This window comes from Bdellovibrio bacteriovorus, from assembly GCF_001592745.1.
GTDB classification, from domain to species: domain Bacteria; phylum Bdellovibrionota; class Bdellovibrionia; order Bdellovibrionales; family Bdellovibrionaceae; genus Bdellovibrio; species Bdellovibrio bacteriovorus_B.
This window is the reverse complement of sequence record NZ_LUKD01000005.1, coordinates 114,343-228,913: the sequence shown is the minus strand read 5'-3', so window position 1 is coordinate 228,913 and position 114,571 is coordinate 114,343. Positions and strand designations below refer to the sequence as shown.

The window sequence follows — 114,571 nt, the reverse complement described above, 5'->3', positions numbered from 1 at the left end:
GTGATTCTAAACAACGTTTGCGCAAAGAGCATTTTGAAGGTCTTGCCGTTGCGGGACGCCTGGATATTGATTCACAAGGCCTATTGCTTTTCACCCAAGATGGACGTATCGCTAAAAAAATCATCGCGGAAGAAACCAAGCTTGAAAAAGAATACATCGTTCGCGTTGAAGGCAAGCTTCCGGCGGATAAATTAAAACTATTAAACCACGGCCTTTCTTTAGACGGTAAAGCCCTCAAACCCGCGAAGGTTGAATGGGTCAATGAAGATCAGCTGCGCTTTATTTTGCGCGAAGGTAAAAAACGTCAGATCCGTCGCATGTGCGAACTTGTCGGCTTAAGAGTCACAGGTCTTAAACGTGTGCGCATCGGAAGCTTGGTTTTAGGAAAGCTGCCTGAAGGTAAGTGGCGCTTCTTAGAAGAGGATGAAAGCCTTGATTAGAATTTCTGCGGCCTTCATCTTGTGCTTTTCACTACTAAGCCTTGAAAGCAAGGCGGAAGTTCAATCTGCAAATCTTCCGCAAGCCGCAAAACCCTATGGGGAATCCTTTTCAGTCTATATCGAAAATGATACGCGCCGCTTGGGCGGACCGAATGCCGACAGTGACTACACCAGTGGTGTGCGCTTTTCTTATCAGTACGCCGAAGATCGGGAACCTTTCTGGGTTCCACCATTGATCGGTTGGTCGGATCGCTTTAAATATGAACGCGAAAAATCGACGACAAATTTCGGGATCTCTATTGCTCAGCAAATCTTTACTCCTGATGACACCGACACATCTGAATTAATTGTCAACGACCGCCCGTATGCGGCCTGGCTTTATGTGGCTCTTTCCGCGAATTTGAAAACTCCTTCACACAGTCACAATCTGGAACTGGATATCGGGCTTGTAGGACCCGGGGCTTTAGGAGAACAAGCGCAAAACGGATTTCATGAAATCATCGATGTCCCCACCGCGAATGGGTGGGATAATCAACTTTCGACAGAACCGACTTTGCAACTGAACTACAACCAAAAGATCCGTTTTTACGAATTAGAAACTGAGGCTGGAAGAACTTTTGACTTTATTCCTTCCGCAGGACTTTCTTTAGGCAACGTTCTTATCGCCGCCCATGTCGGGGCTCTTGTTCGCGCCGGCATTCGCCTTCCCGACGACTTCGGCGCCTCCAGTTTATCGTCGGTTGATGGAGAACCCTTGTTGAATTTGAAAGTCGCTAAGAAAAACATTCCTTGGCGACTTTATGGTTTTGCGGGTATTCGCGGAAATGCCGTGGCTCACAATATTTTCCTTGATGGAAACTCCATTCACGACAGCCATCACGTGACCAAGTATCCGTTTAATGCTGAAACAGAGTTTGGCTATGCTTTTCAAATTTCTCACTGGAGTTACTCGTGGAGATTTGTGACAGTGTCGCCTGAGTTTGAAGAAAAAAGCGAATTTAAAAGTTACGCTTCCATTTCAATTTCATATATTCGGCCTTGGGAATAGTTACTTTGAAGGCTTTAAGAAATCCAGACGAAGGGTTTCGTAATAAGCGATTTCTTCTTCCGTAAACCCTGCTTTCTTTCTTAAATCATGATTCAACGGTTCAATACGCTTAGGCAAACGAAGTCTTAAAGAATCCATGCGTTCTGGAAAGTCCGCATTCGGATCGATCTTATTTTCTTTACATATTTCGCGATACCATCGAGATCCAAAATCCACGTGACCAATTTCTTCAAAATTGATTTGCTTCACAATTTTTTGAATCGTCTGTTTTCCTGCAGTTCCTTCCAGACGACGAATCAAGGTGTCCCCGGCATCCAGGCCACTGCCTTCAAGATAGCGATGCACGATCAGGATGCGATCTAAAAGACTGTCTTCCACACTCACCGCTCGCCACAACGCCAAATGCACCGGCCAGTCGCCCCATTTATGTCCTAATGATTCGATACCCTCTAAGCACATTCTTAGGTGTTCCGCCTCAGAAACTGTGACAGCCAACAGTTCTTCACGAAAGCCTTGAGGGGCGTCCGGAAATTCCACCAACGTGCGAAGTCCTAGCTCCATGGCTTGCAATTCAATGCTCGCCAAATCATGAAGCATGCGGGCTTGCCCTTCCACTGTGGAAAAGCCTTTCTTAGGGGGATGAAGCTTGGGGTGCAAAGTGAGGACATCCCGTGCCGGATCTTCGGGAACAACGCCAGGTGAAGAGAGCTTTAAGGCCTCTTCACAAGAATTTTGGATATTTGCGATCTTTTCCCAGATATCCGGGGTGGAAAAACTGAACATAGGGCCTTTTACATCCTGCTCCCAAAGTTGCCAAATAATTAGTGATTTGCTGCAATAGAGCCCTGGAAAAAGTAAAAAAACGCCAGATGGAGTAATATGGGAAAATCGTGGAAAAATGCGGGTAAGGTAGAGAAAGCCCAACAAAAGGGACAAATCTTCACAAAATTAGCTAGAGAGATCGCCGTTGCAGCAAAAGCAGGCGGCCCTGACCCCGCAGCCAACTCCCGTCTTCGTCTTGCCATTGATGCCGCAAAAAAAGTGTCTTGCCCCAATGATACGATCGAACGCGCGATCAAAAAAGGTGCAGGCCTTTTAGACGATGGAAAAGTGATTGAAGAAATCACTTACGAAGGCTACGGCCCTCATGGTGTTGGCGTTATCGTCGAATGCCAAACCGACAACAAACACAGAACAGCTCCGGACATGCGCCATGCCTTTAAATCTCATGAAGGCAACATGGGAGAGGTCGGCTCTGTGGCTTGGATGTTTGATCGCGTAGGACTTATTGAAGGTGAAAAAGCCGGCACTTTCGATCCGGATGAAGAAGCGATTGAGGCTGGCGCTAACGAAGTCAGCAAAAACGATGATGGCTCTTATGAGTTTTACACAAATGCAGATGACTTAGACTCTGTTCGTGATGCTTTGGTAAAACGCGGATGGAAAGTGACGACAGCGGAGCTTTCATTCAAGGCAAAAAACATCACAGAACTTAATGATGCTCAAAGAAAAGACGTTGAAGAGTTTTTAAACTATCTTGACGACATGGATGATACTCACCGCGTTCACGCGACGGTGTAAAGAAAAAGCCGCCTGAGAAGGGCGGCTTTTTTTATTTCTGAATGAAGCGCACAACTTGGTCGATCACTTTTGTGTCTTTAAGAATGCGGCGATGACCTAAACCTTCTGTAGCAAGAATCTGGGTTTGCGGCCACACGCTTTGAATTTCTTCAGCGGCAGCATAACGAACTTCTTTATCGTCGCGATCATGCACAATCAAAGCTTTCACGCGCAATTTACTACCGATCACACCCACATTCATTTCTTTTGGAGAAAGCCCGACTTTCTCAGACAGCATATTTATAAAATGTTTTTCTGCGGCGGGGCTGATTTGCACAAACTTAAAATAGTTGTTCACGACTTTTTCATAATGAGCAGGTCCCGCTACTAAAACCAACTTTTCAGCACGAAGACCTTTGGCAACCGCCAGCACCGAGCATCCGGCCCCGAAGGAGTGAGCTATCACCGCTTCGAAATCTCCCAGCTCCTTTTGCACGTTCACCAGAAACTGAGAATAGTCGCCGACATTGGTCTGCGTTCCTTCGGAAGCTCCGTGCGCCGGTCCATCCAAAGCAACAACGCGGTATCCAGCCTCTGTGAGCGCCGGAGCAAATGCCGCCATTTGGGTTCCACGACCGCTCCATCCATGCACCAAAACAACAAGAGGGCCCTTTTCAGGCCCCCACTCATATGCGGCGATGCCGCCACCTAAAACATATTTTTTTGAAGAAGCATACAACTCCTGCTCCGATGCAGGACGAGGCACTCGCTGAGGCGTTAGAAAAAGATCCAACGCTCCTTGAGCGGCAAGTTTAGGAAAAATCCAAGAACCCGCACGAAGCCCCGCTACTTGTAACTTCTTCGCAAGAGAGATTTCCATAATTATCTTTCGACAATGGCCACAACACCCATACCGCCCGCTGTACAAATAGAAATCAGACCACGGCCTGAACCTTTTTGTGCGAGCATTTTTGCAAGACTGGCAAGAATTCTTCCGCCCGTTGCGGCAAATGGATGTCCTAAAGCCAGACTTCCACCGTTCACATTCAATTTAGAACGATCAATAGAACCTAATGCTTGAGACTCGCCTAAATGCTTACGGCAATACTCGTCGGATTCCCAGGCCTTCAATGTACAAAGAACCTGACCCGCGAAAGCTTCGTGAATTTCGTAGAAATCAAAATCTTGGAGCTTCAAATTATTACGACGAAGCATTTGCGCTACCGCACGCGTCGGCGCCATCAAAAGACCTTCGCCATTCACGTAATCAACAGCCGCGTAATCCGCATCCACCAAGTAAGCCTGAATCGGAAGGCCGTGAGCTTTCGCCCATTCCTCACTGCTCAATAGAACAGCGGAAGCACCGTCGGTCAGCGGCGTGCTGTTTCCTGCAGTCAAAGTTCCAGTCCCAGTAAAATCAAAAGCGGGTTTTAACTTTGCGAGTTTTTCCATGCTGGTATCACCGCGCACGAAGACGTCTTTCTTAAGACCTTTGAATTCAAAAACCAGGTCATTGAAGAAACCCGCATCATACGCCTTCGCTGCATTCAAGTGACTTTGTAAAGCAAGTCGATCTTGCTCTTCACGAGTGATCTTCCACTCTTTCACCATTAGCTCTGTATGTTGTCCCATGGAAAGACCCGTGCGAGGCTCTTGCACATTCGGGAAGCGCGGTTTTAAATATTCCAATTTAATTTCAGAAAGTTTCGCTATACGCGCCATCGCATTAGGAGCTTTTTGCGCTTCAGTCAAAATCCAAGAAAGCTCGTGAGGCAGAACTCCGGCAATATCACTATTGGTGTCCGTACCACCTGCGATACCGCTTTCAATCTGACCTGCTGCGATTTTTAAAGCAATGTGTGCGGCGGTCTCTAAACCCGTTCCACAAGCACGCTGAACGTCGTATCCGGGCGTGTGAGGATCTAACCCCGCGCTCAGTAACGACTCACGGGATAGATTCCAGTCCGAGGCATTTTTCATCACGGCACCCAATGCGACATCACCCAAAAGTTCACCGCGAATATTAGTTTTATTCACCAGATCCTGAAGAGTGGCCGTCATCAACTGACGGTTCGAAGTACGCGAATAATTAGTGAAGGACTTCACAAACGGAGTTCGTGAGCCTGCAAGAATGGCTACTGGGCGCATGGTTTTGTTTTTCATAGATGTTTCCTCGTGTTTCTTTTAAAACTTGAATCTACCTACCAATAGGTAGATAATACCCCTATCAGCCTTTATAAAGCAAGGACGGAAAGCATGGATACAAAAACCAAAGCATTGGATTTAGGACGTCACTATCTGCAAACCCTTGGATTTAATGGCTTTAGCTTTCAAACCGTGGCCGACGCCTTGGGTATAAAAAAGGCGAGCCTGCATTACTATTTCGCCTCAAAAGAAGAAATGGGTCTAGCGATTCTTGAGGACTATCAAAATGCCTATATTTCCTGGGCGCAAAAGATTCACGATTTGCCAGCGGACAAAAAAATGGAGCAAATGCTTCAGATGTTTTACAAGATTGGTAAAGATAAGAATAAGATCTGTCCTTTAGGTGCTTTGTGTTCCGACTTCAATACCATGTCAGAGAAAATTCAAGAGCGTTTACGGGAGTTTCATTTTCAGCAGCGCAAATGGTTGATTGTCACAATCAAAGATGGAATGAATGATAAAATCTTTCGTGCCGATTTAAACCCTGCGGTTGTGGCTGATTCTTTTTTGGCGGCAATTCAAGGGGGATTGCAAATTGCCCGCATGCGCGGCGAAGCCGAAACATTTAAAAGTATGGTTAAATTTTTAGTAAAAGGTCTTTCTTAATCCTTAACGTTCAAACACTTTCCAATCTTTGAGATTGTATTTGTTGAGGATTTTTTCTAAAGAACCATCCTGGCGCGCGCGTAAAAACCACGCATCTAAATATTCCGGTAAATAACCGAAGTGCGACTCTCGTGGAGAGCCCACTAAAACCACAGAGTTAAATCCTGTCAACGACGTCGGTAAAAGCTGAAGCTCTGCACGCGGCTTTTTAATCAAAGAATAACGAAGAACATTGTAATCACCTAAAGCAATTTCCACGCGACGATCGCCAATCATTTTAATCATGCGGTCAGCGACATCCGCTCCCGTCACTTTTAAACTACGAGCGGCAGGGATTTCTAAATGCGGCCCACCCGCATAGGTTCCCATGTCGGCAAAAACCACTTTTTTCGTGCGCAGTAAATCCTCATCAATTAAAGAGTCTTTCGATCCTGGAGTTAAGATGGCTCCGGTATAATTCACTCCTAACTTAGGCCCCACAACCCGAATCTGATCTTCATAGCGGACAAGATCTGCAGGAACGATGATATAATTCACACGACGGGTTTGCAGAGCAGACAGAAGACGCGTGTTGGGGATGCTTTCTAGATCCAAATAAAAACCGCGCTCCGTAGCAACCTCTTTAAGAATATTATAAATATATCCACCCCATACGCCGGGACCTTGCTCACAAAGATACGGACACAGGGGAGCTACGCCGATTTTAATCGTAAGAAGATTGCGCTGATTCGGAGACACCCGCGGAGTGGGAGCTGCTTTCGCCACTTCAACCTTTTGCAGAAATGACGGAACTCGCCCCATCCAGCCAGGGTAATTCGCTAAAGTTTTATTGGTCACTGGATAAGTAGGAATCAGTTTCTTTTCTGAAACTCCACCTTTCGTAAGATGGGCTATCAGAGCTCTTGCCGTTTCTCGACCCAGCTCCGCACAGAATTGCGCAGAATCGATAACTGTGATCTTGCCATTCTTAATATTTTCTACTGACAAAGGATCACCATCAAAGGTCGCATGAACAAGGTCGGTGCGCTTTTTTTCATAAAGCGTTTTAATAATAGAAAGTCCGCCGCCGTCATTGACCGTGAAGATGACGTCGACACTTCCTTTTTTCGGAAAGTCTTTTAAGAACTGCTTCACGGCCATTTCACCAGAAGCTGGATCCACGGCTTCATAGCGCTTTAAAACTTTGAATCTGCGGCCCTGATCGCGTAAAGCATCTAAAAAACCATCCACGCGATCAATCGTCGATGAGACTTTGGGATATTCAAAAATCACCAGACGCAGTTCTTTATTCTTATCAAAAAGCCCGTGAATATAGTCACCATTATCACGTCCCCCGCCATAATTATCACTCGTGGCAAAGAAGGTCATATCCCCATTCACAATATACTGATCATAAGCAAAAACAGGGATTTTGAGTTGATTGGCTTCCTCTAAAGCACGCGCCAGCGCTGAGTTGTCTGTGGGCTGAATCACCATCGCGGCTGGTTTCGCCTTTAAAACTTCGGCTACTTGAAGAACTTGATTTGTTATTCCTTTTCGACCTTCGCCAGCCACATAAGGTGTAAGAACGATTTTATCGGTACTCTTTTTATTGAATTGAGCAATCTCTTCTTCAAAGCCCTTTCTCATGGCGACTTGACCTTCGATCTTCATACTCCAATACAGAACAGAAACTTCAAAGGATTTCGCCGAAGAATGATGTGAAAAAATAAACAAGAAAATAAAAATAAAAAAGGCTAAAGCATTCACTTTAGCCATTATATTCTTTTACAGAACGAACCCCAAGGTCTTTATGTGCAAATCCTGTTAAGGGTCGTTCTGTAATTTTCCGTGATGACAAATATGGAAACAAAGAAGTCCTAGTACAACTCCACGCGATCGTTTTCTTTAAAACCGGAACCAGAATGAACAATCGCAATCGCGCCATCATTCCCAAAATAACTGATCACTTCAAGAGTTCCCTTAAGACGTCCTGGCACTCGTCCAATGTGCCCACCACTTTCGGGATCGTAAATATCATCACCATCTTCAGTGACTTTTAGTAAGTCCCCGACTTGTAAGCCAGAGACGCGGCCAACATTTAAATAAATTCTATCGCCGTTGATGGCCGCAATTCTTCCCTCCCAAGAAACTTTATCTAAGGAAGCTAAAACCTGCGGAGTAAAATCTAAAAACGCATCTTTCACAATCGTTTGAATCATATCTGGATTGTTAGAAATGAATTTATCGGTTTCAACACGCTCACCCACCCGCGTCCCCTGCTCTTCCACAGTCACAGTCTTAACTGTGTTAAAGACTTCGCGAGCCGCTCTCCCCGTCACGACACGGACTTGGGCCACAACTTCAAAAGCTGTCGACATATGACGAACAACGCCGACATTGTCGGCTTTTCTTTTGATTCGAATATCGATGATCTTACCTTCAAGAACTGCCGTCACTCCCAAAGCTTGCGCCGCCTTTGCGACTTCAGGAAGTTTGTATTGCCCCCCTTCCATCATCTTTGAAAGATCGACGTTCAGTTCTTTGCTATCTAAGGCGATGACTTCTCCGGAGCGATTTAAATCCATAATGAAGGCGTTGCGAGCTCTTTCGCGAAGCTCTGAAGGTCTTTTATCCCCAGCATCTAAAAATGGCAAAACCATCAAACGCTTGCGAGGAGCCGAGTCATCCTTACGAGCTTCGTAGTTGACGTCTTTGACGTCGCGACGAATAGAGGGACCGGCCCCATCCATAGTTGTACAAGCCGTGAACGCCAACAGCGATAATAACAAAACAAAATTCTTCACGACCGCACCTCCTACTGTGCCCACTTCAAGACGATCTCGTCTTGTTTTTCAGAAACTTTCGAAAGCTTCTTGCCTTCGATATCCAGCGCTTCCAATTTTCCTAAAAGTTCGACCGTCGAAACGGCGGTATCGACTTCAAAACTGACAGCCTCGGAACTGACTAAGCGCTCACGAATGCTTTTAACTTGAGTGATCTGAGAACGGATTTTTTCTTTCAAACCTTCCATCATCGGAAGAGTGTTACGACCTTGAATTGTCAGACGAATCACCGACGTCCCTAAAGAACCGCGCTGCCAAGCTTCTAAAACTTGTGAAGCTAGGTCGTTGGCGGTCGTCTCGATCACCTCGCGCATTTTTTTATCAACAGCACTTTCAAAACTTCCGTTTTCTGTGTCATAGCGACGAGAAACATCGGCAATAGCGCGACCATTGCTGACCTGAACAGCCGTCATACGAATTTCAATACGGTAGTTCTTTCCAGATTCCCCTTTGTTTAGAACAACCTGGCCATCAATCAAAAGAGGTGCGTTGAAATATTGAGAAAAGAATTGGGCATCCTCACCCACAATACGTTCATTTTGAAAGTCGCCGGGAACACTGTTTCCCAAGCCGGCCTCTACTGGCTTCACTGCAAAAAAATTGTTCTTTTGAAAAGAACCACGCATAGCTTCTTCAAGCACGCGAGCTTCTTTGATCAAAAAGGCCTGCTGTGTTTTATCCGAAGGCAGCCACCAACGGTAACTTTTCCCTTGCACACGATCAATCCAACTAATCACTGGAAGCACCACAGGAATGGCATCATTTTCATTTAACAAAGCATTGTCCTGAAGCATTTGTTTTAGATCACGCAATGAGACCTTTAAAGAAACGGACATTTTATATTCCGCACCTTCCTGGGTTAAACTTGAAGCCTTCGCAAAAGGAATATAACGAGCCGAGTTTTTGATGATCTTAGATTGAATCAAAGACTTGTTTTTAGAAAATCTTTCTTCGCCCACCAATTCCTTGATGATGTCTTCAGAGACCTTTTGCGACGCTTGGTCTTGGATATCACGACGCGCGCCTTGAGGAGTCGCCTCTTTAGATACTCCGGAGAAGGTGCGGTCGATCAATTCAGATTGTTGAGCTTTTACGGGACTGTTTAAAGTGAACATCAACGCTGCTGCCAACACAAAAGCTAAACGCATTTATTAACTCCTTAACTCAATAAAGTCAGTGCGACCGAAAACCGAGTGCACACCTTCAAAAAACTCATTATTCACGGCAACACCCGTCGCTTCACCGGCATCCATCAAAACACGACGACTGACTTCCGGGATCTCAATTTCAAAACTGACTGAAGTCGTCCCTGGATAATCCTTCATCAAAGAGTGTAAACGAGGATAGTCGTTCGGATCAATTTTATCCAAACGAAGCACCATGCGCTTGGTCTTTTTCAGGATGTCTTCCATGGGCGACACACTGTCTACCATAATCTTAGCAACACCTTCCTCAACCTCAAGCGCTCCGCCAATCAAGACCGGTCTTTCATCGCGAAGCTGTGCTTCAAAGCGTGCGTAAGAGTCTGGGAAGATCACAAGCTCGCAAGCCCCGGTCAGATCTTCAATCTTACCGAAAGCCATGCGTGTTCCTTTTTTGGTAATAAGCTCACGCAGCTCGGTGATAAGCCCCGCCACAACGATCTTCTTTTTACCCGCATCGCGATTTTTCCAATCTTTCTTAGCGGCCTTTAAGGCCTCGGCCTCGGGCGAACCCGGCGCGGGCATCTGTGCCGGCAGCTCAGCCACTTTACACGTCGTCCAGATCTCTGAAAGAGTATCGAAACCTTTTAACGGGTGATCGCTGAGATAAAATCCCAAGACTTCCTTTTCATACGCCAAGGATGCCGTACGACTCCAAGGTTTGATTTCTTCAAGCGTCACTTTGGTTTCTGTGGAAGGACCCAAATCAAATAACGAAGCTTGTCCTAGCTCTTTGTCCTTTTGCAGGCCTTGCGCACGATCTAAGTACTTTTGATAACCAGCCATCATTTGCGCACGATGAACACCGAAACCCTCAAAGGCACCGGCTTTAATCAAGCACTCGATCACTTTTTTATTCACGCGGCGAAGATCGATAGAGTTAAAGAACTCATCCAAAGAATTAAACTTTTTATCGGGCAAACTATTGCGAGCTTCAATAATGGCTTCGACCGCTCCCTGTCCGACACCTTTGATGGCACCCAGACCGAAGTAAATCTCGTCACCATGGGCCCCGAAAAGATACTCAGAGAAATTCACGTGAGGAGGTTTTACGGTGATACCGCGTTTCGCAGCATCCTTTGAGTACTTCACGATTTTTTCCGTATCCGACAACTCGGTACTGAGAAGAGCCGCAAAGAATTCCACCGGGTAATGACATTTCAACCAGGCCGTTTGCAAAGTAACGACAGAATAAGCGGCCGCATGGGACTTATTGAAACCGTAGTCGGCAAACTTATACATGAGATCAAAAAGCTCTGAGGACTTTTCTTTATTGTGACCTCTTTCGACCGCCCCTTGCATGAAGCGTTCGCGGTGTTTATCCATCTCTTCTTTGATCTTCTTACCCATTGCACGACGAAGCATGTCGGCTTCACCCAAGGAGTAACCAGCAATCTTCGAAGCAATACCCATAACTTGCTCTTGGTAAACCATGATCCCGTAGGTTTCCGAAAGAACCTCACGCGTGTCCTCAAGCAAGTATTCGACGGGGGCTTTGCCGTGTTTACGATCGGTAAAGTCAGGAATATTCGCCATCGGACCCGGGCGATACAAAGACGTGATCGCCGTGATATCTGCAAACGATGACGGACGGATTTTACGAGTGGCATCCGTGATACCCTCACCCTCGAACTGGAACACCCCGGCAGTATCCCCGCGGGACATCATCTCGAACGTGGCAGTGTCGTTCATCGGAATCATTTTTGAGGTGATCTCTTTACCACGATTCTTCTTGATGAGCTTTAACGCCATATTGATGTGAGTGAGCGTCTTTAACCCGAGGAAGTCGAATTTGATCAGGCCAATTTTTTCGGCGTGTTTCATGTCGTATTGAACGACTTGCTCGCCATCCGCCCCCTTGTATAACGGAGCATGTTTTACCAGCTGACCGTCACCGATGATAACACCGGCAGCGTGGATCCCCGCATTTCGAACCATACCTTCCACGCGTTGAGCGAGGTCAATCATGGTTGCGACAGTTGGATTCATCTCCATCATTTCTGTCAGACGAGGTTCCATCTCTAAAGATTCTTTAAGACTGATTCCCAATTTATCCGGAATCAGTTTTGTGACTTGATCCACTTCCGAAAACAGCATACCCAAAACACGACCCACGTCTTTCAGTGCCGCACGCGTTTGCAATTTACCGTAAGTGATAATCTGAGATACCGACTCTTGCCCGTATTTTTCCGTCACATAACGAATGACTTCCTGACGACGATCTTGACAGAAGTCGATATCGAAGTCCGGCATCGAGATACGCTCTGGATTTAAGAAACGCTCAAAGAGAAGAAAGTTGGGAAGAGGATCTAAATCCGTAATTCTTAAACAATAGGCAACCAGGGAGCCCGCACCGGATCCACGACCTGGTCCTACCGGGATGTCATGATCTTTAGCCCAACCGATGAAGTCTTGGACGATTAAGAAGTAACCGTTAAAACCCATGCGGTCGATGATGCCAAGTTCATAATCTAAGCGCGCATAATACTCTGGTTTTTTTTCTTCCGGCACAGTTTCGCCACGAAGAACTGCTTCTTCAAAGCGCGTGAGCAAACCTTCTTTGGCACGACGAGCGATATCATCTTTTAACGAAACGCCTTCAGGAGTCGGGAATGTAGGAAGATGATAAATCGGCTTCCCGTTTTCATCTTTCAACTTAAATTTCACATCACAGCGTTCGGCGATTTGCAAAGTGTTGCTGACGGCTTCAGGGACATCCGCAAAAAGCTGCTGCATCTGTTCTGGCTTTTTGAAATAAAACTCGTCTGTGCCTAAACGGAAACGAGACTCATCACTTAAAGTTTTATTCGTTCCGATACAGATCAAAACCTCTTGGGCGATCTGATCGTCTTGAGTCATGTAATGAACATCATTACTTGCCACAAGTGGAACGCCGGTGATCTTTGAAGCCTCCATCAAGAAGGGATTTATTTGATCCCACTCAGGAACTCCAGTGCGACACATTTCAAGATAAAGGCGATCGTCGAAGATTTCTTTCAGCTGACGGATTTTTGCTAAAGCCGCATCGGGGCCTTCGCGCAAGAAAGCCTCAGCCACCTCACCACGAAGTCCTCCTGTCATACAGATCAGGTCTGAATTGTATTCTTTGATAACTTCGTAATCGATACGAGGCTTCCAGTAGAAACCCTCTTGATAGCCAATTGTCGAAAGCTTGCTGAGATTTTGATAGCCCTTGATATTTTGAGCCAAGAAAACCAACCGGCGTGGCCCCTGACTGACTTGATCACGATCTTGCTTTTTCTCTAAGCGTGAACCGGGTGCAAGATAAGCATCCAAACCTAAGATCGGTTTGACGTTATTATCCTTGCAAGCAAAGTAAAATTCCACGGCACCGAACATGTTGCCGTTGTCGGTCAATGCCACCGCTGGCATATTCATGGCCGCTGCTTTTTTAGCAATAGCTTTTACGCGGGCCGCAGCTTCTAAAAGAGAATATTCGGAGTGAACGTGAAGATGTACAAAAGACATGACAATTTCATATCTTAGGCCCTTTTTTTATTCAATAAAAGGGGCACCCAGACCCTCACATCTCACGCTGCATTAAAAGGCCCCTGATTTGACGATAGGATGAACTTCAATTCCCGACGGAATGATCGCAGAATCCAAATCCAACTCATCGTTTCTGACAGGGATTTTGATGGTTTTTTGGCCTAAACCGGCGTCTAGAGCAATTTTGAGAATAACTCCGGAAATAGCACTGGGCGAGGACGCTCCATCGATATTCCAAAGAACGGCCGTGTCGTTTCCTTGAAGTTCAATTTTATCACTTCCCGGAACCGAGGGATCTCTTTCCATTGAAAATTCCATCACGCTGATGCCATAACCTGGAGCGGTTTCCATATCCACTTGCAGTTTCTGCTTCAACATCTCATTTGCATACTTAATGAGTAATGCCGCTTTCTTACCCGGAGCTGCTTCGACAAAATCACGATCCCGAGTGGAGTCTTGAGTGATCGCGCCGATATAGCGAGCGGCCAGAGTTGAATTTGGAACTTCCAAAGAAAAAGGCTGAGTGACTTTTTCTTTCCAAGCAAAATCATTGAAGGACATGATCAAACGACCCGTTTCGATATTGAACAAGCGATAGCCTGTCATCTCGGCACAACATCCCCCAAGACCACTCACCACTACAGGCTGGTTCGGATGTACATTCACCTCGGTGGCAGACTCCGTGCGGCTCCATAATTGTGTCTGTAACTTATCCCCCGTGCGCACGTTCCATGTCGCTGTCCCGACAATACCTTCTGCATCCAAATATCTTTGCACCGTTTTTTTGATATTTACCAAAAAGAGCTTTTCGCCTTCTGAAGCCGTGTAGTGACGAGCGAGCTCGAAGTCTTGTGATTGAATCACTGTCGAGCGAAGCTCTGATTTTGTGTCTTTATAAAGTTTGAAACTGGCAGTGCCAGAAGCTTCGTAAAGAAGTTCAGCTGTGGCGGCCATTGCGGCGATAGCTGAAAGGACGATTAACAACGTAACGGCTTTAGAGACGCGGAAGAAATTCTTTTTTGTTTTCATGCGATGAAAACTACAGATTTCCTCCGCGCATATCGAGTTACAAAGAAGCCATTACCTGCGGGTAACGGCCATTATTCCCATTCGATCGTCCCCGGAGGTTTACTGGTAATATCATAAACCACACGATTCACACCTTTCACCTTGTTGGTGATCATGTTTGAAACTTCACGCAAGAATTGAAATTCAAAAGGGTACCAATCTGCGGTCATCCCATCACTGGACGTCACTGCACGCAATGAAAGAACGTGATCGTAAGTTCTGGAATCACCCTGAACACCGACAGTTTTTACCGGCAAGAGCACACAGAATGCCTGCCAGATTTTCTCATAAAGACCGCGACGACGAAGCTCTGAAATGAAAATATCATCGGCTTCTTTAAGTATTTGCAGTTTCTCTTTTGTCACTTCACCAAGAACACGAATCGAAAGACCCGGCCCTGGGAAGGGATGACGCCACAACATTTCATGCGGCAATCCCAACTGAGCCCCTAACGCACGCACTTCGTCTTTAAAAAGCTCACGAACCGGCTCTACAAGTCCTAGATTCATTTTTTCAGGCAAGCCTCCGACATTATGGTGAGATTTAATTGTGACACTGCCACCGACAGACGAAACACTTTCAATCACATCGGGATACAAAGTGCCTTGCGCCAACCACTTAATCGGATACTGATGATCATAACTTTTATCAAAGACCTCGATAAAAACACGCCCGATGGTTTTTCTTTTATCCTCCGGATCAGACTTACCCTTGAGGGCTGACAGAAATTCTTCCGAGGCATCCACACCTTTGACGTTTAATCCGATCTTGCGATAATTCTCCAAAACCGTTTCAAATTCATTTTTGCGCAGTAAACCGTTATCAACAAAAACACAGTGAACTCTTTCAGCCCCCAACGCTTTCGTTAAAAGAGTGGCCACCACGGTGGAATCCACGCCACCGCTAAGCCCCACTAGCACGTGATCAGTCGCGCCCACTTGTTTCCGAACATTTTCAATCAAAATATCTTTGATATGAGGCGCATCCCAATCTGAAGCAGCCTGACACATTGTTTGCGCAAAGTGCTTCAATAAATCTGTGCCGTGCTCAGTGTGAGCGACTTCGGGATGAAATTGCACAGCTAAAACTCCGGGTCCTTGCATCGCCGCCGGATGATTTCCATCCGACATACCGATCACTTGAAAACCTTCCGGCGCTTTTTCAACAACATCGCCATGACTCATCCAAACCTTTTGTCGGTGTGGAATACTTCCTACGACGGAAGTCCATGTTACATAATTCAGGCCGTACTCACGGTGCTCCGACCGAGAGACCTTGCCACCCAATTGGTGAGTCAGAAGTTGCATTCCATAACACACACCCATTAAAGGACTTATGTTACGAAGTTCATGGATGTCTCTTTGCGGAGCTCCTTGTTCGTAAACCGAGTTTGGACCGCCGCTGAGAATAATTCCGTAAGGATTTCTTTTACGAATTTCTTCTGTGGGAAATTTATAAGAGTGAATTTCTGAATAAAAACCCAGTTCGCGCAAACGACGCGCGATCAACTGAGTAAACTGAGAACCGAAATCTAAAATAATAAATCCGCGCATTTTCGATTCCATTTCTATGTTTCGATGCGATAGTTCGGAGCTTCTTTGGTGATGCTGACGTCATGAACATGAGATTCACGAAGCCCCATGGCAGAGATGCGCACGAACTTTGCTTTTGCTTGAAGTTCATCGATATTGCGCGCACCCAAATAACCCATCCCGGATTTTAGTCCTCCGACAAGTTGATGAATCACTCCGGCAGCAGACCCTTTGTACGCCACTTTTCCTTCAATGCCTTCCGGAACCAGTTTTTCATTTTCTTCGATGTCCATTTGCCCGTAACGATCTTTGGATCCGCGAGACATAGCACCGATACTTCCCATACCGCGATACACTTTGTAAGTACGGCCCTGAAACAAAATAGTTTCACCCGGTGATTCTTCCGCACCTGCCAGTAAATTTCCGATCATCACGGTGTTTGCGCCCAATGCTAAAGCTTTTGTAATATCGCCGGAGAACTTGATTCCCCCGTCTGCAATCACTGTTTTACCTTTGGCTTTTGCAAGCTTTGCACACTCAATCACTGCAGAGATCTGCGGCATTCCCACACCAGCTACAACGCGAGTCGTACAAATACTGCCGGGCCCCACACCGACTTTTACAACTTCAGCACCCGCATCAAGCAGGGCCTGTGTTCCTTCAGCCGTAACGACATTCCCTGCCACAACGATCACATCTTTGTGCTTCTGAGAAATATACTTCACCATCTCGAGAACATTTTTAGAATGCCCATGGGCTGTATCCACACAAAGTACATCGGCTCCCGCAGCCACCAGAGCATCAGCGCGATCGCGAGAATCCGCGCCTACGCCGACACCGGCACCAACGAAAAGGCGACCATGTTCATCTTTTGTCGCTTGCGGATAGTTCTTGGCTTTTTCAATATCTTTGATCGTGATAAGACCTTTGAGCTTCCCCTTACTATCGACCACGGGAAGCTTTTCGATACGATGCTTTTGCAAAATCTTTTTGGCTTCATCCAAAGTCGTTCCCATTTTCGCCGTGACCAGATTTTCTTTAGTCATCAAATTGCGAATAGGTTGATTGAAGTTTTCTTCAAAGCGCAAATCACGATTGGTCAAGATACCCACCAAAGCGCCATCCACGGTGATAGGAACACCACTGATAGAAAACTTTTCCATCAGCTCCACCGCCTCTTGCACCAGGTGATCCGGCCCCAATGTGATAGGGTCCATGATCATACCAGATTCATACTTCTTCACTTTTTCAACTTCGAGAGCTTGTTTTTCGATATCAAGATTTTTATGGATAATACCCAAACCACCATGCTGAGCCATCACACGCGCGATGCGGTTTTCAGTGACGGTGTCCATCGCCGCAGAGATGATCGGTGTATTTAAATATTTATCTCTAGCGAAAAGAGATCGAGGAACGACTTCTGTCGGTGTGATCTCGGAATATTGAGGAAGAAGAAGGATGTCATCAAAGGTTAAGGCATAGGGAATTTCACGTTCCATAAAAAGCTTGCTCCTGACAGGGTTTCTTCATTCTCAAACGAAACATTTGAGAGTTCAACAGGAACTCTGTCAGAAATAAGTTTTTTAGAACTATTCGTACCAGGACTTATAGAGCAGATAGTTGTCGGCGGATTTTTCTAAAAGGGCCACTTCTTCATCCGTCAGAGGTCGTTTTACTTTCGCAGGGCGTCCTACGACCAGACTGCGCGGAGGAATCTCCGTGCCTTCCGTTAAAAGAGAGCCCGCACCGATAAGACAATGCTCGCCGACTTTCACGCCATCCATCAAGATGGAACCCATTCCAACCAGTGTACCGCGGCCCACCTCACAACCATGAAGCATGACCAAATGACCAATAGTCACGCGGTCATGCAAAGTTGTTCCCCATTTTCCGTAGGTGCCATGAATGACCGTACCATCTTGCACATTCACTTCTTTTCCAATGCGGATGGGCATGACGTCGCCGCGAATGACCACATTGTACCAAATAGAAGAACCCTCACCAATCTCCACATCACTGATGATGCGCGCGTTGTCGGCAATAAAAACATCTTCTGAAATTACAGGGGAAACGCCACGGGCTCTTACAAAAACGTCACTCATAAAATCGAACCTCTTTATCGCCTTAGAATGGCGAATTTTTTATCGCAATGCAAGAATGATTGATCGCTTTACGGATTGGCTTGATGCTTTACAGAATGGGATTTTGCGGCCTTAGAAACAATCAATTCTTCGATGCGATCTTTTTCCTTCATTCCGTCCGAAAAACCAATATCCACTAACTGTTTGCAGTAACTGGGCGTAAATAAAAGATAACTCAACATCTCTCGCGATTCCTCAATGGATCCCGGGCCACGCAACAAGTAGCGAATCATGCGCGGAAGTTCGGAACCTTTCTCTTTTGCAATTTCCGAAAAATCAACCGAAGGGGAAATCCAAAGATAATCAATCGCGTGAACCGCGACCTTTTTCTTTTGTCCGCCGGTTAATGTCGAAAAACTTTGATTGATCTGCTCGATACGATGAATATCTGATTCAAAGCCATCCATCATAACGGCATTCATCAAAACGTTTGCCACTCGTGAAACAGAAGGAGCCTGACCTGCGGAAGTGTTATGATACGAATACCATGTATCTTGTCGACGACGAACACCGATGGCAATCAAACTGTCGGCCCCCATGTAAATCGCGGGACCACAAGGCGACTGATTGCGAATGCACCCATCACCGAAGTACCGCGAACCAATTTGAATAGGTGGAAACAACAAAGGAATCGCCGAAGACGCCATGACGTGTTCCGTCGAAAGATTGGTTCGCTCACTGCGATGCATGCCACGCTCCCAGGGAACTATATCAGGACTTCCTTGGAAAAAGGTGAAGGTCGAAACACTTTCATAATCTAATGCTGAAACACTGACGGCGCGCAACTGTCCGGACTTTATTTTTTTGTCGATTTGATTGAAGTGACACTTATCAGAGATAAAATTACTTAAAGGATGAGTGCTTAAAAGAGATCGCAGTGCCGAGTCTTTATTTCCCCCGCCCCAAGAAAATTCACTCATCCATTGCAGACCACCGCGAGAAAGGGTCATCAAATCGGCATAGTAGATTTGATCGCTATTGATATGACTCCAAAGAGAGACAAGATTTTTCGCGCTCTCAACAAAATCGCCGCTGTTTCCAGCCAGCATCGCGACATTGATGGCGCCGGCGCTGACACCGCTATAGATCTTAAAGGGATTTCTAATTTTTGTCTTCGCCGCTACATGGGCAATCGCCGCAAGAACGCCTGCTTGATACGCTCCCCTCGCGCCTCCACCTGACAGAACAAGTCCCAAACAAGGCATGCCGGCTCCTTCCCTGGACTTCTATGGTAAAACCTTTCTGTCATCAGGAAAAAAGCGGGCGTTTGAAAACGACGAAATACAAAGTTTACGTCTAAGAATTTTGTTTACGGTCAGAGACCACCCAAAGAAGATCATTCTCTAAGATCGTGAAGCTCGCCCTAGGGCCTAGGATGCGCTCAGAACCTCTTTCAATACCCACAACCATGCCGTGCATTTTTTCTCGTAAACCGCTTTCACGGATGGATTTTCCTTTTAACGGCGAGTCCTCCGTCACACTGAATGAAGACAGCTTATAATCCTGCTGATCTGTTTGTGTGGGTTGTGTTTTTAAAGCCCGCTCAATCTCTAAAGTCTTATGGAAGTTCTGCAGTTCTTCTTCACTGCCAAAACAGATCAATCGATCGAAAGGATAAATTATGAATTCTCCGTCGGGTGCAAATTTACGATGGGTCCCCCGAAATACAGCCGCGACTGTCACACCATATTTTTCTTTAAAAGAAAGCGTGCGCAAGCTTTGTCCGACAATACTGCTTTCCGGGAAAATCTCATAACTTCCCAGTGTCGCTTCCCAAGGCAGAAAGTTTTTTGCAACCTCAGCGCTGACTAAAGATTTACGCTCTTTTTCCGTCAGATTTTTTAGAAAGTTTTTTTCAATCACCTGATAAAGTTTTTTCACCCATAGTTGCGCCAAACCCGCAGCAATAATCAAAACCGCGACCATCACACCTGAAGCCATTTTCACGGTCACAAATTGCGACAAAATCGCGGCCACCAGCATTAAGGCCAACAATAAACGGCCCGCAAAAATCCCAGCTTGCAAGCCACGAAGCTTTTGCAATTCTTCCACATCACGTTCGGATCCTAAAGAAGGTCCTCCCAAAACAATTCCCCAAAGGAACGGCCCGCAAATTAGTAAGCACAAGAATAAAGAAACACTGCTCGCCCAGGGGCTTTCTTGCAAATAGCTTTGCACTTCGCCAGTTAAGAAAGTTTTTGAAGCCAGTAGGATGGCCACTACCATCACCGTGTTCATTAATACTTTAAGTCCGTAGGTTCTAAAGATAAGTCCGCCGACGTTGACTCGTCCCTCTTGGTTAAAGGATTGTTGATAGCGGTCTAAGATAACTTTGATTCCTTCAGGAAGACGCGCTTCAACCCAGGTGTGTACGGGACCTGAGAATTTAATCAGATAAGGTGTCGTAAAGGTCGTCACCGCTGATGTGGCTATCGCCAAGGGGTAAAGGAAATCACTGGTCACTTTCATCGTCACACCTAGCGAGGCGATAATAAAAGAGAACTCCCCGATCTGCGCCAAGCTCATTCCCGACTGAAAAGACACCTTACGGGTTTGCCCTGATAAAATCGCACCCAAGAAGGTGCTGATGAATTTTCCTATAACTGTTATCAGCGTGACCGCCAAAACGAGATCCCATCTTTCCCAAAGTATTTTAGGATCAATCATCATCCCGACAGAGACGAAGAAAATCGCCGCAAATAGATTCTTCACCGGTTGAAGCACCTTTTCCATATTATGACCTTCAGGCGTCTCAGCTAACAAAGAACCCATGACGAAGGCGCCGAGCGCCGGAGAAAATCCAACATAAGCTGCAATCATCACCATTAAAAAACACAGACCAATAGCCACTAAAAGCGTGGTCTCATCTTCCAGCAGACGACGAATACGACGCAGGAATATGGGTATAAGAAAGATCCCGACGATAAACCAAAGAGCAATAAAGAAGAAAAGACGAAGGCCATCTAACGCAAGCTCCGCCGTTGAGAACTCTCCAGAACCGGCAATCGCAGTTAGCAATACCAAGAGCAGGATGGCGATGATGTCTTCGACAACCAGAATACCAAAAACCAATTCAACGAACTTCTTCCCTTTGATTCCCATCTCTTGGAAAGCGCGCACGATAATCGTCGTGGAGGACATAGATAGAATGGCGCCGAAGAAAAGACTGTCGATACTGTTCCAACCAAACATACGGCCGAAAAGATAACCTAGGCCCATCATAAAGATCACTTCAAAAGCCGCAGTGAAACCGGCTGAGCCACCTACTTTGAATAGCTTCTTAAAACTAAATTCCAGACCTAAGCTGAATAAAAGAAAGATAACGCCAATCTCGGACCAGACCTTGATGCTTTCATTATCTGTCACCGTTGGAAAAAATGGCACATGCGGACTTACTAAAAAGCCCGCGATCAAATACCCAAGAACTAAAGGTTGTCCGAGTTTTTTAAAGAGCAGCGTCGCTAACGCCGCAATGATAAGAATAAAACCTAGATCAGTAATCAAATGAGGCAAATGAGTCATGCCCCATTTTTACAAAACTAGTTCAGATATCCAAACCCTTTATCCATGAAACCGAAATTTTGCGCCTTTTGCGCGCCGCTCTCGATCTCTGCATTCAGAATGCGCGACCGACCGATAAAGTTTTTTGTCGCAAACAGAGGCACTTGTAAGTACATACACAAAGACATGGCTTCATCCGCGCGTAATTTCACTGAGTTCGTCGCCGGGTGCCCACTGATATAAAGACGCACATATTGGTGGGAGCCTTTAATTTCAACGAACACGGCTTGCTTTATTTCGATCCCTAAGGACTGAAGCAAAAGTGCTGTGAATTTGTGCGGTGAAGACTCAGCGACGACTTTGTTGTTCTGAGAAAGCGCCACTCCCGCATCAATTGGACTGACGGCAACTGGCAAAGTATAAACGTGCGCTTCATCCTTCAAAAGCAAGAATGGACGAGTCGCATCCGTCGTCACTGACAAGCCATAAGGAAACAATTGCACCAAATCATTTTGGTGAAAGGTTTCTTCCTCATGAGTGTTCTGTGCAAACACAATCTGAGCTTTAAGATTTTGTGAATCCAAAAGATCTTTCATGTTTAAACTAACTCTCCTCTAAATACTGCGGGGAAGGCTTTGGTGATTTTCACGTTCACTGTTTGACCGATCAAATCTTTGCTACCCAAGAAGTGAACAAGCTTATTGCCGGTGCTACGGCCTTGGATCTTACCGTCTTCACGGTCCACATTCTCAACTAGCACCTTCATCACTTGGCCTTCGTACTTTTTAACAAGTTCAAATGCCATCTTATCGTGAGCATCAAACAGACGGTTCAAACGCTCGGTTTTTACTTCTTCAGCCACTTGGTCTTCAAATTTCGCCGCCTTTGTGAACGGACGTGGAGAATATTTGAAAGCAAAAATGGTTTCAAAGCCCACTTCCTCAACCAGCGTCACGGTATCACGGAACTCTTCTTCTGTTTCACCAGGGAAGCCAACAATAATGTCCGTCGAGAAAACAACATTTGGAATGGTCTTCTTCAACATCGCGATTTTTTCCAAGTAGTGCTCGCGCGTATAGTTACGGTTCATACGATCCAAGATGCGAGAGTTTCCACTTTGGAACGGAAGATGGATGTACTCCATGATTTTATCCTGATGAGCAGCCATTGTATCGGCGAGCTTCTGATTAAAATCTTTTGGATGCGATGTCGTGAAACGAATTCTTTCTATATCTGTCTCTGTTGCCACCTTCGCCATCAAATCAGCAAAGTCCAAGCCCTCTTCGGCCTTGTAAGAGTTTACGTTCTGACCAAGAAGAGTGACCTCTTTCACTCCACGTTTCACTAAGTGGCGAATATCCGTCAAAATGTGTTGCAAAGGACGAGATTTCTCACGACCGCGAGTGTAAGGCACCACGCAGAACGTACAGAAATTATCACAACCTTTTGTGATGTTCACAAATGTCGCAACACCTGGATTACGAACCATGGTCTCGATGTGATAAGGCGCGCGATGTTCAAATTTCGCGTTGATGATTTTCTTTTCGCCTTCGTAAGTTCTAGCGACCAAGTTAGGAAGATTGTCGATTTGATCTGTACCGAATACGAAATCAATCATCGGTTGATTTTTGATCAAATTGTCTTTTTCTTGCTGACCGACGCAACCACCAACACCAATGCGCAAGTTCGGATTCTTTTCCTTCATTTTACGGAAAGTACCGACTTCAGAATACACTTTGTGAACTGGCTTTTCACGCACGCTGCAAGAGTTGATAATGATCAAGGAAGCGTCTTCAGGTTTTTCTACCGGTGTGAAGTTTTGCATCTCTAAAAGAGAGTACATACGTTCAGTGTCGTTCACGTTCATTTGGCAACCGTAGGTAGAAATATACACACCACGGCCCTGACCGATGTCGTTGTTTTGCTGAAGGCTTTCAGGGTTTTGCGAAGTGTTTTCCACGGTTCTTACCTCTTGTGTCATTAAAGAAAGTGAGTTATAGAGGAGCGTCTTAAATTTGTCAAAATGCCCGACGCAAAAATCGCCCGGCAGACTCAGAGGTCCCTATGAATCCAAGACTCAAAAGCTCAAAAAAATGGACGGCATTTCCGAAAGAGTACTCAGATCAGATTCAGGCCGTTTTCACCGAAAACTTCGCCCAATATCTCGACAACGGCGACCTTGTGATTGAAGGCCGTATTTACCCCGAAGAAATTCTGCTGCGCGTCGGATATCTAGAAAAAGGCCGTTTGGCCCAGGCTAATTTCGAAGTTTCTATGAATTACTCTCAGGATCAACAAGACGCGGTTCAACGCATTCACAACTGCGTGGACGCAGCCGCAAGCATGATGATGGAGTATTTAGAAAACGACGGCGAAGTGGATTTCCCTTACACATGGAAAGAGTTCCCCTTCCAAGGCAAAAAACTTTATCTGCAATTCACGACCGAGAATTCATCCTTAGAAGCGGAAGCGAACAAACTTCTGGGTGTCGATGACGAGACACTTTATAACGACGCTGAAGAAGCGGACGAAGATGCACTTTCTCGTGCAGAACAAAGTGAGGAACTTTCCCCACCTCGTGATGAAGAAGAGTTTTCCGAAGACGAGGACTACGAAGACGATGAAGAAGAGGACGACGACACCGAAGATCGCGGCCCCCGCATGTTTGGCGGTGGTAAGAAAAAGAAAGGTGATCTTCACTAATAAAAAAGCCTCCGCGAAGGAGGCTTTTTTATTTTAAGGAGTGGCGCGCGTGAACCACTTGTTCATTAAGATCGGGCGCTTCCAACTGACATAAACAGAACCCGCAGCAAACCCTCCGGAACATCTATATTTTCCATCCGTTGTGATTCCACAGTCCACGGAGGTCACCTCTGAATAGGAACTACCTGAATCTATGACCGAATAAGCTCCGTTTCGAGTACCGCATCTCAAAACACCTGTCGTGGTAATACCGCAAACTTTGTTGTCGTGAACACCATGTAGGGCAAATACTTTCACATATTGGATACCCGGATCCTGAATGGTAAATACAACCGGCGACATTGGAATATTGTCATAATTATCCCAACACTTGACCTCGTGACTCGTAGCTGAAACCCCGCATCCCTTTAAATAACTTCCCGATATCTGAGTATATGTATCCGTGTTATCAATCACTGTCGCGGTTGGAAGAGTGTTTTGATAATTATCCCAACAAGTCAAAACGCCCGTCACACTTAAATAACATCCTTGTGAGTAATCACCAGCATAATCCTTAATCGTTGCTCCCGGAAACGGCTCCTCAAAGACGGCTCCCTTAAGGCAACGTAACTTCTGGTTTTCGGTGATACCGCAGTAGTTCACGTACATCCCCCCAGTGACCAAGGAAGTATACTTTTCGGTGTCCGCTTGCTCATAGGACATTGAAGCCGTGAGCTTTAGAACGTATCCATCTGAATTTAAAAGATAGTAATCATTAATAAAGTCTTTGATATTATGGGAAGCCAAACTCACTTTATCGACGGGTGTCGATCTGAAGAAACTTTCGACCTCCCCGTTAAAACACTTCACTTGACCGTTCGATTGAATGGCGCAAGTCACGCTATCCAAACCGTCAACAAAAGTCCGAACTTTTGCCACGTTAGTCAAGCCCTGCATTTCTGTCCGTACTGAGTTGCTAGCAAGAGCATCTGGCCCTCGCCAAGCAATATGATTATTGTTAATATGGCTCCAACAAAGCAACTCATCCGTAGTAGTTACTCCACATCCTCTTTGATAGTTGCCGCCAGAGGAAGCGGTATGGATCTGTTTAAAAAGATGAGTGAGATTTAAAGAAGCGGAATTCATACACTTCGCTACGCCGCCATCATTAATTGCACATTTGCGATGAAGACTTACGAAGGTACTTCCAGCAAGCAATACCGTGGGGGTGGTACAATCTTCATAAGCGCAAAGACGCTTCCATTCCCCCAAGGATGTAAGCCCGTAGATATCATTCTCGCCAGTGTTGGAAATATCAGAATACTGAACACCCGCATCAACGTCCTCAAAAGAATCAATAGAATAAAAGCCATCAACAGAATCTCCATCAGTACTAGCACAACGGATGGTATTTCCAGCAGTAAGACCACAAATTTTATATGATTCTACCGAGACTTTCTTATAAGGAACCCCAGCATCAAGAACTTGAAACGCATTATCGACTTTGCATCGGAGTTCATTAGAAACCGTGACGCCACAAGGAGAGGCGGTCGAATCTAAATCCAAATAGCTGACGGTGCTGTCTTCGGCTATCATGAGCTGGTTAGATCCATCGTTACATCGTATCTTGCTCAAATTAGTCAGACCGCAGAACGAATTATTCCTTCCCGCTGCTATCTTTTGATACTTCACTCCGGCATCAACTTCCACTGGAGCTGGGCCAAATTGAGCACCGGCACAGGAAAGACTTCCATCAGCCGTAAGTACACAAGTAATTTCAGAACCTATCACGAAGACCTTCTGAATGTTCGGCTCAAAACCGCCATCATTATCTTTTAAAAAAAGTCGGGCTTGATAATGCTCCCCTAAGCTGACCATGGGACTGTCCGTACCAATCAGATTTAGCTGCATTAATCGCTCAGGTTGCGCAATGGCATTATTGAACACCTGAAAACTAATTGTCTTCGTGGTTTCGTTAGCAGCAAACGTCACCGTTCCCGATGGATTCAAATCAGCATCCAGCATATAAACATAGTCGCCTGAAACGTAATAGCGTACGTTAACAGAATAAGGCTTAGCTTCAGAAAGCCTTAAAGTGAATGACTTTACTCCCACTGATTCACTCACACGTTCTTCATATTCTTCGACCGAAACTAGCGCCGCGGCATCAAGACCTTGCGAGCAACTTAAAAACATCGCTGAACCCGACAGAGTTCCATTTGTACAAAGGCGCGACTCAGCTACACTAGAACACGTATCTCCACTGACAACTGTTGCGCTAGTATAAGCAAGAATACTTTGTCCGTCAGGGATCGTCTGCCCTCCCAACAAACAGGACAATTTTTTCGTTAGCTGAATAGAGGTACTTGATTCCTTAAGACCATCCTTACTGACGCCCACTATCTTGACAGTGATAACCTGACCAGAAAGTGCGGAAAGATCTAGATTGATACTCCATACATTATCGATACAGGGAGTATTCACACTGAATGAATCCGTTGAGATCACAACTTCTGAGATGTCTTGACAAATCCCCTGCATCAGAAATGAATTCTGATTAGCATCGTTCACAACGCCAGAGTTATCTACTTTTTTTACTGCTAAAGTTGCGGAACTGGGGGACACCAACGTCGCTTCAATCCCGCACCCAATAAGCAAGGAAACAGAACACATTAAGCTGACTTTAAGAAGTTTATTACTGAACACGTCCCCTCCAACTTTATTACTTTTGATGGATACACTATTTTATACGTACGTAGTTTCCGTTACTGCGCACCTCTTGGCCTTTTTCGGTAATAGCGACAACTTGAAGGTGGTAGTTTCCCGCTCCCGGTTTATCCACAACGACGGTGACCTGATTATCAAATTCAGGATAGTGCTGAGAGTTCGCATACCATTTGCCGCTGACGATTTTCTCTCCTTGAGCGGTACAAGAAAACCGAGTTCCCGCACGGACTTCCTTAGGACAATTTAGGATCACATATCCATCAATGCTCTTTTTCGCGTAAGAATGAATTTTTCCGGCCGTATCGGTAATGGCAATATCTGAGTTATTCACACGAACATAACGGTCCGTATATTCTTTAAGGCGATTTTCAAAACTGCTGTTCGCGGAGGCGATCAAGGAACCTTGGCAGTAAAGATCAAACTTCACTGCTCTTAAATTATGTGAATCTAAAAGATCACGGCGGATATTCAGATTCACATACGAACCCTTGGATTGTGTAGTCTGATAACTGACGATTTGACCTTTCAATTGAAAGCCCGGCTCGCTGGAGAAATCAACAAAATGCGAAGAAGGAACATCAATCACGGCACCGTTTGCTAAATTTGTGATCTTCACCGACAAGCCCGCCGGAATACTCGCAAGACCACTCGAGTGAGGCGCAGACAAAGCCGCCGCATGGAAATTGATCCTAAAACCTTTTGAAGCTGGCAGTTCAGATTGGCCCACAAGCTTCTTGTCATAGGATAACGGTTCAAGAACGAATTTATTTAATTGAACTCCTTTATCCCAACCGATGGCTTGAAGAGCTTGAGAACAACTCGCAGAAGCAGACAAAGTCGAAGCACTGGAGGTTGCCGTGCTACTGGAGCCGCCGCTTGAAGATCCCGAAGAGTCGGAACCCCACATACCAGGCTCTGCAATCACGCCAGACCCATCTAAACTCAATGAGGAAGACGCCAAAGACTCTTGAGCCTGCGGACTGAACTGACCCGCAGGGCTGCAGTTCTGAAAGGCAATCATTGAAGTTGCTGAAGCAATAAATAATAAACCGCCACCAACGTATTTTTTGATTTCCATGATAGTTCCCCTTTGATGTTAACTTTTCGGAGGAGAACTCACGCCGCATGACCAAAGCACGGTGAATACTGATTCAAGTGCGTTGAAACAGTTTGGAGCCAAATCGACTTGCAAAACTTCGACAGCCAACCCGTTCCACGAAGATCTTTGAGAGCTGAAGAAAATTCTAGTTAAGATCTTATTTTAACGAGGTTTTTTGGTAATCTCATTTTGAGATACTGCATTCACAACACCTGTCGATCAATTTGCCAGTACGCTTGCGCCACAATCGCAATTCCCCTCTCGAAAAATTGGCATTCCCTTTGAAAAAGGAAACTTCGTCAAAGAGGAGTTCCGGATGTCTATTTTGAAGGCCGCGAAAAATTCGCTGGTAATTGCTAGTATTTTTTCATCTCACCTTTCATGGGCGATCAGCAAAGAGATGCATGCCCTTGTTCGCATGGAAACTCATTCAAATGCCGTAGCCACTCGCGAAAGCGGATTCACGCGTCTGGAACATTATGAAATTCCTTTAAAACTTATCGAGGCCGATGTCGCCCTTCGTTCAAATCCTGAATTCGTCAGCTCTTTAATCTTTGAAAGAGACGGCGAAAAATTTGTCCGTTGGGTGATTAATCCCGAAGATACGAAATGGTATTTGCAGGTTGAAGACTTCCTAAAAAAGAATGGTATTGAGCCCGTTCGTAAAAAACATTTCGTCGGTTATATGACAGCCTCGCGCAGTTATATTGCTGTGGACCCTAAGTCGGGAGCCGAATTTTCAGTGAAAGTTTCCACCGACCGCACAGGTGGTAATTGGCGAGACAAACAACAGACATGGGACGACGGAAAACAGATTCGTCTGATGACCGACTTCGTGGATAAACAATTAAAAGGTCAACCAAAGCTAGAGCACATTGTGCTTCTAGATGAACCAATGGCATTCGGCATTAAAGACATCGACCAAGGCATGATCATCCGCTCTTATGAAGAGGTGAAGAAATCAGGGAGACGTTATGTTCCAGGCTTTTCTATTATGCACGAAGATTTGGGACGCGATCTTGCGAAGGCCAATGGCTCCAAGGATCCCGCAGCGTATTGGAACGAACATTATAACAAACCCCTCGCCCGCGCATTAGCAGAGTTTTATGCTTTAACAGGAATGACCTACGATTCCCCTCATTCTCAGAACTTTTTGGTGGAGCTCGATGCGAAGAACCGCCCGACAGGTAAAATCGTTTTGCGTGATTTCGGTGACACCTATCTTTCCAACGAGTTTTTCGAGGCTGTGAAACGCACAGACATCACGAAAGCTTGGGAACAGTCAAACCTACTTAAGGGATATATGTCCGTATCCGTGGGAATCTTACACGGAAACACCGCACCTTCCTGGATGGATATAGACGCAAAGAAAGTTACTAAAAACAACTACAACGGTTGGGGCTTGGATTTCTTCAAAGAATTCGAAAAGGAGTTTGCTCGTCAGACCGGTGTTCAGTTGAATTCAAGCAAACCCCATGTTTCTCGCAATGGCTTGTACCTGAATAAGGGCTACATCATGAGTGACGAAGCCGCAAAACGATTCCTGGAGCTTTCAGAAAAAGGGCTTCAGCGTGACAACTTGATGATCCGCTCTTGCAGTCGCACGTTACTAGCTATTTAATTTTATTTTCTTAAGAACGTTGTGGAAGGGCTTTCGAATGAAAGCCCTTTTATTTATTTTACCAGCTGATCCAGTTGATCAAAGTACCAGTGCTTTAAATTCTTTTGTAGAGGAAGACTCGCAAGCATTTCGTTTTCCGACTGAACAAGTCCTGTATAGGCCTTTTCATTGAGAGCCACTTCTTCAGCACATTCGCGGATCCACTGCTCTGTAGTTTCTGGATGAAACTGGGTTGCTACGATGTTTTTACCAAATGTGAAAGCCTGATTTTTACAAAAATCTCCCTCACAAAGAAGCTCCGCCTCCGGAGGAAGTTCAAAAGTATAACGATGCCAATGAAAGGCTTGCAATGCAGAGCCTTCACGAGTTTTCACTGGTACAAAACCAATTTCCCACCCATGATGTTGATGAACGGACCCTCCCAGGATTTCCGCCAGCAGTTGAGATCCAAGACACAAACCAAAAATCTTTGTATCGTTTTTCACAAGCTTACGAATAAATTCCTTTTCGACAACCAACCAAGGATGTTTTTCTTCTTCAAAAGTATCCATGGAGCCACCACAAATAACGACCAGATCAAAATCTGTCTTTACAGGTGGCGCATCCGTTCCGGGCGACCAATGATGAACAGCGTAACCTCGAAGCGCGGCCCACTCTAAAGTGGTGCCTGGAGGAGTATCTGCTTCGTGCTGAATAACTAAAAGACTTTTCACACTCAAGAAACTAACAGAAGCCGCAAATTTTAGGCATAAAAAAACCCATGCTTTTTACGGCATGGGCACCCCTCGAAGAGAGATTGAATTTTAAGAATTAAAGAGAGTTCACGTATTTTTGAATCTCTGGAACTTCATCCAAGTGATTCTTAGCTTGCATGATCAACTCAACAGCTTCTTTTTGCTTCAAGCGACCTGCTGCCATCTTTTCACAAACCAAAGCTTCCAACTGATCTGTGATTTGATAAACGCTTTCATGCTGAGGCCAAAGATTTTGTGGAGAGTTCGAACCACCCGCACAAAGTGGGATGTAATGATCAATCTTGAACGCCTGACGCTTCATAGAGCGCGTACGGTAACCAAGCTGATCGTACTTTTGAAAGATAGCGGCTTTTTGAGAAGAAGAGACATCACGCTCGCAATATTTGATATGCTCTGGATATCTGTAAGAATCCGCTCTTGAACAAAGAGCACCCGGAGTTAGATTTGCGTCCGGTCCCTTTGGAAAATTCCCATTCGCATGAGAAACAGTTGAACACAAAACTACGACTGCTAAAAGAGCCACGCTCTTAAACATTTCCCCTCCAAATAGTCTGCCCTTACGGTGGCAGGTAGAAACATCAGACCCATCTCTGACATATATTTGAACAATTTCGGTTAGTCCTACCGATCAGATTTCCCTATTGCAATGAAAAAAGTCCGCACTAGCAGCTTTAACGCAACAGCAAACACCAATCCTAACCATTCCCAAACAATTCCAAAGCCCCAACTGCCCTCCAACAAAAATTGAAACAAAGCATCAGAAACATAAGAAATATGAGACTGAAATCCCAAGAAAGGAAATCCCAACTTATAAGATCAAATTTAAAGAAACCTTAAGAAGCGAGCTCCCAAGGAGCAAGCGAAGACCGTGGATAGCAATGAAGAGCGGAACGGTCAAAAATGCCCTGATGCAAGGCGGGAGAGAGGAAGCGACTGAGGCGTACGCCTGTACGCCGCAGGGAGACGCCCGACCGACCAACGCAGTCAGCAGGGCGTTTTTCACCGTTTCGCGGCGACCTAGTATTCGTCGTCTTCCACGCCGGGAGTCCCATTGTCACCCATGCCGCGGACTTCTTCGATGTAGGCACTTGTATCCTCTTCAAACTCATTATCCTGAGCCGATTCATCAATCTCAAGCTCCTGAATAGCGGCCAAGAAGTCTTTTTCCGTGCGCAAATCACGACGGATCATTTCTAAGAATTTATCTGGATAACGGGAAGTCAGTTCTTCCACGTAACGTTCCAATTTACCATCAGCCAAGATTTTCTTACGAACTTGGATCTTCTTCCAGAAAAGAAGATAGTGGTAACGGCAATAAGCATCTACGGCAGCGATTTGATCGCAGTCACGCGCGCGGCAATAACGATTGCCTTCGGCGTCCGTCAGAATGATCTCTTCGTCTGTTTTTGGCTTTTCTTCGCCCGACCATTCTTCTTCTTCTTCGACGTCTTCGTCAGACTCTTCAACGGCTTTCAGTTCTTCTTCGTACTCGCCGATTTCATCGCCCATCAAATCGTCATCAGCAATAAAGTCGTCATCAAGATCGGATTCTTCCTTCTCTTTATCCTTTTTGCCTTTACCTTTTTTTGCAGCCGCAGGAGCTTTCGCATCCTTCTTCGCAGGTTTTTCAGCAGTAGGTTGCGGAGTGGCAGCCTTTTTATCTTGCTTCTTAGCCTCAGCGACTTTCGTCTCTTTGACTTCCTTTTCCTTGGCAGGTTTCGCAGCGGCCTTCGCCGGAGCTGCCTTCACTTCGGGCTTTTTCTTTACTTCAGGCTTTTTCGCTACCGGTTTTGCCGGAGCTTTATCAGCCTTTTTCTTTACCACAGCCTTAGGTGCCGCCTTTTTAGGAGCAGGTTTTGCGGCCGCTTTCGCAGGCGCTTTTTTAGCAGATTTTGCAGCAGGTTTTGCTGCGGGCTTCTTTTTAACGATTTTTGCCATAATTCTACCTAGATAGTGCTTAAAAATGATCTTTCATGTGTGAAGCATTTCAAGAGGAGCGTCAACTCATTTCACTGAAATTGTTCCATCTTGACTGCGCACAAACACGCTGCCTCTTTGCGCATCGCCCCGCAGACGACCACGCACGGATTTTTCTGCACTCAATTTAGTCACTTTAAGCTCGGAAGGGACGACGATTTCGCCCTCGACCGTCATTAAATTTAAACTCATTCCCGAAGACGCCGGCACTTGGACATTCACGCGGCCCGACTTCGCTTTTACATCCAACTCTGAATCTAGCGTCATTGTCACATTCACAGAACCCTCTTGGTTCTGACCTTCCATGCGGCCTTGAAAACCTTGAATGCTCAATGCGCCACGACCGTTTTCAAACTGAATCGTCCCCGTCCCCTGATTGATTTTGCTATTGGATTGCTGCGTTGCCAAAGTGAGGAAGCCACGCACTTTTTCAATCTGAAGCTGACCAGAGAATAGGCTCGCACTCACATCACCCTGAATGTTTTTAAGAGCCATGGTGCCCGAGTAGGAGTCGGCATCCACCTTCCCCGTATGATCAGAGACATTCACATCACCTTTTTGCACATAAATATTCAACGAACCTGAGCCGTTTAAAGAGCTGACACGGCCCTGAGCCACACTCACCTTCAAATCTTTATTCCATTTCTGAGCGACGACCGATCCGCCGCGCAAGTGAATTTCCGTCGGAACTGCGGCTCCCCAAATCTCAATTTTTCTCATTTGCGTGCCGGACTTAGGCAAGATGTTTAACCAGTTCTTTTTGCCCGCGTATTCATTCATTTTCACTTCGATGATATTATTCTTCTTCGTAACAACGAATACGCCCTCGGTGCTGGCCTCATCCACGCCAGATACTTTCAAAGAATTACCACCCTGTCCCACAACTTGCACCTGGGCTTCTAATCCTTTGAGGACCAGACGATCGCCGTCGGCGACGGGAACTTCAAATGTTGCAGCCATAACCGGCTGAAAAAGAAGATGAGCGAGAATGATACTGATCGCTGACATGCGTTGACTCCCTGGGAAATTGACTCTGCCTTTAAAATATAAAAAAGTATCGGGGCATTGACAACTAATTGAGGTGAAAAATGGAAAATGTCGTAATTGTGAGCAGCGTAAGAACTCCTGTGGCTTCGTTTCAAGGAGGTTTCTCTTCTCTTCCTGCACCAAAGCTCGGTGCGATTGCAATCAAAGAAGCGATCACTCGCGCGGGTGTTTCCGCTGACGAAATTGATGAGTGCATCATGGGTGAGGTTTTGACTGCAGGCGTAGGACAAGCTCCGGCTCGTCAAGCCGCGATCTTCGCCGGTTTGAAAAACACAACACCTTGTATGACGATCAATAAAGTATGCGGCTCTGGTCTTAAAGCTGTGATGTTAGCGGCAGATTCTATTGCTCTTGGTAACACAAAAATTGCCGTAGCTGGCGGTCAAGAAAATATGACATTGGCTCCACACTTACTGGAAAATTCTCGCTCTGGTTACCGCATGGGTCCAACACAAATGACTGACTCTATGATCAAAGACGGTCTTTGGGATCCATACAACAACTTCCACATGGGAAGTGCCGCAGAGATTTGCGTGAAAGAGCACAACTTCACTCGTGAACAACAAGATACTTTCGCGATTGATTCTTACAAAAAAGCGCAAGACGCTTGGAACAAAAATCTTTTCAAAAACGAAATCGTTCCTGTGACGATCGAAGGCAAAAAAGGTCCTGTCACTGTGGATAAAGACGAAGAGCCGTTCAACACGAACTTCGACAAAATCCCAGGTTTGAAACCTGCTTTCGACAAAGCCGGAACTATCACGGCAGCCAATGCTTCTAAAATCAACGATGGTGCTGCGGCTCACGTCTTGATGTCTGAAAGCGAGGCTAAAAAACGTGGCTTGAAACCGATTGCAAAAATCGTAGCTCACGGCACATTCGCTCATGAACCAAAATACTTCACAACAGCTCCTGTTGGCGCGATCAAAAAAGCTTTAGCTAAAGCGAACTTGAATGTGGGCGATATCGACATGTGGGAAATCAACGAAGCTTTCGCGGTCGTAACTCAAGTGGCGATGAAAGAATTAGAAATCCCTGCTGAAAAAGTAAATGTGCATGGTGGCGCGGTGGCTATCGGTCACCCGATTGGCGCTTCCGGTGCGCGCATTCTTGCGACACTGGTTCACGGTCTTCACACTCATAACAAACGTTATGGTCTAGCAACTCTTTGTATCGGTGGCGGTGAAGCCGTTGCTTTGATCGTAGAAAGAGCGTAGTCCGCTATGAGCAAAAAAGTTTTTACTGATGCAAAGAGCGCGCTCTTTGACGTTAAAGACAATATGACTTTAGTTCTTGGGGGATTCGGCCTTTGCGGAATCCCTGAAAACTGCATCGCGGCCCTTCGTGATATGGGAGTCAAAGGTCTTACTTGCGTTTCTAATAACGCCGGCGTTGACGACTTCGGCTTAGGTCAGCTTTTGCAAAATCGCCAAATCAAAAAAATGATTTCATCTTATGTGGGTGAAAACGCGTTGTTTGAAAAACTCTATATGAGTGGCGAACTGGAACTTGAATTCTGCCCTCAGGGAACTCTGGCTGAAAGAATTCGTGCGGGTGGCGCGGGTATCGCTGGATTCTACACTCCGACAGGAGTGGGAACTTTAGTGGCTGAAGGAAAAGAAATTAAAAATTTCGACGGTCGTGCTTACGTTCTAGAGCGCGGAATCAAAGGTGACTTTGCTTTCGTGAAAGCCTGGAAGGGAGATAAATTCGGAAACTTGGTGTTCCGAAAAACGGCTCGCAACTTTAATCCTATGGCAGCAACAGCCGGTAAGATCACAGTTGCTGAAGTTGAAGAGTTGGTTGAAGTGGGCGAATTAGATCCCGATCAAATTCACACGCCGGGTGTTTACGTACAGCGCATCTTCAAAGGTGCTAACTACGAAAAACGCATCGAACAAAAAACTGTGAGAAAGGGATAAGCCATGCCATTAACTCGTGAACAAATCGCTCAACGTATTGCTCAAGAAGTGGAAGATGGCTATTGCGTGAATTTAGGAATTGGTATTCCTACTTTGGTTGCAAACTACATCCCTTCAAACAAATTCGTTATGTTACAAAGTGAAAATGGTCTTTTAGGAATGGGACCTTTCCCTTTCGAAAAAGATATCGATCCTGATTTGATCAACGCTGGTAAGCAAACTGTGACTGCACTTCCGGGCGCTAGTTTCTTTTCAAGCGCTGACAGCTTTGCGATGATTCGTGGGGGCCACGTGGACTTAACAGTCCTTGGCGCTATGGAAGTCGACGAAGAAGGCAGCATTGCCAACTGGATGGTTCCAGGAAAAATGGTCAAAGGCATGGGCGGCGCGATGGATTTAGTCGCGGGCGCTCGCAACGTGATCGTGGCTATGCAACACACGGACAAAGAAGGAAATTCAAAACTTCGCACAAAGTGCACTCTGCCGTTAACCGGTGTTAAGTGTATTAAAAAAATCGTGAGTGATTTCGGAGTGATCGAAGTCACACCTCAAGGTTTTGTGTTAAAGGAATATGCTCCGGATTTATCTCCAGAAAAAGTTCTGGCGGCGACGGAAGGTAAAATGACTATCGCTCCTGATTGCAAACCTATGACATTCTAAAAGTACTTCGTACTTTATTACCGATCTAGTTAGACCCCAAGATCTCTTGGGGTCTTTTTGTATCAAAGAAAAACACTCTCCATCGAAGGTCTAGCCACCGTTTGCCCGCCCTGTTTTTTCCAGTGATAATAAGACTCCACAATCCAGTAAAAAAAGAGGTCTTTCGTGGCAGAGCAGAAAAAGGTGGCTAAAGATACTTATCTATTCCGTGAAGGTGATGCCCCTGATGCGATGTACATTGTGAAATCCGGCGGATTCGCCGTGACAAAAACAAAAGGGAATACCGAGATTGTTTTAGCCGAAATCGCTCCTGGAGCTATGGTGGGCGAGATGGCTCTTTTCGACAACAAACCTCGCAGTGCCAATGTCAAAGCCACAAAAGAATCTGAAGTCATTGCACTTCCCTATGACTCTTTAACGAAACAAATGGAGCAATTGCCCGTGTGGGTGCGCGCGATCATGAAAACTCTGAATGAGAACATGCGCGAAGCAAACAAGAAAATCAAAATTCTTGAAAACTCAAATCCCGATGAAGAGCGTTTTCCTCCGCACATCGTGAATAAGTACATTTCAATTTTAAATCTTGTGGGAAATAAATACGGAAAAGAAGAATCGCCAGGAACATTGGCTTTTTCGTCTGTTCTTATTCGCAACTACACGATTCAAATCTTTCAAGAAGCCACAAACAAAATGCAAAGTGTTGTGAACGCGCTGACGGATCTTGGCTATTTGAAACAGGAAGACCGTGGTGATGGTTCACAAAAAATCACAAATCTAAAACCTCAGGAATTATTCTCGTTCGTTGATTGGTATAACGAATGGCTTTTCAAACAAGAAAAAGACCGCTTACCCGCAATGACAGATCAAGAAGTGAACGTTCTTAATGGCATCTTGCACTTCGCACGCAAAGTAGAGCCCAATCATAAAGGTCTCTACAAAGTCGACTTAAACGAAGTCCAAAATGAATCCATGAAAGAACTCGGAAACCTCATCCGCCCCGACGACGTGAATTCTTTGATTGAGAAAAAATATCTCACCGAAAAAATCATGGACGAAAAAGGAGTCTACATCATGGTCGAACTTCCTTACGTGGAACCCATGGCTCGCAACTGGTCCATCGTAAACAACCTAAAGAAAAAGCTCCGCTAAGGCACCTGCTTCCCTTCGCATCAAAAAGGAACCATGTATAAAATTAAAAAAGCCCAAGGTTATCTTGGGCTTTTTTATTTCTGCTTTTGAGGAAAAAGAACCTGGTACTTTTATTCGATGTTGGGATCGGCTTGGCAGCGCAGTGGCAATTGATCATCAGGGAGTTTTGAGTACTGCTCCCCGTTCACCGTGTGAACGTAGATCGAATTGGTTTTTGCGCCTTGAGCGATGGGTTGTCCCAATGTCAGGATCACGCGGTCGCCGGTCTTAGCTAAGCCATGAGTGACCATCAATTGATCGATCTGACTTAAGATGTCTTCCATCGTTTTATAAGGCTTAATCACGTGAGTTTGAATCCCCCACATCAGCTCCATAGAATTTAAGACTTCCATGTGCTGAGTGACTGAAATCACACGCGCTTTAGGACGGAATCCTGAGATGATGTTGGCCGTCTTGCCTGACGTCGTTAAACAGATGATCGCCGTAGCATTGAGCTTTAATGCGCTCAAAGAGGCACTGGCCGCGATTGAAGCGGGTGTACTTAAAAATTCGCTTTCAAGAGAAAGCTTGTAGTACTCTTCTTCATTGCGCTCCACTTCCGTAATGATCTCATGCATAGTGCGGATACACTTAAATGGATGCTTACCACTCGCAGATTCTGCTGAAAGCATCAAAGCGTCTGAACCATCTAAAACGGCATTCGCAACATCCGTGATCTCTGCTCTTGTTGGACGAGGATTTTCAACCATGCTATCTAGCATCTGAGTCGCCGTGATAACGGGCTTACCCAATTGGTTGCAGACTTGAATGATGCGTTTTTGGAAACCCGGAAGACGGCTTTGCCCCACTTCCACAGCCAAGTCCCCACGCGCGACCATCACGACATCACTTAAACGGCAGATCTCTTCGAGGTTTTCCAAAGCTTCTACCATTTCAATTTTTGCTACGATCTTGGCATTGGATTTTTTAGATTCAATGATTTCACGGAGTTTACGAATATCACGTGCATGACGAACAAAACTCAATGCGATGTAATCAACTTTATTGGCAATACCGAACTCAAGATCTTCAAGATCCTTCGGCGTCATGCACTCCACCGGCAAATTAACACCTGGAAGATTCATTCCTTTACGGTCTTTCAAAATGCCACCGTAAACCACTTCCGCATCAACTTCGTTACCACGCACCTTCAGAACTTTTAGTTCCATCAAACCGTCATCAAGAAGAATGCGCGTCCCTGGAGAGCACGCCAGCGGAAGCTCTTTAAAGTCAGAAGGAATAAGGCCTGTCGTTCCCAACACAGCATCCGTAGTGATGATAAGCTGTTCACCCGGTTTGATCTCGATAGAGCCTTTTTCAAATTTACCCACACGGATCTTAGGACCTTGAAGATCCTGCAAGATAGCTACGGGGGCTCTTAATTCTTGGGATAGTTTTCGCAGTGAATGAATCACCTTCAAGTGATCTTCATGACTGCCGTGGGAAAAATTAAGGCGAGCCACGTTCATGCCCGCCTTAATTGCTTTTTCTAAGTTCTTTTCATCACGAGTAGCGGGCCCAATAGTGGCCACAATTTTTGCGCGACGATCTGCTAACATTTTTCTACGCCTTCCTGCTATATGAACTCATCTTCACAGATAAGTTTTGCATATCCTCCTGATGGCGTCTATTCATTCTATCTAATTGATCCTGATGAGACTCGTTGAGTTGAGCTAGCTTCGCCTCATACTTCATCGACAAGGATTCTTTTTCCATCTTTACGGCTTTTTCACGCTCGCCAGAACGAGTAGAATAAAGATTTTCTAGGCGTTTGATTTCCCGGTCGTTGCTATCCTTCAATTGAGATAATTTGTCCTCATAATTTTTGATAGTCTGCTCAAGCTTCGCGTTAAAACCGGCTTCCATATTTCTAAAGCGCTCAGTCATAACCTTATTGGTCGCGGTCTGGTCACTCACCGTCTTTTCGCGGTACGAATCCATACGATCCAGATAATTCGATTTTACGACATCCAAGGAATCCGTATAGTAGCGTTCCATGTCTTCCGAACGCTTATTCGTCAGATCCAGAACCTTTTTAACGCGGCCTTCCGCATTATTAGAAATTTGCGTCACCTGATCCTTATGCTGTTGGATCATGTTTTCACGCTCTTCGCGGTGACGAGCATTTGCCATGGTCGACTGAGATTTATTTTCGCGATCTGCGTTTCTTAATAGCTTACGGTTTTCGTTCAAAACCTTGCCTATTCTTTCATCATTCAGATCTTTCATTTGATCAACAGCATCTTGTCTTTGCTGATCCACACGATCAAAACGCTTTTCATAGGCTTCCGTAAGGTTGCGACGCTCTAAACCACGCAGCCTTTCGTTTTTGGACATCTCGTTATTCAATTTACTATTCAGACGCTGAATTTGGCTGTCACGAGAACGAACTTGCGAGTTCACCCGCTCATTCACAGAATCGCGGAAGGATTGATTTTGATCATCCATCACATCCGTTTTTTTAGCCAAGGCGTTTTCGTATTTACCACGGATGGCCTCACGCTCTCCATCCAGGATCATTTGTTTCATCTCGAGATTATCAGCATACTCCGCATTTTTGTTAGCTACAGTGTCTGAATATTTCTGCGACCAACGAGAGTTGTCAGCTTCTCTTTGGCGTTCGCTTTGACGAAGACGGGATTCGTAAGACTTACGCATCTCATTGGCATTTCTATGCTGTGAGCGCAAAGACTCGTTGTAACCCGCTTGCATAGCGTCTTTTTCTTTTTCATGAGCGGCATTTAATTTACGGGCATTATCGTGCACGGTTTGCTGGGCCTTCAGACGATTTTCTTCAGACATCTGAGCAAAGCGTTCATCTCTTTGCGCCACTTCATTATTCAACTGTCCAACAAGGTTTTCTTTTTGGGATTCCGTGATTTCTTTTTGCTTACGCAGAGTGCCCTCGTAAGCCGCCTTCTGCTCTTCACGCGAGTTGTAAGCATCTTCCATCTTATTGCGCAAGGATTCGCGATACGTCTGGCGTACCTCGTCAATCTTGCGATTGTTTTCAAAATCTCTGTCACTTAAAGTTTCACGATTGCGCTCTTTGAGCTCCGCAATCCGACCTTCATAATTATCAGTGATATTACGAATTTCTTCGTGATGACGTTGCTCTAAACGCTTGATTTCAGCGTTACGGCGTTTAGCATTTTCTGATTCACGGTTTTCATACTCTTCACGAGTTTGGCGAATCTTGTCATCCTGACGTGCGCGATCCGAAGATGAAATAGAAGACATCCTTATCCTCCCAGACCACAGATTAACATTAGTCTTTGGAAGAAACTTCTATTCAACAGTGTCGTATTTTAAAAACAGGACCGGAGTCTAGCGTTCAAAGACCCTTTGATGGTACAGACGCTTCATTTCCTGGCGCTCCGCCTCGATGCGGGCCTTACGAACCTGCTCGGCGCGCTCTTTTTGCTTCTCAGAGGCGATCTCACGCTCAACAACGTTTTTGTAAATCAGAGCGCTTTTTTCAGTCAAATCACCCCAGTTCTCGCGCAAATGCGAAACCATGGCGATGAAGTCTTTCTTAGATCCTTCATACATCAAATTCCAAAGTGGAAGATGCGATTTCATGTCTACAGGCTGAATCATTCCGTAATCAGTTTGACCTTTGGAATTCACGCCGGAAATCCAGAACTCAAATCCCTCTGGCAAACTCAAGGTCTTACCATCACGAAGAGTCACGGTCAGAGTTGCATCCATATTACGAACAAGCACCTTGTTTCCCTGATCCACGACGAAGTACTGACCCTGTGTAGCTTTCAAAGTCCCATAAAGAGTTTCTAGCTCTACGTTTTTAGATTTTTCCATCCATACTGCACCGTTGACAAAACGCCACTGATCCGGAGCCAGACGAACCAATGTTGAACCATCTTTAGCGTGAATCTTTAAGCTTTCACTTGAATAGTGCAAAGCCTTCCCCGTCACCTGCAAGGCGCAAGTTTCTTTGGACTTTAAACATTCTGAAGGTTGTTGAAGAACATCCCCGGAAGCACGAACTCGCACTTCCATTTGAAAAGCCATGATGAAAATGAGGACACGGAAGAACTTCTTCATTTGTATTCTACACTCTGAGCTAGCTTACGAGCCTGTTTTTTGAGATCGTCATTTTTGAAGTTCTTAAAAACGGTCTTGTAGATTTCAGAAGCTTCTTCAGTTTGATTGTTGAACTCACTGATTTGACCCATTCTTAAAAGAATAAAGCCCGTCAGCTCATGCTGTGGAAACAAAGTCACCATCGAGTCAATTTGCGTAAGACTGTTGCGGAAGTCCTTTTTAAGGAAATAGCTTTCAGCGATAAAAAAGTGTGACTCGACCACGTGCTGAGAAAGCGGATATTTATCAAGAAGCTTATTAAACTCCCCAATCGCCTTGTCATAGTCTTGATTGTTAAAGTACTTCTTTCCCTTTTCAAAGAAAACGCCTGATAGATCCAATGAGTCTTCACTAGCTGGCGATCTCACGACAGAGGAAAGATTCTGCAGTTCATACTTTGCTTGAAGTTTTTTATCCTCGGGAAGAACCTGCGCGACAGTTTGCTGAAAGTCCTTCAGCTGATAGCTTAAAAGAGAGTTGTTAAACTTCTCTTTTTCCACCTGTTTTTGCAGATGTGCGAGCTTTAATTCATACTGTTCATGACCATTGAAATACCCCACAAAAGAGGCATAGGCACCCAGAATGCCGACCGTTAGTGACAAACAAAAAACTATGAAAAAAGCGTTTTGATTCTTCATGTCTCACTTATCGGCAAAAACCGATAAAAATTGAGACTGAAAGGCCTCGTATTATTTTGAGACTGCCTTCTGGTCGTAGGTGTAGACCACTTCAGCGTCGAGGTCTTTAAAGCTTCCACCCACCTCGATCTTCGGAGCCACTCGCCCTTTCATAACCATAAGCTTTTTAGAGTCATGGGAATACCAAAGATAAACCGGATCCACCAGGGCGGCGATCACAAAACTTGTCGGCTTCATTCGAAGCTCCATCCATTTGTCAGTTCCCTTATCGAGATCGCTCATTTTCTTTAAGGTGAATCCCACCGTTTCCAGTCGGTCCCAGACCGCAAAGCGCACCTCAAGCTCTTTCCCAGACGAAAGCTTTTCCCAGTTTTCCATAACCACCGCGTTGAAGTTCGCGGTGGAAAGCAAAAGACCTTTTAACTTTTCATCCGATGTTTTCTTTTTACCGTTAGCCCCGGTGTATTCGAAATGAATCTTCTCACCCTCCACGGTGAACTTTCCCTTTTCCGAAGTTTGCGGACGCTCAATTTCATAGCTTTTCACTTGAGCTTCTTGAGTCACGCCTTTTTCTTTGACCACCGTTTTACCATTCAGATCTTTATAAACAGCTTCACTATGAACCCGTCCTCCAGCTTCTGAAAACTGAACTTCCAAAGTGTAGAGTTTTTTCGTTTGTTCGGATTTCAAATCATACAGATTTGCCGTGGAAACAATTTGAGTGAATCCCACAAAAGGCACCAGTAACGCGACAAAGAGGCTCATGAGTCTTCTCCTGGATATTTGTCTAACAATATTAGATGTCACTAGAAATTGGAAAGCTGATCCTTAACATTCAGAAATTTTCCGCGTCACATCTAGACCCGACTCTTATTCAACGCATTTCCCTTGACGATTTTTCGAGCCAAAACTAGTTTGAATCCTTCGATTAAGGAACCGCGTTACATGAATAAAGCACAATTGGTCGAACTTGTTGCTGAAAAAACCAAGTCGACAAAAAGTCAATCCGAACAGATTCTCGACGCCACTCTGAAAGTGATTCAAGAAGCGCTCAAAAAAGGCGATGAAGTAAAACTCGTGGGATTTGGCACTTTCTCTCGCAGTGCTCGCAAACCTCGCCAAGGAAGAAATCCTAAAACGGGTGAAACAGTTAAAATCCCCAGCGCCTATGTTCCCCGATTTAAACCCGGAAAAGATCTTAAAGACGCTTTAAATTAATCCGGCGAATTCAGGTCGGTCTTGAAGCCTGCACCAGCCACTCAAGCCCGACTTCCAAATATATTGCTCCCCAACTACTTTCTGGGTTGTAAGCATTTCGCGCAATTCGCGCACAGAATAAGGTCCTTGCTGCACCAAAGACTTTCCTGATTCAGAAGGACTTAAAAGCACCCACTCTTTTTCATCTTCAACAATGTCTTGCCCTGGCATAAAAGTTTGCCCAGCAGGAAAAAGGGATCGCTCAAATTCCGCAAACTCGCAGGCCGCTTTCCATTCACCTAAACTGTCGTTACAAATCAGATCATAAGGACCCACGTCCCCACGATGAATCAAAGAACGCATTTCTTGGAGCGACAAAGGACCTTGAGGCTTTAAATCTTTGTTGTAAAACCACGAGTTGCTTTTCATAACTTTTCCTTCTTGCTGTGAAACAAAGTCGGCAAACTTTCAATCACTTCTAGCATATCATAGTAGGCCACTTGAAAATGTTTGCTATCAACAGGTTTCGCTAAAAAATGTCGCAGTGTTGTTGTTGAAACCATCTTCTTACGATAGCCATTATAAAGTCTTTCACCCAACATACCACCCAGTAGTTGCGCCGCAATCATGTAGCTCCACTTCTTTCGTGGCTTGGCTTGCAAGCGATGCCCGGGAACTCCAGTGATAACCATCAACTCATGCATTTTTTGCGCTAGCGCCAACTGCAAAGCCTCTTTACCCAACTCAGAAGGTCCCCGCGATGCTAAGCTTGCTTTAATGTCCGCAATCGTATCTGTTTTTCTTTTATGGTTGATAATTTTAGACCCAAAATAAGCCGTGCCTTCAAGCCAAATCAGACTCAGAAAATCAGACGGCACATCCGTCGGCAACTTCGTCATTGAACTGCTTTGCGCGTGAACGTAGCGCATGGCTAACGAAGCCGCATGATTCACAGTCGCACGTGCCAGATAAGCGGCCTTGATCTCTGGAAGATAAAAAGACATTCCTTCTGCGATCATCTCTTCAATCCAACGCAACGTTTTTACATCGTAGGATTCCCGGGCCTGGACCCAAAACGAACTGTCTCGCGCCGTGTACACAGACAGCGCATCCACTGAAACATTCAGCCCCAGTTCTTCGGCAATGATTTTTACATAGCGACCGACATGATCGGTATAGTCTAATTGCTCATCATCGTCATCATCTTCGTCTTCATACTGCAAACCCAGATCGTAAGTTTGCTCAAGGTACATGAGATAATTTTGCCACTTCACCCAAGGAGGCACACTCATCAGACAAAAAATATTTTGCGAAAGTCGCACTAAGTCTGTCGAAGCCTCAAGTTCTTTATTCAGTAACTGAAAATAGATGGATTCGGAATTCTGAAAGATACGCAGAATCTTTTTCGCGAAAGGTTTCCCCAGAATTTTTGTGGTTTCTTCCGGAATATGGGGTGCAGCCAAATGCAAATCGCCGTAGATAACGAAAACCAAATGATCGGGAAACTCACTGACGAGCTCTGCAATCTTTTTACCAGCAAAGACATCCCGGGATTTCAGAGTGATGGCGGTTCTTTTTTTATAACTCTTATTCAACCCGCGAACAGAAATCTTATGTTTCTGAGCCCAGCGCATTAAAGGACGATAGTGCTCCCAAGGAAATCCCCATTTCGACTGCCACTGCACGGCTTTTAAAAATTCTTTCTCCGAAAGTTTACCCGAAAGGTATTTGTCGATTTTTTCTTGATCCGCAGCTTCGAAGAACTCCACCGCTAAAACAACTTTGCGCCCCTTAGGCAGGCTGCGCAGTATTCGCAATTGAGCTTTCTGCGATTGATGAAGTGCGTGAAAATCACCTATCATCACGACTTGAGATTGCGACACCTGCTCCCAGAGCGCTTCTTTATTAGACGCTGTCCATTTTTTGAGAAACTCTTTATTATAAGTCTTATGGTAGCGCATTAACTCAGGCGTGTCCTCGCCCAGTCTGTGGCGAACCTGACGTTGCATCTGGAGATAAAGCTCTTTGCGGATGCGAATCCACTTCTGTAAGTCGTTCAATGCTGTCTTCCTTGATAGCGTGCTTCCGATTTTTACATAATTTTGATTGATTTCAAACACGAATCTACGATTCAATGGGAGCATGAAAAATACAGCATCTAGCAAAAAGAAGTTTTTGAATCTTGCCCTGATTGCCACTTTGATCGCCATCGGCGTGCATCTTTACCTGACTCTTCACTACTATGGGTTGAAATATGGAACAGCTGAGGGCGGTTCCGCATGTAATATCAACGAAGTCCTTAATTGTGATGCTGTAACGGCGAGTAAATACTCGGCTCTTTTCGGAGTTCCGGTGGCCCTTTGGGGAGTCGTCACCAACCTGGTACTTCTTTACTTTTTGGCGGTGACCCGCTTCAACATGGTTCAAGATCAAGCCAAGACGTCTCGCTACGCTTTCTTGTTCTCCGGAATTACGATCCTCGGCACCTTGGTTATGGCAGCCATTTCGTTATCCTTTATGAGCAACTTGTGCATCTTCTGCATTAGCGCTTATGTTCTTTCTATCATCGGATTTATCGGCATCTGGTTGGGCGCTGAAGACCTTTCTGTCGCGAATCTTGTCGAAGACGTTAAAGACATCTTCACGACAGAAAAATGGGTGGGTGGATTCTTACTTGCTATCCCCGCTTTCGCTTTTCTTGGAAACATTATGTATCTTGAAAGCCATGGTCTTTCGGACATTGAAAAGATGGCCAAAGAAAAAGTGGCTTATTGGGCCGCGGCTCCCCAACAAACCTTTGATCTATCTGCTGGTTTAACTTTGCAAAAAGGGTCGTCTGAACCGGTGATGACAATTGTGGAGTTCGCAGATTTCCGTTGCCCACACTGTAAGCACGCTGCACCAACCCTTCATGCTTTCACAAACAGCCATCCGGATGTAAAATTGGTCTTTAAACCTTTCCCACTTGATGGAACCTGCAACGAGGCTATCCGTGGCGGCGGCGATGGCATCTCATGCGGACTGGCATCCGCAGTTATGTGTGCAGAAAAAATGGGTCAAAAAGGTTGGGCGGCGCACGATTACTTCTTCGACAAACAAGAAGAAATCATCCGCGCAGGCAACTTAGATAAAAACCTTGAAGATGTTTCTAAAGCCACCGGTCTTGCACTTGAGGAGTTAAAAACCTGCGTGAAGGATCCAGCCACAGCAGAACTGATCCGCAAAATGGCTAAAGAAGGTGAAACAGCTCAGATTCAAGGAACTCCGACTGTTTTCGCTAACGGTAAACTTTTGAGTGGCGGGCAATTGATTCCTATTTTGGAAGCCGCTTATAGAAGCTTAAAGTAATAGTTTAAAAACCTATGGATTCGGCGAGCCAGTCTGCAAGTTTGCCGAATCCATCATCAAAGACCAAGAAACTTGTCTTTGCCAGGCCGTGGACGATGTCCATCCAGAAGGCCAAAATAATGATTCCCAACACAGCAAACCACATGGCTTTCACCACATAGATAGTGGAACGCACGTCTTGAACGCGCAAGTCTCCTTGGATTTTCTCAACTATTTTAAGAACATATTGAAGCTCTCTAAAGTGCTCTTTGAATTTTTCGCGCAACTCTTGTTGTTTGGCGCGCGTTAAAGAATTGATCCCCGGGAAGCTTCTTTTAGCCTTGATGGCGTAAATCAAGTCTACGGAATGATGAATGTAACGTGTTACTTTAGATTTAAAGTTAGGATACTCAGACGGCTTTTCAAGGAAGTCTTTAAGTTCCTCAATCGCCCGGTCATAGCGCTCATCCAACACCCAAGTTAGAATATTGTAGCGAATCGAATCCGGTCTTCCGAAGTCGGCTTTATCCACACCCACGTCAAAAAACGCAGATTCATCTTGTTTTTTCGTTTCAACAACGGCGTTGTCATCTTTGGGTACAGGTAATGCCATGAAGTCCTTTTCGGAAAAAACCCCAATTCATTGAAGCTTTCTTTATATTACCAAGGTCTAGTCTTATCGACCTAAGTTTGACGAGTCCTGTTTCATCTTGAGATTATGTAGCAAAGGCTACCTAGACTTCATGGAGGAGGGCTATGGAAACCGACTTTCAGACAGCTATTTTAGGACATTTAGACTTCGAAAACCCTCAGAAGACTGTGGGGCAAATTCCTTTGCCTGACGAGCTTCCAAAGCGCAATGACTACAGTCATCTTCCTAAAGAGATTCTAAAATCATCGACGGTGGAAAATCTTATTTCCCAAAACGAAGACTTGATGGCGCGCCTTAAGGTGGCTCTTCGCCGTCTTTCTTTGCTTGAAACCGAAAACCAAAGAATGACGGAAGAGACCGGCAAAGCTCGCCTGGCGCAATCTTCGATCACAGATCAGATTTTGGTTTGGAAAGAAAAAGACAATCTGTGGAGACAAAAAGTCGACCAGCTTGAAAGAGAAAAGGAAATTCACACTGAGAAAATGCGCGCGTTGCAGGAAAAATTGCAAAATATGGGCGCAGAACTTTCTCGTCATGTAAAATACCATGACCGCATCAAAAATCAGGTGAAGCCTTACATCTCTCAATTGAAAGAATATTCTCGCACACAGGATTTGAAACTGGCAGAGACCGAGAGCTCTTTAGCGCAAAAAGAAGCGCAGCTTCGTGACCTTCGTCATCAAATCATCGAGGTGACGAAAAACTCTCGCTATCAAGTGGAAGCTTCCGAGAAAAAAGCTCAAGAGATGGTTCAATTCTATGAGGCGCAAATTCAAAGCTTAAGCCGCGAAGTTCAGCAGCTTCATCAAATTCAAGAAGAACTTGAAGTAAAGACTTTGAAACTGCACACGGCTCTAGAACGTCAAGACACTTTAGAAAACGAAGTTGTGACACTTCGCCGCACTAAAGAAGACATGAAAGAGCGTTTGGAAAGCGAAATCGAGCGCCAGCATGAGCGCATGAGCGAACTGACGAAGCAGAATCAAAAACTGGGTGTTGAGCATGCAGATCTACAGATTCGCGTGGTCGAAGATCAAGAGCGCATCCAAAAATTAGAAAAAGAAAATTTCCAATACATGGAGCAGCTGGAAAGTCTTCGCTATATGTGGAATGCCAAGAATGAAGAAGCAGAAAAACTCAAGGCTGCGGCCGCTGCACTAGAGCGGATCAACCTTGAGCTGAGTCAGAAGCTCAACGAGCTGCGTAAACAGGACGGGCTCTAGAAACTTTGGAGAGCCCCTTCGATACTTTCATGAACCTCAAGGTTTGCACACTCTGAAAAACTGAAAAGACGCTGGAAATCCGGGTTTAACCCCGCGATTTTCGCGTTCAGCTTTTTGTTGCAGTTCAAATCATTCAACACATTGAACAAGTTCTGAATGCCGGATGAACCCACAAAGCTTAGATTTTTCATGCAGAACACCACTTTTTTATCAGAAAAGTTTTGTAAGCACGCTTTTTTGAAAGACTGAGTTTTCTCGATCTCAATACGACCGCTTAAAGACACGATCGCAATATCCCCATCGAGCACGAGTTTTACTTGCATGAAAGACCTCACGTTAAATCACTGTGTCTTCTTGTCGGTGGGATTTTCTGACATTTTGAGTCCAAAAAGAGGCTGGGAAATAGGATTTTCTAACTCGACAAACGCCTAACTGGTCCCTACACTACTTTGGTGCTTCAGAGCTGGATCTTCTTGTTTTTATTCTTATTTGTGACCGTTTTCACGGGCACACCTCTATGGGCCGCCGAACCCACGGCGAAGATCCATGGCATCTTGATCAATGCCGACAGCATGTTTCGCGATACCGAAAAAGAAACGGCCGAACTAGAAGGCAATGTTCAAATCGTTTATCAAGGACAACACATACGTGCGGACCGCGCCCGCGTTCTTCTGCGCTCTCGTCAGGTGGAGCTTTTTGGCAATGTCGAAATCATGGATGCGAAGAACACCATCGTTGGTGATCAAGTTTATCTGGATTACGAAAACAACACCGGTGTGATTTACAACGGCTATGTTCAATCCGGCTCCATCACTTTTTCGGGAACTGTCTTACAAAAAACGGGTGAATCCGATTACGTGGTTTCTTCTGCTGACTACACGGCTTGTACCAACTGCCCTTCAACGTGGAGTTTTTCAGGAACCACAGTGCGTGCGGAACTGGGTGGCTATGCCTATATCAAGAATGCCGTTTTGCGCTTCGGCCACCTTCCTGTTTTCTGGTTTCCCTATCTGATTGTTCCACTGAAAAGTGATCGCCAATCTGGATTATTAACACCGACGTTTGAAGCCTCAGATACGGGTGGTTTTGCGATCTCACTTCCCTATTTCTGGGCCATCTCCCGAAGCAGTGATGCGACCATCGAGCTTAAAGATTATTCGAAGCGTGGTATGAAGGGTTTATTAGAATACCGTTACATGCTGAACGAAAACTCCGAAGGAACTTTGAATTTCGGAAGTCTTTTCGATAAAGCCTTCGCAGATGATGATCGCTTGAATCTTTACCGTCCTTTAAGTGAAAAGAATGATCCGATTGAACGTTACTTCGTTAGATACAGTCACTATCTAGAAATGCCTGACGGCGGAGTTCATCGCGCCCAGATCAATTACGCCAGCGATCTTCAATATCCCAAAGACTTCCCGACAGAAACTTTGAATCACGGTGACTCAGCGATGGAAAACCGTGTGTCCTACACAAAGAACACCGAGGATCAGCACATGAGTGTTGATAGCTCTTACTATGTGAACCTCTTGCATGGAGATCCTTTAGCGGGCAACAGCGATGCCGTACATCGTATTCCCGAGGTACGCTGGTCACACACACAGCAAAACATCGGCGAGAGCAACTTTATCTATGCGTTTGATTTAGATGTCGTGAACTTCACTCGCTCAGGCAACGCCTATGACGATATGACAACGCAGAATTCGGGCGACACTACAGTGCGCTTTCCGAAGAACAGCTGTAACGATCCTAAGTGGGAAGACAACCCCGCGTGTAAACGCGTGTACGATGGGTCATTTGATCCAAGTGTCGACTTGATCCGCACCGGACAGCGCATCGATTTTGAACCGACAGTCTATTATCCGATCAAGCTTGCTGACGGCTTGGACCTGGTTCCGGCGGCGGCCTATCGCGAGACTCATTATAACTTTAATATCGAAGACAACTCTCACGTCGTGCGACGCTATCTTCGGGCCGAGATCGGCGCCCGATTAAGCTTAAGTCGCGTCTATGGCGACACTGTCAGCTCTAAAGCCACGCGCTACAAACACGAAATCATTCCCGAAGTTTCTTACAGCAACCTTCCCTGGTTCTCACAAGATGAAAGCCCCTTTTTTGGTAAAGGCTCTGTCACGGATGCGCCCTACTCCGCTCGTGACAGTATCACCGACTTAGATATCGCCAGTGATTACAGCGTGCAGTTTGACTATAATGACCGCGTTTACGATCGCAATCTCGTGACGATGGCTCTTACAAACAAAGTCACTGAAAAACGCTGGGTGGGGGATCGTCCTGAATACCGTCAGATTGGCTATTTGAAACTGGCGCAGTCTTACGATGCTTCTCAACAGAACCGCGGGGGAAGCATCTATGAGCCGTGGTCGGACTTAACAGCAACACTGGATGTGCGCTTAGATCGCTTCCAAACTTATTCTATCTTTAACTACTTCCCTTATCAGAACGTCACGAACGCTTCGTCACGTGTGCGTTTGATGAATGACCTAGGTCAATTCTTCCAAGTGCAATTGACTCGTCAGTATAAAATCACTCCGGGTCAAGCCGTTGATACCAGCGCTCGTCAAGAGGACTACACATTCTCTGCCGGCTTTGTTTCAAAGTATGTAAACTTGATGGGTAAGTTTGTCTACGATGCCAACTGGGCCGACCGCAGCTCAGGCGATCAAATCAAGTCATGGGCTTACATCGCGCAATTAAAACCACCGGGAGACTGTCTTTTAGTCACATTCATTCATGACCAAGTCACTGGTGGTGATACGAACTTCAAGTTGAATTTCGAATTCACGTTCGACGGCGTACCAAAACCACCGCTTCCACCGGAAACACTAGACACTTACGGATTCTAGTTCTTAGTTTAAAAAATAAAAAAGGCTGAGGTTTCTCAGCCTTTTTATTTAGAATTCATACATTCAATTTGAATTTAGAAATCTAGAATGGTTTTAGAAAGCATGACGCCATCGACTTTTCCTTCTTGGAACTGCGGGACGATGGCAAAATCCGGAGCCTGTTGCATCTTAGGCTCTTGATTCATTTTCACCAGACCGTAAGCGATGCCCGCATACAAGCCAAGTGAAGCACCTTTAGCGACGTTATTCCAGCTTTCACTGGGCTTATCTTCAACCGCCAAACTCATCACTCCTACTGCGGCTCCACCTAAAGTTCCCCATGCACAGCTTTTTAGAAAGTCACGAAGACCTTCGGCTTGGGCGGTTTGAAACTGACAAAGAAGAGCGATGATAAAAATAATTTTGCGCATACTTCATTGTCGCTTGCGATAAGGGGTTTTAGTCAACCACTGATGTCTTCAATAATGGTGACCGTTCCGTCTTTTGTGACAAAGGCCCAGTGAACTTCGACGAGGTTTTCAAGTTTGCTTGTTAAATACTGGAGCGCCCGCACCAATCGAGCTTTTTGCTTTCGGGAAATTCGATGCGGTTGAAAATCCGCAATATTGGTGGTCTTTACTTCCACCATCAGGGCATGACCTTCCGGCGTTTGAAAAATCAAATCCACTTCTGCAAAAGGCGTGACCACCCGTTGCGCCAGAAGTGTATAGCCTTTTCTTTCATAAAATTTTTGAACTAGTTTTTCTGAATCAAGCCCACGCTGATGGGCCCAATAAAGGGATTTATTCTTCGTCGACGACGAGTTCTGCGAGGTATTCTTTAACGCCCGCGAAGGATTTACGGTGCACGCTGCACGGTCCGTGCGCGACGATGCTGTCTTTGTGAACCGGCGTTGAGTAGCCTTTGTGAACTTCGAATCCATAAAGAGGATATTTTTCTCCTAACTGTTTCATCAGACGATCTCTTGTCACTTTCGCAACAATCGACGCCGCTGAAATCGGAGCCACTCGCAAATCCCCTTTAACCATAGTCGTTTGCTCAAAGCCTTCAAGTCCGGGGATCTTCATGTTGCCGTCAATCAGCACATGACCACCCTTCACCCCTAAAGCTTCAACCGCGCGTTTCATCGCCAGCAAGGAAGCCCGCAAGATATTCATCTCGTCGATTTCTTCTACTGTCGCAAAACCAATTCCTACATGATGTTCTTTTTGAATGAGCGCCGCTAATTCTTCGCGACGTTCTTCGGATAATAATTTTGAATCTGTGACATCTTCAGCCAGAGCGTCCGATTTGAAGATCACAGCTGCTGCATAGACCGGCCCCGCAAGACATCCACGTCCCACTTCATCCACACCAATCACAGGCTCGGGAAAGAACTCGCGCCAGTTCACCTTAGGATACTCTTCCTTTTTGAGCGTTTTCTTAGGCTTCGCTTTTTTGAGTGTGATTTTCTTAGCTGCAGATTTTTTAGCGAGCGTTTTTTTCGATACTACCATGTCTTAGCGCCATCCCCACAAATCCTGCGCATATTAGACATAGAGCCAGTCGCGGTCACCGGAAAACAATCGCGTCGAAAACCAAAAGTTCTTTGGGATATTTGGCGAAATAGCCAAAGTTCCGTTGCACCTTTTGGTAGGAATATTTAGTGATGCGAGAAAAAAGAAAAGACCTAGAACGTGAGTCCTAGGTCTTTTTTAAATTTAACAGAAATGTTCTGTCGAGAAGAATTAAGCTTCTGCTTTAGCAGCAGATACTAGCTCAGATTCAATCTTCGCAGCTTTACCTTCAAGAGAGCGTAGGTAGTAAAGTTTAGAACGACGTACTTTACCTACGTTTACAAGCTCAACTTTATCAAGTGCAGGGCTTGAAAACGGGAAAGTTCTTTCAACGCCAACACCCGCAGAAATTTTGCGAACTGTGAAAGTTTTCGCAGCGCCAGATCCTTGGATCTTAGTTACGATACCTTTGTAAAGCTGAACACGTTCTTTTTCACCCTCTTTTACTTTAACGAATACGTTAACAGTATCACCAGAGCTGAACGCTTGAATATTTTTGTTAGCAGCTTTTACACTTACGCGACGAACGAGGTTTGTTTCTTTAGCCATTGCTTAATCCTTGTAGCAGTCAATTTTCACAAAAAGTAAAACAAGGGTCTACCATGGACCCATTACGCGGTCAAGACAGATACTTACTGCCGATCTTACTGAAAGATGGCGGTAGTCCTTGGGAGGAGCCCCTCGGATACTCTCCAAGACTCCAGAGCAAGACCCAATGAGTTGTTCTGTCATACCGAAACCGGTACCAAATAACATGAATACGGGCTTTTTTTCTACATGCATTTCATGGCGCAGCTCAGCAAAAGAGTACTTTCTTTTCGCCCACTCCACACGGGCCGTGGTGGCGATGGTTAGGCAGTCTGGAACATTCCAATCAGCCAACGCTGCCTCAACACTCACGGCGGTTTTAACGGGGTTTAAAGCGGTTTTCCTCATCGGATTGAACTTCGAGCCTTGCCCGGTTCTCCAATGATCCAAGACGCGCTCAACGAACATGAGCTGCTCTTGCATGGGATGGATGATGTAATATTTTTCTACTCCAAAGACCGTCGCCGCCCGGGCGATATCATGAATGTCGAAATTTGTGATATTCGTCGACACTGTTTTCTGCAATCGATCACGCACGGGATAGTGAACTAGACCGATTGCCAGTCTTGGTACGTAGGGAGTTTCGGGAGTCTCAGACATTGAAATCTTCCTCGCGCAGATCTTCCAGCCCCAGCACCTTTAAATCATTTTCACTGAGAGTTTTATAAAACTCGATCAGTTCTTTTAAAGGAGCGGCTGTCTTTTTTTTCTTCTGCGCCTGATACTTTTCGTTTTCTACTTTAAGAAATTCTTTAAATAAATCGGGACGTTTTTTAAGTGTCACAAGCGCGGATACTTTCTTCTTCCACTCTTCAATCACTTTGTGATTTCCACCAAGAAGAACCTCTGGAACTTCTTGCTCTAAATACGCGCGTGGTCTGGTGAAATTCGGATACTCTAACAGCCCTTCAGAAAAACTGTCTTTATCTGCGGAATCATCGTGACCTAATACCCCGGGGATAAAACGCGCTAAGGCGTCGATCACAACAAGAGCGCCTAGCTCTCCGCCAGATAACACATAGTCCCCGATCGACACTTCCTGATCGACGTAGGAATTAATAATACGCTGATCAATACCGCCATAGCGGCCGCAGATAAAAACCAGATGCTCTTCTTTAGAAAAAGAACGAGCCATTTCATCTGTCAGAGTTTTTCCTTGGGGGGAAAGATAGATCACTTTGGAATTCTTATGTTGCACTTTCTGGAGCGTTTTTTCCAGAGTCTCAGGCAACATGATCATACCGTCACCGCCCCCAAAAGGACGGTCGTCCACAGTGCGATGACGGTCTTGAGCAAATTCGCGGGGCGTGTGCGTTTTAACCGAAAGACGCTCACTCTTTAAAGCCTGACCAAGAACACCGTGAGAAACCGCGGCGTCAATCATCTCAGGAAAAAGAGTGATCACATCAATCGTTAGCATCTAAGCGTTCTCGATATCAAAAAGTCCTTCAGGCAAATCCATCACCACAGTCTGGTGTTTGAAATCGATTTTTTTGATGAAAGCATCTACGAACGGCACTTCCACCTTTTTACCTGCAGCTTCAACGACCAATAAATCTTGAACGCCGTTCGAAGAGAAATCCACGATTTCACCTAGAAGTTTTTGTTCTGGATCTTTCAATTTGAAGTTTTTGATTTCAGAAAGGAAGATAGTTTCCCCAGGCTTAGATACGAACAAGTCGTCGTCGACGAAGAACTCTAAATGCTCAACACCTTCAGCCGCCGTGCGATCCGCGATTTCAGCCGCCTTAACGATCAGACCTTTTTTAAAAGGCTTTGTTCTTTCCACAGAGAATGTGCGAATTTCATCAGAGTCTTTCGGTTTTAGACCAAAGCTCTTCATTCTTTTTGCCCAAGAGATATCGCCAGAAAAGATAAGAACATAAAGATCACCTTTAAGTCCATGAGCCTCGCGTACCTTGCCTACCAATTTCATTTCAAACCTCAGAAAAAAAATGAAGGGGTTGCTTGTGACAACCCCTTCCTTAGAGAATTTTATTTTTGCCCCTGTTGAGGACTTGCGGCTTAACTATTCTACGATATCTAAGTGATAACGCTTGTTAAGTTTTGTACCAGCTGCGCGGATGATAGTTCTCATTGCGGCTGCTGTTTTACCTTGCTTACCAATCACTTTGCCCAGGTCTTCTTTATCAACCTTCAAAGCAAGAAGAGTGGTTTGCTGACCAGGGATTTCATCAACTTCGACTTTTTCAGGCTTATCTACTAGAGATTTCGCCATGAACTCCACGAGGTCTTTCAAGCTATCCATAATTACCCCCACAACAGATAGTACCTGTCCGATATTCTAACGAAATCGGAACAAATGCCAAATACTATTTAGCTTGAGCCAACTTAATAACGTGTTTTACACGGTCTGTAGGCTGAGCACCTTTTTTGATCCACTCTTCAACTTTAGCTAGATCAAGCTCAACTTTTTTGTCGTTACCTTTAGGAGTTGGGATGTAAGTTCCAAGAATATCAAGGAATTTACCAGTAACATAGCGACGAGAATCAGCTACAGTGATGCGGTATTTAGGGTCGTGCTTTGCGCCCATACGAGCCAAACGAATTACAACTGCCATTTCTTAAACCTCTTGTTTCAAAAACAGTAAGACCAAGTGTGTACTGTGTTAACGATTAAATATCAAGCGTTAAAATGGGAACTTCATTCCACCTCGACCCATGCCCATTTTCATCATTCCACCCATCATCTTCTTAGCGTCCTCAAATTGCTTTACCAGCTTGTTCACATCTTGAACTTGAGTTCCGCTCCCCTTCGCAATACGCTGACGACGCGAAGCGTTTAGAAGCTTATGGTTGTGTCTTTCCTGATAGGTCATGGAGCGAATGATGGCCTCGATCTTTTTCATCTCAGCATCAGGTGGGGTCATATTTTTCAGCTGTTTGCTGAGTTCACCCATGCCAGGTAAAAATTTCAAGATGCTTTCAAAGCCGCCCATTTTTTTAAGCTGCTGGATCTGAGCTAGGAAGTCCTCCAAAGTAAATTCATTCTTCATGATCTTTTTCGCGGAATCACGCGCCGACTTTTCATCGATCACTTCCTGCGCTTTTTCGACCAAAGAAAGAACGTCCCCCATATCCAAGATACGCCCAGCAAGACGATCCGGATGGAAGACTTCCAGAGCAGAGACTTTTTCACCCACGCCCAGGAACTTAATTGGAATGCCTGTCACTTCACGAATAGATAAGGCCGCACCACCGCGCGCGTCCCCGTCTACTTTCGTGAGCACAAGTCCTGTCAGATTTAATTTTTTATGGAAACCTTCTGCGACATTCACAGACTGCTGACCGAGCATGGCATCGGCCACAAGAAGGATTTCTTGCGGAGTCCAAATTTCGCGAAGGCGGCCCAACTCGTTCATCAGTTCATCATCAACCTGCAAGCGCCCCGCCGTATCGACGATCACAACATCAACCATGTTGTCCTTCGCCCACTGCTTGGATTTTTCTAAGATTTCCTCAGGCTTCATTCCGACTTGAGTTGGGAAGGTTGGAATGTTGTTTTGACGACCTAAAGTCTGCAACTGATCGATGGCCGCGGGACGATAGATGTCCGCTGGCACCATGCCGGGTTTTTTACCCAATTTTTGACGAATATAAAGAGCAAGCTTTGCTGAAGACGTGGTTTTACCCGCCCCTTGCAAACCCACCATAAAGATCACGCTCGGATTTTCACGTACGTTGATATCAACAGCGCCGCCACCCAAAACGTTCACGAGCTCATCATGAACGATCTTAACGAACATTTGTCCTGGATTGACGTTTTGAAGAACCTCCGCCCCCAGGGCTTTGGCTTTTACCTTATCAATAAATATCTTAACGACTTTGAAGTTCACGTCCGCTTCTAAAAGACTGAGGCGGATCTCTTTAATGACGTCCTCAATGTTAGCTTCCGTGATCTTGCTTTGACCACGGACCTTTTTAAGGCTCGCCATAATCTTGTCAGATAAATTCTCGAACATGTGAAACTCCCGAAAGAAAGAGGTTTAACCTATCAAGAACCGAATGACAAAGAACCTTGTGACGCACTGCATACACAAACACCTTGTAGAATTGTAAGGCGCAGAGCATTAGATGATTCATTCGGACGGCTTTATGGTTATGAGAGACGCAAAAAGGGGCCCTACAATGAAAAAAATCATTCTTGTATCATTATTAGTAAGTACTGCAGCTCAAGCCCAACTTGTGACTTCCAATGCGGCAGCACTTGAGGGACTTAAAGACGCGCGCAAACAACTTGAAGTAAAAACTGAAAACTCAATTCTTGAAAAATTGGAAGCCGCTCGCTTGGAAGACGAAAGAAACCGTCGCCAACAATTTGAGTCTTTGAATTTCAGCGTCGTCAATGACGGAACTTCTTCTTACAACCATGCGCCTGCTCAAGCTCCGGCAGTGGCAGCTCCAGGATATGTTCCATCGGAAGTTCAACAGAACAACACGCAAGCTGTACAAACAGTGAACTATTAGTTCGCCATAAGGGGCCAACTTAAGGCCCCTACTTCGCTAGCTCCATGGCTTTGGCGACAGATCTGGCATCATGGCTCGGAACAATTAAAACTTCCGGGCTTCTTTTCTGAAGGGCTTGCAATTCCTGAATTCGCAGCATGACTTCATCAGGCTTATTATCGACGAACTTTTTAGAGAACCAGAATTTCGGCACGCCTTGCTCTATCGCATCGGCATTCCAGACTGTATCACCCACCAAGAAGATTCTTTTTTCGATCGACAGATTTACAAAAAGTCCCACTGAACCTGGAGTATGTCCCGGAAGACCGACCAGAACAAGCTTACCATCACCATAGATGTCACGGCTTTTGGGAAAGCCTTCATATTCTTTGGCCTCAAGTTCATAGGTTTTAAATTGGACCGTTTCTGGAAAAAGAGAAGGAAAAATCGCCGCGCTTGCATCTTTCGTTTTTGCGAAAGCCATTTCTTCAACCGTCACCTCAATGGGCAAATCTGGGAAGTCCACAACACCACTGGAGTGATCGAAGTGCGCATGCGAAAGAATGATTCTGTCGAGTTTAATGCCTTTTTCTTTGATTTGTTCTAGAGCTGAAACATCCTGATTAAATTCCGTCGCAAGACGGGCCCACCAGACCATGTCTTGAACTTGTTCTTTCGCCTTCGTTCCCAGACCCGTATCAAACAGAAAGTTTCCTTTGGGATGTTCGATTAGAAATGCTGGATGAGTCATAGGGAAGCGCTTAAACCAAGAGCCTCCTTGAAGCGTCGTCGCCTCTAAAGGATCTATAGATCCCGTCTTTAAAACCGTGAATTTAACACTTTCGTTTTGCGACCACACTGGTAAAGACATTAAAAGAAATATAAGGGGAATTGTTTTTAGCAGTGACCGAATCTTCATGAAGTTTACCAACGTTGAAAAGAGCCTTTTTTTAGACTGAAGTGAGCACCCGCATAGAAGAAGATAAATCCCAAAACGGATATCACCGCCGCTGTCCATACGTTAACGTCACTGACTCCCAGAATGCCGTAGCGAAGACCATTGATCAAATACAAAAGAGGATTCGCTTTTGAGACGGCCTGCCAGAATGGGTGCAGGTGTTCGATGGATAAAAATACTCCACCCAGATAAGTTAATGGCAAAAGGATAAAAGCCGAAAACGCAGACAACTGATCAAAGGTTTTTGCCCAGAAAGCCACACTGATACCGATCATTCCAAAAATCAAACCGGCAATAATGATAAAGAATAAAGTGACAAATGGATGAGCAATGGCCAGCCACTCTCCACGTTGATAATACATGAAGATAGATCCCACAGTGTAAGTGATCAAGGCGACAATACTTCCGCGCACTAAGGCCCCTAAACTCATAGCCCAAATAATTTCTCGGTCGGTCACGGGTGCTACACGCAAATCCTCAAGGTCCCCAGAGAACTTTGAAGACACAATTGATGACGAAGAGTTTTGAAAAGAGTTATTGATCAAACCCATCATCATTAATCCGGGAATCAAGAAAGCGATATAGCTAACACCTTGGTGAGCGGCCATCTGTTCACCCAAGGAAACACCGAAAATCAAAAGGTATAAAAATGACGAGATGAATGGCGTCACCACTGTCTGCACAAGCACTTTCAGAAAACGTGCGATCTCGCGTTGGAAAATAGTTAAAAAACCGGTCATTGCAGGGCCTGCGCTTCTTTTTTACTTACAAGTTTAAGGAAGGCTTCCTCAAGATCACCTTCTTCAATTTTAACATCTTGAATGATGTTCACGGGAATACGGACTTCATTTAAGAAATCACCCAATGTTTTATTTTGGGGAACTACGAAAAGAAATTCTTTGCCGATCACTTCCATCAAATACGACGAGCGCACCTCATAGTGTTCAGTTAATATCAGGCGAATCTTTTTGTGCGTGTATTGGCGGATGATATCTTTGGTATTTCCCAACTCGACCAGACTGCCCAAGTTGATAATTCCCACACGATCACAAAGTTCTTCGGCCTCTTCGAGGTAATGCGTTGTCAGAAGAATGGACATGCCTTCGTTGCGCAGTTCTTGTACGAATCTCCAAAGATCTTCGCGCAGACGAATATCAACTCCCGCAGTCGGTTCATCTAAAAGCAGAAGTTTGGGATTGTGAACCAACGCTTTGGCAATCATCAAACGGCGTTTCATACCACCTGAAAGCTGCTTCACTTTTTTATGACGGTGTTCATAAAGAGCCAGCTTGCTTAAGACGAAATCGATACGGTCTTTGTTTTTACGAAGACCGTAGTATCCGGAATGAAACTCCAGAATTTCTTGAACATCAAAAAAGCCCGAGTTGATCACTTCCTGATGAACAACGCCGATTTGTTTTTTGGTGAACATCGGATCTTTGGCCACTTCAACACCGAATACTTTTACAGATCCTGAGGACGGTTGCTCCAGTGTCGTGATGGTAGAAATGATTGTGGTTTTACCTGCGCCGTTAGGCCCCAACAGGCCAAAGATCTCTCCCCCTTTGACAGAGAAAGAGATTCCTTTGACAGCTTCCGTTTTTGCGCCTTCGTATTGTTTACGCAGGTCTTGAATTTCCAAAGGTAGGTTCATGCGACTTGCCCCTAACGTGCTCGTGTGATGCTGGTGTGGAATTCCACGCTTGGGTTTTCACGCTTTAACCAGTTTAGATCCCACTCCTGATTTACAAGGACCACTGGATTTTCTTGAAGATCGCGGAACATATTGGCGCCACCTTTCAATTCAGCGACGGGCTTTCCGTCCTCTGTTCTTGGCCAGCGAGCGACTCCGTAAGGAAGACGATTCAGCTTCACTTCCAAATTGTATTCATCCTGTAAACGACGAAGCAGAACTTCGAATTGAAGTTCACCGACGGCACCGATGATAGGATCTTGAGGACCTACCAACGGATCAATGAACAATTGGATGGCGCCTTCTTCAGACAAATGATTCAAAGCCTCTTGCATCTTTTGACGTTTCAAGGCATCGCGCACGGAAAGACGACCGAACAGCTCGGGAGCAAACTTTGGAATGTCCTCGAAGTGAACTTTTCCGGAGGCATACACGCAGTCACCAATGGCGAAGTTTCCAGTGTCACCAACACCGACGATATCACCAGCATAAGCGTCGTCCACAGTCTCTTTGTCTGCCGCGATAAATTGGCTGGCATAAGAAAGGCGCAGCTCCTTGTCATGACGAGAGTGCTTTACTTTCATGCCACGCTCAAACTTACCGGAGCAAATACGAATGAAGGCGATGCGGTCACGGTGACGCTTATCCATATTGGCTTGAATTTTAAATACGAACCCCGTGAAGTTCGCATCACAAGGGTCCATCTCTTTATCGTCTTTTGTGTGACGAGGTTGAGGGCCCGGAGCGTACTTTGTGAAGAACTGCAGGAATGTATCCACCCCGAAGTTCTGTTTTGCAGAACCGAAAGTCACCGGAGAAATCGTTCCATTTAAAAACTCATTCACGTCAAAGGGTGGAAGTGCCCCTTCGATCAGTTCCAACTCGTCAATCACTTGGTCTGCAGACTCTTTATCAAGATAGTCATAAAGAATTTGATCGTCTTTGCCTTTTTCAAATGGAATGATTTTGTAGTCTTCCACTTCTTCACGACGTTGATCGTAAACCCAGATTTCCTTTGTCAGGCGATTATAGATCCCGCGGAAACGTTGACCGATCCCCAAGGGCCAGGTCACCGGGTAACATTGCATGTTCAATGTTTTTTCAACTTCGTCGATGAGAGTCAGAGGATCTTTACCTTCACGGTCCAACTTGTTAACGAAAGTAAAAATAGGAATTTTACGAAGACGACAAACCTCGTAAAGCTTTTTAGTACGTTCTTCCACACCCTTTGCCACGTCGATCAGCATGCAGGCTGAATCCACCGCCATCAAAACGCGATACGTATCTTCAGAGAAGTCTTTATGGCCCGGAGTATCCAGCAAGTTCACTCGCAACGAATTGTAATCAAAGGTCATCACTGAAGACGTGATTGAGATCCCTTTTTCTCTTTCCATGGCCATCCAGTCGGATGTCACCGCTTTGGTTCCTTGTTTTCCCTTCACCTCACCTGTTTCATGGATGACTCCACCGTGATAGAGAAGTTTTTCGGTCAACGTTGTCTTACCAGCATCGGGATGCGAGATGATCGCAAACGTGCGGCGGCGTTGAATTTCTTTTTGAACCTGAGGTGTGGCTAACATAGAAAGCATCCTGTCTAAAAGACTCATTTTTACGAGTAAAAGCTTTAGGTTACAAGCATTTAGCGCAGCGCCACCATGAAGCATTTCGAGGATTTTTTGGGAAAACAGCCAATTTTAGGAATTTCATTCAAATCTGGGTGGATTTTAAAGGTTTTGAGCCTCCACCCCTTGCGCATTCCAACACTTTTCCCTTATAACCTCGTTGAACTACAACTCCGATGGGTTTGGAGCCCTTTTAGGACAATTGAGGTGAAATTATGACTGCTATGTCGAAGCATTATGTTACGACTTTCTATAAGTTTTTAAAACTTTCTGATGTTCCCGCTGTACAAAAAGATCTCGAAAACAAAGCTGATGAGCTGAACGTTAAGGGCTTAGTGATTTTAGGCACTGAGGGCTTTAACTCTACAATTTCTGCAAGCTCTGTCGAATCTTTTGAAGCTTGGAAGCAGTTCATTCGTGAATACTTCAATGCGCCGCAATTGTTCTTTAAAGATTCCGAGTCACACAAAGCTCCTTTCCGCCGATTCAAAGTAAAAATCCGTGAAGAGATCGTGACAACCGGCATTCCAGAAGTGATGCCTCCAGAGGGAAAGAATCATCATTTGACTCCCGCAGAGTGGAATCAAGTTATGAAGGAAGAAAAAGATTTTGTGATGATCGATACTCGCAATTGGTACGAGTATAAGATTGGAACTTTCAAAGGGGCTTTGAATCCAGATATTGAAAAGTTCACGGATTTCCCTCAGTACATTGAAGAACAAGGTATTCCTAAAGATAAAAAGATGCTGATCTTTTGCACCGGTGGTATCCGCTGTGAAAAAGGAATTTTAGAACTTCAAAAGCAAGGTTATGACAATGTTTTCCAATTGGAAGGCGGCATCATCAACTACATGAAGGAATATCCGAACGATCAATTCGAAGGCGAATGTTTTGTTTTCGATCACCGCGTGGCTTTAGATCAAAACCTTCAGCCATCGACAAAGTACGGTCTTTGCCCTCACTGCGGTCAACCTTCTGAAATCAAGATTGAATGCAAACGCTGTGATTCCGAAGAGCTTATTTGCGTGGATTGCGCAGAAGTCGAATTTAAAAAAGACACCTGCTCTAAAAACTGCGCTCACCAATACAAACTTCACCCTGGCAAAAAAGGTCCAAAACAAATCGTACCTTTTGAAATTGAAAAATTAAAAGCCGAAGGGGCCGACGAGATTCCAACTATCCGTGTCTCTAAAACGAAGGTTGTGACGGTAAACGCCAAGGGTGAATCTGTCACCGTCAGCGATAAGAACTAGGGGTCTGCCGGGTTTCCGGCACCCTCTATTTTTTTTATTCTTTTTCTTGTATTATAGCTGCATTGAAAGGTGGTTTCCTATGAAATCAATTCTATTAACTGTGCTTTCTTTTTTAACTATTTCATCTGTACAAGCTGAAGCCTCAGAGCTTTTACATGAGACTCCACGAACTTCTTCTGTTCAAGCTTATGTCCTAGGAAACTATCAAATCACCTCTAGGCAGTTTAACGGTCCAGACCTTGCTGTAGAAATTCAAATTCTTAATTCAAGAACACGTGAAGTCGTTACACATGCATTTATTCAAGATCAGCGCCCCTTGGAAATCAGTATTACACAAAATGGCGGCGAATATATCCGTGGACGATTCACGCTAGTGCAAGACACTTCTAAAGTATATTTGTACGCGGACCTTTCAAGCGGTTCCACACCACAACCGCAGTATACGGTGCAAGGAATTATAGCTTACTGGAATCAAACCGATAATTCGAACTGATTGCAGAACTATAGTTATAATAAGATTTTCCAATAGCCCGTCGCTTTGATCCATTCCTCTTGAGCGCCTTTTATATGAAGAAGAAACTCTTTCAATTCAAAGGCGCAAGATTTTTCTAAAGCCACCCAAGCAAAGTAGTCCCCGACTGGAAACCTCATTCTTTCCAACTGTGTCTTTAAGCGTTCGCTTTTTCCAGGAGCGTCTCCTTTTCTGAAAATCCAGAAGACTTCTACCAGACCTTCATGAACGAAATCTATTTTGTCTGACTCGTTTTCCACCTCAACGATAAGTAAAGATCTAGAATTCTTCGGCAACTCTTGCAATCGACGGGCAAACGATGGAATTGCCGACTCATCACCAATCATCAGGTACCAATCAAAATTATACGGAACAATCTTAGAACCCCTAGGGCCGCCCACCGTCAGAGTTTGCCCGATACGAGCCTGTTCCGCCCATTGGGATCCCGGGCCACTTCCGTGCAGAAAGAATTCAATATCTAATTCTTTTGCCTCGCTATCATAGCGGCGAGGAGTGTAGTCGCGCATGATGGCGGGTCGACTGCCTTCAGGAACTTTGAGTCCCTCCGGCGTCATAACTGGCAATACCGGAGTTTCTTCGCCCGGATAAGGGAAAAATACTTTCACATGATCGTCGGGAGATAAAGATGTGAAGTCAGCAAGCTCTTCACCGGAAAAAGTAATTCGTTTCAAATGAGGTGCAATCTGCTGAATATTTTTAACCTTCAGAGTGCGCATCTTCACGGGATGCATGACTGTTTTCAATTCTCTTTCATTTGATGACATACGCTATCCTTTGATTTTTCTAATCTCTTCCACAGCGCGATCAATAACGTCAGCCACTTTTTGCTTTTGCTCTTTTGTTGCTTCAGTAAATGAGAATAGTTCGGCCTTCAAACGGTGCATAGAACCGCGAATCGAAGAGCGTTCTGATTTTGCTTTGGCAATCTCTTCAACTTCATCGCGCCCTATCCAGTGCTTGAGACGAGACATTCTTTCCCCGACCATTTCAAATCGCTGAAGAATCATATTTAAGAAATCACGATTTTCCTCTAGAAGAATTTTTCCTTCTGCGGTGATCGTATAAAGTTTTTTATTTTGCTCTGTCGTTGCGGTTGCAAATCCGCCTTCTTCCAGAAAAGTCAGTGTCGGATAGATGGAACCTGGACTGGGAGAATAAGCACCCGACGAAAGCTCTTCTAAAGCTTTGATAATTTCATAACCATGCCTTGGCTTTTCTTCTAAGAGAGACAGGATCACATAGCGAAGATCTCCGTGCCCTAAGAGCCTTCCCATCTTTTCTTCCATACCGTGATGGTGATGTGGATGATGTTGATGGTGGGAATGAGAGTGTCGACCGAAGCGAAAACCGCCTTTACCATGTCCGCGCATAAGGACCTCCTTGAATTGCGTCTGGATTACGTAATATCTTTCGATATATCGAATTAAAATATAAATCCGATATATCGAAATAGCAAGGAGGTTTTCATTAAATTCTTAAGTCATGGATTTGATTGAACTTTTGTTATTACGAAATTCCTAAAAAAGATCCTCCCGAAGCTTCAATTCGCTGTCCAGATATCCATCGAGCTTCCTCCGAAGCTACGAAAGCTACGACATCCGCGATATCTTGAGGCTCCCCGACTCTGCCTAACGCTGATAAAGACTCCATGAACTTACGACTTTCAGGGTGACCTAAGGCCTCGGCGTTCATTTCTGTATTAATCACCCCCGGAGCTACGGAGTTCACCGTGATTTGCTGAGGTCCTAATTTTTTCGCCAGAAATAATGTCAGTACATCCACCGCCCCCTTCGTCATCGAGTAAGCGCCTACTGAAGAACTGGCCATACGAGTGACAATGGAGGTGATGTTGATGATGCGTCCTCCACGCTTCATCCTTTGACAGGCTTTTTGCGCTACAAGAAACGGAGATTTGATATTGATGGCGTGCAAAGCATCGAGTTGCATCTCAGAAGTCGTTTCAAAATCTTGGATCATTCCGATCCCCGCATTGTTCACTAAAATATCGAGATAGACTTCGCTCTCGCGAACAACAACCTTGTCTATCTGGGAAAACAGGTTTTCGACCGCCTCTGATTTTTTAAAGTCAGCAGAAACCAAAACGCCATCACCGCCCTTTTGCTGGATTTCTTTTAAAGTTTGTTCAGCCTCGACTTTATTACTTCCATAATGAACAATGACAAAAGCTCCTTCCGAAGCAAGCCGCAAAGAAATAGCTTTTCCAATACCGCGGCTGCCACCGGTGACCAATGCGATTTTACCGTTGAGTGATTTCATTCCATCTCCTTTTTAAACAAAAGATAGACTGCTTTGGACAATGACACTGGCTGAAAGCGGTCCTGATCCCCTGGTTCAGTTGAATTTCCTAGGAAGCTCAAGTTTAATAGAGACAAGAGGTTGATATGGATGAACGTGACTTTGAAGGAACGTTGGTTTTAGAGCAAATGGCTTCTATTAATAAACTAGATGAATTCTTTGAGGCTATTGACTCCGATGACACCCAAGAAGCCGTACGCCTTATGAAAAAAGCGCGGGTCGATGCGCAGACTATCGCAATAGTCGTAAGAAAAATGCGCGAAGCCGATGGCAAACACTGATTCCACTCATCATTATCGTCGATAGATAAAAAAGACCTCCTAAAAGTAGGAGGTCTTTTTGCCAATATATGGTCAGAAAAGATTAAGTGGCCTCGGAAGATTCTTCGGCAACGGCGGGGAAGTACACCCCTTTGGCATTGATCGCGTGACCTGCCGGGATGCCTGTCCCTAATTCTTCGGCGCGCAGAACAGATTCTGGCAAGTTGAGCGATTTACGAAGCTCGTTCACCGTTTCTGGAACAAAAGGGGCCAGCATGATCATCAAGTTCTTCAAAACATAGAAGCACGTGAAAAGAGCGTCTTTTCTTCCCGTCTCTTCCGCACGATCATCATGAGGCTTGTGCTGAGAGAACAACGAGTTGATCAAACGCGCGTAGTTCTCAATCTGGCCTAACAAAGTGGAGTAGTCTCCCTTTTGCATCGAGCGAAGATAAAGCTGTACCAGCTTCAATGTTTCCGCTTCCGCTTTTCCGATCAACTTACCTTCCGGAACTTTTCCGTCGAATTTGGAATTGCACGCAGAAATCGGCTTTTCGAAGGCGGCGTTCATCGGCCCTGCTAAGAATTTATTTCTTTCGGCAAAGTGCTCGAAATCAAAATTCGAGGCCTTCACTGGCAAGCTTAACATCGCTAAGAAATAACGAATTTGATCTGGAGAATAGCCCATCTCTAACAACTGATCCCCAGTGTAGAAATTGCCCTTCGACTTACTCATCTTTTCGCCGTTCACCATCAAATGGAAAACGCTCAAGATTTCTGTCATCTGTAAGTCGCCCTTCTTCGGCAACTCTTGAGGTTGATCTTTGTGGCCCAGCCACATAGATCCTTGCATAATCACGTAGAAGAAAACGTTGTCTTGTCCTAGGAACTGAACAACTGTCGCCTCAGGATCACACCAGAATTCTTTATAAAGATCCTTGCCTCTGCCGGATTTTTCCAACGCAACTTGTGTAAACACGATCGGTGCAATCAAAGAATCCGGCCATACATAAAGAGTTTTTCCCTTCATGTCAGGATCAAGCTCCGCAGGAACCGGAATCCCCCAGGAGACGTCGCGAGTGATGGGGCGATAACCCCACTTATCTGTCACAAAAGAAGGGATGCCCGCAGCTTCGAGGATCTCTTGGGCTTTTGCTAGATCTGCTTTCGTATCAAAAAGACATTCCACTTTTTTCCCAGGAACATAACGAGATTTATGCTTCGGCAAAGTATCTTTGATCTCTTTGTATTTTGGTTCATGCACATTTTCAAAACGACAGCCGATCAAAACAGTATTGATCACTTCTTGCACCACAGCAGAACGCCAGGATTTTTGTTTAGTCTCGATCCAAGCTTTCAATGGATCTGCCACTTTCCACATGTCCAACCACCAGTGAGCCGTGTCCTTCAACTCGGGCTTTGCATCACTCAACTGACTGCGGGGATCTTTAAGCTGACTGGGATCAAAGGAACTTGCACACACATCGCATTCGTCCGAATAGGCTTCGGTGTTGCCACAGTTTGGACATGTTCCGCGAACGAAACGATCTTGCAAAAAGCGATTCATTTTTGGATCATACCACTGCTTTGTCACGCGCTTTTCAAGCAAGCCGTTCTTAAAAAGGCGGCGCAAGAAATCTTGCGAGTACTCTTCGTGCAAAGGATAAGTTTCTGGCCGAGAAGTCCCAGTGAAAATATCTGTCTGCACAGAATATTTTTTAAGAGTGTCTTTTTGCTGCTCATGAATTGTATCGATAAATTCACGAATCGTTTTACCTGCTTTAATCGCGGCAACTTCACTGGTAGAGCCGTGATCGTCATTGCCGTTAACGAATAAAACATTTTCGGCCCCAATCAACATGCGCATCCAACGAGCGTAAATATCCGCGGGCACGTGCGCCCCCGCCAAGTGTCCAAGATGCAAAGGACCGTTGGCATACGGCATCCCCGCCGTGACGACAACCTTCTTTGGTTTTTTGAATTGGGCAAGAGCCGACTTCACATCTGTAGGAGGAGAGAATTTATTTTCGGGCTTTGAAGATCCTGGCTGCATATTAACCTCTAAAGGCCTTAATTTAGCTAAAATCCAGGGGTGATGCACCCTTTTTGTCGGTCATCTCGAAAATTTTTGGACGGCTTCGACCAAAGCTTTTTTATCGATGGGCTTTGTCAGATGTGCATTACATCCTGCTTCAATAGACTTCTTCACCTCTTCAGCCATGGCATGCGCTGTCAGCGCGACGATGGGGCCTGTGTAACCTTTGGAGCGCAGCTCCTTAGTGGCTCTAATTCCGTCTAACACCGGCATTTGTATATCCATTAAGATAATATCGAAGTCTCTTTGCAAAGCCAGCTCGACGGCCTCTGCACCATTATTAGCAAAAGCCACCGAAGCGCCTGCTTTTTCCAAGTATTTGCTGATCAAAATCTGATTGTCGATCACGTCTTCGGCAAGCAAAACCCTCACGTCTTCAAGTTCTGCGCGAGCTCCTCCGTCGTGTTTTATTTCAGGGATTGAGGGTGCCGAAGGACCTTCGGTATAGCTAAAAGGTTTTGCATCGATACGTACTACAAAGGTCGTCCCTACACCGACAATACTTTCTGCGACGTCAAGACTTCCGCCCAATGTTTCTGCAAGCCGACGCGAAAGTACAAGTCCCAGCCCTGTACCACCAAATTTACGAGTGATAGAGCCATCAGCTTGCGCAAAGGGTTTAAAAAGTTTTTTGAGATCTTCTTCTGAAATACCAATACCCGTATCACGCACTTCGAAAATCAGGTAGCGGAAGTCTTCAGCTTTCAGTGATACTAAGACCTCACCGACGGATGTGAATTTAATAGCATTCCCAATGAGGTTCACCAGAATTTGTCGCAACCTTCCAGGATCCGAAGTCGCCTCTGTGGGCACGCTGGCATCGACTTTAAGTCTTAATGAGACACCTTTTCTTTCGGCATTAACCCGCATGAACGACACCACATCAGACACGACGGCTACCGGCGAGAATCGCGACTTTTGAATGTCCAATCTTCCGGCTTCAATTTTAGAAATATCCAAAATATCGTCGATAAGACGAAGCAGAGCCCTGCCGCTGTTATCTATTCGCGAGATAGCATCGATTCTTTCAGCTTGAGTCAGCGTTGAATCTTTCAGGATTTCCGTAAATCCCAAAACAGCGGTCATTGGAGTTCTGATCTCGTGACTCATGTTCGCAAGAAATGCGGATTTGGAAGCGCTGGCGCGATCGGCGGCCTGTTTTGCCCTATGCAGTTCTTCTTCCAATTTTTTACGTTCCGTGATGTCTTCAATAACGGAAATATAATATTTCGCCTTTCCATCGACATCGCGAACGATGGACTTTGTCAGAATCACCCAGACATAAGAGCCATCTTTTCTAAGATAACGAATCTCCATCGAGAAGCTGTCGTATTTTCCGGCTCGCATTTCTTCTAGATGAGAAAGCTCGGTTTCGACATCCTCAGGATGGGTCATTTCTGTGCATGTCTTCTGTGATAGTTCCTCTGCAGAATACTGCAGAATTTCTGTCAGTCTAACATTTACCAGCTCCCAACGACTGGCGGTAGACATACGCGCAATACCGGATGCGGCTTGCGCAAAAATAGCTCGAAAGTTTTCTTCGCGCTCTTCAAGTTCCGCTCGCAATCTGTTTCGTTCGGTCACATCAAAAAAAGTTCCGACGGCCCCACTGATTTTACCGTCATGAGTGAAGATAGGACCGGCACTGACGGAAAGATCAATGGTTTTACCGTCATGACGGATGTAACTCATGTCTTCGTCAATAATGGTTTCTCCGTATTTAAATGCACGAACCGTAGGGTAATCTTCCGCGCTATAAGGAGTGCCATCTTTATGAATGGCACCCATTTTCCCATATTGCTTGTAGTTGTCTGTGACTCGAGATTCATGACCCAGAATTTTTCGGGCTTGATCATTCATCATTATCATCTTACCCGAAGGGGCTTCGATGAAGGAAATCCCCATGGGAGCGCGATCCAATATGGCTTGCAGCTTCTGATTTGCCAGTTCCAGCTCTTTGCGCGACTCAACTTGTTCCGTTACGTCTTGTACGACGGCGAAGACACCTTTAACTTCTCCTCCAGATTCCTGAAAAGGATGATAGGAAAGGTTCACATACTGCGTTTTAAGATGACCATCCGGCTCTGGAAGAGTGAGAGGTATTTCTTTTCCAACAAAAGGTTGACCGGTTCTTACAACCTTATCCAAAAGAGGTATGAAGTGCCCAACCTCCTCATCCGTGAAGGCCTCAAGAACCGTTTTTCCGGCGACTTTGCGGGCGACGATTTTTTCATACGCTGGATTTGCCATGACAAACCTGTAGTCTGGCTCCATCACTAAAACCATCGCCACTGGAGCCTGCATCACAAGTTCGTTGAGCGTGTTTCTGGCCGCTTCGGCTTCCGATTTCACCCGATGTAGATTTTCCTGAGTGATCATCTTTTCTGTAAAATCACGTAAGACTTTAACGAAACCAATCAACTTCCCTTGCGAATCGCGCAGAGGATTCATGATGCCGGTGGCAAAAAAACGACTTTGATCCTTTCTGATATGCCAGCGATTGTCTTCAGCCATTCCTTCATCTGCGGCGGTCTTCATCTCTTTACGATCCATGCCTTGCTCAAGGTCTTCGGGAATGAAAATTCGCGAGCCGCTGGTTCCCAAAACTTCATCGCTTTTCCAAAGGAAGAGGTTTTCAGCACCAGGGCTCCAGTAAACAACAACCCCTTCAGGGTCAGTGCAGATGATGGCATGGTCTTTCACGCCTTCAACAACCAGACGAAATTGTTCTTCGCTGATACGCAAATTTTCGCTGGCCTGCAAGGAAGCTTGGTTGCGACTTTGGACAAACTCCACCGCCCCTTTTCGTATGCCAACGCTGATCGCATCAAGAATTATGTCCCGTGTTTTCACATCGACGGATGTTTCAGCTTCTAATATTTCAAACAACACCTGTCGCAGAATTTGGTATTCATCAATGACCTGTGAAAGATCGTACTCAAGCTGCTCACTCCGCTTCTTTCCATGCTCTTTGGCCATACGGCTTTCTTCATCAAGAACATACCGTTGCGATTGGGGGTATTCTAAAGTTTTAGCCAGCTCATCCAAGAACTGCGGAAGAGAATTGCGCAAAGCTCGTGGCGCCAAGGGCCCCGCTGCTGGCAACAAGCTTCGACATCGTTCTTCCCATGTCTTTAGCACCAGCTCTTTAGATTTTTTTAGAACAGAGGCGAGTTCGCGTGTACTCATTCAATGCACCTTACAAGCTTTACCTCTAGCTTAGACCAAAGCTTTAACATGCCTAAAAAAAATGAGGCCTGCGAAATAAAAAGCACAGCTTGAGTATTGCAAAAGACAATGCAATCCCGACGATCAAAGAGGACGATGATGTTTAGCAAACCAGAGACTTAAAAATGGAAAAGGCCCGAAGGTTTACCTTCGAGCCTTTATTGGTTGCGGGGGCAGGATTTGAACCTACGGCCTTCGGGTTATGAGCCCGACGAGCTACCAGACTGCTCCACCCCGCGACAAGGAAGTTAAGGTATAGGTTGAAAGCGTCGCAGCGTCAACCCCTCATTATTAAAAGAATGAATATAACAGCCTGTATCATTTAGGCCTCATTGCTCGTGCCGTAAAAGCATGGTTGAACTCACTTTCAGAGGAGAATCTTATGAAACTCAAAAGTGTTCTCAAGACATTAGGAGCAAGTATTGCGATTCTAGCACTGGTATTTGTCGGTCTAGGTGTGTGGGGACTTTCGAAATTGCCTTCTATCTTTGAGATTCGACAAGGACTCACTCCTCCTGCTTTAAAGAAAACTGCCGCGAAAACAAGCACAACCAGTCCCCTCTCTGCCATCGACGACTCACAAAACAAGATAACCTCCACACCGGCGAAGATAGAAAATGTGCCGGATCAAGCCCGCTCTTCTCAGGAAGCTTTAGCAGACGACACCGCGAAAGTTCTTTTAGAAGACTTTACGGACTCACGAAAACCACTTATCGAAACTTGTCACAACTTGGAAAAAGCTTCCGACAGTCATCTTCTTCGTGATCCCACGAATGCGAATGCAAAAACTTTTTTTCACAGCTTAGCTCAAGGTGAAAAAGATCCGTTAGTGGAATCTGCGGCGCCTATTCTTCGCTATGTTTTTCGAGCGCCGGGCATGTCTGCGGCCGTTGATATGATCATGAAGTCGGAAGAACAAAATGATCCGTCACTTTTAAAAAAGGCCGAGTTCTATTACGAGATTTATCGCGCCGGAGGCTTCTTAAAAGAAAATACGCGCGCCATGGACGACATTCTTCAGAAGTCATACAACCTGCATTACCTCGCACGCGCCGTCGCGCAGAAACCTGAATTGGCTCGCGATTCTGCAACACGCACATTTTGTGAGCAAATGGAAAAAACAATAAATCAAGGCGATTCCTACAACGCTGATGAAGCTGCAAAAGAAATGCAAAACTTTTTTGAGTCCGCCGGGATCGACGCCAAGAAGTTGGGCTATGATCCTCTTTACCGCTCGAAAGTAAATATGAACGTTTCAAATTCACAGGTGCGCCTGAATGATGCCTGGGTTTTAAGATTGTTCGCTCGCGATATTGAAAAGGCCCAACGGGATCCGACGCAAAATTAAATCTAAAACGCACTCTTCCGTCATTGTTACGAAAACATGACAAATCTCTTCAAAGTGTTTCGCAATGAGACAGCATTGTAGTTGCCTTAACACATTCTTATTACGACACTGTCTCATTCTGAGAAACCGTTTCAGGTTGATTCAACATTGTGTCTGAAACTTCATACACTCCTTGCATGTTCGTTTCAGAACGAAACACTTTTCCATTATCGCAGTTAAGTTTCGGTTAAGAAAATTCAAGTGCCCGCAAAAGTACTCCGAACTAATTCAGGTCCAACAAAAGTTTTGAAGTCTTGAAAGGAACGTTGTCATGGGCGCTCAAAATGGATTTTTAATTACATGGTTTCGAGGAATCAAAGGTCGCTTGCTGATCGCTGCATTTTTTCCGCTGATCGCTTTTGGTCTTTTAGGTGGCGTCGCCTACAATAGTTTGCGCGACATTGTTAAACTTTTAGATCAAAATACAGACATTATAGTTCCCGCTTTTGATAATTTAGGTGAGATGCGCCAGTCTCGAAATAAGTTTCTATATAATGTATGGGCTTCGATGGCGACAGAGAACCCTGAACTTCGTACGAAATTCATCAAAGGTGCGTCGGACTCTATCGAGGAGTTCCAAGCGGCGGAAAAGCTTTACACCGGATCGACATTGTCCGATGAAGAAAAGAAAATGCTTGAGCCGATTCAGCAGATTCTTCCGGGTTATTACGCAAATATTAAACAAGTCCTCACGCTAGTTCAGTCCAACGACCCAGCGAAAATCGCCGAGGCAAAACGTCTTCTTGAAGGTCCCATCGGAAAAGACGGTGCCGTGATTCGTATTTGGAACCGTGACCTAGCGAAGGTCTTTAGAAAAGTCGCAGAAGAGTCTGCTGCTTCTGCGGAATTAACCGAAAAGAAATCCTTCCGTACTCTTATTGGTATCACCGCTATCGCGGGTCTGGCTATCTTTGCCGTTCTTCTATTTATAGGTTCAAGAATTGCCAATGCGGTAGGAGTTATCTCTAACAAAATCAATGAAGCAAATAAGAATGTTGTCGCTTCTGTGGACCAATTGAGCCAAGCCGGCAACAGTCTTTCCCAATCCTCAACGTCTGCCGCGGCCTCCTTAGAAGAAACTGTCGCCTCACTTGAAGAACTCACATCCATGGTGAAGATGAACTCAGACAATGCAAAACAAGCAGCGTCACTTTCAGCTTCTTCGCGCGAAACTGCGGAAAAAGGCGAGCAAGAAATCCAAGCTCTGATCCTTTCCATGCAGAAAATCTCTCAGTCGTCTAAAAAAATTGAAGAGATTATTTCTGTTATCGATGACATTGCTTTTCAGACGAACTTACTAGCCCTCAATGCCGCCGTTGAAGCGGCTCGTGCCGGCGAACAAGGTAAAGGCTTTGCGGTTGTCGCTGAAGCCGTGCGTTCCCTTGCCCAAAGAAGTGCGGCGGCAGCTAAAGACATCACCTCTTTAATCAAAGATTCGGTGACACAAGTTGAGGAAGGAGGTCGTATCGCAGATAATAGCGGTGCGGTTCTAAGTAACATCACAAATTCAGTTAAAAAAGTCGCAGACCTCAACAATGAAATCTCGGTAGCAAGCACTGAGCAAACAACGGGCATACAACAAATCAGCAAAGCGATGAATCAACTGGATCAGTCTTCGCAAGGTAACGCCGCTTCGGCAGAAGAAATTGCTGCAACCACGGTCGAGATCAATGGCCTGGCTCAGTCAACGCAAGATCTTCTTGGAAATCTTCAAGGAGTCATCTTTGGAGGTTCGCAAGAGCCAGAGGCAAATTTAAAAAGTTTTCAACCGAAGGCGGTCGCCGTCGTCCCCGCCAAAAAGGCGGCCGTTCTTCGCAGTAACAATGTTTTGAAATTTAAAACGCCCGCTAAGGCCACCCGCGCCGAGGCGACAATCCCCTTCGATGAGGATCAGGAAATCCGTGCTAAGGTCGGCACGACAGAGGGTTTCTAGATCTAACTTGTTCCAGAGTGCGAAAAGCGCTCTGGAACACCTCTTTTTTACCTAAACATTTTCGGGCCGTTTTTAGATTCTGCTTTTACTGAAGATTTTCGAAGTTCCGTCTCGAGCTTTAAAGCTTGATTGCCTTTATCCGACTCAACCAGGTACGCAGGTTTCTCGTCGCTGCCATGCCGAGTGATTTTCTTACCTTTGATGGTTTTCGTGACCGACTCTTTAAAAACATCGACGACCACACCGTGAACCGTACTTCCCGCCCAGGACCATTCAACTTTAGAGTTTTTGCGAAAATGCGCCATTGATTCTCCGTCATCTAATATGACAGTATTACACTTCAAAAAATTAAAGCGGAAACGCTTCTGTAAAAAAGCAATTAGAAATCTTGAAGATTCAAAATTTCTTTGCAGATGTCCATTTGCTTTTCGATCTCTGCCAAGGCTTTTTCCAAACGAAGTTGATCTCTGTCATCTATTTCAGTTTCCATAGCGGCTAAGACAATCGCATGCTTCTTTAACCAAGCCCCTTGACGAGAAGCATAGTTTTCTGGCACTCCCGAGCGCAAAGCCGCCAACCGTGCATCGCGATCTTTAAAATATTCGACGATGAACTTCAAGGTCTCAAGGGTCAGAATTTTTCTATGGGCTTTTAATCGGGAAGAAAACCCCACTTGTCTGATTCTCATGATCCCTCTCCCAGAAAATAATCCAAAATCCTTTGTGCGATTACGAATTCCTCTTCAAAGTCCAAGGGGTCTTCGGGAAGATAGTGCACGTCTTCTTTAGAATTTTTATGATACAAGAACAGTTGCTCTTGAGCTTGCTTCCAGTATCTTTTTTGCCATTGAAGATTCGTATTTAAGGTGAAGAGCTCGCTTAGCTCTAATCCGCGCTCTACGGCATCTTTATTGATTTTCTTTTGACCTGGCAGTACATAATCCAAAGCTTTCGGAATGTCTTCGTGATGAGCTAATTCCAAAGCTAAATAGCTGACATACATCACAGCAAGAAGATAGCGGCGATACTGATCTAAAGATTTTTTCGACCAGGAATCAGCTCCGGCAGGGCGATAGATACTTTTTAAACGCTCAAACGCCTCTGAATATTTCGGCCCGATCTGATCCCCCAAAATTAAATCTAAAGTGATCACCAGGCTTTCTGCAAAATTTAAATAACGACAGAAATCACGCTGTTCTTCGGGAGCGCGAGGCAAAAGGTTCCAAAGAATGCGATGATTCTGCTCGTGATAAAGAGAAATCTGGTTGAAAGCGGTCATCCCACTCACCAGAACTTCCGGGTCATAAACCTCTTGCCAGTGATCTTTAAACCACGCCATCTCTGAAGCAAGCGGACTGAACTGCAATTCGTTCTTAAATAAATCGGGGGAACTTAAAGACCGCATGGTCGAGCACACGCTGGGAACAAAAAACCCGCCTTGCTTCAAAAAAAGCTTTCGGCTGTTCCGATATATGGGACTGATTGATAAAAGCTGTTCATCGAAGGGATACTCACCCACTGCCTGCTTCGCCGCTTTTTTATTTACAGCTATAGAGGAAAGAAGTGTCACGTCATGAAGAAAATCTTGAACTTCTTTTGTGGGCCTTCGGCCTTTTTTATTTGTTTTTTTCATTTGCAACTACTCAAGAAAAATAACCAGACAACCTTCATTTTGTTTTCCATTGGGAAGACGCTCGTACTGCCAAGGATATCCCGCCATCTTAAGATATTTGATAGCAACGGATTGAACGACCCCAGACCCTTTACCAGTCATAATCCGAGCGCGTTTTAAATTAGAGTTGGATAGTTTCATTAAAAATGCGTCAATCGCATCTTCGACTTCATCTGATTTAAAACCATGCAAATCCAATAAATCTTTAGCCATAAAGCATCCTCGACCCTATTGAAACAAGAATCAGACGCAAAAGATAGGAGGAAAATCCGGGGTTTCAGGAAAAAAGTGCTAGTGAAACAGAGATTTATCCATAGCCAAAAATGACCGGTAGATATATGATAAGAGCTGAGGTTTTTATGAGCACTGGTTTTGTTATTATGGGAAGCATTGCTATCGTGGTTATCAGCGTCCTTGCTTACGCTGTCTTGGCCGTATTTTTTCCAGAATGGGTTGGCATCACTGGTAAAGTGGCGTTAGATGCGGAACAAAGCCACAACGAAGGGGCCCAAGCTAAAGCGCACCCTATGGACAAATTCTAGTTTCCTTTTTTCTTTTGCGCTTCCTCACGAAACAAGGAAGCGTTCATCTGCAAATTCTGCCTTAAGAATCGACTGAAATAATTGGGATCCTCAAAGCCCAACGCATAGCCGATGTCCGCCACGGGAGTTGCGGAATAAGCCAGCATTCGCTTTGCCTCTAACAAACACCTTTCCGCAATAATTTCTTTCGCGGACCGATGAAGCTTTTGCTGAAGGACGGCTGACAACTGCTTTGGCGTAATTTTTAATTCTTTGGCGTAAAAAGAAAGGCCATGCTCCTTCTTAAAGTGAAGTTCCACCAAGTCTTTGAATTTATCGGCGATTCCACCATGAAAAGAAACACCTTCCCCTTGCGAACGAAGGGCGTGAATCAGCAACAAACCCACATGGTTTTGCAGACTCGCTTCGTAATACGACGGACGCTTTTCATACTCATCAAGCATGATTTCCAGTTTGTTTTTCCAAATCAGAAATTCTGATTTTGCAAACTTCCAGACGTCAGGCAAAGCCAAGGCCTTCGGAACTAGATCCAGCAAAAAGGAATTTTTCGGCAAAGACTCTTCGGTGAATTCGACAATGAAGCCTTGTGAATCGGCGGATAATTTCCAGGAATGCACTTGCCCCGGTTTCATCATAAAAACTTGCGGTGCTCTCACGGCGTGACGTTTAAAATCAATCTCATGCCATCCACGTCCTGCGGACACCACGAGGAGCTGAAAGTAATCGTGTCGATGCGGAAACGGAACGCGAGGCTCCAAACGTTCTTCCAGGCGCTCAACACGGATATCACCGCGCCGTGCAAGCTGATTTCCAAGTTCTTCTAAAGGGACAGGTTTAGACAGATTCTTTTTAGGCATACGGAAAGAGAATAAAACTTTGTTTTCGCTCTGGGCAATGAATATTGAGAAGCCTGGGAAAATGTGCCAGACTTTGAGAACCCTATTTCGAGGAGAATTTCGTGGCATTTCGTTGGATTGGTAAGTCAGAGGATGGAAACACTGTCACTCTTAAGCGTCTTGAAGGTTGTCCAGCACAAACTCCCCTGTATGCGACTCCAGAATGGGCTAAAAATAATAGCGATGTTGTTCGCGTCGGCATCGTCCTCGATGTAGAAACCACGGGTTTAAATCAGGCTGAAGATAGCATTATTGAAATTGGCTTGCGTCAATTTTTGTTCAATCGAAATTCCGGCGAGATTTTAACTTTGGGTAAATCCTATTCCAGCTTTCAAGATCCAGGAAAACCCATCACTCCAGAAATCACCGAGCTCACCGGCATCACTGACGAGATGGTGGCCGGGCAGAATATTGATTGGACGCAAGTGAATGCACTTCTGGAAGAGGCTTCCGTCATTGTCGCACACAATGCACGCTTTGATCGCCCGTTCATTGACCGCAAATCTAAAATTTCTGCCGAAAGAGTTTGGGCCTGCTCGTTAAAGCAAATTGATTGGAGCAACAAAGGCTTTACGAGTTCAAAACTGGAACTGCTTAATATCTATCACGGGTTCTTTACCGATTCCCATCGCGCGATCAATGATGTTGATGCTTTACTCTATCTGCTGAGCTTATCAGATTCAAAAAGCCATAAGCCTTATTTGGCTGAATTGCTGAGCAACGCCCGTCGACCGATGACCCACGTCATTGCGAGTTCAGCTCCCTTTGAGTCGAAAGACCATCTCAAAGGTCGAGGTTATAGCTGGGATAGTACAAATCGTTTCTGGTCCAAAATAATTTTCAAGGACGAGGTCGCCTCTGAGACAGCCTGGCTTGAAGAGACTGTTTACTGCGGGCCCTTTGCCGGACTGACTCGCGATATCGCCTTGGTGGACGGATTTAAATCTTAAGCACCTTTTGTTTTATTGCAGGGTGAGCAAAAGGCCCCTTCATTCCAACCGCACAATGTTAAACTAAGAGTGTCGAGAACATTCCTGGGCTAAACTGCGGAGTTCTCAGTTTTCTGTAAGAAATTGGGACCTCCGACTTGACGAAATTTATATCGTGCTCATGTTTGTTACAATTAACCCTTTTGGGGTTGGAAAAGAGGTCCTCGATGTCTTACGTCTCAGGTTTTATCCCCGTGATCCCATTGAAGAATTCTGTGTTGTTTCCCGACATCAGCATGCCGCTTCGAGTAGGTAGAGAAAAAAGCATATCTGCCCTGCAAAAAGCTCTTCGTGAAAATCACTGGGTAGTCCTTCTAACACAAAAAAGTCCCCACGATAACGTGGAGAAAATGGAAGATCTTTATCAAGTGGGAACACTTGCTAAGGTGGAATCCTTCCGTATGGATGAAGATGGAAGCTACAATATCTTCGTGAAAGCGCATCAGCGAGTTCGCGTCGTGCAAAGCCGTGATCAGGAAGGTTTTTTTGAAGTGCAGAGTGAAAGCGTTGAAGACGTTGGCACGATGGATAAAAAAACAGAAGAAGCTTTGCTATCCAGCCTTCGTCTTTTAAGTGATGAATTATTAGATCTTCTTCCCGGCAACACACGTCAAGTGAAAGACATGCTGACCGAAATTGAAGATCTGGCCACGCTCACCAATATGTGTGCTGCGTATGCCGATATCGCCATCGCGGAAAAACAGGAAATTTTGCAAATCAATGTCCTTCGCGACCGAACGTTAAAACTTTTAGATCGCCTGCAAGAACTTAAAGAGCGCCTAAAAATTCAACGCGGAATTCGCGACAAGCTCAATGAAAACTTCCAGCAAACGCAAAAGGAAACCATTTTGCGCGAGCAAATGCGCGTGATCCGTGAAGAGCTTGGCGAAGGTGAAGGCGAAGATATGTACGCTAAATTCAAAGAGCGTATTGAAAAAGCCGGAATGACCGCCGAGGCACTGGAATTGGCACGCAGTCAGTTGAAGCGTCTTGAGACGATCAATTCCGCTTCACCTGAACACCAGATGATTCGCACGCATTTGGAATTAATGTTGGATCTGCCGTGGAGCAAATCTTCTCCTGAAAAAGAAATTGACCTGGAAGAGGCGGAAAAGATTCTGAATGAAGACCATTATGGTCTAGAGAAAATTAAAAACCGCATCTTGCAACATCTAGCCGTGATGAAGTTGCGTAAAACTCATCAAGGTTCGATCTTGCTGTTCATTGGACCTCCAGGAGTAGGTAAAACTTCGTTAGGAAAAAGTATTGCTCGCGCTCTAGGCAAAAAATACGTTCGCGTCAGCTTAGGTGGCGTTCGCGATGATGCGGAGATTCGCGGTCATCGTCGCACTTACATTGGCGCCCTGCCCGGTCGAATTATTGCTGGAATTAAAAAAGCCGGCGAAAACGATCCTGTCTTCATTCTAGATGAGATCGATAAATTGACTCGCGGCTTTGGCGGCGACCCGGCGGCAGCTATGCTGGAAGTTTTAGATCCAGAGCAAAACAACACCTTCCAAGATCACTATTTAGATACGCCGTTTGACTTATCTAAAGTGTTCTTTATTGCGACAGCCAACTCTTTAGAAGGCATTCCTTTGCCTCTTTTAGATCGCATGGAAGTCGTTGATCTTACGGGTTACACTTTGGACGAGAAAAAACAGATTGCGCTTAAATACCTTTGGCCAAAACAACTTCGCGAGCACGGCTTAAGTGAGGAATCACTGAAGATCACCGATGATGCCATGGTGAAGTTATTAACTCACTACACACGTGAGGCCGGTGTTCGAGATCTGCAAAGAAAAATAGCGACGATCTGTAAGTTCATGAGTTTGAAGCTTGTGAAATCACCAGATAAAACTTTGACCGTGAATGTGAAAGATCTTGAAGAGATCTTGGGCGCTGAAAGATTCTCATCCGATATGATTGAAAGTCTTTTACCGCCTGGCGTGGTGACCGGTCTTGCTTGGACCCCAGTGGGTGGTGACATCCTCTTTGTCGAGTCAGCCTCCATGCCGGGTTCAGGGCAATTGCTATTAACAGGTCAATTAGGCGAGGTCATGCAAGAATCGGCTAAGATCGCTCTGAGTTTATTGAAGTCACGATTGGTTCTTATGGACCCATTGATGGATTTCAGTAAAAAAGACGTGCACGTCCATGTGCCAGCGGGTGCTATTCCCAAAGATGGACCTTCTGCGGGCGTCACAATGCTGACCTCGATAGCGTCTTTGTTATTGAATAAACCCGTCGATCCGAAGCTAGCCATGACCGGCGAGATTTCATTACGAGGAAGCGTCATGCCTGTGGGTGGTATTAAAGAGAAAGTGATAGCAGCACACCGTGCGGGCGTGCGAGAGATCATCATGTGTACTAAGAACGAAAAAGATCTTCGTGAAATCCCCGAAGAAATTCGTCGCAGTATTCAATTCCACTTTGTCGATGACGTGAACGATGTTTTGAAAGTCGCTTTGGGAGTGGATCTTCCACGCTGGAACAAGTTTCCTATCAAACCTTCGGGAACTCCCCTGCTGCCAGCAGGGTGAGTGCCGAGGATGAATTCTATTCTACAACAACTAACATCAGGGCCGTCGTCGAACGGCCCATTTCTTCGAAAAAGCCGCGCTTATTCTGTGTAGGCGCGGCTCCTGTCGCTTCAGCGGACGACTTCACTTCATAGTCATCGGTTTTGAAAAACTCGCTTAATTTTGATGGACGCTCGGCCATGTTGTGGATATCCACGGAAGGAACCTTCAGGTCTTCTTGAAGATATTTTTTGATAGCTTCAGCACGGGCTTTGGCCAATTCAATTTGTTTTGGTGAAGCCTTTTTTTCTTTCTTATCTGGGTACTCACGATCCCCCCAGGCAAGAACTTTGATCGACTTGATCTCTTGGGTTTCTCTGATTGTCGTTACAAAAGCTTGCATCTCGGCTTTTTCGGTTGCAGTTAAAACTTTCGCACCCGGATCAAAGAACACCGGTGCGACATTCGACGCTCCCACCATTTTCGCCGTGGCCATTTCGGTGTCCGGCTGTTGCGCCTCCACAAACAAAGCGACAAGTGTGATCGGCAGCAAAATCGGTAAAAGGAAGCGAACAATTGACATCATGCTTTACTCTCCTTGTTAGCACGAAGGATGAGTTTGCAATGTGTGAACCAGTTTAAGAATGGATAAAAGCCAGCTAGAGAGACTTCGCGAGGCAGAATTCCCCTCGCGAAGGGGAATTCTGATTCATGATTAAGTCGTTTCGATTTCTTGCAATTTGCGATACAGAGTTTTCCGATCGATACCCAAGGCCTTCGCCGTCATTTCTTTTGCACGATTGTGTCTTTCATAAACGAACTGCACGTACTTCTTTTCAAGCTCATGCAATGAGGAAACTTCTTCACCAAAGCGGAAGATAAAAGCATTCTTTTTGTCGTCATCAACGATGGCCGAGCTTCCTGTCCCCTCGTCAAACAACGTCAAAGCACTTACGTCGATTTCAGGGCCTGTTGCCAAGACCACGGCGCGCTCAATCGTGTTTTCTAATTCGCGCACATTCCCGCGCCACGGATGAGTCAGCAAAAACTCTTTGGCATTCTTTTTAAAGCCCACGATTTGTGTGCCGTTCAAAGTGTTGAACTTCTTTAAGAAATGCTCAGCTAAAGGAATGATATCTTCTCTTCTTTCACGTAGAGGTGGAATTTTGATGGGAATTACATTTAGACGGAAGAATAAGTCTTCGCGGAAGCGCTTTTCTTGAACTTCTAGGCGCAAATCTTTGTGAGTCGCGGCAATCACGCGCACATCGACAGGACGAGCTTGGTTTTCGCCGACTCTTTTGATTTCTTTTTCTTGAAGCACACGCAATAGCTTCGCTTGTAAAGTGAGATTTAAGTCCCCGATTTCATCAAGGAACAAGGTGCCTCCGTCAGCTTCTTCAAAAAGTCCGGTTTTTTTATCGACCGCTCCGGTGAAGGCACCTTTGGCATGACCGAAAAGTTCTGACTCTAAAAGGTTTTCCGGAATTGCCGAGCAGTTGATGGCCACGAAAGGCTTTTTGTTACGAGGACTCCAGCGATGAATCGCTTTGGCGAAAACTTCTTTCCCCGTACCACTTTCACCTGTGATAGATACCGTCGAAGAACTTTTCGAAACTCGGCGTGCAAGATCCATGATTCGATGAATGCTTTCGCTTTTCCCGATGATACCTTCTGGATGAAGCCCCTTACTAATATCCAAAGTTTCTTTCAAAGTTTTATTTTCTGCACTGAGAATGTTGAACTTAAATGCCCGCTGAGCCGAAATCAATAGTTGCGGAAAATGCAATGGCTTCACGACAAAATCGTAAGCACCCGCTTCAATGGCCTCCACCGCCACGTCCACATCGTTTGATACGGTGATGAGGATAATGGGAGTTTGCACTCCTTCTGCGCGCAAACGTTTGATGAACTCCATCCCGTTGATCGTGGGTAAATTTAAATCCGTGATGATGGCATCAGGAGTGATCTTTTGAGCTACCACCTGTTGAAGCGCGGAGAGAGGGTTTTCTTCGTGAATCACCGTGATGTTTTTTTGGCGAAAATAAGCCGTGGCCAATTCTGCTAAATCTAGGTCGTCTTCGATCAGAAGAATTGTTTTATGCTTGTCCATGACTGCCTCCTGAATAGGTTATTCTTACCAAACCGGGGCATATCTCCGCAATATTTTTATGGCGTTTTGCCACATTAAGACGTTTATACTCTTTTATATCCTATATATTAGACTTCATTGATTTTCTGTAAGGAACCGCGTTTGCATAACAAATATGCGTCGGGGACATTGTCCCGGGCACTTTTAGACATATATAGTTCGTTGCTGGCAGTCCACGAGCAGCAACGATAAGCGGCCCCCCTGCCTTGCCATGTGAGGGGGGCCTTCCTAATTTCAGGAGAAAGGAGAACTGTATGCTTTCATCCATCATTCTGGGTTTTGCTGTAGGTATTGCCGCAAAGATACTGATGCCTGGAAAGGATCCCGGTGGCTGGATCATCACTTGTTTATTGGGCATTGCCGGGGGAACTGTCGCCCACATCCTGGGAACATCCGCAGGATATTATCGCGACTACGAACCTGTCGGATTCATTGCTGCCATCCTCGGCGCGATGTTCATTCTTTTTCTATATCGGATTTTAGTTAGACGGACGACGTAAGGTTTTGATTAAGTGATTCGAGATTCGCCTGCAACTCATCACACACATCTTTTAGTAAGTGCGGGTCTTTGACATTTCCCGCCTCTTCCAAACGAGCTCCCAAATGACTTAGAGAAGGAAACTCAAAAGTTTTCGCGTTTCCTTTTATTTGGTGACCCACTTTTATTACGAACTCCCAATCGGGCGCGTGGGCCATCTCTTGAATTTTTGCAAGCTCCGCTAGCCTGCGCGAAAGATATTTCTGCTTAGCATCCAAAGGCACAGTCATTCCACTCATGCTTCCGCCCGATGATTCAAATAGAAATACACCTCTTGAACCAAAAGCTCTCCCGAAACCGGTTTTGTGATTTGACCATTACACCCGGCGGCCAGGCAGCTTTGCACTTCTTCGTTGAGTGCATGCGCAGTCAAAGCAATCACAGGTTTCGTAAAGCCACGCTGACGAATGCGCTTCGTCGCTTCTTTACCATCCATCTTCGGAATTTGGATATCCATAAGTACGATATCGGGCTCCACTTTGAAGGCACTTTCAACGGCTTTTTCACCGTCGTCCGCAACAACAACATCAGCGCCCGCAGCCTTTAAAAAATGCTGAAAGATCTCTTGATTGTCTTCAGAATCCTCCACCAACAAAATGCGCACATCTTTCAAAAGATTTTTTAAATCAAGACCATTCCAATCGATATCACGCACGGGTCCCTGCTCAACTTCTTCGAAGTCTTTCTTAACTGGTGTTTGACGCAGGTTCAGGAATTCCTTATTCACCCCTCGCAGAGGGACGCGAAGGCAAAAAGTAGATCCCTTACCCACGGACGAAGCCAAAAGAAAAAGCTCGCCACCCAAAAGCTCTGCCAAACGGCGCGACAAGGCCAAACCCAAACCAGTGCCGCCATACTTACGGGTCGTAGAAACATCGCCTTGCGAGAAAGGCTTAAAAAGATTTTCTCTGTTTCTTTCACTGATACCAATACCGCTATCCTGAATCTGGAACTCGAGGAATTCTTCCTGCATCTCGTTCACATAGGTCTTATAAAGAAGTTTTACGCTTCCGTTTTCCGTGAACTTTATGGCATTGCCCACAACATTCACCAGAATTTGTTTTAAACGAATATCATCCGTGAAGAGATAGGTCGGAACATTCGAAAGCTTCGCCACGTTGAACTGAATTTTTTTGTCAGAGGCGCGAACTTCCATCACGGACTTCACTTCATGAATCAGGCTTTCCAGGTTCACTTGTGCCATTTCAAACTGCAGTTTTCCAGCTTCGACCTTTGAGATATCTAAAATATCATCAATAAGACGAGCGAGCTCTTTACCGTTGCGCTTCACACTTTTTACAATCTGCTTTTTTTCTTCCCCGTCGAGCTCATCATCAGCCAAAATTTCAGAGTAACCAACGATCACCCCCAGAGGGGTGCGGATTTCGTGACTCATGTTTGCCAAGAAGGAACTCTTCATAAAGTTCGCGTCTTCTGCTTTTCTTAATAAAATCGCTTTATCGTAGGACATCGCAAATTGCCCCACGATGCTTGCTAAGGCGTATTCTAAAACCTTCGAATCCACCAAGGTTTTAGGCCCCTTCACGATAATCAAGATCGAATTACTTTTACCTGATTCATGCAAAACCGAGCGCATCATGAAGTAAGGACTTTCACGCAGTCGCTCTTGCATCTCGGAACTAAAAAACGAAATCACCTTGCGCGAAGACTCTGTGTTAGAAGCCAAGGCAAAGACACCCTCTTTTAAGAAGCTGTCAAATTCGGCAGATAAATCCAAGAACTCTGGAAAGCTGTCGATGACTTTCTGAAAACGTTTTTCATAAGGTCCGCGATTTTCGCGAACAAAGACCACACAGTCTTCAATTTGAAAAACATCTTCCAAATGGTGACAGAATTTTTCAAAAAGGTCACTGCCTTCGATGGATGAAGAAATATCTGCAATTATAGCGTTCAAACGACGGAATAACGCCAACTCCTCGGATTTACTTTTGGAGATGAGCGCCAGGGAATCCTGATGTTTTTCGCTAAACTTCAAAAATTGTTGTGTCGACCATAATGCTAGAAAAATGACCGACAACATAATCAGCGTGACGAAGGCAAAAAGGATCGGCACATAACGCTCATACCAATTAAAGAAATGAGGCAACGGTTCAAAATGCAATTTCCACACTTTATCAAGAACCTGAATTTCACGATCTACGGAAATATCTGAGACCACCCGATCTTCTTCCTTGGCGGGGAAGCGCTCGTAAAGCGGCAAAGTTCGCCCCAGTTTACGGTCATAGATCTCGATTTTGTAGTTCACTTTTTCTTCGTAAAATTGAGGCGTCCCGAAAGCCCCATTAAAAAAGCGATTGATGCGAATCACCGAATAGGCAAAACCCAATAATGAATTTTTTGGTTCAGCTTCTCCTGTCGCATCTAAAACTTTTGAAACAGGAAGATAAACTAGGACTCCTTGGAGGACCTTTTGACCTTCGCTTTCATCAGAAAGCAGAACGACAGGGTCCGACATTGCTAGAGCATTGGATAATAACGCCTTATCCATCGCCGAGCGCCGTGTAAGATCCGAATACGGATCAAACCCTAAAGCTTTCTTATTTCTCCAATCATCAGGTTCAATCATTACGACCGATGTATAAAGAGAGCGCTCAGAATCTGGCCAAAATTTAAAATCTTTAACTCCCTGTTCACGCATCCTGCGTTCAAGCTCAGGGATCTCAGATCTATCTATTTTTTGCGCAAAACCAATACCTTGAAGTCCTGGAGAGCGCTTTAACAGTTCTGTCGATTCTATATAATCTTGGTACTGCTTCCCCGTTGGGACTCCACTTGACTGAATAAATGCGCGCGTATCTAACAAGGCCTGACCATAGGCTGAAAACTCTCGATGAATGGTCGAACTGACTTTTCCGATTTCAGATTCAAGACGTGCATTCCATTCTTTTTCCAAATGCACTTTCACGGTCCACCAGCTGAGCAAGCTGACAGATATAATTATAAGGAGAACGAGAAACACGTTCCACTCATGAGATAAGACAAAAACTCTTTTTAGTCGTTTCACAAAGCATCCTTACTGTTGTTGACGTCGCTCTGTCATATGACCGTATTTTTAGGTGAAGAAGCTCCCCATCGCAAGAAGGAATATCGCCCTAGGTTTGGGGCGTTTCACCCCGAAATTAGTCATTTTATTGCCTATAAGCAATATGCTTGATCTGAGGCTCGGCTTGTCAGTTGCAACGGAACTATTACATGACAGAAATGACCTTGCGCTTTCACTACTTTGACCACCAACACTTCTCTAAGGAGAGGCTGCAATTCGTGAAAGAGATGTTCTGCGATGGCACAGCCATTCATATCGGAGACGGCGTTTATGCAGTTTCCATTAAAATAGATCCCTTCCCTCCAGGTGGCGGCTCAGCGCAAGAGAGCCGCCACTTGCCCAATTCTCAAGCTGAGACTTATTTCATCTAACACTGTTAGTGAAAGTTAGACAGGTGTTCAGGAATTTCTTTATCAAACGACACACACCGAATTTCCAGTTGGCTTTGCATTTGCTTTAGGAGGAGTCACGGGAGGAAATTCCATGAATACACAGATCTTCATCACGGGAACACTGACAGTTCCAAATGTTTTAAAAAAAGAAAACAGCTTTGATTGTCACATCATTGAAAATCCATACACACTGAGATCGGCACTACAAACGACACAGGGGGAAAAAATCGTCGTCGTTTTTTTGCCATTTTTAGAAGTCCGTCATTTTGACATTTACGCATTCTTACAAAAGACGATAGAAAATGTGAAAACCTTCTTCGTTGTCAGCGAACTTTCCGCGCCGATGAAGATGAAGTTGAAAACTTTCAAAGACTTTATCGTCTTGTGGAAAACCGAAGAGGCTCACCTCGCCAAAGATATCCAAGCTTATCTTAACGGCAAGAATCTGGAACTGCGCCAAGACAAGCGTGAGGTGCATGAGAGGCGCGCCATGCTCAGCCCCTCTATGCTCCCCTTCGGCACCGAAAACCGAAGCTTCCAACCCATTTTAGGCGGAGCTTTTGAGAACATCTCTTTGAATGGGTCCTGTGTGAAGATCAAAGCCCCCTTCTATCAGAAAAAGGACTTCATCACCCTTTCCTATCAAACCAAAGAGGGAGAGTACGTGAATGTGGAAGGCCAAGTTCGCTGGACAAAGTGGGATGAAAAAAATCAAAGCCAGGAGTTGGGCGTCCAATTTCTAACACAGGCTTAACCGCTCGACGCCCTGCTTTGACAAAGCTACATATTGCCTCCCACTCTAAACTGTGCGTTCATTGTAAGAGTGGGAGACATTATGAAAACATCACTCTTCGTCGTGGTATTACTGCTTCAACTTTTTTCCTTCACCGCTGAGGCCACTCGCCGAATCACCGTCACGGGACGTGGCACTGAAAATTCTTACTGCAACGCCAACAGCGGTTCTTTCTGTTTATCCAACGCTAAAAACAGAGCGGAACAAGATGCCGAACGTGATGCACGCTGGACTTGCGAAATGAGCCATCGCGGGCGCGCCCTTTCTTACACGGCTTTCTGCAGTACCTATTGCAATCCCAACTATCTTCCACCACGTCACGATGGAACTTGGGTGAATTGCCGCTCTGAATGTCGAATGGATTGTGAAGTCCAATGATTGATTTTCTAAAAAACAAAGACGTCGCTGTACGCTGGGGATTTTTCCTGGTTCTATTGGCGGCGTTTCTATTTGTAAATTTACCGTTCTTAATGCCTTTCCTGATTGCCGGGGTGTTCGCACTGGGCCTGAATGACTTTGTAGAGCGCCTTGGAAAAAAACTAAAAATAAAAAGAAAACCCGCAATTGCTTTAACACTTCTAGGCGGCTTTGCAATTTTTTGGATTCCTATTTCTCTTGCGATCTATCGTCTTATTTCTTATATCAGCCAACCCGAAGTTATTAAAACAGATAAGTTGGTCGGACAGATACACGAACTCAAAGATTTAATACTGGGATATCTTAAAAAGATCTCGGGTTGGACAGGGACTGACATTGCCACTCCGGCAGCCGACATGGCCAATAGCCTGCTTCGTAAATCGGGCGAAATTGTTTTTCAGTACTCCACGGAAATTTTGGGACAACTGCCTGCCATCTTTTTAGCAAGCTTTGTTTTTGTTATCACCCTAGCTTTACTTTTATCAAAAGCTCAGGCGATTAAAGAATTCGTATTTAAATACAGCCTTTTGAAACCCGATCTGACAGTTCGACTGATTGATGTCTCTAAAAAAAGCTGTTCGATCACATTGTTTTCAACCTTGGTCATAGGCCTTATTCAAGCCGGTGTCATTGGGATCGGAAGTTTAATATTTGGTGAAGGAGATTTCTTCTTAGTCCTGACTCTCACCTTCTTCGTTTCCTTTATTCCGGTGATTGGCGCGGCACCCGTGGGTTATTTACTTGCGATTTTGGCCTTTATCGGCGGACGCACTGGAAATGGAGTCGGCCTGGTGGTTGTTGCGACCATCGCAGGTAGTATCGACAATATCCTGAAGCCCTTCATGGTAGGAAAAGAAAATAAAATCTCTGCCGTGATTGGATTTACCTGTGTCGTGGGGGCCATCATTATGATTGGCTTACCAGGTCTTCTGATTGGCCCGGTGATCATGAATCTTTTTGCAGGTTTAAGTCCGCTTCTTTTAAAGCGCGAAGAGCCTGATCTGATACAATAAAAAAAGGCGTCCTTCAAAGACGCCTTTTTTTATTTCTAGCTATACCTGTACCGATTACAACTTGCGAATCACGGACTTGAAGAAATCATTTCCTTTGTCATCCACGATGATAAAGGCTGGGAAGTCTTTCACTTCGATTTTCCACACTGATTCCATACCCAACTCAGGGAAATCCAGAACTTCCACTTTCGTGATACATTCCTTTCCTAAACGAGCTGCAGGTCCACCGATAGATCCCAAATAAAATCCTCCGTAGGTCTTACAGGCTTCAGTGACCTGCGGGCTGCGATTCCCTTTACCCAACATGATCATAGAACCACCCAAGCTTTGGAAGGCACCCACATAAGGATCCATACGTTCGCTCGTTGTAGGACCAAAAGAACCCGAAGCATAACCCTTCGGAGTTTTTGCAGGGCCCGCATAATAAACCGCATAGTTTTTGAAATACTCTGGAACACCTTCACCGCGATCCACTTTTTCTTTGAGTTTCGCATGTGCGATATCACGGGCCACGATCATCGGACCATTGAGCATCACTCGCGTGGCCACTTTTTGTTCCGATAAAATTTTAAGAGTTTCCTGAATCGGCTTATTCAAATCAATCTGAATAGCCTCTGCACTTGTATCTTTAAGATGATTCGGAAGATACTGTTCAGGGTGAAGCTCTAGCTGCTCTAAGAAAATACCGTCGCGGGTGATCTTGCCCTTGATATTGCGGTCAGCAGAGCAGCTCACGCCGACTCCGATCGGGCAACTTGCACCATGGCGAGGCAAACGAATCACGCGCACATCGTGCACGAAATACTTTCCACCAAACTGCGCACCGATTCCTGTGTCCCGGGCCCACTTTTCAACTTGCTTTTCCATTTCCAGATCACGATAAGCTCTACCACCCTCACTACCTGAAGTAGGAAGTCCATCCAAATAACCTGCAGAAGCATACTTCACGATTTTTAAAGTTTCTTCTGCTGAGGTACCACCTACACAGAATGCCAAGTGATACGGAGGACAAGCCGCCGTCCCCAGTGAGTTCAAAGTCTCGCGTACAAACTTTTCAAAGCCCTCGGGATTTAAAACCGCTTTGGTTTTTTGATAAAGATAAGACTTATTGGCACTGCCGCCACCTTTAGCCATGAACAAGAAATGATATTCATCCCCTTGTTCTGAATAGATATCAATTTGCGCTGGAAGATTAGAGCCCGTGTTTTTTTCTTCAAAGAAAGAAATTGGAGCCATTTGCGAAAAGCGCAGGTTTCTTTTTTGATAAGTATTAAAAATGCCTTTAGAAAGATGTTCTTTGTCGTCTGTACCCGTAAAAACACGTTCTCCTTTTTTTCCGACAACAATGGCCGTCCCGGTATCCTGACAGGAAGGAAACTCCATTTGTGCCGCGATGATCGCGTTTTTCAAAAGATCCACAGCAACGAAGCGGTCGTTCGGAGAGGCTTCGGGATCTTGTAAAATTCTTTCTAATTTTTCCAAGTGACTCGCGCGCAGAAGATGCGACACATCGCTGAGGGCTTCTTGAGCAATAAGCTCTAATGCCTCGGGTGCTACGACTAAGACTTCTTTGTCTCCTAGTTTTTCGACGCGGACATGGTCTGAAGAGATTTTTTTATATTGAGTAGTATCTTTTTGTTTTTCGTAGAGAGGGAAATATTTAAATGACATGCAATTGAATGTAGCATTGCGTCTTAAGCGCGCGCAAGCCTCGGTGCGGCTTTTAGGTGGGCTTTGATGGTGGGATTTAAGGAGCCGTGAGTACGGCAAAATTTGGGGGACCGGGTCCTCTCTTTGCGTATGTGAGAGGTGGTCAAGGACCTTACCGAGGGTCGAAGAAGATTTCTTATGTCTCCTTCTGAAACAAACTTATCGCCCTAGACCTATAAGCACAAACTCATAATTTTTAGACTTTCCATAAGTTTTGCTTATGGCAAATGAAGGCGCCGAATAAACACGTTTTGGGCGCCAATCAATGAAGTTTTTGCATCGTATCAGCGGATTTTTCAGAGGGAAATTCACTCTGAGCGCGGCTCTGCGCCATCTTAACAAAATCCTAAAATTTACGAGGAGGATTTAGAGGCTCTTTAGATTGCCAATTGATCATTTATCTATTAGCTTCTCGGAAATTTTTACTGGAGGAACCATGGCTCTTTTGCTCGTAAGCTTATGTCTTGCAGCGGTGATCACGCTCTACTTTAAGAACAATCCGTTGGGACACTCGCGCAAATTCATGATCCGACGCTTTGTTAACTGGTTTCCTCTAGGCATGACTTACGCCTTCCTATATATGGGTCGTTACAACCTGAACGTTTCTAAGAACGCTTTGGGCGATATGATGACGAAAGAGCAGTTTGGTCTGATCTTCGCGGCCGGTACAATCACTTACGGTCTTTCTTTCCTCCTGAATGGTCCCATTGTCGATAAAATCGGTGGTAAAAAAGGAATCATCATTGCCGCTTTAGGTTCTGCATTGATGAACATCCTTATGGGTGGCGTGACTTATCTTTATTTGATGGGTCGTTTAAAAACCAACATGGTCCTTGCGTTCTCCGTCTTGTTCGCATTGAATATGTTCTTCCAATCTTACGGCGCGGTTTCGATTATCAAAGTAAAAGCTTATTGGTTCCACGTACGTGAACGCGGTGTCTTCGGCGCGATCTTCGGGACTTTGATTTCTTTCGGTGTTTATTTTGCCTTCGACTGGGGACAAGCAATCGTTGAAGCTTCTAAGCTTCATATTGAAGGTCAAAAAACGGCGTTCCAAGGTTTTATCCAACACATCTTCGCTATCGACACAGGAACGACAAATGCAACTTGGTTGGTGTTCACAATCCCGGCATTCCTTTTGATTGTTTGGGCATTGATCGACTTCGTTCTTCTTAAAGACTCTCCTAAAGAAGCCAACTTTGATGACTTTGATACGGCAGATGCTTCTTCATCTCCAGGTGAAGATGACTCTAACTTGAAAATCTCAATCGGCTTCATGCTTAAAAAGATCTTCACTAATCCAGTGATGATCACAATCGCTTTAGTAGACTTCACTTCCGGTGTTCTTCGTAACGGTATCATGCAGTGGTACTTGGTTTATGCCCACGAAACAAAAGAGACAAATCCGGTCTTCTTTGAAGGTTCCCAATTCTTCATTAAAAACTGGGGTCTGCTTCTTTGCTTAACAGGTATCTTCGGCGGATTCGCAGCAGGTATCGTTTCAGACCGTTTATTCCAGTCGCGTCGTGGCCCTCCAGCCGCGATCAACAACGGTATCATGATTATTCTTTTGATCATCATGGTGTTCTCTTTGATGAATCATCCAACAATGCTGGGTCTTGCAGCGGTTATGATCACATTGACCGTTATCGGCGTTCACTCGTTGATGTCGGGTACAGCAGCGGCGGACTTCGGTGGTAAAAAAATGACGGCAACTGCCTCTGGCATCGTCGACGGCTGCGTTTACTTAGGAAGTGGTATCCAATCTTTGGCGATTGGTTATCTTTCACACAAGAACTGGATCTACTGGCCGCTATTCTTGATCCCGTTTGCAGTGATGGGTCTTTTCTTAGCTCTTAGAATGTGGAATGAACTTCCAGCAGCTACTAAAAAGTACATCTTGGAAGTAGAGAAAAAAGAAGAAAAGCTGCAACAACAGCAAGCGCGTGCCTCCACAGATCCAGCGGGTGTTCCAAACTAGTCTTTGCACCTTGACGAAATCTTAAAAAAAGCCCACTTCCAAGTGGGCTTTTTTATTTTTCTCGATTAATGTGGGCTCATGTCGTTTTTAATTTCTTCTGGCCGCTACATTCTTCGTCTTGTAATTTTCGGAATGGTTCTACGTGCTGTCGTAGCCCTTTACCTAAATCTTTGGGACTTTTCTGTCCCTGCAAGCTTTGATAACACTTTAGGTCCCTTTCTTTATGGATGGCATTTCGATCTCGCGATTACTGCTTTTCTTTATCTTTTGCTTTACGGAAGCTCGTTGCTTTTTTCGTTTTCCGAAAAAACATTTTCGCGACTCAACAGTCTTTTGTTATTTTGTTACACGATTTTGATTACTACAGACGCGATTTACGCTAAAGAGTCCGGCCGTCACATTTCTTATGAGGTCTACAACCTCTTTACAATTCAAGGCTCTTTAGGAAATCTTTTAAAACTTTACTGGTTACAACTGCTCTTCGCCTTCTTGGGCGCATCTTTCGTCGGTCGCTTTTTCACTCCACGTTATAAGCCGGTTCAAGGAATTGTGAAGCGCACTTTGGCTTTGCTTTTTGTATTAGTCATCAGCTTAGTCTTTGCGCGTGGCTTTGAAGGCATTCCCCAGGATCCCTCTTGGGCATATCGCGCCGGGGGCGGCAGTAAGGGTGCGACACTGGCATTAAATGGAGCTTACGGTATTGTGTGGGCGGCCTTTGCCGGAAAAAAATCGAGTAAGGAAAATATCGAAGTTCCTCTGCACGTGAAGAGTCTTGATATCTTCAATGAATGGCGCGTTCGTCGTGGTATAGAAAAAGCCGTTGGCAATTTCGATGGCAACATCGTGATTGTTTTCATGGAAGGCTGGCCTGGCGTGTACGTCGATAAAAAAGTCGGCGAAGAAGAAGTTCTTCCTTTCTTTAACTCTCTTCGTGCAGAATCCCTGCGGGTGGACTTGATGCTCGCGGGAGGGCACCGTACAACGGAAGGACTTTTTGCCACTCTTTGCAGTCTGCCCAATCCTCCCGGAAAAAGCATCATGTTCACTGAAATCGAAAACAAAGATTTTAAGTGCTTTCCGCAGTTCTTAGAGAGAAAAGGCTACAGCTCTGCTTTCTTTCAAGGATCTGATCAATACACCAGCGGCGTGGGTCTTTTAGTTTTAAAAACAGGCTTTCAGAATTCTTACGGCAAACGTGAAATTCCGGATTGGACGATGATTGAACAAAACGCTTGGGGCGTGTTCGATCAGGATCTTTATAAATTTGCGACCCAAAAGATGGACACGATGACAGAACCCATGTTGATTGGCATTAACACCAATACAACCCATGATCTGGCGTTACCGAAAGGTGTTCGTCCTGCCTTTGGTGAAGAGAACAATCAATCCATGCATCTCAGCGTCACCCACCACGCGGACAAAGAGCTGAGGGGTTTTTATGAGACTTTAAAGAAAAGATCTTGGAAAAAAGACTGGCTCTTTGTTCTTGTATCGGATCACACCAGCTTTGCTGCAAATGGAATTTTTGAACACTACTCGATTCCATTTTTAATGAAATATCATTCCGTGGGTGGAAATAGAAAACCTCCCTTTGAACACAAATTGATTCATGGAGCGTTTTCACAAAATGATGTCGGTGCAACGATAGCGGACCTTACTGGAAACGCAGCACCGGAGTTTTTGGGAAGATCTTTGCTGCGCCCCCAGGAGTTTTCAACAGGCGCCAACCTTTTCCATTTAGGAACCTCTGTTTGGTTTGAGGGAGAATGGGCCGTTGTTTTTAATATTCGCGATTACGGGAACTACAAGTGTTATCACTGGCAGAACGACATGCTTTTTCACTACCCTCTTCCGTGCCCGACCGATGGCGAACAAATGTACTTAAGAGGCCTCAGCTACCTTAAAGAATCTCAAGAACTGCTTTTCAAATAACAAGGCTCTGTCGGGATTCTTGATTCCTGACAGACGAGCCTCACCGTTCTTTTATAACATCGAACCTTCAGCGCAAAATGGATGTGTGGGAGGTTCTATGAGAATCATCTGGGCTATTGACGCGTTTGAGGATAACAAAGAGCTAAACCAGAAGATGGCGGACTACATCACCCATCTTCACGAAACCACGCAGGCAGAGATTGAACCTCTTTATCTGCTCAGGGAAAATGAAATCGTTCTTCCCACGTATGAAGTGCCAGCTTGGGTGACAGACCACTCTAAAACCGCTGAGTCTTTATTTCGCGAAGTGCTCTCGGACTACAATCTTCCCTTTTTAAAAGAGCCTAAAGTTATTCCACACGCTTCGCAATCCCACGCGGGGGCTGCAGAAACACTTTCAAACTATGCTTTAAAAAGTCACGCTGACTTGATCATCGTTGGCAGCCATGGACGACAAGGCTTTCAAAGATTTATCTTAGGAAGCTTCGCCGAAAGCCTCCTCCTGCAATCCGAGGTGCCCGTCTGTGTGGTGGGCAGTCACGCTTTAAAAACCCGCTCTAGCCGCAGCATCTTATTCCCAACGGAGTTTGGTGAACACTCTAAGGATAACTTCCGCCACGTCTTGGATCTGGCTCGTAAATTCAATGCTGAAGTGTTGCTGTTGCACGCCATCGCGCGCCCTATTGAAAGCCTTTTTGATCTGGATACGCGTCCTCGCGTGTACAACTATGATGGAAAAATGATGACGTTAGAACAAATCGTAGAAAGTCAGATTGAAGCTCAATCCCATCGGGCTCAGCAATGGGTGGATTGGGCGGCAAAGGAAGGCGTCATCGCACATTTTCATATCGACAACACCTTTAAGCCTATTGATGAATTGATTCTTGATGCCATAGAAACCCATCAGTCAGATTTGATTGTGATGGAGGCTCAAAGCGGCCCCATGAGTGCCGCTCTTTTAGGAAGTTACACGCGCAATGTGGTTCGTAAAGCGACCTGCCCCGTGTATGTTCTGACTCGTCACTTCTATGACAAGCAAGAGGATCGCTTTATCGATACACCTGCACCTTAGGCACCGCGTCCCTGTGACGGGCGCATCGAGTCTGGAAGTTTTTTATAAATATTATTTAAATGCGTTTTTAGCGTCGCCTTAGAAATGAAAAGCTTCTCGGCAATCGCCGCATTCGTGTGCCCGTCTAACACCATGCTCATAATTCGCAGCTCGCTCTTCGTTAAACCTTTTTCTCGGAAGAAGGCTTCTTGCTTCAGTTTAGATTCTTGCTGGTTTTCAAGAAGGTACATGAATGTCATGATACGCTCGCCATCATTCACGATTGTGATATCGACTTTTTGACCATCGATCTCATGATCTTTGAAAAGATGCATACCGGGAGAAACCGCCGCACATTCATCGATTTTCTTGCAGAGGGCATTGCAGGTCTTATTGCAGATTTGTCCGGCCATAGGGCCGCAGGTCTTAATGGAGTTGTCGTTCTGAAAGAGAACCCGTTGTTCTAAATCCTTTACACAGACACCCAGTTTTTTACCCATACTTGTTTCAGCATTGAGCATTTCATTCAGATTCACGCGAAGCCTCCTACAGTCAGTTTCGTGAATACGGCCTCGCATGTCGATGATGCAGATCATGATTCAAATTTATTTTCGCCTCACAATTGTTAGAAGCGAAAATGTGAGGAGCCGCGGAAAATACAACATGCGCAGCGCGCCAGAAGACGCTTCATTCATACTACGAAAGAAGCTAAAACAGCCCATTTTTGGGTATTTTGATGTCGATCGTTGGCAAAAAAATGATGAAGGATCCACGGATCTACATTATGAAACTGAAATTTCAGAGATGATTTTTGTGATTTATTAGGCAGAAGATATTATAAATTTCGTATTTCATTCGATTTTTGATTGCGGTCTAGTAATATTGCTGGACTTAAAGGTCTCTGGACTAAAATGAGACTAACGTTCGTGATTTATGTTAAAATTCAGTAAAGACGTACTCCCTGTCGGCACCGTGGTACTGCTAATCGATACTTTGGTTACTAGTATTGAATATTAACCCTTAAAGACCGAATATGAACACGAGCAAAGTTTATAAGCCTCGAAAGGAGGAAGTTATGGGTGCTGCTCCTATCAGCCACACAAGTCCTGAAAAGAAATATATGCTCAAAATTCCGGTTCAAAAACGTTCCAAAGAGACCGTTGCGAGCATTGTGGAATCTTGTGCCCGACTTCTCGTTCAAGAGCCGTATCATGCGATTACGACAGATAAAATCGCAGAAATGGCCGGAGTGAGTATCGGTTCTCTTTATCAATTCTTCGCAAACAAAGAAGCCATTGTTGCTGCGGTTATTGATGACCTTTTGCAAAAAGACCTCGCTTATATCGAGGAAAACTTAGCAAAGCTTCAAGCCACAGACTTGGATTCCAAAGTTCATGCATTTATTGACATCGGGTTCACACGTTTCCACGACAACCGCCCCCTAAGAACGGCATTGCAAGGCGTACAAGGGATGCTGGACTACTGGGATACCCGCCGTGTGTTCTTTGAACATTATCAAAAAGCGGTATTAGCTCACATGCCACCAATTCCTGGTCGCGATCGTGACATGATGGCTCTTTTCATCGTCAGCTGCTTTAATAATATTTTGCATCTGGCTTTATTAGGCCCGCAATCGCAAGAGCGTGAAGATGCGATCAAAAAAGAAGTGTTCTTATTGATCCGTCGTTACTTGAATCCTTAGGATTAAAACTAAGAATTCCCTTGCCTCTTCAAACCCTCCTCGTATCCTTAAAAAGGACTTCAGGAGGGTTTTTTTATGTTAAAGAAAATCAAGACGCCATTCACGGAGATGATGAAGATCGATTACCCCATCATCGCGGCACCGATGTTTCTAGTGAGCAACGCCGACATCGTCGTTCAGGCCAGTGAAAGCGGTGGCATCGGAACCTTCCCCGCCTTGAATTATCGTCCGATTGAAAAATACGTCGAAGCTTTGAAAGAAATCAAAAGTCGCACGAAAAAACCTATCGGCGTTAACATCATCGTTAATAAAAGCAATGCACGCCAAAACGAGGACCTCAAACACGCCTTAGACAATGGAGTGGAACTTTTTATTACCTCCTTAGGAAGCCCCAAAGAGGTGATTAAAGAAGCACATAAAAACGGAGCGAAAGTTCTTTGTGACGTTACAAACTTAGAGCACGCTTTGAAAGTACAAGACATGGGCGCTGATGGTGTGATTGCGGTATCCAGTGGCGCTGGCGGACATGCTGGGCCTATTTCTCCTTTGGTATTAATTCCTTGGCTCAAAACTCGTTTGCAAATTCCTATTGTGGCTGCCGGTGGAATTTCACACGGCTCGATGATGTCTGCTGTTTTAGCTTTAGGAGCCTCCGGCGTGAGCGTAGGAACGAGATTCATTGCCAGCTATGAAGCACAAGTGGATGAAGCCTACAAAGAAGCCATTATCAAATCCACTCCTGAGGATATTGTTATGACGACAAGAGTGTCTGGGACTCCCGCGGCCGTCATCAACACTCCTTATGTGCAAAAAATCGGGACGGATTTACCTTGGGCGATGAAAGTTCTAAAAGACCATAAGATGACAAAGAAATACATGGTGCCGCTGATTCATCTTATGGGAATGAAGTCTTTAGAAGAAGCCGCCAGCAAACCCACTTGGAAAACTGTTTGGACAGCCGGCCAATCCGTGGGTCTGGTGGAGGAAATTCTGAGCGTGAAAGAGATTTATGAAAAACTCATCACCGAATATGATGAAAGCGTAAAAAATCTTTCAAGCCTAGGACTTGATTGATCTGTTACGCACCGACAGAGTGAGCTCGTAAGTCATTACGGGCTCGGTCGGATTGGATTTCGGCACAACGGCGTACCCTTTCATCTTTCTTTCAAGACGAGCCGGGTTGGTTTTTGATTCTTCAATCAAACTGCGAACCGCTTCGATTTCATCACAAATAAAATGCACATCACCGTCGGCACGTTTGATGTACTGACCTGAGAAATCTTTAAAAATAAAATCAATTTTCTGCTTACTTTCAGAAATCGCCACCACGGCGGCTGCGGCAATTGAAAGTTCAGCACCTATTCCTAAAGCTCCAAAGTACATGGAATTAAGATGATTCTTAGTCCTATAGTTTAAAGGAATTTTTAAAACGAAACGTTGCGCTGTCGACTCAATCACGCGTGGATTGACGAATAAAACCAACGGAATTTTTAAAAGACCGTAAAGATTCACAAATGCTGTCAGTTTGAAATTTTTCATGTTCATATTTGAAATTCTAGGCCCACGCCCGAGGACCTACCAGCATTGACAAAACGCACCATCAAGAATGAAATAAGGATATAGAAGCAGGCTCCCGCGAAAACCCCTCTTTGCGGTCCTGCCCTTTTACTTGACCCCTTAAACTAAGCTCTTATAAAGGAGAGAAGACTTCAGTTAAGGGGCCTTTTTTATGGCAAATTCCTCAAAACCTCCATTGCTTGACCGCATGACTCCCAAAGTCGTCCGCGAAGCCAAGAAGGTCTTTCGCGAAAGCGGCCTTAAAGGCGTGATTAAACGCTATGGGTGGAAGTTTTTTGCCGTCTTCTTTGCCTATTACCTGATTCGTGATGTGACTTTATATATTCTGTTGCCGCTGTATTTAGCGAATAAGCTTTTTTAAAGATCAAAAACTGCACCCTTATTCTGTGTAAACGAAATTTGAACTTCCTGGCTCTGTACTTGCCATTGTTGATAACCATGAAGTTCAAATGCCCATATTGCCACACCCAAAGAAACAAACGATCTGCCTCTCGGACGATTCGTAAGCTTGGTTCATACTATCGCAAGTCGGATGGTCAGCATCTGACTAGATTCTGGTGTTTTCCATGCAAAAAAAGCTTTTCTGCAGCGACCACAAGTCCCTTGAAAAGCCAGAAGAAAAGACACCTTAACAAAGCTATCTGTGACCTATTAACTGGAGGAGTGAGTCAACGAGAAGCCGCACGGATACTAAAGATCAATCCAAAAACGGTGGTTCGAAAGTTTCGATTCGCCATAACTACAGCAAAAGAAGAACTCAAAGGATGGAATCAAAAGTTTCAGCCCTGTACTGAAGTTGAATTCGATGACTTGGAAACTTTTGAACATACAAAGTGCAAGCCGCTTTCAGTAACTTTGATGGTTGAATATCGAACAAGGAGAATCTTAGGGTTTGAAGTTGCGCAAATGCCAGCCAAAGGAAGAATAGCTGCTTTTGCGAGGAAGAAGTACGGACCTCGGGCAGATCACCGATCCCAGGCTCGTAAAAAGTTATTTTCAGAGATGAGATCCTTTGTTTCACCAACAGCGCTTATACGATCAGATTCAAATCCTTATTACCCAAAAGATGTAAAAAGGTATTTCCCGAAAGCCCGACACGAAACTATCTTAGGCGGAAGAGGAGCTATCGTTGGCCAGGGGGAATTAAAGAAGCTCAAGTGGGATCCGATTTTTAGTTTGAATCACACTTGTGCGATGTTTAGAGCCCATATAAATAGGCTCTTTAGAAAAACCTGGTGTACGACTAAGAGAGCCGATCAATTAGCGGGACACATTGCTCTCTATGCTCTGCTTCATAATCGCCGCCTTGCCACAGGCAAAGGGGGCAGTTCTTAAAGATCAATTCCTAAAAAGAAGCTGCCAATTAAAATGATAAAGACCGTGAACGCCATCAGCGCAAGCTTGTTTTCTTTTTGCTTAATAAAAAGAATTCCCGTCAGGAACACACGCAGAACAGGTAGCGATACCAAAACAATCAATCCCGCATAGGAAATAAGCATCGCGCGATCTTGCATAAGCAAAGCCCATTGCAGATTCTCAAACAAGGATGTCGGTTGATACTCAGTGAAAGAGGAAAGACTTTGCTCCCCTTTCCACCACATCCACAACCAACCTACCAAAAGAAAGATTCCCGCAAACAAGACACCACTACGCAAAAGCTGGCTGATACGATATTCCAAGCGGTTCAATGTTTTCTCTTCCGAGTTCACAGATTGCACCGTCATGAAAGCCCCTTAATAATCATTTGCACAGAAACAACTACAAGAACGACCACAAAGATCTGTCGAATTCTTTTGGCAGGCATTTTCGTCATGGCCTTTGCTCCAACAAATGAGCCGACAATAATCCCCACAGCAACCGGAGCTGCGATCTGCGGATGAATATCTCCACGTAAAAGATAAGCCCCCGCGCTTGCTGAAGCTGTGACCCCGATCATGAAATTTGACGTCGCTGAAGAGACTTTAATCGGCAGCTTCATCGCGCCGTCCATCGCCAGAACTTTAAAGATGCCGCTGCCAATACCCAACAGGGCCGAAAGAATCCCCGCACCAAACATGGCAAAAAGACCGAAAGGAACGTTCTGAACTTTGTAAGACATCCATTTGCCATCAGCTTCTGGATAGGAGCCATCAAGCTTCAAAGATTGCGCCCACGGGTGGTTTTCTGCTGTGAGATGTTCGGATCTTTTTCTAAACATCATCAAAGCGGAAAATAATAAAAGGAGTCCGAAAAGCAGAAATAGAAACTGAGCCTGAATATAAGAAGCAATAAAAAATCCGACAATGGCGCCCGTCACGGTGCCGATTTCAAGAAACACCGCAAGTCGTAAATTAGTCAGGGAGTCTTTCAGGTAACTGGCCGCCGCACCGGAACTTGTCGCCACAATCGAGATCAAACTTGCTGCAATCGCATATCGAATATTGACGTGATACACGAGAGTCAAAACAGGAACGATAATCAAACCACCGCCGAGCCCCAAAAGGGCTCCTAAAAATCCAGCACCGATAGCCGTGGCGAACAGCAAGAGCTCTAACATTTTCTAAGGCCTACTTCGCGCATTCGTAAAGACGAACTAAACGAGCTCCGAAGAAAGTATCTTTTTTTGTAAACTGCCAAGGTGGGTATGGCAGGAACACCGCTTCCGCACATTGTCCCTTTTGCGCCACCGCCCATTGACGATCTTCTGAAGAGGCGGTGTAGATTTCGCCGGTCTTACTATCTTTGATACCGATCGCAAATGAAAAGACTTTCGAGGTAATATCACCTTCTGCTCTGGTTACCAAAGCAACTGGCAGCTCTACGCGCTCAACAGCGGTGATTTCTCCGATAATGGTTTTAGAAAAAATAACACTGTAATTCGCCATAACAACCCACACAAGCGCGATGACGAGAACAAGTCCCAATACGAATTTTGTAAACTTCCAAATTGTTGCCATAGAAATGAATTATCGGTTACTTTAAGTGGCGTCAACAAAAAGGACCCCCGCCGTGTTTTCAAAGCAAGAAAAGATTCTCTTAGGCATTCTCGCAGCAATTCAATTCAGCTCTATCGTCGACTTCATGATCATGATGCCGTTGGGGCCGCAATTGATGCGCATGTTTGCAATCAATCCTCATCAGTTCGGACTCCTTGTGTCATCGTATACATTCTGTGCCGGCATTAGCGGATTCATGGCTTCGTTCTTTATGGATAAGTTTGATCGCAAACTGAGTCTTTTATTTTTCTTTATTGGTTTCTCTTTGGGCACAGTGGCGTGCGGGGTTTCTCCCTCTTACGAAACCTTGCTTTTGGCTCGCGGATTGACCGGAATCTTTGGTGGTGTTTTAAGTTCCCTTGTTCTTTCTATCGTCAGTGATGCGATTTCTTACGAACGCCGTGGAAGCGCCATGGGTGTGATCATGACATCCTTTTCAATGGCATCTGTATTAGGCGTGCCGTTCAGTTTGTTCTTGGCAAATCAGTATTCTTGGCATGCTCCTTTTGTGTTTTTGGGCGTGATCTCTTTAGCGCTCTGCTTAGTCATTTGGTTCCATGTGCCTCCGATGCGTTTGCATTTGATGGAAGCCCGCGCCAAGGAGCCACCTCATCGGGTTCTGACTCGCATTCTTCACAACAAGAATCAGCGTCGCGCTTTATTGTTCATGTCCTCGGTGATGTTTGGTCACTTTGCGATCATCCCTTTTCTTTCACCTTCATTGGTGGCCAATGCCGGAATGACCGAGGCACAACTTCCGTTTATGTACATGACTGGCGGGATCTTTACGATCTTCACGTCCCCTTGGATCGGTCGCTTGGCAGATCGTTATGGTAAGCACAAAGTGTTTTTATGGGGCGCCTTAATCACTTTGCTTCCTTACTGGGTGATCACGCATTTAGGCCCGACACCTCTTTGGATTATTCTAGCTATTTGCGCCTTCTTCTTTGTTTCGTCGGGAGGGCGCATGATTCCGGCCACTGCATTGGTGTCTGGAACGGCCCTGCCACAAACTCGTGGAAGCTTTATGAGTATCGTCAGCTGTGTGCAGCAGCTTTCGTCTGCGGTTTCTAGTTATATCGCAGGCTGGATCGTAACGACCAATGTGACGGGACAACTCGAAAACTATAACATAGTCGGTTACGTCGCCGTGGCTTTCACATTTGTGGCGATTTATCTTTCAAAAAAGATTCAAGCGGTTGAAACATCGCCAACAAAATCCGCCGACGCTCATCTTGCAGAGCCTGTTGTTTAGATTAAATTTTAACTTTCTGACGTAAAGACTTGACCTCGGAGTGCTGTTTTTTGCTTTCAAGTCTTTTGCGTTGAGAACTTTTAGTAGGCTTTGTAGCGATGCGCTTTTTCGGAACGAAGAGCGCTTTCTTCAAAGTTTCATGTAGACGACGAATACATTCAGATCGATTTTGATCCTGATCGCGGTGAACATCACTGCGCACGATAAGATCTCCCTCTTCTGTCAGTTTGCCTTTCAGTTTTTGACCTAAACGCTCTTTCAATTCATCTGTCAAAGACGTTGAGGCCCATAGATTCCATCGTAAAATGGCTGCTGAATTCGTGCGATTCACGTTCTGCCCACCTGGCCCCCGTGACCGCGCGTATGTGAAGTCCATTTCGTGAAAAGGAATCTGAATAGAAATCATGTCGTGACAGGTTCCTGATTGAAATCCGCGTAAGCCTCCCCGACCTTCGCTTCGTTGACATAAACCTCATAGTGAATCGGAGACGCCTTCACAACCATGGCGCTGACACCACAATACTTTGTCATAGACAAACGAACCGCCTTTAAAGCTTGCTCAGGCTTGATATCCGGGCCCACAATTTTGTACTGCAGTTTCACTTCTTTAAAAATTTTAGGATGAGTGTCCGTCGTATCGGTCTGAGCCAACACATCACAAGACTGAAGATTCAGTCGCATTTTTTGCAGGATCGAAACCACATCCATACCTGAACACGTGCAAATGGCCGTCAGCATGATTTCCTTCGGTGTCGCCGCCTGATCCAAACCTCCGTCTTCGGGTTTTCCGTCGATAAGAAATTTGTGATGACGAACATGAGCCTCAAAGCCCAATTTACCCACCCATTTAGTTTGACACTCCATATGACCCATCATTTCCTCCGAGGACGTTTTTAAGAAGGCTACAATTCATAACGCCAGAAGTAAAGCGCTGCCCCTATGGCCGGATCATTTGCGTTGGAACACAAGGGAGGCTATCCTAAGAGGATTAGGAGTACCCTTATGATTGCAATGATTGCTACAGCTCTATTTGCTCTGATCGCCGGTGGGGGCGCAGGCTGGGCCTTGCACAAAATCTTAAACGCGCGCACTTTGCGTCATGCTCGTGAAGAAGCCTCTGATATCGTCGGTGAAGCCAAAGAAGTCGCTGAATTGAAAGCATTGGAAGAAAAAGAACGCGTTCAAGAAATTGAAATGGAAATGTGGACCAAAGTGGAACCTGATATGTTGAAGGTGGAAGGTCGCATTGAAGAACTGCAAGAGCTTGCTAACGAAAAGAAAGCGAAAGCTGATTCGATAGTACAAGAAGAAAAAAAGAAACTGCAAGAGCGTGAAGCCGAGGTAAAAACTCAGGAACAAGCCTTGCGTGGTCAAGAGTCTGAACTGAATAAGCTCAAAGACGTTCAAAAAAATCTGAACAAAGATTTGGTTCTAAAATTGACGGAAAGACTGGGAACCTCTGCCGAAGAATTCAAAAATCAGTTGAAAGCCCAGATGGAAGAAGAGTCTCGTCGTCGCGCAGCTCGCTTTATCCAGGAATCTGAAGAGGACTTGAAAGAACATGCGGAGCAACGTGCGAAAAAGATCTTAAGTCTTGTGATCGACCGCTTTGCTCGTCCTTACTGCGCCGAGCGTGGTATTGGTGCTGTGAACTTCCCCGACAACCATATCCGCAAACTTTTCTGCGACCCTAACGGAAACAACATCAAAGCCGTTCAAGATGCTTGCGGTTGCGATATTATCGTAGAAGAAGGCATGGACATGGTAGGCGTTGCAGGCTTTGACCCTGTTCGCCGCGAACTCACTCGCCGAACTTTAGAGCGCATTTTTAAAGAAAAGAAAAACATCAATCCTGATTTCATCAAAAAGATTGCGGAAAATCAGAAGAAAGAACTTTTCAAAAATATCAAACACGATGGCGATGCTTTAGCGAAAGAATTGAAATTGGAAGGCTTGAACGTCGAAGTTCGCCAGATGATGGGCTCATTGCGCTATCGTTATTCTTTCACTCAAAATCAATACTTCCACTGCGGTGAAGTCGGATGGCTTGCCGGCTTGATGGCGGCGGAATTAGGTCTCGACATCAAAAAAGCGCGCCGTGTGGGCATGCTTCACGATATCGGCAAATCCATGGATCACGTGATGGAAGGTGGACATGCCGTGATTGGTGCTGACTTTATCGCGGCTCGCGGAGAAGCTCCCGATGTCGTTCATGCGGTTAAAGCCCATCACTTTGACGAACAGCCTTCGACAGATCACGCGTTTTTAGTAATTGCGGCGGATGCTGTTTCTGGAGCTCGTCCTGGCGCACGTCGTTCAACGATTGAGTCCTACAACCAGAAGGTTTCTGAGCTTCAAGACATCGCGCGTTCTTTCCCCGGTGTCACGGACTGCTTCGTTCTTAGCGGTGGACGCGAGTGTCGTGTCCTCGTCAATGGTAAAAAAGTCGACGACTCTCAAGCATTAGATCTTTCAAAGAAAATAGCGGCGCGCATCGAAGAGGAATGCAACTACCCGGGCCAAATCAAGGTGGTGGTTGTGCGTGAAACCGTTGTCACAGAACAAACTAGGAAAGAGCTCGCTTAAAATGCGAGTTCTTTCTGTATAAAAACAGACCTTTTATTAAAACCCCATCATCTTTGCTCTTTTAGAAGATTCTCCGACCCACTTTAGGTTCAAATAAGGTGGTAACGAAGGAGAACTCATGGTGATCGAGACATCTTTAGAAAAGCAGCACGCACAACGCGTGTTGGTCATTGATGATAGCTTGGATTCTGTAAAGCTCATGTCACACATCCTAGATCACTACAAATGCGACGTGACGATGGCTTTCGATGGACAAGATGCTATCCCTCTTCTTGTAAACCGACATTTTGATTTGGTTGTTTTAGACTGGCAAATGCCACAAATGGGTGGGCGTGACACGCTTCTTTTGATGGACCGTCTTTTAACAGAAAGAAAGGTTCACAAGCTGCGCAAACCCATCCCTGTCGTCATCTATACGGGCCATAGTGAAGAGGAACTGGAACTTCCCTTGGTACGTAACTTTACGTACATGGGCTTCATTAATAAGCGTCAGGCGTTCAGCTCAATGATGCGTTCATTTAATTTTATTTTGCGTTCGGTTTAGGGAAACCTATTGAACGACGAGAGGGGCCCTTTTCGCAGGGACTGCAAAGGGCCCCCACATCCAAAAGCCCTGCATCTCAGAAACAGATTAAGGACGAGCGCATTCTTTGCGATTTTGACAACGAATCATTTCGTAACGGTAGTTATGCATCTCTTTCAAAGTGTACTCGAGTTCTTTGTCATAACCCACACTCACTGTGCCCTTTTGTCCCATAGAGAAAAATTCATTTACGAATTTAAACTGCTCTGCAGAGTAAACTAATTTTGAGGACGTCGAAAAGAATCTGAGATTGTTCGCCGTCGAACGAACTGTTTTCAAGAAACGAGCACGTTGCTCTTTGGCTTTTTCTAAGCCGCCACGCATATCCTTCCAGCATTTCACTTCACCGATTTTAATAACCTTATTCAGGTTATTATCAAAGATGACGATGTCGAGCTCACCGATCACACGTGCTTCATTTCCGTAAGCAATCCCAACGATGACTTCGTACTGAGGCTTTTGATATTCGCGTTCGACCTCGATCCGAGCCACTTCTTCACAGATTGCGCCGGAATCTTCGTAACTGCGAGGCACATCCTTAAGAAGTTCAAAGTCTTCCGCCCAAGTTGCAAAAGCAGGAGAAGAAAGAAGAAGTGAAAAAACAATCGCCACCATTTTCATGGAACCCCCTTGAGTCATTAGGAATGTGTGGTTGCTGTGCCGCTTCTTTTGCCTAGGAGCGACATAAAAGGCAAATAGAATGTCCACATTCCAATAACGCGGCGCAAATATCTTAGGAAGAATCCTCCTCTATTTGATATCGTTGTTCCCAATCTATGGATCCTGACCCTTACCCGACCTCTCAAGTATTTCTATCTCTATTAAAACCGGAGATCTCCCCATGATCGAATTTATAGTGGTGCTAGTTTGCCTAGCGCTGAATGCTGTATTTTCTGCGGTGGAGATGGCTTTCGTCAGCGTCAACCGCGTTGAATTAAGAAAGCTTGCCGATAAAGGCGACTCTAACGCCAGCTTGCTTTTACGCCTGCGGTTGACCCCTGAAAGAACTCTTTCGGTTCTGCAAATCGGGATCACACTTGTCGGCGCGATTTCCGCCGCTGTAGGTGGTGCCGGTGCTGAAGAATCCCTGTCACCGATTTTCGAACAGCGCTTCGGAATCAGTGAAGACTTTGCCGAAGCACTTTCGATCTTGGTCGTCGTTATTCCTATCACCGTAGCGAGTGTCGTGATCGGTGAACTGGTTCCGAAAAGCTTGGCTTTAAAAAACTCGAAAAAAATCGCGTTGATTTCCGCCAAAGGTCTTTTCACTTTCGATAAAGTTCTTTCCCCGGTGGTGAACCTTTTAGAAAACATGACCCACGCCATCGTCAGAGTCTTCCAAAGAAAAGCCGCTCGCGGTGCTTTGCAAGAATCCGCAGCCTCCGAAGAGACGTCGATCAGTATTGATTCCTTGTCGAAAACGCACAGACAATTCGTCCTTAATCTGGTGAACATCGAAGCTAAACAAGCTGAAGACATGATGGTGGATTGGGAAAACACGGTGAAAGTCTCTGTGGACCTGCCTGTTTCTGAAGTTCTTACTTTAGCTGTTGGCTCAGGACACACCCGACTGCCCGTCGTTAACGAAGCCGGCATTCCGTTGGGATTGCTGCACACCAAAGAATTTATCACCTACATAGGCAGCGGCGACACCAACTGGCCATCCATAGTAAGACCGATCTTGAAAGTAGCCGAAGGCGATGACGCCCTTAAAGCCCTGAAGCTGATGCAAGAAAAGAAAAGCCACATGGCACTCGTCTACGATAAAGACACCGTAGTAGGCATCATCACCATGGAAGACATCCTCGAAGAAATCATAGGCGAGATCGCCGACGAAGATGACGATGGCCTAATAAAGCGCCTGCTAACAACAAAATCCCGCCGCCCTTTTGGCCGCCGCTAAAAAAAAAGCCCCGAACCAATGGGCCGGGGCTTCACTCACAATTCAAAGTTCAAAATTAAAGAACTTTATTTGCGTGGTACTGCTCTTCAGAGAAGTCATCCACCAAGATAGCGTCATAACGAACTGGTTCGGCTTCTTGCATAAGTTTATACTCAGCTTCAGTAATAATATTCTTACCTTTAGCCTCGTCCAACAATAGATGCGCTTTCTTCTTAGGAAGAGCGCCATCACGAATCGCTTTCTTGATTTTCTTTTCTGCCGCTTCGGCTTGCAAAGTCACTGACATTGCATATTCAAGGCGACCCAATTGATCATTGCGATTTGTTGGCATGTAGATACCCGCTGTCAAACGATCGCGAATACCGCCTTCTTTCATCATTGCTGAAGCAATGGCATGTGACCAACCATCAGAAGCTTGTGAACCGATAGAGTTGATACGAGACCAAGCACCAATCCAACCTTTGAAGAACCAACGAAGACCTGGGATCTTCAAATTGTCAAAGATACCATCGAAACCTTTTTGGATTTCAGCCATGTTGTATTTCAAGTTGTAGTGAACAAAAGCCAAGTCTTCTTCGCGACGACCCTCTGCTTCGAAACGACGAAGGATCGAAGTCGCGATATACATATTCGCCAAGATGTCAGCAAAACGACCTGTGATTTTCTCTCTCATTTTCAAAGATCCACCCAAAACGCCCATCGCTACGTCAGCAAGCAAAGCGTATGTTGCTGAAGTCCAAGAAAGACGACGGAAGTAGATTTTCATCTGTGGATGACAGTCTGGAGTCGCTGCCAAGTAACCACGAGACAATGACAGAAGGATCGCACGGCATGTATTACGCACAATGTGACCAATGTGACCGAAGAATGCTTTATCAAACGCTTTCAAGTCATTCGCCTCGTAAGCTTTCACTTCCGCGTAAGCAAATGGATGCGCACGAAGAGCCCCTTGACCGAAGATGATCAAAGTACGAGTCATGATGTTCGCACCTTCAACCGTGATACCGATTGGAGTCGCGATGTAGATTTCAGCCAAAACGTTGCGAGGTCCCATAGAGATACCCGCACCACCCATGATGTCCATCGCGTCGTTGATCGACTTGCGGCCCATCTCAGTAGAATAGTATTTCTGCATCGCCGTGATCACACCAGGCTTGATACCTTTATCAAGAGCACCCAGAGTGTAGATTCTCATGGCTTCTAGCGCGTATGTAGAAGCACCGATACGAGCCAAAGGTTCTTCAACACCTTCGAACTTACCGATAGAAACACCGAATTGACGACGAACCACAGAGTGAGCTGACGTCACGCGAGTCGCAAGTTTTGCGCCGCCTGTTGCTTGAGCTGGCAATGAGATACCGCGACCTGCAGCCAAACATTCCATCAACATCATCCAACCACGACCTGCTCCACCGATACCGCCGACGATAGCTTCTTCAGCGTCGACGACAACATCTTTACCTTGTGTTGGACAGTTGTAGAACGGAGTGTTTAATGGATCGTGACGACGGCCCAGAACGACACCTGGAGTTTTAGAAGGAATCAAAGCACAAGTGATACCTACGTCTTCACCTTTGCCCAAAAGATTTTCAGGGTCACGAAGACGGAATGCCAAACCAATTACTGAAGAAATCGCCGCTAGAGTGATCCAACGTTTATTCCAGTTCAATTTGATTTTAATTTTACCATCAGTGTCTTTAAATAAAATACCTGTTGATGTGATCGCACCGGCATCCGAACCCGCTGTAGGCTCTGTCAAACCGAAGCAAGGAATCTCGCGGCCGTCCGCCAAACGAGGCAACCAGTAGTCTTTTTGTTTGTCAGTCCCGTAGTGAGCAAGAAGCTCTGCAGGGCCCAAAGAGTTTGGAACCATCACTTGGATCGCGACAGAAATTGAGCGCGAAGAAAGTTTCATGATCACTTCAGAGTGGCAAAGAGCCGAGAAGCCCAAACCGCCGTATTCTTTCGGAACGATCATGCCCAAGAATTTTTCTTTACGGATGTAATCCCAGATATCTTGTGGAATTTCTTTTGTCTTATAGATTTGCCAGTGATCGATCATCGCACAAAGCGTGTTCACCGGGCCATCCATGAAGGCTTTTTCTTCAGCCGTCAAACTTGGATACGGCTCATTCATCAAGTTTGTGAAATTTGGTTTACCAGAGAAAAGGTCTTTCTCTACCCACACAACACCGGCATCCAATGCCGCTTTTTCTGTGTCAGAGATTTTTGGCAAGAATTCAAACTTCTTGAAAATGCCAAACACACCCGATGTTACAAGGGCCGCGCGAATTGGTGGAATATTGAAGATCACTGCCAAAACAGCGAACACAATCCACAACCATGTTGGAGCACCGAAACCGAACAGAATCGCTGCGAGTGCGATCGTCCACACGATGAGCGGGCTGCCAAAGAACCCGACAAATAACAGAAGAGCGACGGAGCCTAAAACCCAGGCCCATGTGCAGCTCTCTAAGAAAAACCCATAAAGAGAGTTGATAGAATCCACGATGTATCTCCTTTAATCCTTTAAATTGATACACAGTAATTAGACTCTGGAATGTGAGGATGTGCAAGCGCTTCGGACGCTCGTCTATATATGCCCGAGATGGAAAAAATATGAGGAAGAGTCTGAGAAAAAACAAAAGCCCTCTTTCGAGGGCTTCGTTTGTAGCTTTAAGCTATTTTCGCCCGAAGGCTAAAATTACTTAGTTTCGCCAGCAGGAGCTGCAGGAGCAGTCTCTGTAGTAGCAGGAGCTGCTTCAGTAGTAGCTGCAGGAGTACCTTCAGCTGGAGCTGCTTCAGTAGCAGGAGCTGTTTCAGTAGTTGCAGGTGCTTGCTCAGCAGGTTGGTTTTTAGAGCAAGTGAAACCAGTTGTGAAAGAAAGTGCTAGCAAAGCAGCGATAACGATTGCTTTCATTGTTGTTGTCCCTTCGTTTATTAATTTGTGCATTCCACTCAGCCACGTTCTTTAACGTTTCGAGACGGTCCGCATTTTTGTTTTAAAACTCGACTAAGGACCAAATTACACAAAAGTGCCGCCGGATAGCAAACGAATTTTTAAAATTATTTTTGGCAAGTTGAGCACCAGAACGTATTTCTTCCGCCCAAAACTTTGGATTTCACCTGTTGCCCGCAAGTCACACACGGCTGTTTCGCGCGATCGTACACTCTGAAAGTGGATTGAAAGTAACCGCTTTCTCCACTGGCTTGGGCAAAGTCACTGATCGAGGATCCACCGAGTTCGATGGACCGAGATAAAATTTTTTTAATCTCTTTTGCCAGCACGTCCGCGCGCTCCCGGGACAGCTTTTGTGCCGACAAAGTGGGCTTGATCCCCGCTGCAAACAAGGCTTCACTGGCATAGATGTTCCCCACCCCCACCACGATCTTTTGATCCATGATCGCGACTTTAATGGCGACGTCTTTCCCGCGCAGGCTTTCCCACAGTTCTTTACCGCTAAAGTTTTTAGTTAAAGGCTCTGGCCCCAAACCCTTTAGTTTCGGGTGTTCTAAGGGATTTTGCACGAAATCAAAATAGCCAAAACGGCGCGGGTCCCGGTACGCCAAACGTAGATTTCCGGAAAAATGAAGATAGATATGATCATGCAACCGCTCATCGCCCGGAGGAGCCACCCTCCAAGTCCCCGTCATTCCCAAATGTGAAAGCATCGCGCCTTTTTTCGTCCAAAGCAGAAGATACTTCGCTCTTCTTTCTACGGACAAAAGCTTTTCACCCACCAATGTGCTTAGTTTTTTAGCAGGAATAGGCTCTCGCAAATCGGGTCTTTTCAACTCGATCTTTTCTAAAACGGGTTCATCTTTAAGGATTTTTTCTAATCCGCGGCGAACGACTTCGACCTCTGGAAGTTCAGGCATTTGAGCACCCACCTTTGTGGCAATGCTCTTTATATTAGTGCATTTTAGAATTTTGACCAGTCGCAGCGCAAAACAGATTCCAGTCTTAGACTTTGATCAGCCTTTAACAAGCCGGACTCGAATCTCAAAGTCCCCTGGTAGCTTTTGGTTATTTCTGCCAACCCGGGACCCAGGCTGTGGTGCGGCCGCCGACTTCTTCGTGCACAATTTTTCCTTTGGAAGTTTTGGCGTTTTTGGATTTTCCCCAGCGTTCGTGGAAGAGCCAGGTTTTAGGATATCTCTCGTAGTCTGCGTCCGCCGCAACGGCTTTTTTGACGACCGCGAGAGTTTGTTGGTGCAGCTTTTTCATTTGAGCAGGCGTTAATTGCGAAGCCAAGTGATGTGGCGAAATTCTAGATTGATATAAAATCTCATCGGCCAGCCAATTTCCAATTCCAGCGAAGAGAGCCTGATCTAAAAGAACCGCTTTGATGGCCTTTTTTCTCTTCTTTAATTTTTCCGAAAGGACTTTCACCGAGGGAAAATCTAAAAGCGGATCATAGCCTAACTTTTTAATGCGTGGATGAGTCCACGGATCATCCGTCAACCACATACGACCGAAGCGACGTGGATCGACGATGGACATTTCAACTCCACCTTCTAGATGTAAAAGCAGACGACTGAACCAAAGTTTTTCAATAAGTTTTTTATCGCGCTCTTTCCAAAGCTGCGCTCCTCCCCACGTGTGTTCGTGGGAAGATCCTTTCATTTTGGGATTTAAAAATGTCGTGTTGCCACTCATTCCCAAATGAATCAGCGGCCAGGGTTTGCGATCCAACTCGATCCAAAAATACTTTCCCTTACGACCAGCCCCAGTTATGCGCGCACCGACCAAAGCTTTTTCGACTTCTTTGACAGGAGCAAAAGCGAAAAAGTGCCGGTCACTTTTATCCAAAGTGATTTCTTTGATTTTCTTTTTCTTCAGCTGCTCTTCGATACGGCGACGGACTGTTTCGACTTCGGCTAATTCAGGCATAGCCCATGTTAGTCCATTTCTAATGGATAAGTAGTCCGTGTGCTAATTTGCATTTCTACGCACAGCGCAGCTTGCCTTTTTAGCATAAGCCGACAACTATGCTGGGATGCAATCTGTCCAAGAAAATCCGCCAAAGGAAAACGGGCTTTTGAATCTCGTTTTCAACATCGTACTTCCCGTTTTAATTTTAAATAAATTAAGCAAATTCATCGGCCCTTTTTGG

The 114,571-nt window shown here is 45.2% G+C and carries 111 protein-coding genes, 1 tRNA gene, 1 pseudogene and 1 riboswitch (2 of these 114 running past the window's edge); of the genes and pseudogenes, 41 read left to right on the top strand and 72 right to left on the bottom strand.

The features are described from left to right. Positions 1-440: the 3' portion of a pseudouridine synthase gene (locus tag AZI87_RS11705; RefSeq protein WP_063207140.1), read on the top strand. The gene continues 295 nt to the left of window position 1, outside the view; 440 of the gene's 735 nt are visible here — the last part of the coding sequence; its start codon lies off the left edge, out of view; its stop codon occupies positions 438-440. Beyond that, entirely contained in the window at positions 424-1,488 is a 1,065-nt protein-coding gene (locus AZI87_RS11700; RefSeq protein WP_081112213.1) for a lipid A deacylase LpxR family protein, read from the top strand. Before AZI87_RS11705 ends, AZI87_RS11700 begins: the two co-directional genes overlap by 17 nt. On the opposite strand, the gene AZI87_RS11695 is transcribed toward AZI87_RS11700, so the two are convergent. Then, positions 1,489-2,271: a ferritin-like domain-containing protein gene (locus AZI87_RS11695; protein WP_063207137.1), complete on the bottom strand. Its 783-nt coding sequence runs from the start codon at positions 2,269-2,271 to the stop codon at positions 1,489-1,491. Between the two features lie 96 nt (positions 2,272-2,367). Between AZI87_RS11695 and AZI87_RS11690 the strand changes: the two genes are divergently transcribed. Further along, positions 2,368-3,069 (top strand): YebC/PmpR family DNA-binding transcriptional regulator, encoded by a 702-nt coding sequence (locus tag AZI87_RS11690; RefSeq protein WP_063207135.1) that lies wholly within the window; start codon positions 2,368-2,370, stop codon positions 3,067-3,069. Between the two features lie 31 nt (positions 3,070-3,100). Here AZI87_RS11690 and AZI87_RS11685 read toward each other — a convergent pair whose 3' ends face one another. Both AZI87_RS11685 and AZI87_RS11680 read right to left on the bottom strand, forming a co-directional pair. Next, positions 3,101-3,928, bottom strand: coding sequence for an alpha/beta hydrolase (locus AZI87_RS11685; protein WP_063207132.1), 828 nt, complete (start codon positions 3,926-3,928; stop codon positions 3,101-3,103). Between the two features lie 2 nt (positions 3,929-3,930). Continuing rightward, complete coding sequence (locus tag AZI87_RS11680; RefSeq protein ID WP_063207129.1) at positions 3,931-5,211, bottom strand: acetyl-CoA C-acetyltransferase; 1,281 nt, start codon at positions 5,209-5,211, stop codon at positions 3,931-3,933. Between the two features lie 93 nt (positions 5,212-5,304). Between AZI87_RS11680 and AZI87_RS11675 the strand changes: the two genes are divergently transcribed. Beyond that, complete coding sequence (locus tag AZI87_RS11675) at positions 5,305-5,859, top strand: TetR/AcrR family transcriptional regulator (protein ID WP_063207126.1); 555 nt, start codon at positions 5,305-5,307, stop codon at positions 5,857-5,859. A gap of 3 nt (positions 5,860-5,862) precedes the next feature. On the opposite strand, the gene AZI87_RS11670 is transcribed toward AZI87_RS11675, so the two are convergent. The 12 genes from AZI87_RS11670 to miaB form a co-directional block, all read right to left on the bottom strand. Next, positions 5,863-7,617: a substrate-binding domain-containing protein gene (locus tag AZI87_RS11670; protein WP_081112212.1), complete on the bottom strand. Its 1,755-nt coding sequence runs from the start codon at positions 7,615-7,617 to the stop codon at positions 5,863-5,865. A gap of 101 nt (positions 7,618-7,718) precedes the next feature. Then, positions 7,719-8,645 carry a hypothetical protein gene (locus AZI87_RS11665; protein WP_253696745.1) on the bottom strand — a complete coding sequence of 309 codons (927 nt, stop codon included), beginning with the start codon at positions 8,643-8,645 and terminating at the stop codon, positions 7,719-7,721. A gap of 11 nt (positions 8,646-8,656) precedes the next feature. Then, on the bottom strand, positions 8,657-9,832 hold the full coding sequence (locus tag AZI87_RS11660) for a hypothetical protein (protein ID WP_063207122.1): 1,176 nt from the start codon (positions 9,830-9,832) through the stop codon (positions 8,657-8,659). A 3-nt stretch (positions 9,833-9,835) separates the two neighbouring features. Continuing rightward, positions 9,836-13,375, bottom strand: a complete 3,540-nt coding sequence (gene dnaE, locus AZI87_RS11655; protein WP_063207119.1) for a DNA polymerase III subunit alpha — start codon at positions 13,373-13,375, stop codon at positions 9,836-9,838. Between the two features lie 72 nt (positions 13,376-13,447). Then, entirely contained in the window at positions 13,448-14,425 is a 978-nt protein-coding gene (locus AZI87_RS11650) for a hypothetical protein (protein ID WP_063207116.1), read from the bottom strand. Positions 14,426-14,496: 71 nt separating this feature from the next. Beyond that, positions 14,497-16,017, bottom strand: a complete 1,521-nt coding sequence (gene guaA / locus AZI87_RS11645; RefSeq protein ID WP_063207901.1) for a glutamine-hydrolyzing GMP synthase — start codon at positions 16,015-16,017, stop codon at positions 14,497-14,499. A 14-nt stretch (positions 16,018-16,031) separates the two neighbouring features. Continuing rightward, positions 16,032-17,495, bottom strand: coding sequence for an IMP dehydrogenase (gene guaB / locus AZI87_RS11640; protein WP_063207114.1), 1,464 nt, complete (start codon positions 17,493-17,495; stop codon positions 16,032-16,034). 90 nt (positions 17,496-17,585) lie between these two features. Beyond that, positions 17,586-18,098 carry a gamma carbonic anhydrase family protein gene (locus AZI87_RS11635; protein ID WP_063207111.1) on the bottom strand — a complete coding sequence of 171 codons (513 nt, stop codon included), beginning with the start codon at positions 18,096-18,098 and terminating at the stop codon, positions 17,586-17,588. Between the two features lie 68 nt (positions 18,099-18,166). Continuing rightward, on the bottom strand, positions 18,167-19,342 hold the full coding sequence (locus tag AZI87_RS11630) for a patatin-like phospholipase family protein (RefSeq protein WP_063207108.1): 1,176 nt from the start codon (positions 19,340-19,342) through the stop codon (positions 18,167-18,169). 91 nt (positions 19,343-19,433) lie between these two features. Beyond that, the gene (locus tag AZI87_RS11625; RefSeq protein ID WP_063207105.1) at positions 19,434-21,659 is read right to left on the bottom strand and encodes a cation:proton antiporter domain-containing protein; all 2,226 of its coding nucleotides are present in this window, start codon (positions 21,657-21,659) and stop codon (positions 19,434-19,436) included. 17 nt (positions 21,660-21,676) lie between these two features. Beyond that, complete coding sequence (locus AZI87_RS11620) at positions 21,677-22,234, bottom strand: bifunctional nuclease family protein (protein ID WP_063207102.1); 558 nt, start codon at positions 22,232-22,234, stop codon at positions 21,677-21,679. Positions 22,235-22,236: 2 nt separating this feature from the next. Then, a complete protein-coding gene (miaB, locus tag AZI87_RS11615) occupies positions 22,237-23,619 on the bottom strand; it encodes a tRNA (N6-isopentenyl adenosine(37)-C2)-methylthiotransferase MiaB (protein WP_437435063.1) in 1,383 nt (460 codons plus the stop codon). A gap of 83 nt (positions 23,620-23,702) precedes the next feature. Here miaB and AZI87_RS11610 point away from each other — a divergent pair, with 83 nt between their 5' ends. Beyond that, positions 23,703-24,341, top strand: a complete 639-nt coding sequence (locus tag AZI87_RS11610) for a hypothetical protein (RefSeq protein ID WP_063207096.1) — start codon at positions 23,703-23,705, stop codon at positions 24,339-24,341. 33 nt (positions 24,342-24,374) lie between these two features. Here the strand turns inward: AZI87_RS11610 and AZI87_RS11605 are convergent, their stop codons facing one another. Together AZI87_RS11605 and AZI87_RS11600 are read right to left on the bottom strand one after the other, a co-directional pair. Next, positions 24,375-27,026 (bottom strand): hypothetical protein, encoded by a 2,652-nt coding sequence (locus AZI87_RS11605; protein ID WP_063207093.1) that lies wholly within the window; start codon positions 27,024-27,026, stop codon positions 24,375-24,377. Positions 27,027-27,060: 34 nt separating this feature from the next. Then, positions 27,061-28,125, bottom strand: a complete 1,065-nt coding sequence (locus AZI87_RS11600; RefSeq protein WP_063207090.1) for a hypothetical protein — start codon at positions 28,123-28,125, stop codon at positions 27,061-27,063. 337 nt (positions 28,126-28,462) lie between these two features. On the opposite strand from AZI87_RS11600, the gene AZI87_RS11595 reads away from it, so the two are divergent. Then, positions 28,463-29,767, top strand: a complete 1,305-nt coding sequence (locus tag AZI87_RS11595; protein WP_063207087.1) for a ferric iron reductase — start codon at positions 28,463-28,465, stop codon at positions 29,765-29,767. Positions 29,768-29,820: 53 nt separating this feature from the next. Here the strand turns inward: AZI87_RS11595 and AZI87_RS11590 are convergent, their stop codons facing one another. The 4 genes from AZI87_RS11590 to AZI87_RS11575 all read right to left on the bottom strand — a co-directional run bounded on the left by AZI87_RS11590 (position 29,821) and on the right by AZI87_RS11575 (position 33,507). Further along, the gene (locus tag AZI87_RS11590; RefSeq protein ID WP_063207084.1) at positions 29,821-30,480 is read right to left on the bottom strand and encodes a type 1 glutamine amidotransferase; all 660 of its coding nucleotides are present in this window, start codon (positions 30,478-30,480) and stop codon (positions 29,821-29,823) included. Between the two features lie 97 nt (positions 30,481-30,577). After that, positions 30,578-31,057: a hypothetical protein gene (locus AZI87_RS11585; RefSeq protein ID WP_063207081.1), complete on the bottom strand. Its 480-nt coding sequence runs from the start codon at positions 31,055-31,057 to the stop codon at positions 30,578-30,580. Beyond that, positions 31,050-31,145, bottom strand: a riboswitch (purine riboswitch). Its footprint overlaps the gene before it by 8 nt. A gap of 394 nt (positions 31,146-31,539) precedes the next feature. Then, positions 31,540-32,460 carry a hypothetical protein gene (locus AZI87_RS11580; protein ID WP_063207079.1) on the bottom strand — a complete coding sequence of 307 codons (921 nt, stop codon included), beginning with the start codon at positions 32,458-32,460 and terminating at the stop codon, positions 31,540-31,542. Between the two features lie 66 nt (positions 32,461-32,526). Next, entirely contained in the window at positions 32,527-33,507 is a 981-nt protein-coding gene (locus tag AZI87_RS11575) for a DUF4097 family beta strand repeat-containing protein (RefSeq protein ID WP_253696743.1), read from the bottom strand. Positions 33,508-33,587: 80 nt separating this feature from the next. On the opposite strand from AZI87_RS11575, the gene AZI87_RS11570 reads away from it, so the two are divergent. The 4 genes from AZI87_RS11570 to AZI87_RS11555 all read left to right on the top strand — a co-directional run bounded on the left by AZI87_RS11570 (position 33,588) and on the right by AZI87_RS11555 (position 37,277). Then, a complete protein-coding gene (locus AZI87_RS11570; RefSeq protein WP_063207076.1) occupies positions 33,588-34,763 on the top strand; it encodes a thiolase family protein in 1,176 nt (391 codons plus the stop codon). A 6-nt stretch (positions 34,764-34,769) separates the two neighbouring features. Continuing rightward, entirely contained in the window at positions 34,770-35,468 is a 699-nt protein-coding gene (locus AZI87_RS11565; protein WP_063207073.1) for a CoA transferase subunit A, read from the top strand. Positions 35,469-35,471: 3 nt separating this feature from the next. Next, positions 35,472-36,128 (top strand): CoA transferase subunit B, encoded by a 657-nt coding sequence (locus AZI87_RS11560; protein WP_063207070.1) that lies wholly within the window; start codon positions 35,472-35,474, stop codon positions 36,126-36,128. Positions 36,129-36,293: 165 nt separating this feature from the next. After that, on the top strand, positions 36,294-37,277 hold the full coding sequence (locus AZI87_RS11555; protein ID WP_063207067.1) for a Crp/Fnr family transcriptional regulator: 984 nt from the start codon (positions 36,294-36,296) through the stop codon (positions 37,275-37,277). 110 nt (positions 37,278-37,387) lie between these two features. Here AZI87_RS11555 and pyk read toward each other — a convergent pair whose 3' ends face one another. From pyk to AZI87_RS11530, 5 genes are all read right to left on the bottom strand, one after another. Next, positions 37,388-38,875, bottom strand: coding sequence for a pyruvate kinase (gene pyk / locus AZI87_RS11550; RefSeq protein ID WP_063207064.1), 1,488 nt, complete (start codon positions 38,873-38,875; stop codon positions 37,388-37,390). Between the two features lie 4 nt (positions 38,876-38,879). Next, positions 38,880-40,556 (bottom strand): hypothetical protein, encoded by a 1,677-nt coding sequence (locus tag AZI87_RS11545; RefSeq protein ID WP_063207060.1) that lies wholly within the window; start codon positions 40,554-40,556, stop codon positions 38,880-38,882. A gap of 87 nt (positions 40,557-40,643) precedes the next feature. Beyond that, entirely contained in the window at positions 40,644-41,381 is a 738-nt protein-coding gene (locus tag AZI87_RS11540) for a hypothetical protein (RefSeq protein ID WP_063207057.1), read from the bottom strand. Further along, positions 41,378-42,022: a tetratricopeptide repeat protein gene (locus AZI87_RS11535; protein WP_253696742.1), complete on the bottom strand. Its 645-nt coding sequence runs from the start codon at positions 42,020-42,022 to the stop codon at positions 41,378-41,380. The genes AZI87_RS11540 and AZI87_RS11535 overlap by 4 nt, the downstream gene beginning before the upstream one ends. Positions 42,023-42,109: 87 nt before the next feature. After that, complete coding sequence (locus AZI87_RS11530) at positions 42,110-42,823, bottom strand: hypothetical protein (RefSeq protein ID WP_063207052.1); 714 nt, start codon at positions 42,821-42,823, stop codon at positions 42,110-42,112. Positions 42,824-42,973: 150 nt separating this feature from the next. On the opposite strand from AZI87_RS11530, the gene AZI87_RS11525 reads away from it, so the two are divergent. Beyond that, complete coding sequence (locus AZI87_RS11525; protein ID WP_301335618.1) at positions 42,974-43,276, top strand: HU family DNA-binding protein; 303 nt, start codon at positions 42,974-42,976, stop codon at positions 43,274-43,276. Here the strand turns inward: AZI87_RS11525 and AZI87_RS11520 are convergent. Next, entirely contained in the window at positions 43,268-43,684 is a 417-nt protein-coding gene (locus AZI87_RS11520; RefSeq protein WP_063207046.1) for a DUF4339 domain-containing protein, read from the bottom strand. The genes AZI87_RS11525 and AZI87_RS11520 overlap by 9 nt on opposite strands. Continuing rightward, a complete protein-coding gene (locus tag AZI87_RS11515; protein WP_253696741.1) occupies positions 43,681-45,315 on the bottom strand; it encodes a ChaN family lipoprotein in 1,635 nt (544 codons plus the stop codon). The genes AZI87_RS11520 and AZI87_RS11515 overlap by 4 nt, the downstream gene beginning before the upstream one ends. A gap of 82 nt (positions 45,316-45,397) precedes the next feature. Between AZI87_RS11515 and AZI87_RS11510 the strand changes: the two genes are divergently transcribed. Beyond that, the gene (locus tag AZI87_RS11510) at positions 45,398-46,603 is read left to right on the top strand and encodes a DsbA family protein (protein WP_063207043.1); all 1,206 of its coding nucleotides are present in this window, start codon (positions 45,398-45,400) and stop codon (positions 46,601-46,603) included. A 4-nt stretch (positions 46,604-46,607) separates the two neighbouring features. Here the strand turns inward: AZI87_RS11510 and AZI87_RS11505 are convergent, their stop codons facing one another. Beyond that, positions 46,608-47,195 carry a hypothetical protein gene (locus tag AZI87_RS11505; protein ID WP_063207040.1) on the bottom strand — a complete coding sequence of 196 codons (588 nt, stop codon included), beginning with the start codon at positions 47,193-47,195 and terminating at the stop codon, positions 46,608-46,610. 143 nt (positions 47,196-47,338) lie between these two features. On the opposite strand from AZI87_RS11505, the gene AZI87_RS11500 reads away from it, so the two are divergent. Beyond that, positions 47,339-48,457, top strand: coding sequence for a hypothetical protein (locus AZI87_RS11500; protein WP_063207037.1), 1,119 nt, complete (start codon positions 47,339-47,341; stop codon positions 48,455-48,457). Here AZI87_RS11500 and AZI87_RS11495 read toward each other — a convergent pair. After that, complete coding sequence (locus AZI87_RS11495) at positions 48,454-48,780, bottom strand: STAS domain-containing protein (protein WP_063207034.1); 327 nt, start codon at positions 48,778-48,780, stop codon at positions 48,454-48,456. The genes AZI87_RS11500 and AZI87_RS11495 overlap by 4 nt on opposite strands. A gap of 129 nt (positions 48,781-48,909) precedes the next feature. On the opposite strand from AZI87_RS11495, the gene AZI87_RS11490 reads away from it, so the two are divergent. Continuing rightward, positions 48,910-51,321: an LPS-assembly protein LptD gene (locus tag AZI87_RS11490; RefSeq protein ID WP_081112210.1), complete on the top strand. Its 2,412-nt coding sequence runs from the start codon at positions 48,910-48,912 to the stop codon at positions 51,319-51,321. A gap of 74 nt (positions 51,322-51,395) precedes the next feature. Here AZI87_RS11490 and AZI87_RS11485 read toward each other — a convergent pair whose 3' ends face one another. From AZI87_RS11485 to ffh, 10 genes and pseudogenes are all read right to left on the bottom strand, one after another. Beyond that, on the bottom strand, positions 51,396-51,731 hold the full coding sequence (locus AZI87_RS11485; protein ID WP_063207028.1) for a hypothetical protein: 336 nt from the start codon (positions 51,729-51,731) through the stop codon (positions 51,396-51,398). Positions 51,732-51,763: 32 nt separating this feature from the next. Next, positions 51,764-52,054 (bottom strand): annotated as a pseudogene (locus tag AZI87_RS18200) (YraN family protein); the annotation flags it as partial. A gap of 49 nt (positions 52,055-52,103) precedes the next feature. Next, entirely contained in the window at positions 52,104-52,817 is a 714-nt protein-coding gene (locus AZI87_RS11475) for a ribonuclease HII (protein ID WP_081111018.1), read from the bottom strand. Between the two features lie 231 nt (positions 52,818-53,048). Further along, on the bottom strand, positions 53,049-53,426 hold the full coding sequence (gene rplS, locus AZI87_RS11470; RefSeq protein WP_063207025.1) for a 50S ribosomal protein L19: 378 nt from the start codon (positions 53,424-53,426) through the stop codon (positions 53,049-53,051). A gap of 48 nt (positions 53,427-53,474) precedes the next feature. Continuing rightward, positions 53,475-54,065, bottom strand: coding sequence for an RNA methyltransferase (locus tag AZI87_RS11465; RefSeq protein WP_063207022.1), 591 nt, complete (start codon positions 54,063-54,065; stop codon positions 53,475-53,477). After that, the gene (trmD, locus tag AZI87_RS11460) at positions 54,058-54,885 is read right to left on the bottom strand and encodes a tRNA (guanosine(37)-N1)-methyltransferase TrmD (RefSeq protein WP_063207018.1); all 828 of its coding nucleotides are present in this window, start codon (positions 54,883-54,885) and stop codon (positions 54,058-54,060) included. The genes AZI87_RS11465 and trmD overlap by 8 nt, the downstream gene beginning before the upstream one ends. Further along, positions 54,886-55,401 (bottom strand): ribosome maturation factor RimM, encoded by a 516-nt coding sequence (gene rimM, locus AZI87_RS11455; RefSeq protein WP_063207015.1) that lies wholly within the window; start codon positions 55,399-55,401, stop codon positions 54,886-54,888. A gap of 93 nt (positions 55,402-55,494) precedes the next feature. After that, on the bottom strand, positions 55,495-55,734 hold the full coding sequence (locus AZI87_RS11450) for a KH domain-containing protein (RefSeq protein WP_041875527.1): 240 nt from the start codon (positions 55,732-55,734) through the stop codon (positions 55,495-55,497). Between the two features lie 64 nt (positions 55,735-55,798). Continuing rightward, complete coding sequence (gene rpsP / locus AZI87_RS11445; protein WP_041875524.1) at positions 55,799-56,047, bottom strand: 30S ribosomal protein S16; 249 nt, start codon at positions 56,045-56,047, stop codon at positions 55,799-55,801. Between the two features lie 69 nt (positions 56,048-56,116). Next, positions 56,117-57,448, bottom strand: coding sequence for a signal recognition particle protein (gene ffh, locus AZI87_RS11440; RefSeq protein WP_063207012.1), 1,332 nt, complete (start codon positions 57,446-57,448; stop codon positions 56,117-56,119). Positions 57,449-57,614: 166 nt separating this feature from the next. Between ffh and AZI87_RS11435 the strand changes: the two genes are divergently transcribed. Continuing rightward, complete coding sequence (locus AZI87_RS11435) at positions 57,615-57,953, top strand: hypothetical protein (RefSeq protein WP_063207009.1); 339 nt, start codon at positions 57,615-57,617, stop codon at positions 57,951-57,953. A 28-nt stretch (positions 57,954-57,981) separates the two neighbouring features. On the opposite strand, the gene AZI87_RS11430 is transcribed toward AZI87_RS11435, so the two are convergent. From AZI87_RS11430 to AZI87_RS11415, 4 genes are read right to left on the bottom strand one after another with little or no spacing between them, the layout of a single operon-like run. Further along, entirely contained in the window at positions 57,982-58,803 is an 822-nt protein-coding gene (locus tag AZI87_RS11430) for an MBL fold metallo-hydrolase (RefSeq protein ID WP_172795522.1), read from the bottom strand. Between the two features lie 53 nt (positions 58,804-58,856). Further along, positions 58,857-59,630 carry an ABC transporter permease gene (locus AZI87_RS11425; RefSeq protein WP_063207003.1) on the bottom strand — a complete coding sequence of 258 codons (774 nt, stop codon included), beginning with the start codon at positions 59,628-59,630 and terminating at the stop codon, positions 58,857-58,859. Continuing rightward, positions 59,627-60,544, bottom strand: a complete 918-nt coding sequence (locus AZI87_RS11420; protein WP_063207000.1) for an ABC transporter ATP-binding protein — start codon at positions 60,542-60,544, stop codon at positions 59,627-59,629. Before AZI87_RS11420 ends, AZI87_RS11425 begins: the two co-directional genes overlap by 4 nt. An 11-nt stretch (positions 60,545-60,555) precedes the next feature. Next, positions 60,556-62,163: a peptide chain release factor 3 gene (locus AZI87_RS11415; RefSeq protein ID WP_063207878.1), complete on the bottom strand. Its 1,608-nt coding sequence runs from the start codon at positions 62,161-62,163 to the stop codon at positions 60,556-60,558. A 266-nt stretch (positions 62,164-62,429) separates the two neighbouring features. On the opposite strand from AZI87_RS11415, the gene trhO reads away from it, so the two are divergent. Both trhO and AZI87_RS11405 read left to right on the top strand, forming a co-directional pair. Continuing rightward, positions 62,430-63,458 carry an oxygen-dependent tRNA uridine(34) hydroxylase TrhO gene (gene trhO / locus AZI87_RS11410; RefSeq protein ID WP_253696738.1) on the top strand — a complete coding sequence of 343 codons (1,029 nt, stop codon included), beginning with the start codon at positions 62,430-62,432 and terminating at the stop codon, positions 63,456-63,458. A 79-nt stretch (positions 63,459-63,537) separates the two neighbouring features. Next, positions 63,538-63,951, top strand: a complete 414-nt coding sequence (locus AZI87_RS11405) for a hypothetical protein (RefSeq protein ID WP_063206994.1) — start codon at positions 63,538-63,540, stop codon at positions 63,949-63,951. Positions 63,952-63,965: 14 nt separating this feature from the next. Here AZI87_RS11405 and AZI87_RS11400 read toward each other — a convergent pair whose 3' ends face one another. The 3 genes from AZI87_RS11400 to AZI87_RS11390 all read right to left on the bottom strand — a co-directional run bounded on the left by AZI87_RS11400 (position 63,966) and on the right by AZI87_RS11390 (position 66,267). Next, positions 63,966-64,754, bottom strand: a complete 789-nt coding sequence (locus AZI87_RS11400; protein ID WP_063206991.1) for a siderophore-interacting protein — start codon at positions 64,752-64,754, stop codon at positions 63,966-63,968. Positions 64,755-64,757: 3 nt separating this feature from the next. After that, entirely contained in the window at positions 64,758-65,360 is a 603-nt protein-coding gene (locus tag AZI87_RS11395; RefSeq protein WP_063206988.1) for a PadR family transcriptional regulator, read from the bottom strand. Between the two features lie 136 nt (positions 65,361-65,496). Further along, positions 65,497-66,267: an SDR family NAD(P)-dependent oxidoreductase gene (locus AZI87_RS11390; protein ID WP_063206985.1), complete on the bottom strand. Its 771-nt coding sequence runs from the start codon at positions 66,265-66,267 to the stop codon at positions 65,497-65,499. A 125-nt stretch (positions 66,268-66,392) separates the two neighbouring features. Here AZI87_RS11390 and AZI87_RS11385 point away from each other — a divergent pair, with 125 nt between their 5' ends. Further along, positions 66,393-66,587, top strand: a complete 195-nt coding sequence (locus tag AZI87_RS11385; RefSeq protein ID WP_063206983.1) for a hypothetical protein — start codon at positions 66,393-66,395, stop codon at positions 66,585-66,587. A gap of 82 nt (positions 66,588-66,669) precedes the next feature. On the opposite strand, the gene AZI87_RS11380 is transcribed toward AZI87_RS11385, so the two are convergent. The 3 genes from AZI87_RS11380 to AZI87_RS11370 form a co-directional block, all read right to left on the bottom strand. Continuing rightward, the gene (locus tag AZI87_RS11380; RefSeq protein WP_063206980.1) at positions 66,670-68,619 is read right to left on the bottom strand and encodes a methionine--tRNA ligase; all 1,950 of its coding nucleotides are present in this window, start codon (positions 68,617-68,619) and stop codon (positions 66,670-66,672) included. 60 nt (positions 68,620-68,679) lie between these two features. After that, the gene (locus AZI87_RS11375) at positions 68,680-71,850 is read right to left on the bottom strand and encodes a PAS domain S-box protein (RefSeq protein WP_063206976.1); all 3,171 of its coding nucleotides are present in this window, start codon (positions 71,848-71,850) and stop codon (positions 68,680-68,682) included. Positions 71,851-72,051: 201 nt separating this feature from the next. Then, a tRNA-Met gene (locus AZI87_RS11370) sits at positions 72,052-72,128 on the bottom strand. 143 nt (positions 72,129-72,271) lie between these two features. Between AZI87_RS11370 and AZI87_RS11365 the strand changes: the two genes are divergently transcribed. Both AZI87_RS11365 and AZI87_RS11360 read left to right on the top strand, forming a co-directional pair. Further along, positions 72,272-73,237 carry a hypothetical protein gene (locus AZI87_RS11365; RefSeq protein WP_063206973.1) on the top strand — a complete coding sequence of 322 codons (966 nt, stop codon included), beginning with the start codon at positions 72,272-72,274 and terminating at the stop codon, positions 73,235-73,237. A gap of 310 nt (positions 73,238-73,547) precedes the next feature. Then, entirely contained in the window at positions 73,548-75,209 is a 1,662-nt protein-coding gene (locus AZI87_RS11360) for a methyl-accepting chemotaxis protein (RefSeq protein WP_063206969.1), read from the top strand. Between the two features lie 47 nt (positions 75,210-75,256). Here the strand turns inward: AZI87_RS11360 and AZI87_RS11355 are convergent, their stop codons facing one another. The 4 genes from AZI87_RS11355 to AZI87_RS11340 all read right to left on the bottom strand — a co-directional run bounded on the left by AZI87_RS11355 (position 75,257) and on the right by AZI87_RS11340 (position 77,093). Further along, complete coding sequence (locus AZI87_RS11355) at positions 75,257-75,514, bottom strand: DUF2945 domain-containing protein (RefSeq protein ID WP_063206966.1); 258 nt, start codon at positions 75,512-75,514, stop codon at positions 75,257-75,259. A gap of 74 nt (positions 75,515-75,588) precedes the next feature. Next, positions 75,589-75,897 carry a hypothetical protein gene (locus AZI87_RS11350; RefSeq protein WP_063206963.1) on the bottom strand — a complete coding sequence of 103 codons (309 nt, stop codon included), beginning with the start codon at positions 75,895-75,897 and terminating at the stop codon, positions 75,589-75,591. Further along, the gene (locus AZI87_RS11345; protein ID WP_063206960.1) at positions 75,894-76,841 is read right to left on the bottom strand and encodes a hypothetical protein; all 948 of its coding nucleotides are present in this window, start codon (positions 76,839-76,841) and stop codon (positions 75,894-75,896) included. The genes AZI87_RS11350 and AZI87_RS11345 overlap by 4 nt, the downstream gene beginning before the upstream one ends. 6 nt (positions 76,842-76,847) lie before the next feature. Next, positions 76,848-77,093, bottom strand: a complete 246-nt coding sequence (locus AZI87_RS11340; RefSeq protein ID WP_063206957.1) for a Smr/MutS family protein — start codon at positions 77,091-77,093, stop codon at positions 76,848-76,850. Between the two features lie 146 nt (positions 77,094-77,239). Between AZI87_RS11340 and AZI87_RS11335 the strand changes: the two genes are divergently transcribed. Further along, complete coding sequence (locus tag AZI87_RS11335) at positions 77,240-77,422, top strand: hypothetical protein (protein ID WP_063206954.1); 183 nt, start codon at positions 77,240-77,242, stop codon at positions 77,420-77,422. Here the strand turns inward: AZI87_RS11335 and AZI87_RS11330 are convergent. Beyond that, positions 77,419-78,279 (bottom strand): helix-turn-helix domain-containing protein, encoded by an 861-nt coding sequence (locus AZI87_RS11330; RefSeq protein WP_063206951.1) that lies wholly within the window; start codon positions 78,277-78,279, stop codon positions 77,419-77,421. The two genes, AZI87_RS11335 and AZI87_RS11330, sit on opposite strands and share 4 nt — an antisense overlap. Before the next feature lie 101 nt (positions 78,280-78,380). On the opposite strand from AZI87_RS11330, the gene AZI87_RS11325 reads away from it, so the two are divergent. Together AZI87_RS11325 and lon are read left to right on the top strand one after the other, a co-directional pair. After that, positions 78,381-79,268 carry a 3'-5' exonuclease gene (locus AZI87_RS11325; RefSeq protein ID WP_063206948.1) on the top strand — a complete coding sequence of 296 codons (888 nt, stop codon included), beginning with the start codon at positions 78,381-78,383 and terminating at the stop codon, positions 79,266-79,268. A 206-nt stretch (positions 79,269-79,474) separates the two neighbouring features. Further along, on the top strand, positions 79,475-81,850 hold the full coding sequence (lon, locus tag AZI87_RS11320; protein ID WP_063206945.1) for an endopeptidase La: 2,376 nt from the start codon (positions 79,475-79,477) through the stop codon (positions 81,848-81,850). Between the two features lie 16 nt (positions 81,851-81,866). Here lon and AZI87_RS11315 read toward each other — a convergent pair whose 3' ends face one another. Together AZI87_RS11315 and AZI87_RS11310 are read right to left on the bottom strand one after the other, a co-directional pair. Beyond that, positions 81,867-82,415, bottom strand: a complete 549-nt coding sequence (locus AZI87_RS11315; RefSeq protein ID WP_063206941.1) for an OmpA family protein — start codon at positions 82,413-82,415, stop codon at positions 81,867-81,869. A gap of 129 nt (positions 82,416-82,544) precedes the next feature. Then, positions 82,545-83,942, bottom strand: coding sequence for a sigma-54-dependent transcriptional regulator (locus AZI87_RS11310; protein WP_063206939.1), 1,398 nt, complete (start codon positions 83,940-83,942; stop codon positions 82,545-82,547). 293 nt (positions 83,943-84,235) lie between these two features. Between AZI87_RS11310 and AZI87_RS11305 the strand changes: the two genes are divergently transcribed. Next, entirely contained in the window at positions 84,236-84,481 is a 246-nt protein-coding gene (locus tag AZI87_RS11305; RefSeq protein ID WP_063206936.1) for a GlsB/YeaQ/YmgE family stress response membrane protein, read from the top strand. Here AZI87_RS11305 and AZI87_RS11300 read toward each other — a convergent pair. Together AZI87_RS11300 and AZI87_RS11295 are read right to left on the bottom strand one after the other, a co-directional pair. Beyond that, positions 84,465-84,758, bottom strand: coding sequence for an Hpt domain-containing protein (locus tag AZI87_RS11300; protein WP_063206933.1), 294 nt, complete (start codon positions 84,756-84,758; stop codon positions 84,465-84,467). The two genes, AZI87_RS11305 and AZI87_RS11300, sit on opposite strands and share 17 nt — an antisense overlap. Further along, entirely contained in the window at positions 84,755-87,499 is a 2,745-nt protein-coding gene (locus tag AZI87_RS11295) for a CHASE domain-containing protein (protein WP_172795521.1), read from the bottom strand. Before AZI87_RS11295 ends, AZI87_RS11300 begins: the two co-directional genes overlap by 4 nt. 233 nt (positions 87,500-87,732) lie before the next feature. Between AZI87_RS11295 and AZI87_RS11290 the strand changes: the two genes are divergently transcribed. The 4 genes from AZI87_RS11290 (at position 87,733) to AZI87_RS11275 (ending at position 90,198) form a co-directional block, all read left to right on the top strand. Further along, the gene (locus AZI87_RS11290) at positions 87,733-87,954 is read left to right on the top strand and encodes a hypothetical protein (RefSeq protein ID WP_063206927.1); all 222 of its coding nucleotides are present in this window, start codon (positions 87,733-87,735) and stop codon (positions 87,952-87,954) included. Positions 87,955-88,066: 112 nt separating this feature from the next. Beyond that, positions 88,067-88,729 carry a PilZ domain-containing protein gene (locus tag AZI87_RS11285; protein WP_063206924.1) on the top strand — a complete coding sequence of 221 codons (663 nt, stop codon included), beginning with the start codon at positions 88,067-88,069 and terminating at the stop codon, positions 88,727-88,729. A gap of 81 nt (positions 88,730-88,810) precedes the next feature. Continuing rightward, positions 88,811-89,146 carry a hypothetical protein gene (locus tag AZI87_RS11280; RefSeq protein ID WP_063206921.1) on the top strand — a complete coding sequence of 112 codons (336 nt, stop codon included), beginning with the start codon at positions 88,811-88,813 and terminating at the stop codon, positions 89,144-89,146. Then, positions 89,143-90,198: an AI-2E family transporter gene (locus tag AZI87_RS11275; RefSeq protein ID WP_063206918.1), complete on the top strand. Its 1,056-nt coding sequence runs from the start codon at positions 89,143-89,145 to the stop codon at positions 90,196-90,198. The genes AZI87_RS11280 and AZI87_RS11275 overlap by 4 nt, the downstream gene beginning before the upstream one ends. 54 nt (positions 90,199-90,252) lie before the next feature. On the opposite strand, the gene AZI87_RS11270 is transcribed toward AZI87_RS11275, so the two are convergent. Continuing rightward, positions 90,253-91,869 carry a fumarate hydratase gene (locus AZI87_RS11270; protein ID WP_063206915.1) on the bottom strand — a complete coding sequence of 539 codons (1,617 nt, stop codon included), beginning with the start codon at positions 91,867-91,869 and terminating at the stop codon, positions 90,253-90,255. 475 nt (positions 91,870-92,344) lie between these two features. Between AZI87_RS11270 and AZI87_RS11265 the strand changes: the two genes are divergently transcribed. The 3 genes from AZI87_RS11265 to AZI87_RS11255 all read left to right on the top strand — a co-directional run bounded on the left by AZI87_RS11265 (position 92,345) and on the right by AZI87_RS11255 (position 96,893). Then, positions 92,345-93,889 carry an MFS transporter gene (locus AZI87_RS11265; protein ID WP_063206912.1) on the top strand — a complete coding sequence of 515 codons (1,545 nt, stop codon included), beginning with the start codon at positions 92,345-92,347 and terminating at the stop codon, positions 93,887-93,889. Between the two features lie 78 nt (positions 93,890-93,967). Continuing rightward, entirely contained in the window at positions 93,968-95,821 is a 1,854-nt protein-coding gene (locus tag AZI87_RS11260) for an LTA synthase family protein (protein WP_063206909.1), read from the top strand. Positions 95,822-95,918: 97 nt separating this feature from the next. After that, the gene (locus AZI87_RS11255; protein ID WP_063206907.1) at positions 95,919-96,893 is read left to right on the top strand and encodes a universal stress protein; all 975 of its coding nucleotides are present in this window, start codon (positions 95,919-95,921) and stop codon (positions 96,891-96,893) included. Here the strand turns inward: AZI87_RS11255 and AZI87_RS11250 are convergent. After that, positions 96,890-97,468, bottom strand: a complete 579-nt coding sequence (locus tag AZI87_RS11250) for a helix-turn-helix domain-containing protein (protein ID WP_253696736.1) — start codon at positions 97,466-97,468, stop codon at positions 96,890-96,892. The genes AZI87_RS11255 and AZI87_RS11250 overlap by 4 nt on opposite strands. Here AZI87_RS11250 and AZI87_RS18135 point away from each other — a divergent pair. The 3 genes from AZI87_RS18135 (at position 97,467) to AZI87_RS11240 (ending at position 99,648) form a co-directional block, all read left to right on the top strand. Further along, on the top strand, positions 97,467-97,697 hold the full coding sequence (locus AZI87_RS18135) for a hypothetical protein (protein ID WP_155722557.1): 231 nt from the start codon (positions 97,467-97,469) through the stop codon (positions 97,695-97,697). The two genes, AZI87_RS11250 and AZI87_RS18135, sit on opposite strands and share 2 nt — an antisense overlap. 250 nt (positions 97,698-97,947) lie before the next feature. Further along, positions 97,948-98,574 (top strand): TetR/AcrR family transcriptional regulator, encoded by a 627-nt coding sequence (locus tag AZI87_RS11245; protein ID WP_063206904.1) that lies wholly within the window; start codon positions 97,948-97,950, stop codon positions 98,572-98,574. Between the two features lie 75 nt (positions 98,575-98,649). Continuing rightward, entirely contained in the window at positions 98,650-99,648 is a 999-nt protein-coding gene (locus AZI87_RS11240; RefSeq protein WP_063206901.1) for an NAD(P)H-dependent flavin oxidoreductase, read from the top strand. Here the strand turns inward: AZI87_RS11240 and AZI87_RS11235 are convergent. Continuing rightward, positions 99,634-100,119 (bottom strand): DUF4442 domain-containing protein, encoded by a 486-nt coding sequence (locus AZI87_RS11235; RefSeq protein WP_063206898.1) that lies wholly within the window; start codon positions 100,117-100,119, stop codon positions 99,634-99,636. The genes AZI87_RS11240 and AZI87_RS11235 overlap by 15 nt on opposite strands. A gap of 184 nt (positions 100,120-100,303) precedes the next feature. On the opposite strand from AZI87_RS11235, the gene AZI87_RS11230 reads away from it, so the two are divergent. Together AZI87_RS11230 and AZI87_RS11225 are read left to right on the top strand one after the other, a co-directional pair. After that, positions 100,304-100,513: a hypothetical protein gene (locus AZI87_RS11230; protein ID WP_063206895.1), complete on the top strand. Its 210-nt coding sequence runs from the start codon at positions 100,304-100,306 to the stop codon at positions 100,511-100,513. 242 nt (positions 100,514-100,755) lie between these two features. Continuing rightward, positions 100,756-101,487 (top strand): transposase, encoded by a 732-nt coding sequence (locus AZI87_RS11225; RefSeq protein WP_367613507.1) that lies wholly within the window; start codon positions 100,756-100,758, stop codon positions 101,485-101,487. Here the strand turns inward: AZI87_RS11225 and AZI87_RS11220 are convergent. The 3 genes from AZI87_RS11220 to AZI87_RS11210 are packed head-to-tail and all read right to left on the bottom strand — an operon-like array spanning position 101,484 to position 103,088. Beyond that, positions 101,484-101,876 (bottom strand): DUF1634 domain-containing protein, encoded by a 393-nt coding sequence (locus tag AZI87_RS11220; RefSeq protein ID WP_063206890.1) that lies wholly within the window; start codon positions 101,874-101,876, stop codon positions 101,484-101,486. The genes AZI87_RS11225 and AZI87_RS11220 overlap by 4 nt on opposite strands. Then, positions 101,873-102,688 (bottom strand): sulfite exporter TauE/SafE family protein, encoded by an 816-nt coding sequence (locus tag AZI87_RS11215; RefSeq protein ID WP_063206887.1) that lies wholly within the window; start codon positions 102,686-102,688, stop codon positions 101,873-101,875. Before AZI87_RS11215 ends, AZI87_RS11220 begins: the two co-directional genes overlap by 4 nt. 10 nt (positions 102,689-102,698) lie before the next feature. Beyond that, entirely contained in the window at positions 102,699-103,088 is a 390-nt protein-coding gene (locus AZI87_RS11210; protein ID WP_253696733.1) for a hypothetical protein, read from the bottom strand. Positions 103,089-103,140: 52 nt separating this feature from the next. Between AZI87_RS11210 and AZI87_RS11205 the strand changes: the two genes are divergently transcribed. Beyond that, positions 103,141-104,382 (top strand): MFS transporter, encoded by a 1,242-nt coding sequence (locus AZI87_RS11205; protein ID WP_063206882.1) that lies wholly within the window; start codon positions 103,141-103,143, stop codon positions 104,380-104,382. Position 104,383: 1 nt separating this feature from the next. On the opposite strand, the gene arfB is transcribed toward AZI87_RS11205, so the two are convergent. Both arfB and AZI87_RS11195 read right to left on the bottom strand, forming a co-directional pair. Continuing rightward, positions 104,384-104,788 (bottom strand): alternative ribosome rescue aminoacyl-tRNA hydrolase ArfB, encoded by a 405-nt coding sequence (gene arfB / locus AZI87_RS11200; protein WP_063206879.1) that lies wholly within the window; start codon positions 104,786-104,788, stop codon positions 104,384-104,386. Next, a complete protein-coding gene (locus AZI87_RS11195) occupies positions 104,785-105,246 on the bottom strand; it encodes an OsmC family protein (protein WP_253696731.1) in 462 nt (153 codons plus the stop codon). Before AZI87_RS11195 ends, arfB begins: the two co-directional genes overlap by 4 nt. A 138-nt stretch (positions 105,247-105,384) precedes the next feature. Here AZI87_RS11195 and AZI87_RS11190 point away from each other — a divergent pair, with 138 nt between their 5' ends. Beyond that, positions 105,385-106,968, top strand: a complete 1,584-nt coding sequence (locus AZI87_RS11190) for an Rnase Y domain-containing protein (protein WP_063206876.1) — start codon at positions 105,385-105,387, stop codon at positions 106,966-106,968. Positions 106,969-107,086: 118 nt separating this feature from the next. Then, complete coding sequence (locus AZI87_RS11185) at positions 107,087-107,512, top strand: response regulator (protein ID WP_041870079.1); 426 nt, start codon at positions 107,087-107,089, stop codon at positions 107,510-107,512. Between the two features lie 87 nt (positions 107,513-107,599). Here the strand turns inward: AZI87_RS11185 and AZI87_RS11180 are convergent, their stop codons facing one another. Further along, a complete protein-coding gene (locus AZI87_RS11180; RefSeq protein WP_063206873.1) occupies positions 107,600-108,172 on the bottom strand; it encodes a hypothetical protein in 573 nt (190 codons plus the stop codon). 220 nt (positions 108,173-108,392) lie between these two features. On the opposite strand from AZI87_RS11180, the gene AZI87_RS11175 reads away from it, so the two are divergent. Further along, on the top strand, positions 108,393-109,454 hold the full coding sequence (locus tag AZI87_RS11175) for a hemolysin family protein (RefSeq protein WP_063206870.1): 1,062 nt from the start codon (positions 108,393-108,395) through the stop codon (positions 109,452-109,454). 55 nt (positions 109,455-109,509) lie between these two features. Here the strand turns inward: AZI87_RS11175 and AZI87_RS11170 are convergent, their stop codons facing one another. From AZI87_RS11170 to AZI87_RS11155, 4 genes are all read right to left on the bottom strand, one after another. Next, positions 109,510-111,963, bottom strand: coding sequence for an acyl-CoA dehydrogenase (locus AZI87_RS11170; protein WP_063206867.1), 2,454 nt, complete (start codon positions 111,961-111,963; stop codon positions 109,510-109,512). Between the two features lie 195 nt (positions 111,964-112,158). Continuing rightward, entirely contained in the window at positions 112,159-112,374 is a 216-nt protein-coding gene (locus AZI87_RS11165) for a hypothetical protein (protein ID WP_063206864.1), read from the bottom strand. 146 nt (positions 112,375-112,520) lie between these two features. Continuing rightward, the gene (gene mutM, locus AZI87_RS11160; RefSeq protein WP_063206861.1) at positions 112,521-113,333 is read right to left on the bottom strand and encodes a bifunctional DNA-formamidopyrimidine glycosylase/DNA-(apurinic or apyrimidinic site) lyase; all 813 of its coding nucleotides are present in this window, start codon (positions 113,331-113,333) and stop codon (positions 112,521-112,523) included. Between the two features lie 148 nt (positions 113,334-113,481). Further along, positions 113,482-114,348, bottom strand: coding sequence for an Fpg/Nei family DNA glycosylase (locus AZI87_RS11155; protein ID WP_063206858.1), 867 nt, complete (start codon positions 114,346-114,348; stop codon positions 113,482-113,484). 106 nt (positions 114,349-114,454) lie between these two features. Here AZI87_RS11155 and AZI87_RS11150 point away from each other — a divergent pair, with 106 nt between their 5' ends. Further along, positions 114,455-114,571, top strand: partial view of a VC0807 family protein gene (locus AZI87_RS11150; protein ID WP_063206855.1) — the beginning only. The gene runs 600 nt beyond the window's last position; only the first 117 of its 717 coding nucleotides appear in the window; its start codon is at positions 114,455-114,457; its stop codon lies beyond the right edge, outside the window.

What these genes read in the sequence shown, in the direction of transcription:
- AZI87_RS11700 (WP_081112213.1), top strand. Translation starts at nt 424, where the DNA reads ATGAAAGCCTTGATTAGAATTTCTGCGGCCTTCATCTTGTGCTTTTCA.
- AZI87_RS11695 (WP_063207137.1), bottom strand. Translation starts at nt 2,271, where the DNA reads ATGTTCAGTTTTTCCACCCCGGATATCTGGGAAAAGATCGCAAATATC.
- AZI87_RS11690 (WP_063207135.1), top strand. Translation starts at nt 2,368, where the DNA reads ATGGGAAAATCGTGGAAAAATGCGGGTAAGGTAGAGAAAGCCCAACAA.
- AZI87_RS11685 (WP_063207132.1), bottom strand. Translation starts at nt 3,928, where the DNA reads ATGGAAATCTCTCTTGCGAAGAAGTTACAAGTAGCGGGGCTTCGTGCG.
- AZI87_RS11680 (WP_063207129.1), bottom strand. Translation starts at nt 5,211, where the DNA reads ATGAAAAACAAAACCATGCGCCCAGTAGCCATTCTTGCAGGCTCACGA.
- AZI87_RS11675 (WP_063207126.1), top strand. Translation starts at nt 5,305, where the DNA reads ATGGATACAAAAACCAAAGCATTGGATTTAGGACGTCACTATCTGCAA.
- AZI87_RS11670 (WP_081112212.1), bottom strand. Translation starts at nt 7,617, where the DNA reads ATGGCTAAAGTGAATGCTTTAGCCTTTTTTATTTTTATTTTCTTGTTT.
- AZI87_RS11660 (WP_063207122.1), bottom strand. Translation starts at nt 9,832, where the DNA reads ATGCGTTTAGCTTTTGTGTTGGCAGCAGCGTTGATGTTCACTTTAAAC.
- dnaE (WP_063207119.1), bottom strand. Translation starts at nt 13,375, where the DNA reads ATGTCTTTTGTACATCTTCACGTTCACTCCGAATATTCTCTTTTAGAA.
- AZI87_RS11650 (WP_063207116.1), bottom strand. Translation starts at nt 14,425, where the DNA reads ATGAAAACAAAAAAGAATTTCTTCCGCGTCTCTAAAGCCGTTACGTTG.
- guaA (WP_063207901.1), bottom strand. Translation starts at nt 16,017, where the DNA reads ATGCGCGGATTTATTATTTTAGATTTCGGTTCTCAGTTTACTCAGTTG.
- guaB (WP_063207114.1), bottom strand. Translation starts at nt 17,495, where the DNA reads ATGGAACGTGAAATTCCCTATGCCTTAACCTTTGATGACATCCTTCTT.
- AZI87_RS11635 (WP_063207111.1), bottom strand. Translation starts at nt 18,098, where the DNA reads ATGAGTGACGTTTTTGTAAGAGCCCGTGGCGTTTCCCCTGTAATTTCA.
- AZI87_RS11630 (WP_063207108.1), bottom strand. Translation starts at nt 19,342, where the DNA reads ATGCCTTGTTTGGGACTTGTTCTGTCAGGTGGAGGCGCGAGGGGAGCG.
- AZI87_RS11625 (WP_063207105.1), bottom strand. Translation starts at nt 21,659, where the DNA reads ATGACTCATTTGCCTCATTTGATTACTGATCTAGGTTTTATTCTTATC.
- AZI87_RS11620 (WP_063207102.1), bottom strand. Translation starts at nt 22,234, where the DNA reads ATGAAAGATCTTTTGGATTCACAAAATCTTAAAGCTCAGATTGTGTTT.
- miaB (WP_437435063.1), bottom strand. Translation starts at nt 23,619, where the DNA reads ATGACACAAGAGGTAAGAACCGTGGAAAACACTTCGCAAAACCCTGAA.
- AZI87_RS11610 (WP_063207096.1), top strand. Translation starts at nt 23,703, where the DNA reads ATGAATCCAAGACTCAAAAGCTCAAAAAAATGGACGGCATTTCCGAAA.
- AZI87_RS11600 (WP_063207090.1), bottom strand. Translation starts at nt 28,125, where the DNA reads ATGGAAATCAAAAAATACGTTGGTGGCGGTTTATTATTTATTGCTTCA.
- AZI87_RS11595 (WP_063207087.1), top strand. Translation starts at nt 28,463, where the DNA reads ATGTCTATTTTGAAGGCCGCGAAAAATTCGCTGGTAATTGCTAGTATT.
- AZI87_RS11585 (WP_063207081.1), bottom strand. Translation starts at nt 31,057, where the DNA reads ATGTTTAAGAGCGTGGCTCTTTTAGCAGTCGTAGTTTTGTGTTCAACT.
- AZI87_RS11580 (WP_063207079.1), bottom strand. Translation starts at nt 32,460, where the DNA reads ATGGCAAAAATCGTTAAAAAGAAGCCCGCAGCAAAACCTGCTGCAAAA.
- AZI87_RS11575 (WP_253696743.1), bottom strand. Translation starts at nt 33,507, where the DNA reads ATGTCAGCGATCAGTATCATTCTCGCTCATCTTCTTTTTCAGCCGGTT.
- AZI87_RS11570 (WP_063207076.1), top strand. Translation starts at nt 33,588, where the DNA reads ATGGAAAATGTCGTAATTGTGAGCAGCGTAAGAACTCCTGTGGCTTCG.
- AZI87_RS11565 (WP_063207073.1), top strand. Translation starts at nt 34,770, where the DNA reads ATGAGCAAAAAAGTTTTTACTGATGCAAAGAGCGCGCTCTTTGACGTT.
- AZI87_RS11560 (WP_063207070.1), top strand. Translation starts at nt 35,472, where the DNA reads ATGCCATTAACTCGTGAACAAATCGCTCAACGTATTGCTCAAGAAGTG.
- pyk (WP_063207064.1), bottom strand. Translation starts at nt 38,875, where the DNA reads ATGTTAGCAGATCGTCGCGCAAAAATTGTGGCCACTATTGGGCCCGCT.
- AZI87_RS11545 (WP_063207060.1), bottom strand. Translation starts at nt 40,556, where the DNA reads ATGTCTTCTATTTCATCTTCGGATCGCGCACGTCAGGATGACAAGATT.
- AZI87_RS11540 (WP_063207057.1), bottom strand. Translation starts at nt 41,381, where the DNA reads ATGAAGAAGTTCTTCCGTGTCCTCATTTTCATCATGGCTTTTCAAATG.
- AZI87_RS11530 (WP_063207052.1), bottom strand. Translation starts at nt 42,823, where the DNA reads ATGAGCCTCTTTGTCGCGTTACTGGTGCCTTTTGTGGGATTCACTCAA.
- AZI87_RS11520 (WP_063207046.1), bottom strand. Translation starts at nt 43,684, where the DNA reads ATGAAAAGCAACTCGTGGTTTTACAACAAAGATTTAAAGCCTCAAGGT.
- AZI87_RS11510 (WP_063207043.1), top strand. Translation starts at nt 45,398, where the DNA reads ATGAAAAATACAGCATCTAGCAAAAAGAAGTTTTTGAATCTTGCCCTG.
- AZI87_RS11505 (WP_063207040.1), bottom strand. Translation starts at nt 47,195, where the DNA reads ATGGCATTACCTGTACCCAAAGATGACAACGCCGTTGTTGAAACGAAA.
- AZI87_RS11500 (WP_063207037.1), top strand. Translation starts at nt 47,339, where the DNA reads ATGGAAACCGACTTTCAGACAGCTATTTTAGGACATTTAGACTTCGAA.
- AZI87_RS11495 (WP_063207034.1), bottom strand. Translation starts at nt 48,780, where the DNA reads ATGCAAGTAAAACTCGTGCTCGATGGGGATATTGCGATCGTGTCTTTA.
- AZI87_RS11485 (WP_063207028.1), bottom strand. Translation starts at nt 51,731, where the DNA reads ATGCGCAAAATTATTTTTATCATCGCTCTTCTTTGTCAGTTTCAAACC.
- AZI87_RS11475 (WP_081111018.1), bottom strand. Translation starts at nt 52,817, where the DNA reads ATGGTAGTATCGAAAAAAACGCTCGCTAAAAAATCTGCAGCTAAGAAA.
- rplS (WP_063207025.1), bottom strand. Translation starts at nt 53,426, where the DNA reads ATGGCTAAAGAAACAAACCTCGTTCGTCGCGTAAGTGTAAAAGCTGCT.
- AZI87_RS11465 (WP_063207022.1), bottom strand. Translation starts at nt 54,065, where the DNA reads ATGTCTGAGACTCCCGAAACTCCCTACGTACCAAGACTGGCAATCGGT.
- trmD (WP_063207018.1), bottom strand. Translation starts at nt 54,885, where the DNA reads ATGCTAACGATTGATGTGATCACTCTTTTTCCTGAGATGATTGACGCC.
- rimM (WP_063207015.1), bottom strand. Translation starts at nt 55,401, where the DNA reads ATGAAATTGGTAGGCAAGGTACGCGAGGCTCATGGACTTAAAGGTGAT.
- AZI87_RS11450 (WP_041875527.1), bottom strand. Translation starts at nt 55,734, where the DNA reads ATGGATAGCTTGAAAGACCTCGTGGAGTTCATGGCGAAATCTCTAGTA.
- rpsP (WP_041875524.1), bottom strand. Translation starts at nt 56,047, where the DNA reads ATGGCAGTTGTAATTCGTTTGGCTCGTATGGGCGCAAAGCACGACCCT.
- ffh (WP_063207012.1), bottom strand. Translation starts at nt 57,448, where the DNA reads ATGTTCGAGAATTTATCTGACAAGATTATGGCGAGCCTTAAAAAGGTC.
- AZI87_RS11435 (WP_063207009.1), top strand. Translation starts at nt 57,615, where the DNA reads ATGAAAAAAATCATTCTTGTATCATTATTAGTAAGTACTGCAGCTCAA.
- AZI87_RS11430 (WP_172795522.1), bottom strand. Translation starts at nt 58,803, where the DNA reads ATGTCTTTACCAGTGTGGTCGCAAAACGAAAGTGTTAAATTCACGGTT.
- AZI87_RS11425 (WP_063207003.1), bottom strand. Translation starts at nt 59,630, where the DNA reads ATGACCGGTTTTTTAACTATTTTCCAACGCGAGATCGCACGTTTTCTG.
- AZI87_RS11420 (WP_063207000.1), bottom strand. Translation starts at nt 60,544, where the DNA reads ATGAACCTACCTTTGGAAATTCAAGACCTGCGTAAACAATACGAAGGC.
- AZI87_RS11415 (WP_063207878.1), bottom strand. Translation starts at nt 62,163, where the DNA reads ATGTTAGCCACACCTCAGGTTCAAAAAGAAATTCAACGCCGCCGCACG.
- trhO (WP_253696738.1), top strand. Translation starts at nt 62,430, where the DNA reads ATGTCGAAGCATTATGTTACGACTTTCTATAAGTTTTTAAAACTTTCT.
- AZI87_RS11405 (WP_063206994.1), top strand. Translation starts at nt 63,538, where the DNA reads ATGAAATCAATTCTATTAACTGTGCTTTCTTTTTTAACTATTTCATCT.
- AZI87_RS11400 (WP_063206991.1), bottom strand. Translation starts at nt 64,754, where the DNA reads ATGTCATCAAATGAAAGAGAATTGAAAACAGTCATGCATCCCGTGAAG.
- AZI87_RS11395 (WP_063206988.1), bottom strand. Translation starts at nt 65,360, where the DNA reads ATGCGCGGACATGGTAAAGGCGGTTTTCGCTTCGGTCGACACTCTCAT.
- AZI87_RS11390 (WP_063206985.1), bottom strand. Translation starts at nt 66,267, where the DNA reads ATGAAATCACTCAACGGTAAAATCGCATTGGTCACCGGTGGCAGCCGC.
- AZI87_RS11385 (WP_063206983.1), top strand. Translation starts at nt 66,393, where the DNA reads ATGGATGAACGTGACTTTGAAGGAACGTTGGTTTTAGAGCAAATGGCT.
- AZI87_RS11380 (WP_063206980.1), bottom strand. Translation starts at nt 68,619, where the DNA reads ATGCAGCCAGGATCTTCAAAGCCCGAAAATAAATTCTCTCCTCCTACA.
- AZI87_RS11375 (WP_063206976.1), bottom strand. Translation starts at nt 71,850, where the DNA reads ATGAGTACACGCGAACTCGCCTCTGTTCTAAAAAAATCTAAAGAGCTG.
- AZI87_RS11365 (WP_063206973.1), top strand. Translation starts at nt 72,272, where the DNA reads ATGAAACTCAAAAGTGTTCTCAAGACATTAGGAGCAAGTATTGCGATT.
- AZI87_RS11360 (WP_063206969.1), top strand. Translation starts at nt 73,548, where the DNA reads ATGGGCGCTCAAAATGGATTTTTAATTACATGGTTTCGAGGAATCAAA.
- AZI87_RS11355 (WP_063206966.1), bottom strand. Translation starts at nt 75,514, where the DNA reads ATGGCGCATTTTCGCAAAAACTCTAAAGTTGAATGGTCCTGGGCGGGA.
- AZI87_RS11350 (WP_063206963.1), bottom strand. Translation starts at nt 75,897, where the DNA reads ATGAGAATCAGACAAGTGGGGTTTTCTTCCCGATTAAAAGCCCATAGA.
- AZI87_RS11345 (WP_063206960.1), bottom strand. Translation starts at nt 76,841, where the DNA reads ATGAAAAAAACAAATAAAAAAGGCCGAAGGCCCACAAAAGAAGTTCAA.
- AZI87_RS11340 (WP_063206957.1), bottom strand. Translation starts at nt 77,093, where the DNA reads ATGGCTAAAGATTTATTGGATTTGCATGGTTTTAAATCAGATGAAGTC.
- AZI87_RS11335 (WP_063206954.1), top strand. Translation starts at nt 77,240, where the DNA reads ATGAGCACTGGTTTTGTTATTATGGGAAGCATTGCTATCGTGGTTATC.
- AZI87_RS11330 (WP_063206951.1), bottom strand. Translation starts at nt 78,279, where the DNA reads ATGCCTAAAAAGAATCTGTCTAAACCTGTCCCTTTAGAAGAACTTGGA.
- lon (WP_063206945.1), top strand. Translation starts at nt 79,475, where the DNA reads ATGTCTTACGTCTCAGGTTTTATCCCCGTGATCCCATTGAAGAATTCT.
- AZI87_RS11315 (WP_063206941.1), bottom strand. Translation starts at nt 82,415, where the DNA reads ATGATGTCAATTGTTCGCTTCCTTTTACCGATTTTGCTGCCGATCACA.
- AZI87_RS11310 (WP_063206939.1), bottom strand. Translation starts at nt 83,942, where the DNA reads ATGGACAAGCATAAAACAATTCTTCTGATCGAAGACGACCTAGATTTA.
- AZI87_RS11305 (WP_063206936.1), top strand. Translation starts at nt 84,236, where the DNA reads ATGCTTTCATCCATCATTCTGGGTTTTGCTGTAGGTATTGCCGCAAAG.
- AZI87_RS11300 (WP_063206933.1), bottom strand. Translation starts at nt 84,758, where the DNA reads ATGAGTGGAATGACTGTGCCTTTGGATGCTAAGCAGAAATATCTTTCG.
- AZI87_RS11290 (WP_063206927.1), top strand. Translation starts at nt 87,733, where the DNA reads ATGACAGAAATGACCTTGCGCTTTCACTACTTTGACCACCAACACTTC.
- AZI87_RS11285 (WP_063206924.1), top strand. Translation starts at nt 88,067, where the DNA reads ATGAATACACAGATCTTCATCACGGGAACACTGACAGTTCCAAATGTT.
- AZI87_RS11280 (WP_063206921.1), top strand. Translation starts at nt 88,811, where the DNA reads ATGAAAACATCACTCTTCGTCGTGGTATTACTGCTTCAACTTTTTTCC.
- AZI87_RS11275 (WP_063206918.1), top strand. Translation starts at nt 89,143, where the DNA reads ATGATTGATTTTCTAAAAAACAAAGACGTCGCTGTACGCTGGGGATTT.
- AZI87_RS11270 (WP_063206915.1), bottom strand. Translation starts at nt 91,869, where the DNA reads ATGTCATTTAAATATTTCCCTCTCTACGAAAAACAAAAAGATACTACT.
- AZI87_RS11265 (WP_063206912.1), top strand. Translation starts at nt 92,345, where the DNA reads ATGGCTCTTTTGCTCGTAAGCTTATGTCTTGCAGCGGTGATCACGCTC.
- AZI87_RS11260 (WP_063206909.1), top strand. Translation starts at nt 93,968, where the DNA reads ATGTCGTTTTTAATTTCTTCTGGCCGCTACATTCTTCGTCTTGTAATT.
- AZI87_RS11255 (WP_063206907.1), top strand. Translation starts at nt 95,919, where the DNA reads ATGAGAATCATCTGGGCTATTGACGCGTTTGAGGATAACAAAGAGCTA.
- AZI87_RS18135 (WP_155722557.1), top strand. Translation starts at nt 97,467, where the DNA reads ATGATTCAAATTTATTTTCGCCTCACAATTGTTAGAAGCGAAAATGTG.
- AZI87_RS11250 (WP_253696736.1), bottom strand. Translation starts at nt 97,468, where the DNA reads ATGATCTGCATCATCGACATGCGAGGCCGTATTCACGAAACTGACTGT.
- AZI87_RS11245 (WP_063206904.1), top strand. Translation starts at nt 97,948, where the DNA reads ATGGGTGCTGCTCCTATCAGCCACACAAGTCCTGAAAAGAAATATATG.
- AZI87_RS11240 (WP_063206901.1), top strand. Translation starts at nt 98,650, where the DNA reads ATGTTAAAGAAAATCAAGACGCCATTCACGGAGATGATGAAGATCGAT.
- AZI87_RS11235 (WP_063206898.1), bottom strand. Translation starts at nt 100,119, where the DNA reads ATGAACATGAAAAATTTCAAACTGACAGCATTTGTGAATCTTTACGGT.
- AZI87_RS11230 (WP_063206895.1), top strand. Translation starts at nt 100,304, where the DNA reads ATGGCAAATTCCTCAAAACCTCCATTGCTTGACCGCATGACTCCCAAA.
- AZI87_RS11220 (WP_063206890.1), bottom strand. Translation starts at nt 101,876, where the DNA reads ATGACGGTGCAATCTGTGAACTCGGAAGAGAAAACATTGAACCGCTTG.
- AZI87_RS11215 (WP_063206887.1), bottom strand. Translation starts at nt 102,688, where the DNA reads ATGTTAGAGCTCTTGCTGTTCGCCACGGCTATCGGTGCTGGATTTTTA.
- AZI87_RS11210 (WP_253696733.1), bottom strand. Translation starts at nt 103,088, where the DNA reads ATGGCAACAATTTGGAAGTTTACAAAATTCGTATTGGGACTTGTTCTC.
- arfB (WP_063206879.1), bottom strand. Translation starts at nt 104,788, where the DNA reads ATGATTTCTATTCAGATTCCTTTTCACGAAATGGACTTCACATACGCG.
- AZI87_RS11195 (WP_253696731.1), bottom strand. Translation starts at nt 105,246, where the DNA reads ATGGAGTGTCAAACTAAATGGGTGGGTAAATTGGGCTTTGAGGCTCAT.
- AZI87_RS11190 (WP_063206876.1), top strand. Translation starts at nt 105,385, where the DNA reads ATGATTGCAATGATTGCTACAGCTCTATTTGCTCTGATCGCCGGTGGG.
- AZI87_RS11185 (WP_041870079.1), top strand. Translation starts at nt 107,087, where the DNA reads ATGGTGATCGAGACATCTTTAGAAAAGCAGCACGCACAACGCGTGTTG.
- AZI87_RS11180 (WP_063206873.1), bottom strand. Translation starts at nt 108,172, where the DNA reads ATGAAAATGGTGGCGATTGTTTTTTCACTTCTTCTTTCTTCTCCTGCT.
- AZI87_RS11175 (WP_063206870.1), top strand. Translation starts at nt 108,393, where the DNA reads ATGATCGAATTTATAGTGGTGCTAGTTTGCCTAGCGCTGAATGCTGTA.
- AZI87_RS11165 (WP_063206864.1), bottom strand. Translation starts at nt 112,374, where the DNA reads ATGAAAGCAATCGTTATCGCTGCTTTGCTAGCACTTTCTTTCACAACT.
- mutM (WP_063206861.1), bottom strand. Translation starts at nt 113,333, where the DNA reads ATGCCTGAACTTCCAGAGGTCGAAGTCGTTCGCCGCGGATTAGAAAAA.
- AZI87_RS11155 (WP_063206858.1), bottom strand. Translation starts at nt 114,348, where the DNA reads ATGCCTGAATTAGCCGAAGTCGAAACAGTCCGTCGCCGTATCGAAGAG.